Genomic DNA, 98,596 nt, shown 5'->3' on the forward strand with positions numbered 1-98,596 from the left:
AAACAGAACAAGCATACACCGGGCTTACAGAATACCAATACACCATACTCATCATGAAAGACATGGGACTTAACAACAAACAGATTGCAGATGCACTCGGTACGAACGACAATGCCATACGCACAATGATATCAAGGATAAAGAAGAGACCGGCAAGTGACAAAAACGCATGAGAATATGAAACAGAGTTTTATACTCTCTATATTTAAAACAACAATCTATCAGCTGTATAATACAATTCAGATGTTAAAACGCCCCCTAAAATTGTAACGTTTATATTTTACTACATTTTTACACATCAAGAAATTTTCATATATTTGCACATCAGAAACAAATGATAATCATTATGAACAGAATACTATTTTTACTCATATCTGTACTCACATTTATCACCTACGGATGTGGCGACAGCGCATGTTACAAGAAACTGATAGAGGTTGATTCACTGACTGAAAATGACATGACCGATTCAGCAAGCAAAGTAATAAAGACTATAGAAAACACATACAACATAAAAGACGGGAAAGAAAGAGCATATTATAGTCTGCTGAAATACCAACTACAATTCAGACAAAACTACATAAATAAAAACATTCATGTTGAGGACAGTCTTATAAATTACAGCATCTTATACTATTCGAATAATGAAGATACACGAAATTTAGCTCTCAGTTATTATCTTAAAGGAAGGACGAGTAAAAATAAAGAAGCCATACGATATCTAAAAAAATCTGAATTTATTGCTAATAAAACAAACAATAATTCTCTAAAGATGAGAATCTGTGGCGCTATATCAACAATAAATGTTGATAATGAAGACTATAAAACAGCTCTTACTTATGGATTGAAATCCATAGAATATGGTAAAAAAGTAAATGATAATGAAACATTAATACAATTTATGCTAAATTTATCGTCTATATATAATAATGTTGGAAAATATGACAGCGCTGTTTTTTTTGCAAACAAATGCATTGATTATTTAGACAAAGTTCCACCTACACAAAAAGCATCCATATATATAAATGTTGCCGCTGCCATAATAAGATCTGATACTATTAAGGCTAAAGAATATGCTCTAAAGTCATTGGAAATAAGAAAATCTAACAACGCCTATCAGATATTGGCAAAATTAGCAAGAGACAGAAAAGACTACGCCCAATCAGAAACATATCTGGAAGAAGCTCTGAAATACAGCCCGAGCGTCGACTGGGAAGCATTCATACTATATGAACTGGCACAGACCAAGGAACACATGGGCAAATACAAGGAAGCAAACATAATATCAAAGAAAGTAATAGAACTCCGAGACAGCGTAGAACATATACATGCCCGAGACAGCATAAAGGAAATACAATTGGCCGCAGAGCTCGACAACAAGAAGCAAAGTGAAATGAAAGCCAAAGACGACTACACAGCTATAATTGTGGTTGTACTGACAACCATCATTGCCATCACTATTGCAGCATACGCCATAAAAAGACGCAAACACAAAAAGTCAATGGACGTCATTGAAAACATGGAAAAGAACATGGAGAACATGGAGAAAGACATCAAGACAATGGAAAAACACGTGGACAATGCAGAAAAGCAGATGGACAAGTACAGGCACAACATAAAGAAACTCGAAGAAAAAAACAAAGAAAAGGAAAAGGAAATAAATGCAGCCGGAAAAGAGACAAGGAAACAACTGGCAAAACTGAAGAAAGAAACGGAAAAGGCAAAACAGAAAGAGACGGAGCTATACCAAAAAGGATTCGACATATATAATAAGGTGAAAAACGGAACAAAAATGCAAGGATGGGACAATGAAAAGATGAAGAGTATTGTCACATTCTACACCACCATCAATACAGACTTCAAGAAACAAACAGAACAAGCATACACCGGGCTTACAGAATACCAATACACCATACTCATCATGAAAGACATGGGACTTAACAACAAACAGATTGCAGATGCGCTCGGTACGAACGACAATGCCATACGCACAATGATATCAAGGATAAAGAAGAGACCAAAAGAACAGTCGCAACAAAATAAAGAATAAACGTCAATCTCTCAAATCATAGTTTTGTCAATATCATATTTTACCTATTCTATTTACACAATCGCATTATATAATTCTTTTATGACCGCAAGAACTAAGTTAGTCAACAAAATTAAACTACATTATCGTCCGGATATAGGATAAACACGCTCTGGATGGATGCGCCCCAACGGGGCAACGAGCACATAGCCCGGGGCAGAGCGTAGCGGCACCCCGGGAACAACACGATTGTACACACTCGCCCTGAAAGGGCAAAAGCATTAATTATCAGGTATTTACAGTTTATATATTGTATGTTTTTATGCTTTTGCCCTTGCAGGGCGCGGGGATTGTCGATGTATGATTCCCGGGGTGCCGCTTCGCTCTGCCCCGGGCTATGTGCTCGCTGCCTTTTCAAGGCGCATCCATCCAAGGCACATCCATCCTATATCCGAGTGATTATGTAGTTTAAAGGCATTGTACCAACAGTACAAGGGCATTGTACCAACAAGTACAAGGGCGCTGTACCAACAGTACAAGGGCGCTGTACCAACAGTACAAGGGCATTGTACCAACAGTACAAGGGCGCTGTACCAACAGTACGAGGGCGCTGTACCAACAGTACGAGGGCGCTGTACCAACAGTACGAGGGCGCTGTACCGGCAGGAGTAACGGCTATTGAAAATGGAAAGCTATATTCACACCAATTCCAAAGCGTAATACTGGTAGTCGTGAAGCAATGTTGTGAGAAACGCCGCATCATCCCGCTCGCGCCGGGTAATGGAAAGATAGCCTTGGATCTTGGCCGACAGGCGGGCCGCCTGATCGGCATTGTATCGCTCTGAGCCGTAGAGCGTCTTGCTGATTACATCGGCCTGACGCAGCGACAGACGGGCCGCCTCAGGATATACCGGCCGATAGTTGCGGCGGGCATAGTCAAACTCGTCGAGCGAGATGTGCAGCCGCTTATAGCCCGAAAGTTTGATGACGAGCGTGCCGGCAGCCATGTCGCCGAGCCGGCGGTTGTTGCGCGTGCAGATGATAAACAGCAGTCCGATGCAGCTGAAGTGCAGGTCGACAAGCAACAGCAGCCACCGCAGCAGATAGTCGCCCACACCAGGCGTGGAGCCGTCGGCCTTGACCACCCGCGTCTTCATGGCCATCTTTCCCAAAGTCTGGCCGTGGTTGAACGTCTCAAGCAGGAAAGAATAGAACACGGCCGGCAAAACCACAATCAACCAGGCTACAACCGTGAACGTGTCTCCGAGGCCGGAAATCCACCTTCCGAAGATGAACGACACCGATACCAGATATACCACAATGACTATCATGTCGATGACACGCTCCGCAATGCGGTCGCCTACACCGGCAGAAGTCTGTGAAATGCGGACGAACTGTCCGGTAATAATGTCGGATACTGCCATAATTTTATTGGTTTATTTTGCAAAAATAAGAAATTTTCCTTATATTTGCCATCGAATATATGAAAGAAATTATCTTTATACGCAATAATATAGATAAGTGGCAGCAGGCCGAACTTATCATGGACGACACCTCGATGCACTCGCCCGACGAGCTGGCCGACACATACATACGGGTAACGGCCGATCTGGCCTTTGCCCGGACGCACTATCCGCAGTCGCGGGTGACGGAATATCTGAACAATCTGGCATCGGCCATCCACAACGAGATATACAGCAACAAGAAAGAGAAGTGGTCGAGACTGATAACATTCTGGACCCGCGAAGTGCCCGTAGTGATGTACAGCGAGCGCCGTCTGCTGGCCGTCTCGCTGCTGATAATGCTCGTCAGCATGGTGATAGGCGCAGTGTCGCAGGCCGCCGACCCGGAGTTTGCCCGTGTAATCCTCGGCGACAGATATGTGGACATGACACTCGACAACATCTCCCGCGGCAAACCGATGGACGTATACTCCGGAGGCAACGAGACAGAAATGTTTCTCGGCATCACCTTCAACAACATCGGAGTAGCCCTGCGCACATATGTCATGGGCATCTTTACCAGTATCGGCACCGGATGGATGCTGCTGTACAACGGCATCATGCTGGGGTGTTTCGAGACGCTCTTCTGGCAGCACGGCCTTCTTGGCGAGTCGGTGCTGTCGGTGTTCCTGCACGGCACACTTGAGATTTCGGCCATCGTCGTGGCCGGTGCCGCCGGTCTGGCCATGGGCAACGGATGGCTCTTTCCCGGCACTTACCCGAGGGGCGTGGCTTTCCGGCGCGGTGCGCGGCGCGGCATGAAGATTGTCGTGGGCACGGTGCCGCTGTTTGTCGTGGCGGGATTCATCGAAGGATTCATCACCCGCCACACAGAACTGCCCGATATGCTGCGGGCGGGAGTGATAGCGCTGTCGGCGGCTTTCGTGATATACTACTTCGTGGTGCTGCCACATAAAACCATTCGCTTCAGAAAGACTAAATACCAACAATATGCAAAGACAAAAGATTGAACTCTACGCAGAACGGACGTTCAGCCGCAAGCTGAGCGACACATTTGATTTCCTGTCGGAGAACGGCAAGGTGCTGTTCAAGTTTCTGGCATACCTGCTTCTGCCGGTCAGCGCCGTACAGGCATTAGGAATGAACTTTTATGCAGGAGACGTAATATCCATAATTGACAATATAAATGCCACAGACCATGCAGACTTCATCATGCATGCCATCATCGGGTATGCCATATTAATGCTGTCTATAATGACGGGAGCGGTTCTCTCTTCATCATTGGTATACGGACTCGTACGCCTCTACGGCAAACGGCAGGAGCGGCTGCAAGGCATCACCATGAGCGAAATGCGCCCAGTTCTGCTGACCAACATATGGCGGACGGTCAAAATGGGTATAGTAATAGCAATAATCATGACTATGGTCATTACGTTGTTAGCGGTTGCTGCTGTCGGCCTTGGTGAAGTAGCCGGTCTTGGCAATGGAGCTGCCGTACTAACGGTATTCATCGGAATAATCGCTGTTTTTGCATGCGGTATACCGCTCGCGCTCACACTTCCTATCTACCTCATAGAAGACGATTCCACCCTTTGGGAATCGCTGACGAAAGCCTTCAGGCTGGGATTCAAGACATGGGGCGGAATATTCGGTGTGCTGTTCGTCATCGGATTTATAGTCCAATTCATCCAGGGCGTGTCGACCATGCCATGGTATATCATGTTAATATTCAAAGGTGTGTTGCTAAGCAGCGACGGGGCTGCGACGATGGTAACTTCGCCGGCATATACATTCGGCATGTATCTGTTCGGTGTGGTACAGGCGTTCGGCATGTATGTGGGATATACCATAATATACGTCGCCACCGCCATACTCTACGGCCATGCGGCAGAGAAGACAGACGGCGTGTCGGTGGAGAGAGACGTGGACAACTTCGAGCAGATGGGTGACGACAATGACGACGACATGGCCCTGTTTGACTCTCCCAAACCTTAAAAACACACTTATCCGAATATGATTGACAACGCTGCCGACACACTGCGCCCCGACACGACACTGCTGAAGACATGGCGTGAGGACGGCGACTACGACTACGCACGCGAGATGATGCAGTCGGACTTCAGCCTGAGCGAGTGGATACTGAGACACATCGACCGGCTGTTGTCAGACATATTCGGCAGCCGGCTATACTACGACAACCGCACGCTGATATGGATATCGATAGGCGTGGTGATACTCGCGGCCATATGCGTGTTCATCTACCGCAAACGGCCCGGGCTGTTCGGAAGCTCCGGGCGGGTTGCTACGGAATATAAGGTGGGCGAAGACACTATATACGGCATAGACTTCGCCGCAGAGACCGAGGAAGCCATGCAACGAAAGGACTATCGCGAGGCTGTAAGGCTGACCTACCTGCACTGTCTGAAGCAACTGACCGACAGGGGGCTTACGGACTGGCAGCCGTGGAAAACCCCGACGGAATATGCCGCAGAAGTGGGGACGCATGATTTCCGGGTGTTCTCCAATCACTTTCTGCGCGTGCGCTACGGCAACTTCGCCGCCACGGAAGCGCTCGCCCTGGAAATGCAGCGCATGAAAGACCGTATCGTAAACGCAAGCCGCAACCATGTGCAAAGCTGTGACAACGGCACGGAGAAAGGAGGAACGCGATGAAAGGCAGCAAAGGCTTCGCAATAGGCTTTACGATATTCATCCTGCTGCTATTTGCCGTGCAGCTGAACATGCCGGGAAGATTCAGCTGGGAACCGACGTTCGCCAACAAGGACAGAAATCCTTTCGGATGTTATGTCTTCGACAGTATCATGGCACAATCGTTGCCACAGGGATACTGTGTGACAAAAAAGACATTGTATCAGATATCCACCGGGCGGGAAAAACGTAACGTGCTCATAGTGACCGACAAATTCCAACCCGACGCAAACGACCTGAAAGCCATAAGGCGCATGGCCGCAAGGGGCGCAAAAGTGATGATCGTGGCCGGAGGCAACAGCACGTATACCGCAGACAGCCTGATGCGTGACAGCATAGGGGCTGTGTTCAAAGGGTTCCCGTACTTCAGCATCAACGGTCTGAAGCAGAAAATAAAAAGCGACATGGAACACGCTCTCGACACCATATACTGGCAGCAGAACGACAGGGTATACGGCAAGGGCGCATACACGACATACTCGATGATGACAGAGAGCCATGTAGGCAATCTCACCGCATTGAGTTTTGACACGCTTGCCACGAGCCGCACACATCTGAATCCGTTGGCCATAAGACGGAGCTTGGGCAAAGGTGAGGTCATACTGGTGGCCACACCGCTGCTCTTCACCAACTACGGCGTGCTTGACGACAACACCACCGGATATGTATTCCGGCTGATGTCGCAGATAGCCGACCGCCGTGTGATACGTACCACGGCATATATGAAAACAGCCGAGGAGCTGGAAGCCGAGCAGTCGCCGCTAAGGGTATTCCTGAAAAAGCCGCCGCTGCGCACGGCCCTGTATCTGGCGCTGGCCGTCATAGCCCTGATGATAATATTCGGTGCACGGCGCAGGCAGCGTATAATACCGGTGGTGGAACCTCCGCAAAACCGCTCACTCGAGTTTGTACAACTCATCGGTACACTATACCACCAGAAAAAAGACCACTCGGACATCGTACGGAAGAAGTTCGGATTCTTCGCCGACGAACTGCGCCGCCTGCTCCTCGTCGACGTTACGGACAAAACAGCCGACAACCATACTTTCGACATCATAGCACAACGTACGGGCATGTCACGCCACGAAGTGGCGGACATCGTCACCGACATACGCCGTGTGGCCGACGGAGAGATGGAAGCCACTGAATATGGCGTGAGACTGTACATCGACAACATGAACATGATAATAGAAAAGATAAGTTAGGGGGATAGAGGAGTTAAAGACATATGCCTTCAGGAATGGAGATGTACGATACATATCAAAAAGACACATTATATAATATGGAACAGAGAACAGACATGACAGTATTCAGCAGCAAAATACAGCAGCTGCGCGACTGCATAGCACGTGTGATTGTGGGACAGGACAAGGCGGTGGAACTCGTGCTGACGTGCATCCTCGCCGACGGGCACGTGCTGATAGAGGGTGTGCCGGGAGTGGCGAAAACGCTCATGGCACGGTTGATGGCACGACTGACAGATGCCCGTTTCTCACGTGTTCAGTTCACACCCGACCTGATGCCGAGCGACGTGCTGGGCACCACCGTACTCAACATGAAGACATCGGAATTTGATTTTCACGAGGGCCCGGTATTTGCCGACATCGTGCTCGTGGACGAGATAAACCGTGCTCCGGCCAAGACGCAAGCCGCGCTGTTCGAGGTGATGGAAGAAAGACAGGTGACGGTGGACGGCACAACCCGACGCATGGGCGATGTATATACCATTCTGGCCACACAGAACCCCGTGGAACAGGAAGGCACTTACAAGCTGCCCGAGGCGCAGCTCGACCGTTTCATGATGAAGGTGACGATGGACTACCCCACAGAAGAGCAGGAAGTGGAAATACTCGAACGCCACAGCAGCAACGCCGCTTTCGTACGACTTGACGACGTCTCGCCCGTAATAACGCTCGGCGAGCTGTTGCAGCTGCGCTCGATGATGGATGCAGTGGTAGTGGACCGCTCGCTGCTGCAATACATAGCGGGTATAGTAAAACAGACACGTACATCGCGCGCCGTATTTCTCGGAGCGTCACCACGCGCCGCTGTGGCCATGTTGCAGGCATCAAAGGCATATGCACTGCTGCAGGGACGTGACTTCGTGACTCCCGACGACATCAAAACCGTGACACCACCAATATTGCAACACCGGCTGATACTCACGGCCGAAGCCGAAATGGAAGGCTACTCAGCACTGAAAGTGGCACAGAAACTGATAGACAAGGTGGAGGTGCCAAAGTAAAAACGGCGGCCGCCGGCAACAAAAAGAAGAATAGGTTATGTTTCTCACGCAAAGATTTTACATAGCTGCCACGGTGGTGACAGTGGTTATCGCTGCCGGCTATCTGGCTATGCCGCTCTACACATTGGGATTGACGATGCTGGCGGCACTGGTCTGCGGTGTCGTCGCAGAAAGCGTGATGCTGTGGAGCCGCAAGGGGATGGACGCACGGAGACGGTGCGCCGAACGGTTTTCGAACGGTGACGACAACGAGGTGATACTGCGCGTGGAAAGCCGATACCCGTTTGGCGTGAGACTGAACGTGACGGACGAAATACCGGTGATATTCCAGCGACGGGACATCGACTTCCGGCTGACATTGCCGCCACGCGGTGAAAAAGCCATAACATACAGTCTGCGACCGACGAAACGTGGCGTATACGGATTCGGAATGATACGTGTGTTTGCCACTACTGCCATAGGACTGGTACAACGACGATTCACATGCGGACATAACGAGGACATCAAGGTATATCCGTCGTATCTCATGCTTCACCGCTACGAAATGCTTGCCATCAGTAACCGTCTGACCGACCTCGGCCTGAAAAAGATAAGACGTGCGGGAAACAACACTGAATTCGAACAGATAAGAGACTACGTAAGGGGCGACGACTCACGCGGCATCAACTGGAAAGCGACGGCACGACGGCATGAACTGATGGTAAACGTTTATCAGGATGAACGTTCGCAACAGGTCTTCTCGGTGATAGACAAGGGCAGGGTGATGCAACAGGCTTTCATGGGCATGACACTGCTCGACTACGCCATCAATGCATCGCTCGTGATGTCGTACGTAGCTACAATCAAGGAGGACAAAGCCGGAATTGTCACTTTCTGCGAACGGTTTGACTCTTACATACCCGCATCACGTCGCACAGGGCAGATGCAACGGCTGCTCGAAAGCCTGTATGCCCAGGAGACATCGTTCGGCGAAAGCGACTTCTCTGCTTTGGTCAGCGGTATCAACACCAATGTGAACAAACGCTCGCTGCTCATTCTATACACCAACTTCAGCGGCATGACATCAATGAAACGCCAACTGCCATATCTCCATCTGCTTAACAACCGTCACCGACTGCTCGTGGTGTTCTTCGAAGACCGCGAACTGAAAGACTATATCTCCAGCCGGCCCGACACAACCGAAGAATATTACCGCCACGTGATAGCGGAGAAATTTGCCAATGAACAGCGTACTATTGTCTCCGCACTGAAACGCAACGGTATAATGAGTGTGCTCACCACTCCGGAAAACCTGTCTGTGGATGTAATAAACAAGTATCTTGAAGTGAAAGCAAGAGGGATTCTTTAGGAGTTTTTATTCAGAAATCAAGAGGTTTCTTTTTTTTTTTGGGGGGGTAAGGGCAACCTGAATAATTCATGGGCATGCATTATTGAATAGAACAACTGAAGTCCGGGCATGAACAACGGGGACGCCATGAATGATAACGGGAACATTTAACGATAACGGGAAACCTTGAATGATAACGGGGAACCTTGAACGATAACGGGGAACCTTGAACGATAACGGGGAACCTTGAACGATAACGGGGAACCTTGAACGATAACAGGGAACCTTGAACGATAACAGGGACGCCCTGAAAGGGCTACAAGCACATAGCCCGGGGCAGAGCGAAGCGGCACCCCGGGATTTATACATTCCATTCCACTGCGCCCTGAAAGGGCAAAAGCATAATATATATACAATACAAAAAAAATGTAAATATCTGATAATTAACGCTTTTGCCCTTTCAGGGCGAATGGATTCAATTGAAATTTCCCGGGGTGCCGCTTCGCTCTGCCCCGGGCTATGTGCTCATTGCCCTTGCAGGGCGCAAACATCCAAAGCACACATATTCATTGTATACAAATTCATGACATAAACATTCATTGCACACAAATTCATGGTATACAAATCCATGACATAAACATTCATTGCACACAAATTCATGGTATACAAATCCATGACATAAACATTCATTGCACACAAATTCATGGTATACAAATCCATGACACACAAATTCAATGTCAATATAAGTGAATCATTTCAAATGTAAAGCTCTTGGCTATTCTATTCAAAATTGTATGCGTATGGATTATCCAAGTTAAAGGATGTTTATATCCTTTGAACTCCATCAAACCTCTTGATTTCCAAGTCTCAGGCTTCTCCTTTATTGCCTACATTGAAAGGAGCTATTGTGCGCGGACCTTGCTGGCCCTGGTTCTGAATCTTTATCTGTCCGAACTCCTTCTCATAACGCACAATGTTCTCCTGAAGCGCCATAAGCAGGCGTTTGGCATGTTCGGGTGCCAGAATGACACGGCTGCGTACCTGTGCCTTTGGCACTCCTGGCAGCACTCGGGCGAAGTCCAGCACGAAGTCGCTGCTTGAATGAGTTATTATCGCGAAGTTTGCATATTCTCCCTGTGCAGTTTCCTGCGGAAGTTCTATCTGGAACTGTCCCTGTTGCTTGTTTTCGTTTTCGTTCATAATTATAATTGTTTTAAATTAGGATTGTCGCTCTCACAAAGGTAATACTTTTATCGTAAACGACAAACTGTAGCTGGAATAAACCTGTCCATTTAACGTATGTTAAACACTGGCAGGGGACGCAGGAATGCCAAGATACTCAAAAAATCTGTCAGGCCAATAGTTCATAATCAACTCATCGGGAAAATCCGTCTCAGCCACAAGAGGCAGCAACCGGTCATAGTCGGCTATCTGAAAAGAGATATGGGCATCGCTACCCATGATGACGGGAACATGATGCTGCTTGCACAGACGCAATATCTTGAGATTATTGTCGCGGGCCATGAGTTTTCCACGCACGGGAGCAAGCGAATGATTGTTGATTTCGAGCAACGTATGTGACTCGGCAGCCGCATGCACAAGCGGTTCGAAATGAAGCGGGGCTGTGCCGTCAGCCGGATGGCTTATAATGTGAATCTTGGGATGACGTATCGCCGCAATCATACCTGCGGTGTTGTCATCGGCTGTTCCTCCACTCCAGCAGTTGCTGTGTATACCGGCTATGCGCAGATCGAGCATGTCAAGATATGAATCGTCGAGGTCGAGCGTACCCCGAGTGTCAAGGATATTAATCTCGCAACCCATCAACAGACGCACTCCATACATGCTGCGCGGCACCACGTGCATGTTGCGAAAGTAAAGCAAGGGGCATGTGCCTGGTATGCTCGGGCCGTGTTCGGTGATTCCCAGTACCTCGATTCCCTTATCGGCCGCGGCACGCGCCATCTCCTGCAGACTGCTATAGGCGTGTCCTGAGACCACCGTATGTGTATGCACGTCGAGCAGTGGTCTTCTGACAGCGACATGATTTGCTGAATGCTCCATATATGTAATGACTGTATATTTCCTGCTGTAAAGATAACAAAAATAATACAAATGTGGAAAAAGGGATACCGCATACAGCATTTTATTAAAGATTATTTTGCAGATAACGGAAAAAATCATATATTTGCAGCGTCTATTCCCGACAAGGGGATGTGGCACACAACATTGAACATAATAACAAATGACAATCAAAGAATCAAAAACCAACAAGTCAACACGCCGCGCGGCTTCCTGACGTAAAGCCTTTACGGATAATTTGACTTGACTGTGATGACGGCGCAAAGGGCATTGGATATATGATGTCTGCGTGTGCCGGCAGTATGGTTTATTGGCTCTTTGACATTTTTTGCATACCGTCTTTGCCAACGACATGGGAAGGCAAAGAACAATCAAACCAAGATTCTTTCCATCAACCGGAAATATCCGTTGACGGAAAAATCCACCAACTCAAGATTTCCGATATCAGGAAATTGAAAACCAAGAACAGGTATTTCCATTTTTCAAACTTTTAAAAATCATTTGTTATTATGAAGAATCCCATTTTGCGCTTCTGGCTCACAGACGAGTGCAACTACACCGTATCCGAATACTCCAACCACGGACTGACAACAGAGATATGCTTCGGCCAAGAAACAAAAGGAATAAAGAGCATAGAGCTGCGTGCCTTCACCGATGATTATCACTACATGGGACGGGTGAAAAAACTGTTCACCCCCGACAAATACATCAGCCGCAGCCGGATGGACCTGGTGTCGGTAGACGAGTGGGACAACGGAGTATACTACATTTTTGTATATATCAACAACGAGCCAAGCATGTTTGCAAAGGCCGAGCTAAAACTGTTCCACTATCTGCCGTACAAGGTTGAACTGGCATCAATCGACAACAGCGAACTGCTCACCGACGATATAAGGCAACACACCATTGACCGCACGGACGACTATGCCATCCCCCACCCCAAAAACACCGGCTACAGAAAAGACTTCAAAACGGAAGACGACGTGACCGACGACACGGAGATCCACGCGAAAGGCGAAGAAGAGAAAGACGCACTTGAAACAGCAATCGAAAACTTTATAGCCAAAGAATTGGACCAGCACGACGAAACCGATAACACCACATCTCCGGAAGTAAAGGAAACTGAAGAAACGAAAGAAACTAAAGATACGAATGAAGCGCTCCAACCGTCGGCCGAGGAGGAACTGGAAAAGATGGTGGGGCTGGGCCGGCTAAAAAATGAGCTGAGGGACGCGCGGCTGATGGCCATGTTCGAAGAACGGCGCAGAGCTCTGCACCTCGACACCACGAAAGAACGACGTCATCACATGCTCTTCCTTGGCAACCCCGGCACAGGAAAGACCACCGTGGCACGTCTCGTTGGCAGGATGTACCACAAGATGGGACTGCTGTCGAAAGGGCACACCGTAGAGACGGAACGGTCGAAACTGTTGGGCGAATATATCGGCCAGACCGAGAAAAACACCGCCAAAGCCATACGTATGGCACGTGGCGGAGTGCTGTTTGTAGACGAAGCATACACTCTGGTGAACAGTGTGTCAAAAGAAAACAACGACTTCGGCAAGGAGGTGCTCAACGCCCTGCTCACAGTACTTACCGAACCCGAACCCGACATGATAATAATCCTGGCTGGATATGAGAAACAGATGCAGACAATGCTGAACTTCAACCCCGGGCTGAAAGAACGCTTCCCGCTGGTGTTCCACTTCGAGGATTACACGGCAGAGGAGCTAAAGACAATAGCCCGCAACCTGTGCAAGGCCGACAACTACACCCTGACGCCCGAGGCCGACAACGAACTGTGCCGGCTAATAGAGAGAGCCGAGGCACAGCGCGACGAATATTTCAGCAACGGACGATGGGTGAACAACCTCATCCGGCACGGAGTGATAAAGAGCATGGCACGGCGGGTGATGTCGGCTCCCCACCGCGATGACGACTGCAATCTGTTTGCCACCATCGAGGCATGCGACGTATCCGAAGCAGCAAGCGCATTCTTGAAACAGCCGGCTCCGGCCCCCATGCGCATAGGATTCACAGCATAGATATGAAAAAGCAGAGGCATGGCCCATTGCACTGCCACACCTCTGCTTTTATATTCTCTACGCACACAATGTCATTGAGTGGTAGTTCGCATTATTTATGTAATATTGTTCAGTCCTTATTCTCTACAACTGCCTCAGCTGCGAAGTCGATAACGTTCTTGCGGTTGGCCTGAATGCGGTCATACTCTTCTTTGGAGCCGACAATAATCTTCTCAAATTCACGCAGACCGGTACCGGCAGGGATAAGGTGACCGCAAATAACGTTCTCTTTCATACCCTCAAGACGGTCTACCTTTCCGCGGATGGCAGCCTCATTGAGCACTTTGGTGGTCTCCTGGAACGATGCTGCCGACATGAAACTCTTGGTCTGTAGAGCAGCACGTGTTATACCCTGCAGAATCTGAGTAGACGTAGCCGGCACAGCATCACGCACCTGAACGATGCGGAGGTCACGGCGCTTGAGCGACGAGTTCTCGTCGCGCAACTTACGGGCGGTGACTATCTGTCCGGGATGCAGATTCTCACTGTCTCCGGCATCGGTCACCACTTTCTTGCCCCAAATGCGGTCGTTCTCGGCAGAGAAGTCGAGCTTATCCACAACTTCCTGCTCGAGGAATGCCGTATCACCCGGATCATTGATCTGAACCTTGCGCATCATCTGACGCACGATAATCTCAAAATGCTTGTCGTTAATCTTCACACCCTGCAAACGATACACATCCTGAACCTCATTCACGATATATTCCTGTACGGCAGTAGGCCCCTTGATGGCCAAAATATCGGCCGGAGTGATTACACCGTCGGAAAGCGGGGTTCCGGCACGCACGGCATCGTGCTCCTGCACCAGAATCTGCTTGGACAACGACACAAGATACTTGCGCTGCTCGCCGGTCTTGGATGTAACGATTATCTCACGGTTACCACGCTTTACCTTACCCATCGTCACCTCACCGTCAATCTCGGAAACGACAGCAGGGTTGGACGGATTGCGAGCCTCGAAGAGTTCGGTAACACGTGGAAGACCTCCGGTGATGTCACCGGCCTTACCCACGGCACGAGGAATCTTGACAAGCGTCTCACCGGTCTTGACAGTCTGACCGTCTTCTACGACAACGTGACCTCCCACAGGGAAGTTGTATGTACCTATCTTCTCACCTGAGGCATCGAATACATCGCATGTAGGCACCTTCGATTTGTCTTTCGACTCGGTGATAATCTTCTCTGTCAGTCCGGTGGTCTCGTCTGTCTCGGCACGGAATGTAACACCTTCTATCACGTCGTTGAACTTCAGACGACCTTCATACTCAGTCACGATAACGGCGTTGAACGGGTCCCACTGGGCAATCTTGTCACCCTTGGCTACAACATCACCTGTCTTATAATAAAGCGAAGAACCGTAAGGAACGTTCATTGTAGAGAGCACGATATTGGTGTTGGGGTCAACGAAACGGACCTCACCCAAACGGCTTACAACCATCTCACACTTGCGGCCGTCCTCGTCGAACGGTACAGTACGCAACTCCTCAAACTCAAGTTTACTGTCATTCTTTGCCACAATCGAGGCATTGGCGGCTGCATTGGCAGCCACACCACCGGCGTGGAACGTACGTAGGGTAAGCTGGGTACCCGGCTCACCGATGGCCTGAGCAGCAATCACACCTACAGCCTCGCCTTTCTGAACCATACGACGTGTTGCAAGGTTACGGCCGTAACACTTCATGCAGACACCATGTTTGCTCTCGCATGTGAGCACCGAACGAATCTCGACACTCTCGATAGGCGAATTTTCTATACGCTGTGCTATAGGTTCCGTGATTTCCTCACCGGCAGGAAGTATTATTTCACCTGTTGTCGGATCTACGATATCGTGTACAGACACACGACCAAGAATGCGCTCGGAAAGAGTCGATATGACCTCGTCGCCATTCTTCAATGCCGTACAAACAAGTCCGCGCAACGTTCCACAATCTTCCTCGTTGATGATGACGTCATGAGAAACGTCGACAAGACGACGTGTAAGATATCCGGCATCGGCCGTCTTCATGGCTGTGTCGGCAAGACCCTTACGGGCACCGTGGGTCGAGATGAAGTATTCGAGTACCGACATACCTTCCTTGAAGTTGGAAAGAATAGGGTTCTCGATAATCTGCGCGCCTTCGGCACCGGCTTTCTGCGGTTTGGCCATCAGTCCGCGCATACCCGAAAGCTGACGAATCTGGTCCTTAGAACCACGGGCACCGGAGTCGAGCATCATGAATACGGCGTTGAATCCCTGATCGGCCTCGGTCATCTCTTTCATCAGCACATTGCCGAGGTCGTTGTTTACGTGGGTCCATGTGTCGATTACCTGATTGTAACGCTCGGTATCGGTGATGAATCCCATATTGTAGTTTTCCGTAATCTGACGGATTTCCTCATTACCCTTTTCAACAAGTGCGGCCTTCTCTTCAGGAATGATAATGTCATCAAGGTTGAACGAAAGTCCGGCCTGGTATGCCATGCGATAACCGAGGTTCTTGATTCCGTCAAGGAATTCGCATGCTTCGGCAAAACCAACCGTCTTGATAACATCGGCAATGATGTCACGCAGACTTTTCTTTGAGATTACCTTGTTTACGAATCCTACTTCCTCAGGAACTATTCCGTTGACAATCACACGACCCACAGACGTCTCAACCATGCGGTCTACAAGATTGCCGTTCTCGTCAAGGTCTTTTACTACAACTTTCACCTGAGCATGAAGGTCACATTTTCCTTCGTTATGGGCAATGATGGCTTCCTCGGGACCATAGAACGTGAGTCCCTCACCCTTTGCTCCCGGACGAATCTTGGTGATATAGTAGAGTCCGAGCACCATATCTTGAGAAGGCACGGTAATAGGAGCGCCATTCGCAGGATTGAGGATGTTATGACTCTGAAGCATCAGAATCTGTGCCTCGAGCACGGCCTCGTTGCCGAGCGGGAGGTGAACGGCCATCTGGTCACCGTCGAAGTCGGCATTGAAAGCCGTACATGCCAACGGATGCAACTGAATGGCCTTGCCTTCGATAAGTTTAGGCTGAAAAGCCTGAATACCAAGACGGTGAAGTGTCGGGGCACGGTTAAGGAGCACGGGGTGACCCTTCATCACGTTCTCAAGAATGTCCCATATTACCGGTTCGCGACGGTCTACAATCTTCTTGGCACTCTTAACCGTCTTCACGATGCCACGTTCGATGAGCTTACGGATGATGAACGGCTTATAAAGCTCGGCTGCCATCAACTTTGGCAGACCACACTCACCCATCTTCAATTCAGGACCTACGACGATAACCGAACGTGCTGAATAGTCCACACGCTTACCGAGAAGGTTCTGACGGAAACGACCCTGCTTTCCCTTCAGTGAGTCGGAAAGTGATTTTAGCGGACGGTTGCTGTCGCTCTTCACTGCACTGCTCTTTCGTGAGTTGTCGAAAAGGCTGTCTACTGCCTCCTGCAACATACGCTTCTCGTTGCGGAGGATAACCTCGGGAGCCTTAATCTCGAGCAGACGCTTCAAACGGTTGTTACGTATGATGACACGACGATAAAGGTCATTGAGGTCAGTTGTGGCGAAACGACCGCCATCCAGCGGAACAAGCGGACGAAGTTCGGGGGGGATAACGGGGATTATCTTCATTATCATCCATTCCGGACGGTTCACATCCTTGCTCGAACGGAACGCCTCCACCACCTGCAAACGCTTTAATGCCTCATTCTTACGCTGCATTGACGAGTCGCTGTTGGCACGGTCACGCAGTTCATAAGACAATGAGTCGAGATCAATACGTGTCAGCAAATCATAGATAGCCTCGGCACCCATTTTGGCAATGAACTTGTTAGGATCACTGTCGTCAAGATAGTCGTTCTCAGGAGAGATATAGTTGTCAAGTATATCGTTGTATTCGTCCTCTGAAAGCAAGTCATACATATTGGAGCCTAAAGCATCGTTGCCTTCAGCGTCCTTACGTCCGGCCATCAGACCAGGCTGTATAACTACGTAACGTTCATAATAAATGATAGAATCGAGTTTCTTAGTAGGCAGACCGAGCAAATAACCAATCTTGTTGGGCAATGAACGGAAATACCATATATGAGCCACAGGAACAACAAGCTCTATATGTCCCGTACGTTCACGGCGCACCTTTTTCTCGGTCACCTCTACACCGCACCGGTCACAGACGATGCCTTTATAGCGAATACGCTTGTATTTGCCGCAGGCACACTCATAGTCCTTTGTCGGACCGAAGATGCGTTCACAGAAAAGGCCGTCACGCTCGGGCTTATAGGTACGGTAGTTGATGGTCTCCGGCTTGATAACCTCACCAAAAGAACTCTCAAGTACCTCTTCAGGGGAAGACAGACCGATGGTGATCTTGGTAAAATTACTCTTTATCTTTGAATCTTTCTTGAAAGCCATATTTACTTTGATTGTATATTGTTATGTAAAGAGTTTACTTTTATTAATCGAGGGTAACACTCAGACCAAGTCCCTTTAGCTCATGGAGCAACACGTTAAGAGACTCCGGTATACCCGGTGTCGGCATGGGTTCGCCCTTGACAATTGCCTCATAAGCCTTGCTTCGGCCCACAACATCGTCAGACTTGACAGTAAGGATTTCCTGAAGTACATGACTGGCACCGAATGCTTCGAGTGCCCAAACCTCCATCTCTCCGAAACGTTGTCCACCGAACTGAGCCTTACCTCCAAGAGGTTGCTGGGTGATGAGCGAGTACGGTCCAATGGAACGGGCATGCATCTTGTCCTCAACCATATGACCGAGTTTGAGGAAGTATGTGATCCCCACAGTCGCCGGCTGATCAAAACGCTCTCCTGTCTCACCGTCATAAAGATGTGTGGAGCAGAGATGCGGCAATCCGGCCTTATCGGTCCATTCTGCAAGGTCTTCCAGTTTTGCTCCGTCGAAGATAGGGGTAGCGAACTTCACGCCGAGACGTCTTCCGGCCGCACCGAGAATAGCCTCGAATATCTGACCGAGGTTCATACGCGATGGTACACCCAACGGATTAAGTACCAAGTCTACAGGACGCCCATCCTCAAGGAACGGCATATCCTCCTGGCGTACCACCTTTGACACAATACCTTTGTTGCCGTGACGTCCGGCCAGCTTGTCACCCACACCAATCTTGCGCTTCTTGGCAACATAAACCTTGGCCATCTGAAGGATACCGGAAGGCAATTCGTCACCGATTGTGATGGCAAACTTCTTACGCTTCATCTCGGCATCGAGCAACTTGTACTTCTTCATGAAGTTGATTATCAACTTCGAAATCATGTCATTGGCATGCTCGTCGTTTGTCCAGTTGCTTATCTGTATGTCACCATATTCAAGATTCTTGAGATTGGTCATGGTGAACTTACTGCCCTTTGTGATAATCTCTGCACCGGTATAGTCCTTGACTCCCTGCGACACCTTGCCTTCAGTAAGAGTAAGCAGCTTGTCCACGAGAATATCTTTCAAGTCATCAACCTTTGCCTCATATTCCTCGTCAATCTTCGCCAGAACAATCTTATCCTGCTGTTTTGTCTGACGGGTCTTAATGGCACGGGCAAACAATTTTTTGTCGATTACCACACCCGTAAGTGACGGATTGGCCTTAAGCGAAGAATCCTTCACATCGCCGGCCTTGTCACCGAAAATGGCACGGAGCAACTTCTCTTCCGGTGACGGATCGCTCTCACCCTTAGGAGAAATCTTACCTATAAGAATGTCACCCGGCTCAACACGAGCACCGACACGGATAATACCATTGTCGTCAAGATCTTTGGTTGCCTCTTCACTGACATTAGGAATATCGCTTGTAAATTCTTCCACACCGCGTTTTGTCTCACGCACGTCAAGGGAATACTCATCTACATGTACAGACGTCAATACATCGTCACGAACAATACGCTCATTCAGCACAATGGCATCCTCATAGTTGTAACCCTTCCACGGCATGTAAGCTACAAGCAGATTGCGTCCCAAAGCAAGTTCACCGTTCTCGGTGGCATATCCCTCGGTAAGGATATCGCCGGCCTTCACCCTCTGTCCCTTGCTGCACATCGGACGAAGGTCGATGGTCATATTCTGGTTGGTACGGCGGAATTTGGCTATGCGGTATTCCTTCAACGCCGGCTCGAAGCTGACAAATTCCTCATCCTCCGTACGGTCATAAAGGATACGTATCGTTGTGGCATCGACATATTCAATCACACCGTCACCCTCGGCTGTCACCATCGTACGAGAGTTCTCGCACACCTGCTTCTCAATACCCGTTCCTACAATAGGAGCTTCGTTATGCAGCAACGGCACAGCCTGGCGCATCATGTTCGATCCCATCAGCGCACGGTGAGCATCGTCGTGCTCAAGGAATGGAATGAGCGAAGCGGCAATAGATGCTATCTGCTGCGGCGACACGTCCATAAGGTCAACATTTGAAGGCGGAACCACTGGGAAGTCGGCATCCTGACGGCATTTCACCACATCACGTATAAATGTTCCATCGTCGTTCAGCGGGGCATTTCCCTGTCCGATGATATGATCTTCCTCCTCCTCGGCAGTGAGATATACCACATCTTCATTTTTCAGATTGGCAATACCGTCTTCCACCTTACGGTAAGGAGTCTCGATAAATCCGAGTTCATTAATTTTTGCATAAACACACAGAGACGAAATCAAACCGATGTTCGGACCTTCAGGGCTCTCGATCGGGCAGAGACGTCCATAGTGAGTATAGTGCACGTCACGCACCTCAAATCCGGCACGTTCACGTGACAGACCGCCAGGACCTAAGGCTGACAGACGACGCTTGTGAGTAACCTCGGCAAGCGGATTGGTCTGGTCCATAAACTGTGACAACGGATTGGTACCGAAGAACGAGTTTATAACACTTGATATTGTCTTGGCGTTGATAAGATCCGTCGGTGTGAATACCTCGTTGTCACGCACGTTCATGCGCTCACGGATAGTACGGCTCATACGCGCCAGACCGATAGAGAACTGATTGCTCAACTGCTCGCCAACGGTACGCACACGACGGTTTGAAAGATGGTCGATATCATCCACTGTAGCCTTGGAATTAATCAACTGTATAAGGTACTTGATGATTTCGATTATATCTTCTTTAGTGAGTACACGGACATCCATCTCAGTGTCCAGACCCAACTTCCTGTTTATACGATAACGGCCCACGTCACCCAAGTCGTAACGCTTGTCGGAGAAGAACAGGTTCTGTATAACCTCGCGTGCACTTGCATCATCGGCAGGATCCGCATTACGCAACTGGCGATAGATATAAAGCACGGCTTCCTTCTCTGAGTTACTCGGGTCTTTCTGCAACGTGTTGAAAATGATTGAGAAATCCTGGGCTACTGTCTCGTCCTTGTGGACAAGGATGGTATGCGCTCCACTTTCAAGAATCTCGTTGACATTGTCCTCGGTAATTTCCGTCTCGCGCTCCATTATCACCTCATTGCGCTCGATAGAAACAACCTCACCGGTATCCTCGTCCACGAAATCCTCATTCCAACTCTTCAACACGCGTGCCGCCAGTTTACGTCCCAAGGCCTTTTTCATGTTGGCCTTGTTAACTTTCATCTCCTCTGCCAAATCGAAAATCTGAAGAATATCTTTATCTGTCTCAAAACCGATGGCACGGAGCAATGTAGTAACAGGCAACTTCTTCTTACGGTCTATATAGGCATACATCACATTGTTGATGTCCGTGGCAAACTCTATCCATGAACCCTTAAACGGAATAATACGGGCAGAATACAGCAATGAGCCGTTGGCATGCACACTTTGTCCGAAGAACACACCAGGTGAACGGTGCAACTGCGATACGACAACACGCTCAGCACCGTTAATCACAAATGTTCCGTTGGCCGTCATATAAGGAATCGGGCCAAGGAATACATCCTGAATAACAGTACCGAAATCCTCATGATCCGGATCCGTACAATACAGTTTCAGTTTTGCCTTCAACGGTACACTATATGTCAATCCGCGTTCCAGACACTCATCAATAGAATAGCGCGGAGGATCGATATAGTAATCCAGGAACTCAAGAACAAAATTATTACGTGTATCGGTGATAGGGAAGTTCTCTGCGAACACCTTATACAGACCGTCATTCTTGCGTTCCTCAGGCGGAGTATCCAACTGTAGGAAGTCTTTGAAAGACTTTAATTGCACATCGAGAAAATCCGGAAACGGCATCGGATTCTTGACGCTGCCAAAGTTTACTCTGTTATCTACTAATTTTGAAGCCATAAAATGTTAATCTTGATTGGGCATGCAACGCCCCATTAATCGGAGTCTTGTTAAAGACACAAAAAGGTTAAGAATCTCCTACTTAGAGATTCCTAACCAAGGTTATTCTGTTGTGCACTAATATTATTTGAGCTCAACTACAGCGCCTGCAGCCTCGATAGTCTTCTTCAGATTCTCAGCCTCGTCCTTAGACAGACCTTCCTTCAGTGTAGAAGGTGCACCGTCAACGAGATCCTTAGCCTCTTTCAGACCAAGACCACAAGCCTCCTTAACAGCCTTTACAACCTGCAACTTAGCAGAACCGGCCTCCTTCAGAACTACGTCGAAAGAAGTCTTCTCCTCTGCCTCAGCAGCACCACCTGCAGCAGGACCAGCAGCAACAGCAACAGCTGCAGCGGCGGGCTCAATTCCATACTCGTCCTTCAGGACTGTTGCCAACTCGTTTACTTCCTTAACTGTAAGATTTACTAACTCTTCAGCAATAGCTTTAATATCTGCCATTTTTATTATAATTTTTAATGTTTTTTAATTTGGTTATTTATGACTTGTTGAAACTTTTTCGGCTTAAGCCAAGTTCTTTTATTCAGGACGCTCGCCTAAAGTCTTCAGCACACCATGAATAGTGTTTGCTCCTGACTGCAAAGCTGAAACGACATTCTTTGCAGGAGACTGCAGCAAAGCCACAACGTCTGCGATAAGTTCGTTCTTGCTCTTGAGAGATGCCAATTCCTCAAGTTTATCGGCACCTACGAAGAAGCTCTCCTCTGCATATGCAGCCTTCAAAGCAGGAACGCCATCTTTTTTGTAATCCTTGAGCAATTTGGCAGGAGTGTTGGCAGTCTGCGTGAACATCACGGCAGTGCTGCCTTTCAAGCAACCATAAAGCGGTTCAAAATCAACGTCGGCAGCCATCAGAGCCCTGTGAAGAAGGTTGTTCTTCACAACCAACAGTTTAATTTCACTCTTGAAGCACTTGCGACGGAGTTCACTGGTCTTCTCCGCATTCAATCCGGCAAGGTCTACCAAATAAAAATGAGGATATGCCTTCAGTTTCTCTCCGAGTTCTGCGATGATAGTATCTTTTAATTCCTTTTTCATTTTACGTAACTTTTAACGAGTTATTCAACTGATTTAGGATCTACCTTGATACCCTGACTCATCGTGCTTGAAACAAAGATACTCTTGATATATGTACCTTTGGCAGCAGCCGGCTTCAGCTTGATGATAGTCTGGATGAACTCCTTAGCATTATCGTAAATCTTCTCAGAGTCGAAAGACACCTTACCGATTGATGCATGCACGATACCGGCCTTGTCAACCTTAAAGTCAATCTTACCCTGCTTAACCTCCTTGACAGCCTTGGCTACATCCATCGTCACAGTACCGCTCTTAGGGTTAGGCATAAGTCCACGAGGACCCAACACACGGCCTAAAGGACCTATCTTACCCATGCACGACGGCATTGTTATGATAACATCAATATCTGTCCAACCACCTTTAATCTTCTCGATATATTCGTCGAGACCAACATAGTCGGCTCCAGCTTCCTTGGCTGCAGCTTCAGCATCGGGTGTACAAAGGCAGAGCACGCGTGTCACCTTACCTGTTCCGTGGGGCAGTGAAACCACACCACGCACCATTTGGTTTGCCTTACGCGGGTCAACTCCCAAGCGTACATCAATATCAAGTGAAGCATCAAACTTGGTTGTGGTTATTTCCTTCACCAACTCCGAAGCCTCTTTCAAAGAGTATGCTTTCCCTGCTTCAACCTTATCAGCCACCAACTTTTGATTTTTTGTCAGTTTACTCATTGTCTTAATTGAAGTTATTAATTATTTACCAGGGAACTCCCCTTGTACAGTGATACCCATACTTCTTGCCGTACCGGCAACCAGCTTCATTGCAGCCTCTACCGTAAAGCAATTCAGGTCATTCATCTTGTCTTCTGCGATAGCTCTCACCTGCTCCCAAGTCACCGTAGCGACCTTGTTGCGGTTAGGCTGTGCAGAACCGCTCTTAACCTTTGCCGCCTCTTTCAACTGAACAGCTGCGGGAGGAGTCTTGATTATAAAGCTGAATGACTTGTCTGCATAGTAAGTGATAACAACAGGAAGAATCTTTCCTGCCTTATCCTGGGTTCTGGCGTTGAACTCTTTGCAGAATCCCATGATATTGATACCCTTAGAACCCAACGCAGGTCCTACTGGAGGTGAGGGATTCGCAGCGCCACCTTTAATCTGTAATTTGATTAATCCAGCAACTTCTTTAGCCATTTCTTTTATTAATAATTAATTGATTGTTCAGCCTCACGGACCGTAATCCGATCGACCATTTAAGAAAGAACCGTTCGCACCGTAACAATCACGCCCTATTCTTTCTCCACTTGCATAAAACCTAACTCTAACGGAGTCTTACGTCCGAAGATCTTGACCATCACTTTCAGCTTGCGTTTCTCGACATTCACTTCTTCGATTACTCCACTGAAGCCGCTGAAAGGTCCTTCCGTCACCTTCACCGCCTCGTCAACGCTATACGGAACATTTATTTCAACATTCTCTATAGCAGCCTCCTCAGCAGATCCAATCATTCGGTTGACCTCAGCCTGACGTAGAGGCGTGGGGTTATCCAATCCACCCAAGAAACCAAGAACATTGGGCATGAAACGCAATGTATGCGCGACCTCGCCCTGAAGGTTTGCTTCAATCAGCACATAACCGGGGAGAAAAAGTTTCTCCTTAATTACACGCTTACCGTTACGAAGCACCGCATACTTCTCTGTAGGCAGGAGAACCTGACTTACATTTGAAGACAACACATCATCGTGTTTAATTGCTGCCTCAAGATATTCCTTGACTTTTGCTTCCTTTCCACTAACGGCACGAAGAACATACCATTTCATTCCGGTTTCAGACATCTCAAATAAAAAGATTTAAGTTAGAATGAATAAACAACACTCATGAAATTCTTAAAAATCCAATCCATCAAGAACACCAACAATGCAATGACAAGGGAAGCAGATAAAACAACCACTGCATTGTGTGTGAGTTCCGTCGCGGACGGCCAAGTGGTATTATGAGCAAGCTCGTTGTAACAAGCCTTGCAATAATTTGCTATCTTATTAAACATACGTTTTTTCTTTTTTAGCACGGGATGAGAGGCTCGAACTCCCGACACCTGGTTTTGGAGACCAGTGCTCTACCAACTGAGCTAATCCCGTATAATAGGGCCCTACCACAAAGTAGGAAGCCCTATCTTTTTATATTAGTCCTCGTAGATTTCTGTAATCTGACCTGAACCTACCGTACGACCACCCTCACGGATAGCGAAACGCAGACCAACGTTCAGAGCAACAGCATAGATAAGCTCTACTGTAATCTCTACGTTGTCGCCCGGCATAACCATCTCAACGCCCTCGGGCAGAGAAATTTCACCGGTGCAGTCCATTGTACGGAGATAGAACTGGGGACGATACTTGTTTCCGAACGGAGTGTGGCGTCCACCCTCTTCTTTCTTCAGTACATAGATAGAAGCCTTGAACTTCTTGTAAGGTTTGATCTGACCGGGCTTGCAGAGTACCATACCACGCTTGATTTCCTGCTTGTCGATACCACGGAGAAGCAGACCTACATTATCACCGGCCTGACCCTCGTCAAGGAGTTTGCGGAACATCTCAACGCCTGTAACAACAGACTTCTTGTCCTCACCAAGACCGAGCAGTTCAACCTCATCACCTACATGTATAACACCAGTCTCGATACGTCCGGTAGCAACAGTACCACGACCTGTGATTGAGAACACATCCTCAACAGGCATCAAGAAAGGCTTGTCTGTAGCACGGGGGGGCTCCTGAATCCAAGTATCGCAGGCGTTCATCAGTTCCATAACTTTCTCTTCCCACTTGGCAACACCGTTAAGGGCACCGAGAGCAGAACCGCGAATGATAGGAGTCTCGTCCTCAAACTCATACTGAGAAAGAATCTCAGAAACCTCCATCTCAACCAATTCAAGCATCTCCTCATCCTCAACCATATCACACTTGTTCAGGAAAACCACCAAGCGAGGAACGTTCACCTGACGTGCGAGAAGCACGTGCTCACGTGTCTGAGGCATAGGACCGTCAGTAGCGGCAACTACAAGAATGGCACCATCCATCTGAGCAGCACCAGTAACCATGTTCTTCACATAGTCAGCGTGTCCCGGGCAGTCTACGTGAGCATAGTGACGAGTAGCTGTCTCATACTCTACGTGAGCGGTATTGATAGTGATACCACGCTCCTTCTCCTCGGGTGCGTTGTCAATCTGATCAAAAGACTTAACTTCAGAAAGACCAGCCTTAGCCAAAACTGTGGTGATGGCAGCTGTCAGAGTAGTCTTACCATGGTCAACGTGACCGATAGTTCCAATATTAACGTGCGGTTTGGTGCGCACAAATGTCTCTTTAGCCATAGCTTTTTTATTTATTTATTTTAATGAATAATCTTTGATTTTTGTTTTCGAGCTGTAACTGAGAGTTGAACTCAGGACCTCTTCCTTACCAAGGAAGTGCTCTACCACTGAGCTATTACAGCAAACATAGAGCGGAAAACGGGGCTCAAACCCGCGACCCCCAGCTTGGAAGGCTAGTGCTCTATCAACTGAGCTATTTCCGCATACTCCTTAATTCAATTTTGAGGAGTGGGTGGTGATGGATTCGAACCACCGAAGTCGAAAGACAGCAGATTTACAGTCTGCCCCATTTGGCCACTCTGGTAACCACCCTTATGTTTCATTTCTGTTTTGCCCCTATGTAGATTGACCTCCGTCTATCCTTGAGCTCTTTGAGCCTCTTGTCGGATTCGAACCAACGACCCCGAGATTACAAATCACGTGCTCTGGCCAACTGAGCTAAAGAGGCGTTCCTTTGCAACCGCTACCTTTCGATTTACGGTCTGTTGGAAAACGGTTGCAAAGGTAGGTGTTTTTTTTGAATCACCAAAACTTTTCGGGATTTTTTTTAGTAATTCCTTAATTTTTCTTTGAATTTCTGCAGTTGTACCCTCATTGAGTCTACTCCAAGGTCTAGACTTTCTTCAAAAGTGTCGCTCACCTTTTCAACAAAAAGGGTGCTTCCCGGAACCGTTACCGTAATACTGACCTCCTTGTTTTGAGCCGTTGCGGGTTTCACAACTTTCAATTGCACCTCTACTTTCTTTATATCTTCGTATGATTTCTCCAACTTGGCGATTTTCTTTTCAATAAACGCCTGTAATTTCTCGGTAGCGTCAAAATGAATCGACTGAATCTTAATTTCCATAGTCCCTCCTGTTTTTTAAATTAAAGGTTACGCCCTTGGGTGGGCTTGTTTATAAACTCGCTTAAGCTGCTCGAATGTTGCATGGGTATACACCTCTGTTGTCTTCAGACTCTCATGCCCCAACAGCTTCTTTACGCTTTCGAGCCCGGAACCATTATTAAGCATGGCCGTGGCAAACGTATGCCTTAAAACATGCGGCGTGCGCTTTTTCAGTGTTGAAACCCTTGACAGATTCTTCTTCACCACATTCCGCACCTGTGCCTGAGTCATCCGCGTCCCCTTGTCTGTAACAAAGAGCGCACCGGCACCACCGCCGAAGAGACTGTCGCACATACATATATAATGACGCAACTCCGTCTCCAATTCTTCCCCGAAAGGAATCAAACGTTGCTTATTGCCTTTTCCGCTGACCTTGACTTGCTTGTTGACAAAGTCCACCGAAGCCACATCAAGCCCGGTTAGTTCGGAAAGACGCATCCCCGTAGCATAGAAAGTAACCAATATAGTACGCGCACGAACATCATCAAATATATCGTCACGCCACATCCCGTCACCATCCAACAACTCGTCCATCTCACTTTCTTTAAGAAACTGAGGCAGAGGCTTGCTCTTTTTCGGGCCTTTCACGGCATGGGCAGGATCCCGGCTTACCAATCCCCGGCAAAGTGCAAAACGAAAAAAGGAACGCAAAGCACTCAACCGTCTGTTGATTGAAGTAGCAGTGTTTCCTTTGTCCATCATGCTCTCCATCCAGCCACGGATTATATCGGCATCGACCGAATCCCAAGAGAGATGACTATCCAATCTTTTGTAATACGACTCAAAGAATCTGAGATCCTTCTCGTAGCTCTGCACCGTCTGCTCTGATCTGTTACGCTCGTGGTGCAAGTAGTCCAAAAACTGTCCAATCATCATAAAGCCGTTGCACATTGCTTGTTTTCGGCAACGAATTTACGGAAATTTATTCAAACTACCAAATTTTCCAAGGAATATTTTATTCCTCGGTGTTTCTGAGTTTCTGTACGTAAACGGCGTGTTCCATCTTCAGTCTCTTCAGAACTGACGGCTTGTCAAACTGCTGACGTGCACGAAGTTCTTTCACGACACCTGTCTTCTCAAACTTTCTCTTAAACTTCTTGAGGGCCTTCTCGATGTTTTCGCCTTCTTTTACCGGTACAATAATCATTTGTTTTTTTGTTTTAAATTTTTAAATTAAACTTACAATCCGGGCTTAAAGCCACTTTTTGCGGGTGCAAAATTACAATTTATTTGTCTATCTGCCAAATATTTAGACACATTTCTTTATTTTTTCAATTCCACTACAGCATTTTAGATTTACAAAAGACACGTCCATACAAAAAAACCAAATACATATTGAATGACAGGTGACATACTTTATTTTCAACATAAATAGATTTAGGAGCAAAAGACATTGATTACAGACTTATTTAACGTTAGATATAAGAAATGCGTTACAAAATACTTTTTCTGTACTTTCGTTTAGTTACATCCGTGCCATATTGTTGCAAAACCAAAGAAAAAAATCATACCGGCTTATGTGTAGCGCTGTTTATTTATACGTTCTACCTAAAAAGAACGAAAGTGCTAATTATCAGATATTCATTTTTCTATCCTGCATATGTTTCTATGCTTTTGCCAATGATCTAAGTTTATTCTTTTCTTTCTCTTTATCATCATCCGATAAATACTACTATCAATTTCAGAGTGTACAAAACTGACAATACCAACCATCAATTGCATCATATACAATTTTGCTGCTGATTTCGGATTTATATCCCAATGCATTTATAACACATATGTTTAGCAGAGCCTATATCTTTGGCGATTTAATAGATGCTTTTATTCGCTCTGCCATTAGTTTAGCACCTTTATCTTGTGATTCTGACAAATACCATCGTTTTATAAAGTAATATAAGTTATATTGATAAGTAATATAAGTTATATTGATAAGTAATATAAGTTATGTTGATAAGTAATATAAGTTATATTGATAAGTAATATAAGTTATTTTACTTAAGTTAGTCAACAAAATTAAACTACATAATCGTCCGGATATAGGATGGATGCGCCTTGAAAAGGCAGCAAGCACATAGCCCGGGGCAGAGCGCAGCGACACCCTGGGTATCATGTTCTATTATCCTATTCGCCCTGAAAGGGCAAAAGCATTAATTATCAGATAATTACATTTTTCATATCCCATATATTTTATGCTTTTGCCCTTGCAGGGCGCGGGGATTGTCGATGTCGATTCCCAGGGTGCCGCTGCGCTCTGCCCCGGGCTGTATGCTTGTTGCCCCAGCGGGGCGCGTTCTGTCAGGGAACCTTTTGTCCGGAGGATGATATAGTTTAATTTTGTTTACTAACTTAATTAAACATGTCATTCACAGATAAGACATACTCCGCTTTACATTACCAATACGTCTTTACAACAATTTCTTCTCTTTCATCCGTAAGTATATAAAAAATCTTTGCGCTTATGCACCTTTGAATTTAAATTGAGTATTCGCTTTGGAAATAGCATCTTCCCAGTACATATGAACATTCGAAGACATGAGACAATACGGCAAGAGAATGAGACATCCGGAAACCGTTATCATGTATAGATTCTGTAACTTTGCAGAATAAAGTACACATTACACACACAGAGTATATCCGCAATCAACAAATCCGAAATACGACATGAACAGAAAATCATTATTATTACTGTCAATAGGAATATTCACAGTTCTGACAGCCACATCTGCCGACGTGCGCCAAAGACTGACATTCGATCTCGACTGGAAGTTCAAGCTATGCCGGGACTCATCAGATGTGATACAAACCCTCCGTACACTCGGCATCAGCGACAACCCTTTGTCGGCAACACGACACAACGCCGTCACGACAAAGGTCACCGACGACACCGAACCGGAACAGGCACAGGTAACGGCAAGCGAAATCACAACCTGTACAACCTCCGGACATACCAATCTCAGACAAGGCACATTCCGCAACGTTCAAATCCCCCACGATTGGAGTTCCGAACTGCCATTCGAGCCTGAAATGGGCGGTTCTGCCGGCTATCTTGCCGGCGGACAAGGAATATACGTAAAAGACTTCCGTCTGCCGGCCTCCGCATACAGGCAGAAAAAAGTACGGCTTCATTTCGACGGAGTATACCATCGTGCCACAGTATGGGTCAACGGTCAGCGCGCCGGATATCACGTATACGGTTATACAGGTTTCGGATACGACATAACGCCATTTCTACTTTCCGACGGCCCCAACCGAATCGTAGTCCATGTAAACCGCGAGGAACAGTCGAGATGGTACACCGGCTCGGGCATATACCGCCATGTGTGGCTCGACGTGACCGGACCCACACATATAAAGACCGACGGTGTCTTCGTGACCACAGCCGATGACGGCACTGTAAATATCATGACCGAGATAGACACAGCCGACGCCGACCGTGACAAACGCTTCATCATAACAAACACCATCCTTGACACTGACGGCAGAACAGTGAACAAAGTCAGTGAGAAATGGGACACGGAACGGCCATACCTCTACACCCTCGTCACCAGGCTGAAAAACTCAAAAGGCAAGGTGATAGACGAGGTAAGGACACGCTTCGGCTTCCGCGATATACGGTTTGACGCCGACAAAGGCTTTTTCCTCAACGGAAAGAACATGAAACTCAAGGGGATGTGCCTGCATCAGGACTGCGGAAGCCTCGGCACAGCCGTACCCGAAGAATATTGGGAACGCCGTCTGAAAGCACTGAAAGGCATAGGATGCAATGCCATACGCTGCTCACACAACCCTCCGTCGACGGAGTTTCTCGATATCTGCGACTCGCTCGGGCTGCTCGTCATTGACGAGGCGTTCGACAAATGGAAATCGGGCTACTATGCCCCATTCTTCGACGACTGCGCAGCACGCGACATAGCGGACATGGTCATACGCGACAGGAACCACCCGTCAGTCATCGTATGGAGCATAGGCAACGAAGTGAGCGAAGCATGGAAAAGCGACAATGAAGGCATCGACAAGGCACGCATGCTCAACGACATCGTAAAGAGTCTTGACCCCGGCCGCCCGACTCTCGTGGCATGTCAGCAAGGATTTCAGGACAAGTTCGGCGAAGTGACCGATCTTGTAGGCTACAACTATCTTGAACCCCGAATGATAGCCGACCACCGCCGCCGTCCACACCGTAAAATGATGGTGACAGAAGCATTTGTATACTATTCCGGACTGCGCGAGGACCTTGTGCGCGACTTTGTCGAAGAAAACCCGTGGCACTTTGCCGAAGAGAACGATTTCATTGCCGGTTCGTTCGTATGGGCCGGCGTCGACTACCTCGGAGAATCGTCACCGTGGCCGGCAAAAGGATGGTGTTCCTGTCCGTTTGACATGACGCTGAAAGAGCGTCCGCAGGCTGCGTATTACCATACGGCATGGCAGCCGGACAAGGAGTATCTGAAACTGGTGGTCCGCGACAACTGCTTCGACCAGCCCTCAGGCACCGACCACTGGCAGTATCCGCCAATGGCCGACACATGGGACCTGCCTTATACCGACTCGCGGTGTGTACAGATACGATGCTACACCACATGCGACTCCGTACAGTTCTTCTTCCCGATGTGGAGCAACCCGCAACTGCCTCTCAAACCGCGCATCACAAAGGATTATCCCGACAACTGCATCACCCTGCAACTGCCCGCACGCCGGGGCAAGGTGCTCGCAGTGGGCTACAAGAACGGAGTGGCCGTGATGCGCGACTCACTCGTGAATCACGGTGACGTTGCCGGCGCGAGACTCGATTTCGAGGGTTGTGTCCGCCTGAGTTCCATCCCTGCGGACATGACACCGGCAACATCCGGAAAACACCGTGCCACCGCCACCACCCTGCGACTCACACTCACCGACAGTCTCGGACGCATCCAGCAGATGCAGCCGCGACGTTTCAGCGTAAGAACGGAAGGGCCGCTGCGGCTTCTTGGCGTCGAAACAGGCGACATGCGCCGCACAGACTCATGGCGGACCACTGAGTTGAACACATACTTCGGCGAGGGACTGATACGCCTGCAATCGACCACCCAATCGGGCACAGGCCGCGTAATAGTGGATGTGGAAGGCTTCGACCAACCGTTTGTCAAGGAACTGACAATAGAATAGGCCCACGTTTTTCCCACGATGGCAAAGCCCGTACAGTTTCACCTGTGCACATCCGGCCTGACTAAAACGCCAAGTTTCATCACTACCGGCAGGAATATCACTATCGGAACGATGCTGAGCGACAGGCCACCGATAGTACCTACGGCAAGCGAGAACCAGAACGGCTGTTCGTCGGGGCCGTCAATAAGAAACGGTATCATACCCAACACAGTGGACAAAACAGTCAGCATAATCGGAATTATCTTGTGATTGAAAGCCGTTACGAAGTATTTCGGTCCGTGCTTGCGCTGTATGCCATACTGACATACAATGTATATACCTGCATTCACCGTCAGGCCGGCCAGCAGCACCATAGCCGCGAAACCACCGGTGCCGAACGGCACACCTGTGACATAATATGTAACGAAAAGCCCAATGAACGACACCGGGATAAGCAGAGTGACGGCAAGGGAACGGAGCAGGCTTTCGAAAAGTATTGCAAGAATAAAGAATACTATCACAGCTACAAGTCCTATCAGCCAATATTGCGTTCCGTCATCGTCGTAAGCACCATATGTCTTGTCCAGACAACGGAAACCGACGGGAAACATATTGTTGTACCTCTCCGTTATGTCCTTGATATAACGGCTGGTGTATGTGTACGACCCCAGAACATTGAACGCCACGCGCAACACATATTCCTGGTTGTCTCTCGGAATGATGTTCTTGGCCTTGCGTCTGCTTATATCCATGAATCCCGACGGACGCATCTGACGTTCACCGGTATTTACATACGAGTTTCCCATCTGCCATAGGTCGAACGAATTTACCGATGCGGGATGAACGACCACAGCCATCTGTCTGCCTCCTATGTCTATCTTTTCCGTCTCACGGTCAGCCAGCAGACTCTGAAGTGAAGAATGCACCTCATACGGACTTACACTGTCAGCAGCCATCATGCCATGGTCATACTCCATAAAGAACTCGTCTTCCTGTTCTTCGTGCCCCGGTGTCACTATGGCAAGATCGGCCACCCGCCTGTTATTCTGCATTTCGCGAAGCATATCCTCCGCAAAACGGAAAAGTCGCTCATAGTCGTATCCGGCTATTTCTATGCTGTTTGCCCTGTATTGCAGATTCAGCGAGTTGCTGAATCCCCGATCGCTCACCCCCGATGTGGCCCAGTCGGCTCCGCCTATGGTTATCACCTTTCCTATCACGCGACTTTCCAGAAGATAAGGAAACCCTGTTGCCAGAGCCTCGTCCTTAAACTCGACAACGATTGAGGCACCGCTATGACGAATCGAAGTCTCATAACGCTTTATCTCCTTGAACTTCGACAGTAAAGCCTCGACCTCCCTGACCTTGTCGTTAAGTTCCTGCACGCTTCCACCTATCGGCATCTTTGCACGGATATACAGTTTGATTTCCTTCTCCTTCGGACGGAATGTGTTAGTATCGAGACAGTCCACAAACAGTTTCAGAGAACTGGCAAAAATGGCGGCAAACACCAACAGCACCGTACAACGGACCCACCGTCTCTGCACCATAGCTACATAGCACGAATACCACCGCGAAAACCACACGACAAACCGCGTATGCAGATTTCTCGGTACAAACGTTTTCTTCCTTGTCAATCCAAACTGTGAAACAAGAGCAGGGGTGAAGAACAATGCCACGGATACTGCAACAAGAAGATTTATCATCACGACGACAGAAAAATCCCTCAAGTCATGCCTCAGATAGTCAGGCAGCCAGAATACGACAGTCAGCGCCCCGACAGTGGTAAGCATAGCGGCCAGTATTCCTGTGAAAGCCCTGCGGTCACGGTAATAGGCATAGTGGTCGGCCATGACGATGGCAGAGTCGATTATGATGCCGAGCGAAACGGTTATCCCCGCCATGGAAAACGGATGAAGCCGGATGTCGAACAAACGGTAAAACATGACGGCGATGAGTATGTTGGCAAGCAGAGATACGGTAATTACTGTAAGATACCTCCATTTGAACCCTCCGCACATCCACACAAACATCAACAATATGACCAACGTCAGCGACGAGCGCAGCACAAGTGTGCGGAACTCCTTCATCTGCTCCTCGGCACGGTCGTATGACAGTGAAGCATGAATAGTGAATGCCGAAGACTCCATCACTCTCTTCACCTTGTCCGACACACCGACCACATTGACATCCTTGTCGGCATAGACATTGATATATATGGTATTCATTCCGTTGACACGATAATAGCTGCCCGGCTTCCGCTCACGGATATAGCACGATGCAAGGTTGTTGAGATATACAATCTTGCCGTCTATATTCTTCAGCGGCATCTGTTCAAACCTTCTCCGCTCCTCTTTCGACGACAACAGTAGCGGGACGACCACCTTGCCGTTTTCCGTCAGCACTTCACCCAAAACATCTTCTCTCCCTGAGAAATTGCGTATGGCATCGATGATGTCGGAACTGCCGATGCCGTAAAGCGCCAGCTGCTCCGCGTCATACTCCACTTCCATGTAATGAGAGACGGTGCCCGTTATGTCGACATGATGCACACCCTCGATACGCTCTACGGCATACTTTGCCTCTTTCTCCGCTATCTGCCGCATCTGCTCGCCTGACATATCCGCATTCAGCATATATGTAAGTATCAGCTTCACTTCGTTGTCGTCGCCAAGCGCGGTGCTCACCTCACCGCCTGACACCGTCGGATATGACACGCTTTCGGGCAGTTTGCCCCGAATCTGCCGCAGTATAGAGGCTATCTCGAATTTCGTCGCAGACACATCAGCCTTGGGCTTCAACTCTACCGTGATGCGTCCATTGCCGAATCTGCTCACCGACGATACCTTTTCCACTCCACGCACCGAACTCACCATGGCCTCGATGCGCGATGTGACGTTCTGTTCCACAACCTTGGCCGAGGCATTTTTCCATCTGTAGGATATAGTGAGAGTCTTCCCCTGTTCCGGCCGCGGTTTGTTGCTGATGTCCAACTGCGGAACAAGCGCCGCGCCGATAACCATCAGAACACATGAAACAAGCAATATGGAGAACGAGTGTTTCATCTTTTTCTATAGATAATGTAATACATCAGCGGAACAAAGAACAGACTTACCAGCGTGCCCACTGTCATGCCTGTGATTATTGCGAACGACAGAGGATATTGCAATGCCGACCCCATATCGCCGCGACTCAAAAACGGCACTATGGCAAGCACCGTGGTCAGAGATGTCATGATGATGGGTTTCAGACGGCGGTGTCCCGCCACAACGACAGCCCTGAGCAGCGCAATATTGCCGCTGCAGCGACCCTTGCCATGCCGGCGGTACAGTCTGTTTATGGTGTCGACCTTCAATATCGAATCGTTTATTATTATTCCGCACGCCACAACGATGCCTATCATCGACATTATGTTCAGCGACTCACCGAAAACAAACAGCGCCAGCATCACTATCGCCACATCAATGACAATCTCCGCAAGGATAATCATAGGCTGAACGATACTCTCAAACTGCGCCGCAAGAATGAAATACAGCAACAGCACCGCTACGGCAAGCACCATGAACAGCTCGCCTATCATGGAACGTGACGAGAAATAACCGCCCCGGAATGACGCTTTTACGGGAGAGCCGTCAGTCACCGCCGTGACATATTCCATCATCTCCTCGGATTTCCGGTCTGAAGCATTGTCTATGTTTATCACCGAAAACTCGCCGTCGGCACTTGCAACAAGATGTTTATAGTCTTCACTGCGCGATTCCGTCACGAGATATGCCAAGGGTATGTCCGTTCCGTTGCCATTGGTTATGGTATTGCCCAGCAGCATGCCGCTCTCATTGTCCCCACCGCCTATTACCACCGGCACACTCTCGCCGCCAGTATTTATTTCGTATATATTGCCGGTACCGAGCAGTTCTTTCAGACGTGAATACAGCTGCCTGTATGTCACTCCGTAATATGCCATCTGCTCCGCGTCCGTCCTGTAGCGGATATAGGTTTCTGTCGAAACCGGCGGTACGTCCGTCCGTGGGAACCTCCTTTGCAGCGAGTCCGTCACCATTCGGGTCTGCGCAACTTCGGGTCTGCCACCCTCACGCTTCTGCAGACGAATCTGCAAGTCAGGTTCGCCGGTGGAGAATATCATGTCAAAAATGTTTGCAGCAAGCTCCGACTCCACTTTCGCCTCAGGATAATGCCGGGCAATGTATCGTTTCATCTTTTCCACAGTCACATCACAATCCTCCGCCGATGCGCATTTTATGTAGCACACGGCTTCGCTTCCGGTGATGTTCTTCGTGTGCGACAGCATGAAATCCTGGCCGCCAACCATCGAAGTGCTTGCCTTGACAGATTCTTTCACATGGCCCAACACCTCGTTCACACGTCTGTTGTTTTCTTCCGGAACGATGCCGGCATTCCAGTCTATTGTCACAAGCGCGTCATCGTGCGGTGTCTCCGGCATACGCTCCTTCGGAATGAAAGGCAGCAGAATCACTATCATCACTGCACATCCGGAGAATATGCCCGCCATGGTCTTCGGATGGCGCAACGTGTAGCGCATGCCCTTTTCATAAAAAGACATCAGCCACATATTTACCTTGGAGTCCCTCGGCCGGCATTTCCTGCACAGCAGCAGATGATAGACAGGCACCACGAAGGCCGCCACGGCAAGCGAACAGAACAGGGCAATCGTTATGCCCATGGCCTGGTCGTAAAACAAGGCCCCGGCCGTTCCGCTCAGGAATATCAGCGGGATGAACACCGAACAGGTGGTGAGAACGGACGACAGCATCGGCATTACGACCTCCTTCACAGCCGAATTGACAGTGTGCTCATTGCAAGTTCCCTTCTGCAGAATGTTGTCTATCACGATTATTGCGTTGTCCACTATCATTCCCACACCGAGAATAAGCCCCGACAGCGATATTATGTTCAGCGAGATCCCCATGAGATAAAAGCATAGCAACGTGAGTATCAGTGAAAGCGGTATGGATATTGCGACAAGCATCGGAAGTCTGCGGCCTCCGATGAATACGAACAACACAATACTTGCCATGACTATGCCCAACACGAGATTCCACTCCAGATTGTGCATACTGTATGACAACAGTTGCGTCTGATCGCGTGTTACGGCAAAATGCAGTTCGGGATAGTCGCGTGTGAGTTGCGACATCAGTGTGTCCATGCTCTGCTGCAAGTCGTTCATCTGTGCATCGCTCTGTTTAATCACCGCCATTGTTATGGCGTCGTTACCGTCGGACGATACAATGCCTTTGCGCACGGCAGCCGTCTCCTCCACTTTGCATATATCCTTCAGTTGCAGCAACCGCCCGTTGTGCCGCAGATATATATTCTCTATATCACGGACTGAGAGTATCTGCGAATCGAAGTGGATGCTGTAGCGGTATATGCCGTCCTGCACACTCAATGTCTCCAACACTATGTTGTTGTCGCTGATGGCCTTTTCTATATCGGCATTGGTTATTCCCGACAAACTTTCACGCGCCTCGTCGGGCTGTATCGTTATCCGCGTGCCGGTAAGTCCGCTGTAGTCGACCATGGCAACCTCAGGCAACTGCTCCATACGCTTGCTGATAACATTGCTCACCAGCCGTGACGTCTGCTCGGGCTTGCCTCCGGTCACATCGACATTGAAAGCGGGAATGTCGAGCGCACCTATCTTCATCACTTTCGGGCGTTCCATCTCCTTTGGCATGGAACTCATGGCACGGTCTATCTTCTCGTTCACTTCGATAAACAGCAGACCCATGTCGCTGCCGGGGCTGAACGTCAACGTAATTATGCCGGCATCGGTGCGCGATGTCGATTCCACGTCTTTCAGTCCCGCCACCTGCGACAGCTGACGGCGCATGGGACCGACCATGCTCTGCTCTATCTCGCGGGCGGAGCAACCTTGTGCAGACATCTGTACCACAATGCGCGGCACGTCGATATCGGGCATCAGAGACACCGGTATGCGCCCGAGGGCAAGCACACCGAGAGTGACGATGGCTATCAGCGTCATCGTCACGGCTATGGGGCGGTGGAGGATGGTATGAATCATATTTTTAAAGGAGTTAAAGACATATATAACATAAAGACATATTATTTTATCAGGATCGACAACTCCTTAACTTCCTCTGTCTTCTTTTATCTTCACCTCCGTATCGTCCGCGAGATTGAGATTTCCGGAAGTTATTATTATATCACCCTCGTTCACCGTAGTGTTTTTCCGCTCACATCCCGTTATGGCAAAACTCGTGAGATTGCCGTACATTATGTCGACGTATGTCCATACCGCCCGGTGCGTCTTATTGTCATAGACGAAAACGACATGATATCCGTCACGCTCCACCACCGCTTCCTTGGGCACTACAAACATGTCGGGTACGGAGTTCTCGATGGTCACTTTCACGTTCATGCCGTCCATAAGCCGGTCGGAAGTGTTTTTGATACGCGCCTTGACAGAGACGAGCCCCTTGGCATCGACGGTGGGATTGATTTCCGTCACCGTACCGTCAAGCGACAGTTCGCCATCGACAAACGGCGACACCTTGACCTGCGTACCCGTTCTGACGGAAACGAGCTCGGCCTCCAGCACTTTAAACTCCACATCAAAGAACGAATCGTCTATCAGCGTACAGAACTTGTCGCCGCGCTGATACGGCCGGGCTACAAGGTCGGCAATCCTTCCACCGAACGGAGCTTTAAGACTACAGTCGTGCAGAGCCTGCTCGGCGGTGCGGAGCGCGAACCTTGCCGAGTAGTAGCCCGATGTGACCTCTGCTCTGTGGAGCACTTCAGCCGGCACGTTGTCCGTGATTCCGTCATATCCCAAACCTATCAGCTTGTCCTGCAATTCCACCTTGGCCTTCTCAAGGTCTCTTTGGGATTTTTCGAGTGCCGACCTGCGTTCACGGGTATCCGCCACGGCCAATACCGTACCGGCAGACACCCGCTGTCCGTTCTTTACGTTCACGCTCTGCAATATCTCTCCCGTCTTAGGGCACATAAGCTCGGCACGGCGTATGGCTGCCAGACGCCCGTTGCACAACACCTGTTTTTGGAACGTCTGTCTGCACAACACGGTCGTGTCGACCTCGATTACAGTCTCTTCCCTTACAGCCGTCTGCAAGTCTTCACCCTCGTCAGCCTTTTCGCTGTGGCCAATCACATAAATTCCGTAAGCCATCCCACCGATAGCGGCAACGGCCACTGCAACAGTTCCGATTATCTTTATATATTTCTTCATCATATACATAATTGTCATTTTGTTCTTTTACAGTCTCATCACTTCATCAGCTCATCAAAATCCACCGTAATGTCACGTCCGCTCTGCCAGTCGTGCAGTGTCGATTTCTGCAAGGCATAATAATCGCTCCAAAACGTTTTCAATTGACTGAGATACTGCGCCTTGGCCGATTCCATTTCTTGTTGTGCAGTGTTAAGGTCCGTGACCGATATGGCTCCTGTCTCATATCGCCGGCGTGTAATCTCATACCGCTCTTCGGCTATATCCTGCGCTCGCAGGGCATTGCGGCACTGTTGAGGCTGGGCGTTGAACTGTGTCACTTTCTTCCTCAAATCCTGCATGTAGTCCATGTGTGTCTGTTCCACCTTCGTGCGCACCATATCAAGCCGTGCCTGTGCCATTTTCACCCTGCCACGGCTTACACCCCAATCGAATATCGGCAGCGAGAGCGACAGACCTATGATTTCGTTGTCTCTCAGCCGGCTGTATGCCGCATCCATAGTATGCCCCGTCTGCGTGAATCCCAGTTCGCTGCTCAGCGTCATCTGTATGCCGCGCGACGATTTGGCCTGGGCCAGTTCCTTTTCGGCCTGAAGCATCTGCAACTTCTGTTCGAGCGAGTGCGACGAATTGGTGATGGCCTTTTGCAGCACCTCGTCCACACTCACCGTCATATCAGGCACGGTGTAGGGCGGGATTAGCTCGGCGCGCGAGTAGTCGGTCACGCGCAAGTACGAAAACAGTTCGTACATGGCGTCGTCAAGCGTTATCTTGTTTTTAGTCACAGCCATGCGCGCGTTGAGCAGCGACAGCTCCATCTGCAGCACCTCGCTTTTCGTCGTAGTGGTCAGTGCAAGCCGTTTCTGCGCCACATCATACAGCCGTTCGCGGTCACTCACCGTCTGCATGCTCTGTCTATAGTCCGACTGTGCCGACAGCACGTTGAAGAACAGCTGGGTAACCTTTATCGTTATGTCCTGCAGGGCGGTGATATACGTGCGCTCGGCTATCCGGTATTCCACCGGCGCCGTCTTCTTCTCCCATTTCAGAGTGTTGAACGAGCGCAGCGGCTGTGTATAGCTTATACGCAAAGGCTGCGAATTATACGTTTTCTCGTTATAGGTAAACTGATCCAGACGATACAGATACGACTGCAACGACACCTTACCGCCCGTAGCCGCTATCTGCTGGTCGACGGACAACGTCACGGAATTGGTCATCGTGTTGTTGTTCACAAGGTTCACACGGCCCGTCTTAGGGTCGCGGGCCTCCACCACCGAGTGGTTGAAGCCGCCCAGCTTGCCGCCGATGTTGACCGAGGGCATCAGCTGGGCCTTGAACGAGCGGTACTGCCAGTAGCTACTCATGTACGAGTAACGCGATATCTGTGCGTCGAGGCTGTTCTCGCAGGCTATCGTTATCGCGTCAGACAACGTGAGCTGCTGGGCATATCCTGCCGTACACAGCAAGTACAGCATCACAGTCGACGAAACCTTTATTCGGTATCTTTTTCTTTTCATCTGTGGTTATGTCAATTGATTTTTATTATCACTATTCATACAAATTACATACATCTGCATTCTTCATTTGGAAGTATCCTATAACTTTCTTCACATTATCCAACGAATCAAGAATAAAAACGTAATTCGTACAATATTTCGAAAATCCAGAATTAGAAGATATAAATTTTTTGGAGGTATCTACATATAAATCCTTCGTTGAAATTGTAATTTTTTCAGGGAAAGAGGGTTCTCTTTTACATCTTATCATACATATAAGTGATAAGAGTACAAAAGTAATGGCAAGTAATATATGTGATAATCTTTTCATTTTTTCTTGAATGATAGGATACAAAAATTACTGTTGAAACTGTAATCCTTGGACAATGAATCTTTCAATCGTTCCAATAGTCGGCTCGTTTTTTTCGATTTGTACATTTCCGGATTAAGGAACACATCGGGCGAAATAACCGAATAGAATATACAATCACGGTAATCCATAATATTTGGATTCCAATCAGTGTAACGGCTCACTTTTAATGTGTTTCTCTTTGTATCATACAAAAATATATTGTAAACACCAAAAAAATTACCCCATCCGTATACTGTTCCATTTGCATAATATTCACGTGTAATCTCGTCATAGTCAGTTGCGTTTTTAAAAAACCTCTCGCTAATAACATCCTCATAGGTCGAAATTCTATCGTTATATAATGCAACGGATTTATGCTTTGAGATGTCTGATATTGAGAAAAAATGAAAACAGGTGTTGAAGTTATCGTAATAGCAAACGGTGTCACCGTCTTTTTGCAAGGGGTATCTAACGAATGGCGGTTGGAACATCGGTTTTGGCAGCACACCAAGTTTCCTATCCGTCATGTTGAAATCGTCATCAAAGAAGTATAGCAACGACTCCCTTTCATATTCCTCTCTTCTTAAATGGTTTGTGGAAAATATAAATCCATCCTTTATCTTCAAGATGTTTCTGAAAAACGATTTGTTTGACAACCGTACTGTTTTTATGAAATCCCCATTTGTGCTGTAAACAATCACTGTAGGCAACTCACTCAGTATATATATTCTTTGTTTTTGCTCATCCACCGTAAAATCAACAATGTTCTGGTACTCGCCTCGACCATTTCCACAATCTCCTATCTTCCGGCTGAATTTACCGTCTTTATGAAATGCAAAGAGAGAAGGCATAGCTTTCCGATCAAATATATAGAACATACTGTCCGTACATTGCATTTTCTCGACTTTGCCCAACATGCATTTTTCATTGTTTTCCAATTCTATGACGCTAAAACCGGTGAAGACATCCTGTAGTTCCAAATGCTCTTTGTTGTTAGGAATAGTTACCGTTATATCAGCCTGAATCTGTTGATATTCCTTGCATGAAAAGAATATCAAGGTATACGAAAGGCAATACATAGATGATATGTAATTAAAAATTTTTCTCATCAATTCGTAATCAATTTATTATTTAGTTACCACATATGGGGTTGTTGCAATAGATACTAACCACACAATTCATATAGAGAAATGTCTTTTACGTCTGACCGCGACAGAAACATCAAGGTGTACCGTGATACTGGCATTTCTGTTACGGAATTAATTGCGGTCCAATCGGAGTGCAAGGACAGTGCAGTGTAATTGTAATATCATCGACTTGGTACCATGCCGTGGGGACATACCTGTTCCGATTCTTTTATTATCCACCAGGCATTGCCTTTCATCTCATTTGTCGCCTCCGACGTCACTTTCTCTTTAAAATTGGCTATCATATACGCTGTTATCACGCAGTCATCTTGACGACCCTGCTCCTTGTAGAGCAACATAAGCCGGTACAATGGATAAAGCCTGTTGGGCATGACAGCGAACGCCTTTTTATAAGCTTGTTCAGCCAATTCATACTGCCGCATCTCTTTATAATTGTTGCCGGTCAACACATAGAACATCGGATCGGCACTGCACATTGTTCCGCGACGCAGGACATCGTTACTGTCGTGATAACGCCTCGCTGTGTTCAAGGCCTTGCCGAAGTCGAAAAGAAATTCGGCATTGTCGCTCATCACGGGCAGAAGTTCATAATAGTCCTCGATGAACGCCTCGTTGTGAAATCCGCTGATAATGGCATACTCACTGTCGGCCTCGTAGCTTTCCCTTACCATCCCATATATCTGTTTTCCGGTAAAAGCCAACATACCGGCCATCAACAATGTCTTTATCCTACCGATGGCAAACAGCGCCTTTCCTCCTGACGACTCGCTCCATGCCACCGTCATCACAACTATAATCTTATATGGCAGAAGGTCAAACGGATAGGAAAACATCGAAAATATCAGCAGCGATGCCATGCCATAGAACAGCGGCCGGCAGCTGCGGTACAGCGAAATCATGGCCGACACGCAGAGTGCCACGGCTAATACGGCTCCCGCAACACCTTGCTCAACAAGCGTTTTCAGCAGAATGTTGTAGGCGTTATCTGTCACTCCGGCCGACGACAGGTCGACACCACATTCGTGCATACGCGCCATACCCTCGGCAACGGCATGGCAAAATCCGCCCGTGCCCACACCAAGCCACGGGCTGTCGAGCCATGTGGTAAGAGCTGCCTGCCATATTATCATCCGTCCGTCGGCCGAACCTTGCTTTACGAGATAAAACGCTATGCTCGCCACGGCCAGCACTCCCCACACCGCAAAGCGGTAGCGGCGGTAATGGCGGCGGTATATCCACAGGGCTACCACTGCAAGTCCTACGAAGGCGGCGCGACTCCACGTGGCGGGCAGGACAACAGCCATTATCAGAACTGCAACAGCCAGAACGTGCCTCCACTCTGTATTTTTCAACATCGTTGCAATACGCCCGGGCACAACCGACGGCATCGTTCCGAAAACTTTCCGGTTACCTATCTCCCGCATGGCTGCCAACCCGACGGCCAATCCCATCATCAGATATGCCGAATAGGGACCGGGATTAAGAAAATTGCCCGTAAGCATATATTGCGAATGACGACTCGTGCCGTTAACCATCTGCTCCACGCCCGCCACCGCTTCATAACATCCTCCGGCAATGATACATACAACAAGCATCCACGCCGACATGCCCGCCACGCCGAACAGCAGCCTCAACGAGAAGTAAAGCAAAAACACAACAACCGTATGAAGAAATTCCGTCCTGCATGGATATCCGCCGCCATCCGTCCATATCATGCCGGCATAGAACGCGAACCACACCGTCACCAGCGCATCGGTGACAGTGAACGCCGGCCTCCGACGTGTCATCACACCGAGCACAGCCCCTACGGCAAGCAGCACGACTGTGCCGCCGGCAAGCCAAACCTCGGCTTCGGCCCACCGCCGTTCCACCGGCTGAAAGGTAAGGCAGACAAGCAGCAGGATGATGAGGGCGGCAGTGTATCTACGGACTACAAGTATTGTTTGTGGAATGGTGTTCATTTTGTTATGTTCTTGTTGTATGTTGTTTTTATGATTCTGTAACATTTCATTAATCCTTAGTTGCCTTTATTCTCTTTTTGTGGCAGAACAATTCTTGTCACAATCCCCACAATATACTCCTCGGGCACGAAGCCCCAATAGCGCGAGTCGGACGAGTCGAGCGAATAGTCACCGCAGATGTGATAGTAATTATGATGAAACCGGTGGGTAGTTATACGCCGGCCGTCTGCAAAAACGGCCATGCTGTCCCGATTACAGGTTATCTTTGCACCGGTCTCCCACTCCAGTATACGGCGGTAGAGCACGGCTTCACGCGGGGTGAGAGTTATGATGTCTCCCTTGCGGGGCACATACAGCGGGCCCCAGTCCTTGATGTTCCATGCAAACAGGCTGTCGCGACGAGGTGCCACGTCGTACACCCGATAGTGCTTCAGTTCCTTGACTGTCTTGCCGGCGAGTTGCCGTTGCCGGTCCTCATCGCCCAATTTGCCGCAGTAGTTGTTGTTATGCAAATGGCCGTTTACAGCGCTTAACGTGTCGCCCGGCAGTCCCACCACGCGCTTGCAGTAGACGTGGTTTATCACGAAGGATATGCGCCAGTGGTGTACGGGATAGTTGAACACCACAATGTCGTTGTGGCGTATGCCACGCAGCCCGCGCAGCCGTATGGCCCGCAGCTCCTGCCCGTCGCGTGTGAAGTGCAGGTCGGTGTATAGACGCGGGCCAAAGAGCAGCTTGTTCACTATCACCTTGCTGCCGGGCATGATGGCAGGCGACATCGATGACGACGGCACAGTGAAATAGTCGAACACAAACACCCGTCCGAGCAGCCACAGTGCGTAAAGCACAGGCACAGCCGTGATAGCGTAGAGCATGATTCTAAAAACCTTTCCCATTCTCATCGTCTATTTTCCCGTCCGGTCCTTGCCACAATCCGTTCGGTCTTCAGAATAAAATACAGGTTGGCAGCGGCCATCACCGCCAGCACGGCACTCTTCACGAACGACGACACCGGCGTGAAGTGCACCAGCTCGCCAAAACAGCCGCATGTCTCTATGCTTCCCATCATTGTAGGTAAGAAAAGATTGGTGCCTGTGAGATACACAAAGAAAATCAGCATTGCCAAAAAAGCCATTCCCGTCACCAGGGCAAATCGCCGCCACAATGCAGCGACGCCCACAGCAATTTCCACCGCACAGACCGCAATGGCTATCCCGTAAGCATAGTCGTGCACCCATCCGCCCACATATGCGTCACCATACAGCTGCACCTCCTGCTCGAAGGCACGCAGGCCTGCGGCCTTGAGCGAACCGGAAAGGATAAAGCATCCGGCCAGCACATACCTTATTATATTATTGATTGTGTTGATGTTCATTGTTTCACAGGTTCTTTAGTCATTGTTTTGCAATCACCAATATCGGGTTCAATCCCATTCCCATCTGCTCGGCTGCCGCGATGTCAATGCCAAGCCTTTGCAGGTCCTGCTCTCCCATTTCTTCGACATGAAGCAGATCCATACACGTGTTGCCGTCGCTCACCCACGGCCAGAAAGTGGTCTCGGCCATTCCCGGTATGCGTATGTGTCGTTCCGGGCCGTAACTATACACAGAATTGTATACAACGGTATTCGTCTCCCTTGACACTATCACTTCCTGACACGCCCTTTTCTGTATGATGGAAAGGAAGATGTACTTGTCGGTTATCACCATCTTGTCGATATGGTGCTGCGAGTCGCTGTTCATTTCGCGGTATTCCATATCCTCAATGTATCTTCTCGATGGAGTGTTTTTGCCCTGGTCGAGCGTCAGCTCCACCGACAGGCCTTCGGACGACAGGAGAAACAGGCGATTGTCGAAAGGCAGCTTAAAATACGCGCCGCCGATGCCGTTGCGCAACATTCCTGTCTTGTACATCGACACGCCTATCTTCTCTTTATCCGAATATACGGTATACGATTTCAGCTCTTCGCCATCGGCAGATACCGTTTTCAAGTATACTGTCAACCCGTCAGCAGTGTATTTCCGCACCTCGCACACCATGCAGTCCAGGTCGCTGTTCCATCTTGCCGCCTGCAGCATTTCTTTTTTGCTTGTCAGCCGAAACCGGCCCAAATAATTTCCGTTTATGTCATACTTGTAGATAAAACCGTCACGGGTCCCCAACAATACAATCCAGTGCTTCTTATCGTAATTGGCCGAATTGAGGCTTCCGTGTTCGCCATGCCCCTTGCCAAATGTTCCTATGCGGTTACGGAACTTGCCGTCAAGCGCAAAACGGTAAATGTTGTTCCGGTCCCAGATAAACACGTTTTCGTCATCGGCCGCAAAAACATTCGGAGTGCGCAGAAGACAGTCTTCAGTGGTCTCCAGCGGCACAAAGCTTACGGAAGAGAATATGTCTTCAGTGTCAAGCGAGGTGTCGACATCAATGTCGTACAAATCGATTACTTTCTTTTCCGTATCGCACGAAACAAGAAAGAGGCATATTGCCAAAAGATACTTTATTGTTTTCATCACTACTTTTTTGTTTTAGGATATTACATGTTGATGAAATTAAATTGTCGTAATATGTCATATTTAGAGAATTTATATGTTTCCGATATAAATTTGTTAACTTCTCTCTCCCAAAAGGTTCTCCTACAAGAATAATCTCGTTGTTTTTATTCAACAAAAAAGTCTTGTTGCAGGCTAAAATCCCTTTCAATCCGTTTCTTTCTTCAAAAACCTTTGAATCATAATACATGAGTGGGAAATCCAAAGACAGTCTTTTTGTCATTTCAAATATCTTATCGTCATAATCAGAATGTAAGATTATTATATACGCCACATCTTTATTCAATTCCTTTATTTCCTTTTGCCATAATTTAAGCGTCTTGATGCCACATGATGTACAAGATATATTATCCATGTACGTTATTATTTTTATGTCTTGCTTGATTAAATTGCCCAATGATAATTTACTGTTACAAGGAAGTTCCTTGTAGCCATCACAGAATGTAATTTTCCGGTGTGACAACTCTTTTACTTCATTTATTATTCTATCGTTGTTATTACATGAAAACAATAAAACTGTCATTATAGAGATTATGATTTTTCTATAGTTCATATTCATTCTTATTTTAGTGTATATCTATATAATTTGTTTTCACTGCTTACGGCATAGAGACGTTTTTTCTTATCGTAATAAGCTATGTATATTATATTTTGGTCCAACATATAAGCAGCTTGTAATTGCCCGTTCCAGTCATATAAATGGATGAATGAGCATCGGTTTTCATCGTTTTCTCCGATAATATCTTTATAAAGATTTCCGTCTTTCAATATAATGAAGCAGTCATCATTTACGCATGCAGAAGTGTTGAAATACCTCAAATGTTCTTTTATCGTGCTTTCGCTACCCTCTTGCTCAATAAAATCGTATGTGTAGCAATCCGGATTAATAACGCCCAACATTTTTTTTGTTGAAAAGTCGAATATATTTACAATATCTATAAAGTTAGACACACTGATGGCTTTCGATCCATTGGGTTTTATCCAAATATCACTCGAATAAGCTGCATCAACCATGTTTGTCCATTCTGGAGCTATGATATTGGGGTATATATTCCATTCAAACTTTGTCTTACCGTTCATCATATAGTATTGTGGTGCTATATATACAGCATCACGGGCATCCTTATAACTTACTCTTTTATAGACAAACATTGAATTATCACCGATGTGATAGACATTATAAAAATACCTATCTACATTTTCCTTTATTATATTGGTAAGTATACATTCGTTTGCCTCTACGGATTTTTCTATATCAATAGTTTTTGTGCATAGGCCATCAAGCACGTACAGCAGGGGTGAGCCATTTTTATCTCTTCCGCAGTATACGGCTCGGGGAGTTGCAATAAATTCGTTACGTGCATGCCCAACACGTCCAAAACCAGCAACAACAGAATCATTCTTCATATTCAATACTTGAAAAAGAGTGTCTTTGCTTTTTTGAGTTATGATGAGATAATTGTCAATGTTACTTAAATGTCTTATATCTGAGAATATTTCATTTTCTTTGTTGTAATAGATAGTATCGGTAGGCATCTTATATTTAACACTGACAGTAGCATCCGGATTATAAAACTCGGATGCTTGTTTACAACTACCAAATAACGTGATGCCAATAATGATATATAATAGTTTCCTTTTCATATTATTTGCAATATTTTTATCATAGTTTTGCAAGTACAATCTTTCTGTTTGAGAAAGATTGGAACTTGCAAAACTTTGAGTAGTTCGTCTTAGATATTTTTCTTAGAAATAATAGATATGTCTAAATAGAACAAACCATTAATCTCTTATTTTTTTACTTCTATGACACAAAAGCCTGAAGCAGAATAAGGATCTGCTTTATCTAATTCATTGGGACAATCGTATACTTTTGAAGAATTTGTCCCTTTTGGGCAAATGTATTCATTTGATCCTTTATTTTCCTCGGTCATGTAACATTTCTGAGTGCGGAATTCTCTAATATCACTATCATCACTCAATGCCTCAATATTTTCAGTAAGCAAGGCATCCACTTCGTTTCCGTTCATAACATAAGCCTGATAAGACTTCCAACTTCCTGTTCCCACAGCAACCACGCAGACTAATGCGAGTGTTGCTTTTAAAAATTTTGTTTTCATTATATTTACAAAAAATTATTTTGCCTACTCTTTTATAGATTTTCGGCATACTCTACACTATATTTTGTATCGCGATTAAAATAAAGTCATATCTTGTCATTATCTTTAGTCATCGTCCTGCGGAATCCATGCCGCCACGGATAGTTGATAATATGTTTGAAATGCGGGCCGCGGCCGGAGGTGTACAGCAGTGCCATTCCGTCACTGTTGTATGGATTTCGGGTAGCAGTCAGCACAACTTCGTCCTCCTTGACGTGCGGTTTGGCGTTTATCACTTCTTTTGCAAACGCCCTGACATTATGACAACCGAAATTCTCACCTATGAGCAGCACGTTCTTCTCCGCGAGCATGCGGCGCGTAACCCTTGTGTCGGGCACAAGCGGCATCCGGCACGTCACTGTGTCCCTGTCTATGGGAAGTATTGAGTAGAGATAACTCTCATACTCCTTACGCACGTCTGCCACCAGCTGACGGTAGACAGCCGATGTGTCGGCAGCATTATATACATAAATGAAAGGACGCGAATAGAAGTCGGCCACAGTGGTGTCGTTAACGGGAAATCTGTATTTCACGTGTGTGCGGTGTGCCTTTGTCTTGTCTTTGAAAAAGTCACACGCATCCCGTCCCACAATGAGCCTGTGATAACCGTGATAGCCCTGGCCCGAGTTTCTCCGCAAGGTCAACCGGTAGGGAATGTGATATTTATCACAGTCTTCCACAAGGTCGGCATACACGCTGAAAGGGCTGTGCGTGTCGGCCGGATCGCCGTATATAAGCAGCGGTGTGGCGCGCAGATTTCCAAGCATGGTTTCCGGTGCGCATGCCTTATACACATTATCCTCGTCGTTACGCCTATACACCGGAGCATACAATGCGATGGCGGCAAACAGGTCCGGGTTTTGCGTCGCCATGCGCAGCGCCCTGTATCCTCCGCTGCAGTTGGCGTGCAGGTAAATCCTGTCAGGGTCGATATTGTAATGTTCACGGGCATCAGCGATAGCCAGCCGCATTTCGGCCTCGGCAAAAGGCGTCAGGTCTTCATTGAGCATCATTCTTGCTTCGGGCATTATCACGAAACAGTCGTATCTGTCGGCCACGGCCTGCATATCGTTTACCACAAACTGATGGGATATCTGCGGACTGAAAAACAGATGATAGCGTTTCTCGCTGCACGGGCGCATCACTACCACAAGCGGATATTTCCTGCCACGATCCACATTGTTCGGAGTGACAAATATATATCGTTGCGGGCATCCGTCAAGTTCGGAACGGTAGGTCAGATATTTGAAGTTATACTCATTGGCGTCATTTCCATATGTGCCGTCAATATGCGCGAAGACATGTTCAAGCTGATACGCCAGCCAAGGCATTTTGAACGGATACCACCTGTCTTCCCGCATCTTCCCCGTAACCGTACCCAACTTCCATACGCGGTATAGCAACTGATCGATCTCGTCAGCCCGCGGATGCCCCGTGGACAGCGAGTCGCGCATAGCCGTGAATCTGGCCTCCACATCCTCTATGGCGTATGTCATCACGGGCTGACGTACTGTGTCGCCGCCTATCACCATACTGCATATATAGGCCCTGTCAGCCTTCAATCCGGGAACACAGTACTTCACGATGCCTTTCCTGAGCACCGTCTCCGAAGTCTTGTTACCATAAACATCGCTGAAAAACAGCTTTATATCATTGTTTGTAACGGCCTGATGGTCGTCTGTCAGCACAATGCTGTCGTTGCTGATGACAGGATTAACGATGTTTCCCGTATGCTCTTCGGCATACAGCCCGGCCATGCTCGTGCTGTCGTACAGCGTGGCCTCATACCAATATTTCTTTCTTGCGCCCTGTGCCCTTACCAACAAGGTATTGTCGCCGGCCTTAAGATGAACAGGATATATTTTCATCTCCTTTACATTCACAGGCGTCAGCGAATCACCGTTCACATATTCTTTACATCTCATACTGGTATTCACATACAGGAACAGGTCTTTCGCTCTATCCGCCTTTATGGTGCATGAAAGGTAAGTAACCGTTCTTTCGAGTATTCGCGTGGTGTCTGTGACACCTATGCCGAACACCTCTCTCAAGTCCAGCTGGCCGTATCGGGGATGATACGGACCTTTGTGCCACAGCTTTATCGCTGTATCAGGCTTTTCCACCGGCAAAGAAAAACTGTGGCTGGCAGCGAAATCACGCATCACCACAGAATCATTCTGCATCGTGAAGGGCCCTGCTACATTCCAGTCTTCAAGGCATATCTCCGTGATTTCACTGTCGCCTGCGTAATACACCGCCGTAACAGGCGGCTTGTCGCAAGCATGAAACAATAAGAGAAGCATCAGGCCGAATGTAGCACTGATGCACTTATGTTGGTGTTGATTACGCGCTGTCATGATAGATTATTTCTTATTATCGTCAATTGATTTCTAAAAAAGTTTGGTTGTTTCTTCATTTTTGCAAGGTTACCTACTAATAGTAGGTAGAAAAAAGCAACATCAACGGTGTCATCTTTCCACTCTTGAATTATATCGGAAACAGGCTCTGATATATAAAACCCATCGTTCCCACTGCTACAAAATATTCTTTCTGTAAGAATGGTGTTGATATTCAACTGGGACGATGCAAAACTGTTTAAGACATTCCCTTTATTATCAGTATGGACAATCCTTTTCAGTTTGTCAGTTGCCGTGAGATTATAAAACAAGAAGCCATCGTCTACTTTCATGAAGTCAATAGCTGTGAATTTGATTTTTATTCTATCCAAGAAATTCAATTCAGCATCATATTCTAATACACAACGCCCACCGAAATCAAGAATATAAACACATCCTTCAAATTCCGATATTGATTTGGGGTCCAAATATTCCGAACGTCCACGACCAATCTTGTTTATACTATTTTTCAATTCTCCTGTGAGAGAATTGAATACGAACACCGATTTGTCCTTATCTAAAATATAGATACAAGAATCATTCATACAAAAATCCTGTATCTGAGACACATAGCACGTGCTATCCACCGAAAGTAGCAATGTATCAATATCAGATATGAATTGACTGCAATCTATTGTGTTATTCTCATATCCGGCAATATCTATCAAAGGTGCTTCCTCCAATATAGATTCCTTACTTCTGCAATTTGTCAGTAGTAACAAAACCGAACTAATAAGTAGAAAAATATAACCTCGCTTCATTTGCTTTTTAATATGAACTTTAGTTGTCATCTGTATGATCTGATGAACAAGAAGAACAGCTATGTGAATGACATTCTGTATTTGAAGAATTGGGATCCAAATAACAACTTGCACTATACTCACCTGTCGGTTGGGTAACAATCTTTCCTTCGTATTCTATTTTTTCATAACAAGGGGTGTGTATACTTGAATATGTTTGGGGGATTATGACATCACCATCTGCCAATGCCTCGACATTAGCCATAAACAATTCGTCGTCTTCAGCGACAGAATAGGAAGTATATGCGTGATAAACGCTTGCGGCAGCTATCATAATAATAAAACCTCCAATGATAGAAAACTTTCTTTGTCTCATAATTTATTAATGTTTAAAGAGTTAATATTTTACCGAAAAAATTAAACGGCAGGATTCGCCTTATGTTGTATCTTTGATTTTCTTTCTTCCAATATGTTATTGCATTTTTATAAAGCATTTCTTTGCCGATGGCTTCAATTATAATTCATATTACATGTTGATGAAGTTGAATTATCATGATATGCCATATTTTTTAATGTGTATCTACATTGTCCTGCCACGGAATTATCTTACTTCGGACCAACTCCCTTATGCCGTAAATCGTGCTTTGGCGACTATGGGTAATAACCTTGTGATTAACTTCAAAGAACATGCAGCTTTATTTTGTTGACTAACTTAAAATAACTCCTTTGATGGATATTAGTAATCTAATTTATAAGTATATATGACATTCGGCTTATTTGATATTATTGCATATAGAATACCTTCTTCTGAAATACAATAATTATCAATTGGAATATCAAAGGTCAAGCGTTGCTTTAATATCCCATCCCATGTCCAGATTTGCATTTCTCGAGGTCGCTGTTCGTTATCCAACTCATAAAAACCGTCTATACCTATTTCTGAATTATTATACATAACGGCAATATATGAACTATTCCATTTTATTTTATAATAACAGTATTCATGTTCATCTTTAATTCGTTTTTTGTTGGTATTCTTTATTCTTATTTCCTCTAATAATTTCCCTTGAAGGTCATAACAACGTATCAAATCACGACATCTGTGAAAATCCCAAATAACATTCTTTCCCTCTGTCCCTGCCGATATTGAACTATTAAAAAAGAAATTATCGTTGCCCTTCAATGCAGGGGCTGCGTAATCTCCAAAACCGGAATAATGTCCGTCTTTATATAATAAATGTTCATTTCCTTTTCCGTCTGTGAATCCAGACGTAATATAAACATCTCTTCCAACTCTTAGAACATGATTCAACGCGTCCGGAATTTTTATTATATGTTCGTTTACAAATTGGATAGTATCTTTTTTTAATAAAAATTCTTTTATTATATTACGTGAAAGTACAAAAAACGAAGAATCTGTATTAGAAAAATAATCATTACGCAAAGATACCATTTCATATTTCGCATGTCCCTTACTTATACTTGAACAGACGTATTCAAAATTGTCACATGAAAATATAGAGACTAAAGAATCTTTTCGTTGAGGTTCCATTATAATTAACTTATCGTTTAATGTATTTATGCTTTCAGGATATACCAAAATTGAATCTATCAAATGAGATTCCATCCTGCAATTTTTTACTTTGTATTCCGACAGGTCGCAAGTACGTTGTTTGGTTGAGCCACAAGACACAAACAATAACAATGGTATATAATATAAAAAAGATAATTTCATAAAAATACTTTTTAGAATTAACACTGAAATGGAGTTGGTCATATATCACATGGCCAACTCCATTTTTTTATAATACTTTACTTACACTCATCTTTATCTGATGCGGATTTACATTTTACCTCAGATCCACATGGACTACACTTATAAACAGTTAGGTCTCCACCTTCACCAGTCCACGAAGAATAGCATGTAAGCTTTTTACCGGCATCACTTTCACCTGACGCAGATAATGCCTCTACGTTTTCAATAAATAAATTACTTTCAGAGCTACTTGGAATTGTTTTATAACAAACAGCTCCTCCACTGATTACCATCGCACAAACAGCAATAAAATAGAATTTTTTCTCATAATTGATTATTGTTTAAATTAATACTTTATTATGGACATTACTGTCCTTTTATAAATATCTTCAAGGTTTTTACTGTTTAAAGGATTACCAACGAACAAAATACTGTCATGCTTATTCAAAAGAAATTGATGAAACTTACTATTCTTTGGAAATTCTCTGTTGGCCGCTCTAAAATAATATGCGGTATCAATATACACATGACTTTTTAGTCCAGATGACTCAATGGAAAGGTAAATATCCATAAGTGATTCAGCGTTTTTAGGAACTACTATAAAAACGTATCTAAGTTTTCCATCATACAGTTTTGCTTCATCTATAAAATCATTCCACATATACATTCTGTCCAATGCACAAGGAGAACATTCTGAAGAATCGACATATACAACAAATCGCAAATCCGGTTCAACACTATCTACAATAACTGTATCAACAGCCTGTATCCTACATTGCATCTTGTTTAAACAAAGATTTATAGGATGAGACCGCATTTTCTCCAATGTCTCTTTTACAGAATCTTCTCCGCTGTCACATCCCGACAGCATTGCTATGGCATTTATTATAAGACAACTTGCCAAAACAAAAATAATATATTTTTTATACATCGCTTTCTTTTCAACTTTTTATTGTTTATAAAGATTAATTAAAACCGACACTTCTGTTCCGGCGGTCGGTTTCACCATATATCCATTGTATAAATACATGATGCCGAATATTTCGGGAAAAAGATGTGTGCCGGAAAAATAAAAAACTATACGGCACACATCACGATAATCATGGTATCAGTCCTACTACTAAACTATTATTTTACAGAGAAAAACTGCAATACAACTCACTGGCCAAGCCATCGGCTGCAACAACGCTTATAGAATGGTCATGCGGGCTGTTTCATTTGGTTATCTATATTACTATATCCCCATAAAAATAATAACCACCGCGATACAGACGTATCTCGTATTCACCGGCAAAGCCGTTCGGAATCTCCACCGTCTCGGCACTTTCGAGCACCTCGGATGAATATACAGTATAACTGTCTCCGTTTTCGTATTTTGCCACTAATTGAATCTCGTCGAAAGAATATCCGTCCAGATATACCGTATGTCCGTCCATGTATATGGATGGTATCTGCATTGGAGATCTTCCGATGCCTGTGCCCTTTTCTATCGGATTTTCATAAAATACACGCAAATCTATATAGATGCGATTCTGACCTTTATCGACAAGGTCTACATTCACTGCCACATTGTCCTTATTGTCCGCTGTCACATTTCCGGCAAATGCCGACATTATTAAAAGGCATGTAGTTAATAATTGTTTTCTGTTCATGTTTAATGATCGTTTTAAATTTTGTACAAAAGTAACAAAAAAGAATAAATTTCCCAAATAATCTTTATACACATAATACACACCTCCGGAAAACAACTTTTACAACCTGTTTACACTCAATGCGTTACGTACAATAATACACAAAATACACAGCAGCGTTATTTTAGCATTTTAAGTCTCGAATCGAGTTCTTTTGTTCCCGATTTCTTAAAAAGTTTCATGTTTATACAACTTCTTATGTTGGTTATACGCTGCAGCGATATGTTTAAGAGGACGGCTATTTCCGACGGAATGAAATTAAGCCGTATCATCGCACACACTTTGATTTCTCTTTCTTTAAGTTTGTATTTCGGTAAGGTTATAATATTATAAAAATCCGGAAGAATGTTTTTTGTGAGCGCAATGACGGCAGACAGTTCCTGTTCCGTAGCTGCATCTCCCTTTGCTGCAAGTAAATGTAGTTTTACTGCGACCTCGCTGTTTCTTAGCGTCCGCTCGTTTTCTGTAACATCATTATCAATACAACAGTCATGATAGGCGGAGATGGATTTTTTCAATTCCTTTATTTCGTTTTCCTTTACGGCCTTGTATTTTTCGAAATCCGATTCCATCATCTGGAGATCACTTGCAGCCTTGTCGCAATCGGCCCAGATGCCATTGTACTTCCTGTTCATTTCTGTATATGCCATACGCTGTCTTCGCATTCTTGCATTGTACATCCTATACGGTACTACTATAGCAATGACGGCGAAACATATCACACATATAATCAGGAAGCGGTAATTGTCGGCCTCTGCCGCCTTGTCCTTCGCTGTCTGTTGGGCTTTGTTGTAGTTGTACAGTGCCTTTGCCTTGTTGATTGCTTCCGCCGACCTTACTATTGCCGACGAGTCGTTCATCCGGCAGAACAGTCTCGCGTATTTTACTACAGAATCTGCCCGGAGCTGGTTCTCATAGTATGCCATAAGCTCGCGGTATGCCACTTCGGCACACTGTATGTTGTCCTTGAACTTTATCAGTTTTTTCAGATACATGTATGCGGAGTCTGCCTGTCCTACGGCGTTGTAATATCTTGCCTTTGTCCCATAGTACGATTCCTTTCCAGCCTCTATGTTCCCGTCTGTATCAAAAAATCCGGAATAACGCTCATAATAGTCCATGCGCGTCTTAGCCTTGTCATATTTCTTCCGGTGAAGATATACATCTATCACAGCCGGAAGATGGCCTGCCGCAAAATCCTTGCGGCCGAGCCCCTCGTACATCCTTACCACGTTGTCGGTTATGCTGATGACAGAGTCCATTTTGTACATATTGAAATAGGCGTATGCTTTCAGGGCATAAGCGTTAAATGCCATTATCGTATCTTTGGCTTTCATGGCGGTTGCATAAGTGTTCTCCCACTCTTCAAGTTCATATTCCGGAGAGCCCATTTTGTTGAACAGTGTTCCCATCTGTCCGTGTATCCTGCAGAGTGTATGCCAGTCGCAATCACCGGCTGTGGTGTCGGCCAGAGATACTGCCTCGTGGTATTGATCAAGCGCCATGGGCGCGTCATTAAGGTCGCGGTATACACATCCCAACAGATAGTGTGCCGTCATCCGCTGGCTGCGGTTTCCGTGGCGGTCGTACCACTCGGCCACGGCTGCCATTGTGGAATCTGTGGTGAACGGTACGAACATCTTGTTTTGTGCCTTTGCCTTCAGCAGCTCCAAGCGCATGCGCAGTGCCTTGGGCAGGCTGTCGGGCGATGCACATACAGACGACAGCATCGTAAAAGCCGAATCGGGACGGCTTTCCATCAATAGCTCTGCGGCATCAAGCAACTGTTCGGATTTATGCCTGTCAACACATGCAGAAATAACTAAAATTATGAAAACAACAAACGGTAATATATATATTTTTTTCTTCATATCTGTTTTCTGAATCAAAATAAAAAATTTATTTTGCAAAGATAATATAAAAAATAACAAAATACATACACCGGCAGGATATTTCGTGGGAAAAGTGTGAAAAATTAAAAATACAGGCAATTACATCGCTTCTGTATATTACAGTCATTTACATGTCTGCACCACAGGTTTTATATTGGGCATAAACTGTTCAGGCAAGCGGAAACAAATAAGGGAAACCGATTAGACGATTTCCCTTTTGTTGTATGCTGTTTGTTGTTCTCTGAAAGGTCTGAGCTTGCCATATATATTGGGCCTTTTTTTCATTATGTCATGGAACATTTCATATATTCTTTTGTTTTTTAGCGGATTACCTACCAATACCACTCTGTTGCTTTCATCCAAAATGAAAGTTTGACTTTATATAAGTTGGTCAACAAAATTATAATTCTGCTTTTGATATGAAGGCATGAATTTGTTTTTGTATTGATTGTTGTCATTACTGATTATCAATTATTAGGACATATTCATTGTAATTTTAACTTCTCTATAAACTCCAGATATTTGTTCTCCATATCCATATTTTTTGTAGGATTTCCAATAAATACAATCCTATTACCTTTATCAAGAACAAAACAATGGTATCTATTCTTTTTAAGAATAAAAGGATTTACTTTGGAAAATTTATATTCAGTATCTATATATATAGGATATAGCAGCCGACTGTCTAAATAATTAGATTTGAATTTATCTTCGCTTCCTTTAAGTGGAGAGAATATAAAATAATAATCCATATTTATACCAAAAGCCTCTGTTTTGGAAATAATGCTATTCCATATTGTCAGTCTTTTTAACTCACAACTTGAACATTGTAATGAATCATGATATATTATGAATTTATAATTCTCATTTTTATTTTCCGAATAAGTTCGAATATTTCTCTTTGGTTTGAATACAGTCATGTTTTCTATAGGAATACTTACTTTTACAGATTTGAGAAATTCATACTCTTCATCCATTTTTCTTTGTCGGAAGGCATAAACCATGTGTATCAATACAAGCATGATACACATGATAATACAGATAAATGTTATTTTAGAGTGCATTTTACAATTATAGGATTATTGTTTTCTGACAGTAGTTCAAATTTCCGAATGTCCTTGTCATCAATACCTTCGCCTTTGTATTGCCTGTTACTTTCCAGCTGTTTCTTGATATTTTTAAGATTGGCTGTAAAAGTTGCAAACAATGACGGCTCTACCTCAAAATAGCATATTCCATTATCGACAGTCAAAGGCAGAACTGTAGGCATATTCATTATTCCACCGGCTTCGTCTATAACCTTGATTCCACAAAGATCGTTTCTCAAATTATATCCTGCATGTACCTTACCGCCATATTCTTCTTTATCTTTGATGCACAGATAAAGAAAATCCCGACATATCGTAGTGACAAAACATCGTTTGGCCTCAAAAAATCTTGTGCAATAAGTGGTGTTCTTGTTTCTATGCAACATTTTACGAAACTTATCTTCATTATATCCAAACCAATCTTCAGGAATCCCGTTCTTTCCGAACGACAGATGATAGCGCGGAACGAGTGAGTCGTTTCGAAGTTCAAATATGTTTGATGAATATTCCGTGTGACAAAGAAGTTTTCCGTCACATTTTGAAAATATACGATTGGAAGACCTTTGGAATTCTGTAATGGTATTGTATTCATCAAACTCTTTCTTTATCTTTCCATTTCTATCCATTATGAAATATTTGAATGAATACGGACGGTCTTTTATTTCATATGATTTACAAACCGCAATGCTGTTACTGTCAAGAACCTCCAAAGTTCCATGCCATTGTTCCGACTCTTTTTTATTCACCAAATTTCCCTTTATGTCATAATATAGCAGGGCTTTTCTGACATTATCCCAGACTATCACCTGTTTATTATACGGATCATAGGCAATATCTATAGGACGCACATATTCATTCTTTTGATGTCCCCGTTCTCCTATCTTATTCATATAGTGTCCGTCACGGTTATAACGGACAATAATTCCATTTCTCCTGTCGAACACAATCATATCACCATCGGGCGTTACAGCCAGTTTTTCAATCATACCTACAGTTGAGTTAAAAGTATCTTCCAATGGAATATATTCTACCTCAGAGAATATATCGGAGCAGGCGATAACGGAAGAATCTTTTATGTCGGAGATATTTATTACCGTACAGCCTTCTAAAATCTCATCCTCTGAATGATAGAAAGTAACCTGTTTATTGCTACATGAGGCCATGACATAAAACAATAAACAAAACGAAGAAATATATAGAAACTTCATAATTGATTTACTTTATAATGAATTAGTCAGTTTGTTACAAAATGTCAACAATTATTTTCTTTCACAATCAGTAGAATCACAATGTGGTTCTGTTCCATCCTCTTCATCATATGTGCAAGAAATATAATGCCCTGGATACGTGGTTGTTTTTGTTGTACTTCCCGATTGGGCACCAATTGTCACATCTGCGATACCTTTAACACCAATAGTCAATTCTCCACTTACACCACCTGAATTTTCCGTTTCTGTTATTTCGCAGTCTAAATCTTCTTTAATCCATGTGTTTTGGTTATAATACTTTATAGGATTAGTAATGTGTGACAACCAACCGCTAATATCAATGTCACTCAATGCTTCTACATCTCCCAAAAGTAACGATTTGGCATCGTTAATACCGTTGTTGTGTGTGGAGTAGGCTTTCCAACTTACTGCTCCCATTGCAACAACGCAGACTATTGCGAGTGTTGCCTTTATAATTTTTGTCTTCATTTTACATTTGATTTTAAAAATGAATAAATTACCGACAATATCAAGCGGCCGGATTCGCTTTTGTCCTGCTGTATATGACAGCAGGTGATTTCCCTAACGGCTTTCTCGGAATTTTGGCCACAACGCAGTGATAGAGTGCAGCGTGTGCATAGCCAATCCGAGGAGGGTAAAAGGGTGTGCCGGAAAACGCGAAAACTCCGGCACACACCACAAACGTCTCATGGTATTTGGCTTTTGAAAAGCGATTGCTTTTTATTATCGGCAACGATTTCTTGAAAAAGTTTGTTTATTTTTTCATTCTTTACAGGATCTCCAACTAGCAATATTTTCTTATCCCCATTCAATAAGAATGTATGAAATCTCTGGTCGTTTGGTATCTGCGGATTATTATGATGGAAAGAATTTGAAGAATCCAAATAAATGGAAGTTGCAAATTTCAAAGACCTTACTGTAAACATAAAGGTATTCTCATCTTCTTTTTTAGGCGAAAAAATAAAGCAGAAATCGACATTATCAGACATTTTCTTCGATTCATAAATAAATTCATTCCAATAGTGTAATTCACTCAGTTTACAAGAAGAACAAACAAAAGAATCGGCATAGACAACCCAAAGATATTCTTTTGTTTCATCCATATTACTTTGTGTAGTGGAATCTTTAGTATTGCAATATACCAGTTCCATTTTATCTTTTGACAGATTTACCGGCCTGGACGTCATCTTCAAGATTGTCTCTTTATATCTCTCATTATGATTACAGGCACTCATGCCAATGATGAACAGAACAGTGGAAAATACCCATTTAATATGGCGTTTGCCTATATCGTTATATTTCATAATAAACCAAAGTATAAGTAGGTTTAAAAAAACAAAATTTTATTTCTTCATCTGATAAAAAACCAGCACAGTATTACCATCTTGCATATATTCAACCATGTTTTCTGGTATGCCGCCGGTAGTTTTCATGAACTTCAGCATCGTTAGGTTGATATAACCAATGATGTAGATGTCACTTACATGCAAAGGTACCATAATGTCCTGCACATCACGACTGTTCTTTTCGCAGTCGTTTATGCCACCGTCCTTTTTCATCAAGTCATAATATATCACACCTCTCTTCCCTCGGTTGTACACCTGTCCTATCATCTTGTTGTTGACAAACAGCGGACACTCCTCGGTATAGACATACTTGCTTTCGTCACCGCTTTCTGTCAACTTCACATAGCTGTGCTGTCGTTCCCGAGGGATGTTCCTGCCGTCGAAGTCGAGACGGTATGTTCCTGCGTTTTCACCATCAAGGGTAAATTTATAAACAATATCATTCAGTGGACGGTTATAGTATATTGTATCATTGCACTTCTGAAAAAGATTGCCTGTCAGAAGGTCGGCTTTGTTGTCTTTATCATACTTGAGAAGTACATCCTGTATCTTGAATACAGAATCTGTCAGACAAAGCTCTTCGCCGCCATTGTCACGCCCGAGGCTGAAAAGAAACCGGTTGCCTTTCAGCGTCACAAAGCCATCGCCGTTGAAGTCTGTCTTGATTGCCTTCGCAAATTTTCCGTCGTGCCCATAAAGCAACATCTTCTTCTGCATCCTGTCGTACAAGTACACATAGCTGTCGTCTACATCAAAATCAAACAGACGTATATATTCTGATTTGGACTTTCCGCGGCGGCTGTATTTTCTTATGTAATTGCCCTGCATGTCAAATGCAACAACCGTATTCTGGCCGAATTTGTCAAACACGTAGATGGTATCATTGTGTATCAGCAGTTTGCTTATAGCATTGACCGAAACATGGTCAGCCTCGTTGAGTTTTAAAAAATCTGTAAACTCAACAAAATCAGAGCTGACACTGTCATTCCGTTCTATATTGAAATTCAGTGTCTCGGCTTCCTGTTGGATTTTATTGTCTGTGCAGGCAACAAAAGATAAAGATAGTAATATAACAAATATTTTTTTCATATCAGACTGTTTAAATTTTATAAGAGCATTACCACCCGCAACAACAGATTTATCTATATGTCATGATGATGTAATATATCGTGAAAAATATGAAATAATCCTTTACGGGTGATAATACTCCGCATTTTTACTTATTGGCAATCATCAACACGGTGTTTCTGTACATGGATGACTGTTTGTACAAAGGCACCACTTGCCTTGCCCGCCACCATTGCATTTGAAAGGAGTTCCAGGTCCGGTATTAGATGCAGATACATCACCATCAGCCAATGCCTCGACATTAGCCATTAACAGATCGCCGTCTTCAGCGGCGGAATTGTGGAGATATGTGTGGTATGCGCCTGCGGCAGCTACCACAATCATAAAACCTACAACAAATGAAAATGTTTTTCTTTTCATATTTGAAAAATTAAAAAAATGAATAAATTACCGACAATATCAAGCGGCCGGATTCGCTTTTGTCCTATTTGTTTCTGCTGTATATGACTGCAGGTGATTTCCCTAACGGCTTTCTCGGAATTTTGGCCACAACGCAGTGATAGAGTGCAGCGTGTGCATAGCCCCAATCCGAGGAGGGTAAAAGGGTGTGCCGGAAAACGCGAAAACTCTGGCACACACCACAAACGTCTCATGGTATCAGGCTTTTGAAAAGCGATTGTTTTACAGTGGCGATGCCTCGCCTCTGCTCATTCTGCTTGACGAAACCGCATTATAAATACGATGCGTTCTGTTTTTTTATATTGTTATATCTCCATAAAAATAGTACCCGCCACGGCAGAGACGTATCTCGTATTCATCTGTGATGTAATTCGGGATTTCTATTGTCTCAGCATCTTCGGCCACCTCGGATGAATATACGGTATAATAATCTCCGTTTTCGTCTATTGACACTAATTGAATTTCGTCGAAAGAATAGCCGTCCGGATATACTGTATGTCCGTCCATATATATGGATGGTATCTGAACAGGAGATCTGCCGATGCCTTTATCTATATTCGTCGGATTGTAATAACCTACATGCAAATCTATACGTATGCGGTTTTGGCTCACACTGGAAAAGTTTGCATTCATTTCGGCAGCGCTGTTGGCTGTCACATTTCCGGCAAATGCCGACATTATTAAAAGGCATTGTAGTTAATAATTGTTTTTCTATTCATGTTTAAAGATCGTTTTAAATTTTGTACAAAAGTAACAAAAGAGAATAAATTTCCCAAATAATCTTTATACACATAATACACACCTCCGGAAAACAACTTTTACAACCTGTTTACACTCAATACGTTATGTACAATAATACACATAATACACAACAGCGTTATTTTAGCATTGTAAGTCTCGAATCGAATTATTTTGTTCCCGATTTCTTAAAAAGTTTCATGTTTATACAACTTCTTATGCTGGTTATACGCTGTAGCGATATGTTTAAGAGGACGGCTATTTCCGAAGCAATGAAATTAAGCCGTATCATCACACACACTTTGATTTCTCTTTCTGTGAGTCTGTATTTCGGTAAGGTTATAATATTATAAGTTAGTCAACAAATTAAACTACATATCGTACGGACAGAACGCGCCCCGACTGGTAGGGTGTCCAAAACTTGTCGCTCATTTCTGAAATCATAGTCAAATAAATATATTAAGTTAGTCAACAGAATATGACATTGTTGCAATTGAGTAATTTCGTATTTTAACGACTCCGCTCATATAACGTTCATTTTTGAGATAAAATATAAAAAGTCAATTATTTTAATATCATACAGTTATTGCTAAATTTAATGCTATTTTGATACTAAAAATGAACCACAAATTATGGCCACCCTACCCGACGGGGCAACAAACACATTGCCCGAGGCAGAATGAATACGGATGGAAGATAGCCCGCCTTTTATTCCAACAACCACTTCCATGCAGGAATGACTTCGATTTGTTTGCCGTTATCTAACGAGACTGTACCTTCTTCATCATAAGTGACAATTACCATACGACGCAGTGACAGAAAACCATCCAATTGTTTCAACGCCTTGGTTTCACGCTCAAATGTGTCCAGCATTCCATCACCATAAATGGAAAAAGAGGCTTGGACGGCATAGCCTTCGTCGGCAACCAAGAAGTCCACTTCAACATTCTTGTTGTAGAAACACAGGGCGTCACCATACAACTTGCGCAGATGGATGGCGCAGAGATTCTCCAGCAGGGCAGTCTCTCCGCTAAAGAGGAAGATGCTCAGTAGACCATTGTCAACAAAATAATGTTTTTTCACAGTTTCTTTCTCAACGAACTTGGATGCATAGTTTTCCAATGAGAACAGCATACAAGCCTCCTGTGCATAGCGCACATAGTCGCTTACAGACGAAACAGCAATACTGGTGCCAGTGGAGCGGATGAGGTTGGCAATACGATTATATGATATGGGCTGCATGACATTCTCCGCCAACCGTTTCAAGGTCAACCGCAGTGCCAACTCGTTCTTTACCTTATTACGCTGGATGATGTCACCCAAAAGTATCTTTTCATAAAGGCCGTTCAGCCAGTTACGTTTGTTGCGGAACAGCAGCAGTTCCGGGAAGCCTCCCCACTTTATGTAATCCGTAAAGGCCTGTTGGACTTTGGCACGTTGCTTGCCGTACTGCCACTCTTTTTCTAACAGGACACCTTTTGACTCCAAATATTCAGCAAAGGTATAGGGGCATATGAGAGCATCAAGGAATCGACCACCGAGAACAGTCTGTATGTCTCGGCTCAACATCTTAGCGTTGCTGCCCGTGATATAAACATTGTATTTCTTGTTGGCCAGACGGCGGGCAAAATGTTCCCATCCTTCCACGTTCTGTATCTCGTCGAAGAACAGGACAGGAGTACGGCTGTAAACCGACTGATAGGATTGAAGAATAAGGTCGAATTCGTTTGCGGTCATTCCCATCAGACGCTCATCGTCGAAATTGATATACACCATGTCCTCCAACTGCCAGCCAGCAGTTATCATTTGCCTGGCACGCTTGTACAACATATACGACTTACCGGCCTGTCGAACACCAACCAGCACATAGCGGCCGTTCTCCTCAAAGTCGAATGGACGGTCATAGAGTTCCACGTCTCTTATCTCCTCTTGTCCCTCATGAATCAGGATACGGAAAGTCTCTTTCGTTATTGCCATAATAGTACCTTATTTATTGACATCGCAAAATCGTTGGCAAATGTAATATATTTGTTTGATACAAACAAACAAAACTGCATGTTTTTGTTTGACACAGACAAACAAAACTAAAATATTGTAATTTGACCACGAGTGAAAAAGACAAAGTGAAGAAGATAGTAAACATATCGCCATTCTGTCGAATAACAAATCTGATAGGTGTACTTCTCTTTGATTCCTTCTAAGTTAGTCAACAAAATTAAACTACATTATCGTACGGACAGAACGCACTCTGAGTAACGCTTAAAGAATAAGTTGGTACAATTTGTTCGTTTGTTTACGGTCGTCCGCCGCATGTCTTCCGGTCTTAATATATTCTAAAAATATAGAAATCCTATGTCTTCTTTCGATAATTTTTGTTATTTTTGAAAGGAATTATGCATATATCGATAATGAACGAACATATATCTCTTTGGGCTAAGCAAACAGGTGTTTTGCCAGTGAATCTGCTTCACTGTCAGAATGCAGGTGTACTTAAATACGCTATGTTGGATGGTGACATCAACAATTTCTGTCTTGACTATTCCAATAGTCAGGACATGGATGCCGATAGTTACAGGCAACAGGCATGGTCGTCAAATATGCGTAATTACATACGTGTAGCAGGGGATGATGTTATGTTGTATAGTGTGGGAAAAAGCTCTCCTGAACGTATTTCCAAAAGCCTTGTGCTAAATAACATGGAGAAATTCTATCAGTACATTTCTCCGAAGCAGGACGTACCAACTGTTGAAGGCATCGTACCCTTTATCATGAGAGAATTTCGTGGCATCAGGAATTGGTTGCGTGAAGAGAATAGCGCAGAGCACTCTATGACAGCATTGTTGTACCTGTTAGCTTCAATGAGAGTGAAAGGCAACTTGGATACAAATAAACTTGCAATAATGGGATTGCCTGATAATACTTTGGATATTGTCAATGGACTTCCGTCTATGGAAGAACTGCTTCGGAACCTAAAAGAAGGTATGAATGGTTTCTTTCCAGATGTCTCCTTACTTCTACGTCATGCGGCAGGTCAACTTTTTGAAGAAGCAAATTATATTGCAAAATTCAATCCGCAGTTGAACCTGTTTACAAATTATGACATCAAGTATGCCTATGACCCTCAGAAGTTGGGGGCATTCTATACCCCAACTTATTTGGCACGCTCCATAGTTGAGAAAGTTATAAAAGAAAGTCATATTGAAGACAAGGAGGAAATATCCATCTTGGATCCAGCTTGTGGTTCTGGAGAGTTCTTGGTTGAAGCCTTGCGCCAATTGAAGACTCTCGGATTTGCGGGCAAGGTAAAAGTTTACGGATGGGACGTGTCTTCCGTGGCTATCAATATTGCTAATTTTGTACTCCAATTTGAAAAGGAAGAGTGGAATTATTGTTTGGAATTGCATATTGAGGAACATGATTCTGTAGTATGCAATTGGCCTAACGTGGACATCATCCTCATGAACCCTCCATATAGTTCTTGGGAGCAATTGAATGAAGAACAACGTGAGTCTGTCAAGAAATTGATGCCAAAGGGAAAGCCAAATCTGTCAGGTGTGTTCTATTTGAAAGCAGTAAATGCTTTGAAAGAAAATGGTATCATCGGATGCGTTATGCCGACCTCTTTCTTGATAAATGACTCGACTAAAGAACTCAGAAAGATTTCCAAAGAAAAAGCTATGCCGTTCTATATCGGTCGTTTGGGAAGTTTCGTTTTCCAAAGAGCATTTGTTGATGTATCTGTCGTGATGGCAAAGGTTAGAGCTGATATTGATGGAAACATAACCATGTTGTGGACAGACAATAAGGGAAAGCTTGTGCCTGATGCCTTGCGAAAGTTGCGCATGATAGATTACGGTGCAACATTTCCATTGAACATGGAGAATGTAAGCATCTATCAGCAAGAAGCCAAAAATGTATTGAACAAAGAAGTCTGGATGCCTCTGTCTTATAAAGAGATGAAGGTAAAAAACACATTGGACGGGTTGATCGCTTGTGGCGTGATGGAATGTGTCAAGGATGTATTTAGCGTAAAACAGGGCTGTCGCACTGGAAACAACAGTCTGTTCAAGATAAAGAAACAAGAGTTCTTGGCAATGGAAGAGGCAGAAAGGGTTTATTTTAGACCGTCCGTTGACAGTGACAGTTTGCAAAACAACATTCTTCAAGATGAGTCATACGTGTTCTTCCCATATAACGAGAATGGGTTGAATATTCTCAGCGAAGAAGAACTCAAAGATAAAGTTCCTACGTATTATCAGAAAATAATAGGTTCAAAAGAATCCTTGGCCTCTCGTGCTGGTGGTGTTAGACAATGGTGGGCGTTGACACGTCCACGTGATTGGCAATTTACACCGGAGATAAGATTAGTGTCTGCAGAATTTGGTAACTCATCCAATTTCTCGATTGATGAGTCCGGTCGATTCGTTGTAGAAAGAGGTTTGGCATGGGTGCCCAAAGACAAGCAAATGCCAATAGATAATCTCTATGCCTATCTTGCGATATTATCATCAGGGTATTTTAACACTCTGCTTGCAATATATTCCAGACAATTGGCTGGCGGAAATTGGTTTAACTTGGAAAAGAAATTTGTCGATCAGATTCCGTTGCCAAGATTTTCAGACAATGAGGACTTTACGCTACAGCTTCTGGCAGGATATGGCAAGAAGATAGCATCAGGAGTTAGATTCGACTACTACAAATGTGAACACTTAGTAAGGGGGCTCTATGGCTGCTAAACAAAACACACCACCCTTTGTTAGAGGCGTCCTCCAAAAACTAAAGGTGAAAATCGGGCAATATTGCAACTTGAATGCGAAGGAGACATACGGTAATGATTCTGTCTCCTATACATTCATGGACTACAATGCTGCTTCCGCTACATTCCAAATGGTAGGCACTCATGATAAATATGTTCCGATAATAGCCATACGAGAAGGATTTAATTTGTATGCTTCTATTGGATACACTATCAATGGAAAGCAGAAAAAGCCAGTTGTTTCGAGCGTTTCCTTTCAAGTGTTTGATATGGAAAGGCTGTTGTTTAGGGCGGAATGGACAGAAGAGCCTAAAGAAGACATGCCACATCCCCAACCTCATTGGCATTTTCATCCTTACTCACAAAGTGGAGCAAAGGAAGAAAAGCAGTCTAAGAGATTTGAGGATACATTGCAAAGCGGTTTCCTGAATACTTTGGATGAAGAAGAGAAAAAAGAAAGGATTGACATTACCGATATGCATCTGACAATGGACTACAATATAGCTTCTGATTCTTATGAAAAAGTATGGGATGAAACAAGAATACAGGAATGGGCTTATAAAACCATTGATACACTTTTTGAGGAACTTGACTTTGTTATAAGCAAAGGACATAAAGCATAAAAATCCCAATATCTGTAAGTTGATTGGCCTACGGATTGGGATTATAAAAACATCAGCGGCAGGCTTTGTCGGATCCACCGCTAAGATTGATCTGACTGGAAAATTACTTTGAAATTTGAATTAAATCTTCACCAAGAACAACTGATATTTTTGCAAGTGTCCTTAAAGTAAAATTGTGCTGACCAGAGAGCCAGCCCCATTTATCATTTGTTCAATATAAGCCAGAATAACATTTAGGTCTCTTGCTAAATCTGCCTCATTTTTTGAACTTTTCTATAAACTTCTCAAATTCAGAATAGGCCTCATTCTCAAATACAAGAGAAAAGAGGCCATTCTTTTCTGTTTGTTGAACTTTACGAAATTTTGGTGGTACAAAGTTACGTATTACATCTGTTTGCTTTAGAGCAAGGGCAAAAGCATAAAAAACATACAATACACAAACTGTAAATACTTGATAATTAATGCTTTTACCCTTGCAGGGCGAGTGTGTACAATCGTGTTGTTCCCGGGGTGCCGCTTCGCTCTGCCCCGGGCTATGTGCTTGCTGCCTTTTCAAGGCGCATCCGTCCTTATGTCTACACATGACGTACTCATTCTTATGCCACATCAGACGTATTTATTCTTATACCATATTTGACGTATTTATTCTTATACCATATTTGACGTATTCATAATATGCGGGGTCTTCTTTTCTAATTTTGGGACATATTGACATGTATGGGTATTTGCATCCCGATACACATTATATTCTGTATTATTGTCATGTTAATTCTGAAAATTTAACTTTTCTTTTTTCATGAAATAGAAAGGCCGGGAGACCCTTTCTGCTTTCTTTCACACGTTTTTTCATACGCTCAACTCACCGTAAGGGCCTCCCGACACTCCCGTAACGGCCGTTTTGCATTGCAACTACGGCCTCGTTGCAATGCAATAAAGGCCTCGTTGCAAGGTGATAAGGGTCTCTCTGCTTTCTTGACAAAGGCTTATGGCTGTAACGTGTTGACAGTCAGCGCTTCCCATTTGAAGCAAAAATCATGATTTTCGGGAGCTTGGTCAATATTTGCGATTCTGATACTGATTAACACATGTTAAAGTAAAGATTTATACATATTCCTGTATATTTGCACTTTTCAACAAGAATACCACAATAACCGGTCGTTTATATATATGTTTGCTTTTGTCATGACATATTGTTGATTGTCATAATCATATAAATGCCACAACAACGTAAAGGAAGACGGAAGCAACAATATCACCGGTTGATTGTCATAATCATATAAATGCCACAACAACAGTAGGTATGTAGAGTGCTCCAATCAGATTCCGGGAGTAAGATTTGCCATAAACTTCTCCCTGTCCACAATGAAGCGCAGGTGGGTGGCCTCACCGATGATGGTATGCCCCTGCCGTGCCACAATCTTGAAATACAGTTTCTTGCCGTCTTTTCCGCTAAGTTCGGCCGTGGCTTCCACCGCTGTGCCGATGGCTGACGGGCGCAGATGGGACGCCTCGATATGTCCGCCCACGGTGGTGGTGCCTTCCGGCAGATGTGGTGCTACGGCAAGCATGGCGGCATTTTCCATCAGAGCGATCAATGCCGGTGTGGCCAGTACGGGCATGTCGCCCGACCCGAGGGCGATGGCGGTGTTGTCGTCGGTCACGGTAGTGTGGCTTGTATGTATCAATCCTTTTTCAATCATAGTCTTTTGTTATGTTTTAATTACTTTATCCGGTGCACTTCTTGCAGATTTGTTGCGTTGTCGCTGCAAAGTTACGCCTTTTTTGTCGATATGGCTATGTCGTGTCTGATAAAAGTCGTATCATTACTTGTCGATAATACTATTTCTTCATTCTGATGATGGTGTATATCATGATTTTTGTCTAAATTTGCATACAAATAAATGTAAGCATGAAAAGAAAATTCACCGTCGAGGCACCGGACGGTGCCACTCGGGTGTTGCTCCACACGTGTTGCGCTCCTTGTTCGTCGGCCATTATCGAGTGTATGATGCAACACGGCATCACGCCCGTGATATATTATTGCAATCCGAACATATGGCCTGAAGAGGAATATCGCATACGCAAGGACGAATGCACGCGCTATGCCACGGCGTTGGGGCTGGAGATAGTTGACGACGACTACAACCATGATGCATGGCTTGGCTGTGTTGCCGGACTTGAGCACGAGCCGGAGCGTGGCGGCCGTTGCGTGCGCTGTTTCGAGATGCGGCTGGAGCGCACCGCCCGTTATGCCGTGGAACATGGTTTCACTGTCATTACCACAACGCTGATGTCAAGCCGGTGGAAAAGTCTTGACCAGATCAACGAGGCCGGACGTCGTGCCGTCGCACGCCATCCTGGCGTGGCGTGGTGGGAGCAGAACTGGCGCAAGGGCGGGCTGAGCGAGCGGCGGGCGGCTATCATACGCGAATACGGATTTTATAATCAACAGTATTGCGGTTGTGAGTTCAGTGTAAGAATTAAGGATTAAAAAAACAAGAAAAATATGGCTTTGATAAAATCAATAAAAGGTCTCACACCCAAGTGGGGGCGTGAGTGCTATTTCAGCGAGAATGCCACGATTGTTGGCGAAGTGACTATGGGCGACGAATGCTCTGTGTGGTTCAATGCCGTGGTTCGTGGCGACGTGGCACCGATAACGATGGGCAACGCCGTCAATGTGCAGGACGGTGCTTGCATACATGTTACCAACACCACCGGTCCCACCGTCATAGGCAACAACGTTTCGATAGGCCACAATGCCACCGTACATGCCTGCACCATCCGCGACGGTGCTCTTGTTGGCATGGGGGCTACATTGCTCGACCATTGCGAGGTTGGCGAGGGGGCTGTGGTGGCTGCCGGCGCTCTCGTCCTTCAGGGCACGAAGATAGGCGCGCACGAGATATGGGGCGGTGTTCCGGCCAAGTTTATCAAGAAGACATCACCCGGACAGGCCGAGAGCTTCGGTGCCCATTATGTGGAGTATTCGAAGTGGTATCTGGAGGAAGACGGAAACGCGGAAAACGGTAATTCCTGACCGGCTTTTTGTGCGTAACAGTTTGGCGTATTTATTTTAGTGTTATTTATTGACGGGTAAGTATTTTAATTTTGAATAAGTTAGTCAACAGAATAAAATTACATAATCGTCCGAACATTGGATGAACGCGCCTTGGAAGAACTCACTCTGGATGAACGTGCCCAGGAAGAACGCGCCCCGCAGGGGCAACAAGCACATAGCCCGGGGCAGAGCGTAGCGGCACCCCGGGATTTATATCCAATTGCATATATTCGCCCTGAAAGGGCAAAAACATTGGTAATCAGATAATTGCGATTTCTATATCCATATGTTTTTATGCTTTTGCCCTTGCAGGGCGCGGGGATTCCAACACATGGATTCCCGGGGTGCCGCTTCGCTCTGCCCCGGGCTGTGTGCTTGTTGCCCCTGCGGGGCGCATCCATCCTATATCCAGACAATAATGTAGTTTAAATCCGTTGAACAACTTATATTAATTATAATGACTAATCTATATTAACTCTGGTGACTAACCTATATTAATTATGATGACTAACTTATAAAAAAAATCCGGCATACGCACATTGTTCGTATGCCGGACTCATATCATTATACATTCTCCCGTGCATTGCGGGACACCCGCTTAAAGGTTCGGGTTGATCTTGCTCCACTCGGAGATGGCGGGCACGATGTTGAGCGTAACGAGCTCGTCGCGCATCTTGCACAGATGCTCATAGCTTGCATCGAGCTTGGCATTCTCCTCGGCAGTACCCTGAGGCACACGATATGTGCAGCCGTCGGCACCGAGAGTGGTGTCCATAGCCATCATGATATGGTTGTATTTCTCCGTCTGGACATATGTGCCCACAGGGAAACGGAAAGGCTCGCCACCCATTGCCGAACGAATCATCTCGACAGACAGATATGACGGACTCTGGAACGAAGAGCGGCCACGCAACTTGATGATGGCGGCACCACCCTGTGTCACATCCTTCTTCATCTGCTCCCACTCCTCAGCGGTAAACTCATCCGTGCCGAGTATATCTGTGAGTTTGCGGCCGGCCACCTCAACGTGTGAACCGAACACTGCCATCTGCTCGCCGTGACCGCCGTATGTGGCGCAACCGGTGATTTCGCTCTGCATCACACCGAATTTCTTTGCCAATGCGCTCTGAAGACGTGTGGTATCGAGAGCGGCAAGCGTTGTCACCTGACCGGGTTTCAGACCGGAATAAAGCAGAGTAACAAGACCGGTAAGGTCGGCAGGGTTGAATATTATCACCACGTGTTTGACATCGGGGCAATATGACTTGATGTTCTTGCCCAGTTCCTCGGCAATCTTGCAGTTGCCGGCCAGCAGATCCTCACGTGTCATGCCCTCTTTACGTGGTGCACCACCTGAAGATATGATGTACTTGGCGTTTGTAAACGCTTCCTTGACGTCTGTAGTGGCTGTGATCTTCACATTGCCGAAACCGCTCTGACGCATCTCCTCGGCAACACCCTCTGGTGAGAACACGTCGTAAAGACAGATTTCACTTGTCAGACCCATCATCAAAGCCGACTGAACCATGTTTGAACCAATCATTCCGGCAGCGCCGACGATTGTAAGTTTCTCGTTAGTTAAAAATGCCATAATCGATTATTATATTAATTAATTCATTCTAAAATGTCATCCGATAGTCTTAAATACACGGCAAAGTTAGCAAAAAAATGTGTATCGGCAATTGCAGACACACACTAAAAATGTTATTAATTTATAAACAACACTTTTTACACATTGTTTATATTGCCTCGTAGGCTAATTGCAATGTACGGATGGCATAATATCGGCAATTGTTTTGCCGTTATGATTTAAATTAATATATTTGTACCGTCATTTCACAACAAAGGCCGCAATACGGATATATCGCTACATCAAGAATATCACAAAGCCGTATCCGCAAAGCAGACTTATATAAAAAACACAACAAACCTATGAGCGACAACACGAAAGAACAAGTAAGAGAAAGACTTGCCGCACTGCGCGAAGAGATGAAGCGCGAAAGCCTGGGAGCCTTCATATTTCCAAGCACCGACCCTCACAACGGAGAGTATGTGCCTGAGCATTGGAAGGGACGCGAGTGGATAAGCGGATTCGACGGATCGGCAGGAACGGCAGTGGTAACCATGAACGAGGCCGCGCTATGGACCGATTCGCGCTATTTCATCGCTGCCGGAGAACAGCTGGACGGCACTGAGTATGTACTGATGCGCGAACGCATCGATGGTACACCCACGATAGCCGAATGGACAGGACGTAAACTGGCAGCCGCAGGCGGCCCTACAGAAGTAGGAATAGACGGTATGGTGACACCGGCCGACGTTGTGGAAGCACTTAAGGCCGATCTGCGCGCACAAGGCGGACTGACGCTGCGCACCAATTTCGACCCTCTCGGACGAATATGGCACGGCCGGCCGGCCATCCCCACAACCCCAATCGAGCTGCATCCTACGGAATATGCCGGAGAATCGTGCGCCTCGAAGCTCGACCGGGTCAGGACGGCACTGCGCGCCGTCAACGCTGGCGGCATGCTCGTGTCGGCTCTCGACGACATTGCATGGACGCTCAACCTACGTGGTTCCGACGTGCACTGCAATCCGGTTTTCGTCAGCTATCTGCTCATCACACAAAACAGGACAACACTGTTTGCCGACCGGCGCAAGGTGGGGCCCGAGATCGAGCAATATCTGAAAGACAACAATATAATGCTGAGAGAATACGGTGATATCCGTGAGGCTCTGCAACGATATGACGAATACAGCATAATGATGGACGGAAGCGAGACTTCGCATACATTGTACAACAGTGTCAGATGCAAGGAGAAAATCAACCGTCCGTCGCCAATAACATCGATGAAATCGATTAAAAACAGCACTGAAGCCGAAGGTTTCCGTAATGCGATGGTGCGTGACGGGGTTGCGATGGTACGCTTTTTGCGATGGCTCAGCCCGGCTGTGGCAAAAGGCAGCGAGACAGAAATGAGCATCGACCGCAAACTTACGGCATTGAGGGCAGAGCAGGATTTGTTCCGCGGAATATCGTTCGATACCATCGCAGCCTATCAGGAGCACGGAGCAATCGTACACTACGAAGCTACACCGGACAGCAACATGCCTCTGCGCCCCGAAGGCCTGCTCCTGATAGACAGCGGGGCGCAGTATCTCGACGGCACAACGGACATAACACGCACAATTGCCCTCGGGCCGGTGACAGAGGAACAGCGACGCGTGTACACCTTGGTATTGAAAGGACACATACAATTACAGATGCTGAAATTCCCGCGCGGGGCAAGCGGGACACAACTCGATGCCATAGCCCGACGCGATATGTGGGCGGCGGGACTCAACTACATGCACGGCACGGGACACGGCGTAGGCTCATACCTTAACGTGCACGAGGGGCCGCACCAGATACGCATGGAATACCGGCCGGCACCTATACAGCCGGGAATGACCGTCACCTGCGAGCCAGGCATATACCTCGAAGGACGCTTCGGAGTGCGCACGGAGAATACGCTGCTAACCGTGCCATACATGACGACGGAATTCGGTGAATTTCTGCAATTCGAGACTCTGACTCTCTGTCCCATCGACACAACGCCCGTCATGACGGAGATGCTTACCGACGAGGAACGCCGGTGGCTCAACGACTATCACGCCACTGTGCGCGAACGGCTCACTCCGTATCTGGACAGCGATGACGCCGAGTGGCTGCGCAAGGCTACAATCGAAATAGGCTAATCACGGACCGTTCTTATCCATTCCATCACATTGCTTGGTGCCATACCGGCATCAAGCAATGTCTTCATATAGTCCATTGCCGGAGCGACATGGGCAAAATAACGACGGTAACCGGCACAGAGACAGTTAAGTCCGGGATTGCCGTAACGGTCGTGAATGAATCTGTTTTTGGGGCATTCGCCATGACAGGCGAACAGCCACCGGCATTCACGGCACTGTTGCGGTAACATGGAACGTTTGGCATTGCCGAAAGCAGTCTGCCGCTCACTGTACATCATCTCGGTAATCGTGGAAGTGCGTATGTTGCCGAGCCGATATCCCGGAAATACAAAATGATCGCAACTGTACAGGTCACCGTTAAATTCCATAGCGGCAGAATGTCCGCAAACAGGAGCAAGCGAACAGATGCCCGGCGGCACTCCCGCCCAGTTGGCCAAAGTAGCGTCGAAGATCTGCACGAACGTTTCGCCGACATCGTTACGTACCCATTCATCGAAAATTCCGCAAAGGAAAAGCCCCCATTGTTCCGATGAAACGGACGTTTTTGTAAGCCGCCCGCCTTCTGTCATTCCCGGCATAAGACGCAGGGCATAGCTACCGGCATCGGCAATACGCTCCACTACGGGTGTGAACTGGATATACCGACATCCTATATCGCGGAAAAAACGGTAGAACTCTATGGGATAATCGGCATTAATACTGTTGACCACGGCCATTGCGTTCCATTCCACTCCATACCTGTCGAGCAGTTCGATGCCGCGCATCACATCATGAAACGAGCCGCAACGCATAGCATCGTGAAAGCGCTGCGGACCGTCGATGGACACGCCTATAAGAAATCCATTGTCACGGAAAAAACGACACCATTCATCGGTAATCAGGGTGCCGTTGGTCTGAAGACAGTTGTCTATATGCCGGCCCGCGGCATAGCGCTGTTGCAGAGCGAGCGCACGCCGATAGAACGACAACGGACGAAGAAGGGGTTCGCCGCCATGCCAGGTGAACAGCACTTCACCGGCTGTCTGCGCCTCGATATATTGGCGGGTAAACAGTTCAAGAAGTTCGTCTGACATGCAAAAAACGGCGGTTTCATCGTACAACCGCCGCTTTTCAAGATAGTAGCAATAGCGACATGAAAGATTGCAGTCGGAACCGGCAGGCTTCAGCATCACATAAAAAGGACGAGCAAAAGGGCGGCATGTACTCATATTCAATACTATTTGTCATTTACTTTATATTCGGTTTCTTGTTTCCAATTCTCGTCTTTCCTAAAATTCCACATACGGTTCGAGACGGCTTATGGCATCGGGAGTAAAATCACGGTGTAAATGCAAATCCTGTAAACTGTGCAGCGGACCATACAAACGGCGGTAGTCTTCGATGGCCTTGGCCTGATGAAAGGTGATATATGGGTGACGGCACATCTGCAGCACCTTAAGTTTGTTGAGGTTCATACGTCGTGTCTCGGGATTGCTTATTACGAAATATTGCTTTGTCTCTTGTGGAAAATCGTCGATTTCATCGAGCTGTTCCACACTCACATAACCGCCAAGACGCTCACCGTATGCCACTATCATGCTGGCAAAGACAGGCCCGATGCCGGGCACACGGCGGAGCATGGCTGTATCAGCCGTGTTGAGCACTATCCGCTCGTCGGGTGTTATCTTTGCCGGATACCAAATCGTATCGCGCACGGAATGTCCGGCTTCGGGCAAAGATGACGCCGGGAGGAAATCGGGAGATATACGTATGTACGGTTCAAGCCGGCGATACTGACCTACTGTCAGACCGTAGAGACGGGCAAAATCGGCTGGCCGCCTGTAAACGCCTCCACGGGCACGGTACTTGTAGATATTGCGCACCTGCCACGGTTGCAGGCCAAGTCGAAACAACGATGTACTGTCGACTGTATTGGGATCGAACGGAAATAGCTCGGATGCATGTTCCTTTACATGATAATACGGCTGTGTTTTACGATGGAATGTACGTTTTTGGAACATTAAGGTATCTTCCGTATCATTTAATGTGTCTGCAATATCAGTCCGTGAAAGTTCTGTCGAACCGTCTGTTCCCGAATAATATACAACGGAAAGCCCGGCCAAAGCCATAATGAGCAGTGCCATTATGGCCTTACGGTCAGACTTATGGTACAGTGTTTTGCGCATTGGGATTATATCAGTCCGAACTGGTGCAGGAATATGAGCGTGATGAATATCGGACAGACATATTTAACTGCAAAAAGATAGACATGGAAAAGACGGCTGCGGAGTGTGCCACGGTTGGTGAACTCGTCACGCACAACCTTGTGGGGAGCGAACCATCCGACATAGACACATGTAAGGAAAGCACCGACAGGCATCAGCATCTGGGCCGTCAGGGCATCAAAGAAATCCATCAGCGACCGACCGGCAAGGTGAAGAACAGGCATGGCACCCACCGACAATGAGCTGAGCACACATATCAGGCCGGTACAGACCGTGACTATCCATGCGGCATGACGGCGGGGCAAGTGTATCTCCTCATGGAAGAACGCCGTACCTATCTCGTGCATGGAAATGGTTGATGTAAGTGCGGCCAACGAAAGAAGCACGTAAAACAGCACGGAGACGACATATCCCACCACCGGCAATGATGCGAATGCTTCGCGAAACACATTGGGCAACGTGATGAATATGAGCGAGGGGCCGCTGTCGGGACTTATTCCTACGGAAAAGGCAGCAGGAAATATCATCAGACCGGCAAGAACGGCTATCACCGTATCTATCACGGCTATCTGACAGGCCGAACGCATCAGATTGGTCTGGCGGCCGAAATATGATGCGTAAGTGCAGAGACATGCCGTACCGAGACTGAGAGAGAAGAACGCCTGACCGAGAGCTTCGAGAAATACCTGCGAATCTACCTTGCCGAAATCGGGCTTCAACAGAAACTCCACGCCTTTACCGGCACCGGGCAACATGCACGAGGCCGCTACAAGGACTATGAGCAGAATAAAAAGTGTGGGCATAAGCATTTTCGAAGCACGCTCTATGCCACCACGTATTCCGTGCACTATCACCCAATGTGTAACAAGAATGAAAGCCAGACCCCACAAAACGGGTTTAACCGGATCGGAGGAGAAAGTGAAGAAATAGTCCTGCACATATTTCATGTCACCACCGAGGCTGCCCGTCAACGACGCTGTAAGATATTGAAGGCACCAGCCTGCCACAACAGCATAGAAGCCGAGGATGATCATAGATGTTGCAATGCCCATATATCCAATGGCGCTCCATCCTTTTCTGCCAGACAGATTGCCATAGGCACGGGCGGCATTGGAGGCGGAATGACGCCCGACGATAAATTCACTGACCATGCCTGGGATACCAAGCAAAAGGATGCAACCTATATAGATAAGTATAAAGGCTGCGCCACCGTTCTGTCCGGCCATAAACGGAAAACGCCATACATTGCCGAGACCGACGGCCGAACCCGCCGTGGCAAGTATAATACCGAGTCTGCTGCCGAAACTGCCTCTTTCTGATCTTGTCATTTATATCTGTTTATTCGTTTATTGATATTCTACTTACAAATATGTAGTACGGCGGCCTATTCATGTTCCGTATTTACCAAGGTTGTCATATTATGCCAAACTGATGGAGAAATACAAGCACTATACACACCGGACAGACATATTTCACACAGAACAAATAGAAATGGAAAAAACGGCCGTGCAACGTTCCGTTGTTGGTATACTCATCGCGCACCACTCTGTGCGGGATATACCAGCCGACAAACAGACAGGTCAGAAAACCGCCTATAGGCAGAAAGATCTGTCCGGTAACGAAATCGAACACATCGAACAGCGGTTTGCCGAAAAGCTGCAGACCGTCGAAACGACCGAGCGAGAGCGAACACAAAGCGCCTATGACCGAACATGTTGACGTAACGATAACTGCTGAGCTACGGCGAGTGATACGACACTCTTCATGAAGGAACGCCGTACTAACCTCGTGCAGCGATATGAGAGAGGTCAACGCTGCCAACGACAACAATACATAGAACAGTAACGATATGACAAACCCTACAGCCGGCATTCCGGAAAATGCCTGCTGAAAGACATTGGGCAGGGTGATGAAAATAAGCGATGGACCGCTGTCAGGACTGATACCTACGGAAAACGCGGCCGGAAATATCATCAGGCCGGCAAGTATGGCCACAAGACAGTCTATAACGCCTATCTGAACAGCCGAAGCTGCCAGATTGGTATGCCTGCTGAAATAAGAAGCGTATGTGCAGACACAGCCCATACCGATGCTAAGAGAATAGAACGACTGTCCGAGAGCACCGAGAAACATGTCACTGTCGACCTTGCCAAGGTCGGGCCTGAACAGAAAAGAAATGCCCTTGCCGGCTCCCGGCAGCATACACGCAGCCACCACAATGACAAGCAGAAGGATGAACAATGTCGGCATCATCAGCTTCGAGGCCTTTTCGATGCCGCCACGCACACCACGGACAATGACAAGATGGGTTATTATAAGAAACAGCACTGTCCATACAATGGGTTTTACCGGGTTTTGAGAGAACGAAACGAAATACTCCCTGATATATTCCGGATTGCCGTCGAGATGGCCCACAAGGGATGCGTATATATATTGCAGACACCACCCCGACACGACAGCATAATAGCCGGTGATGAGAAATCCCGTGAGCACACCGAGATATCCGACAGCCGTCCACGGCCTGCCACCGCTGAGTTTGCCATAGGCACGGGCGGTATTTGACCGGGCATTGCGACCAATGATAAACTCGCTGACCATGCAGGGGATACCCAACAGGAGCACGCAACCGATATAAATGAATATGAACGCCGCACCGCCATTCTCACCGGTCATGTATGGGAAACGCCATACATTGCCGAGACCGACGGCCGAACCCGCCGTGGCAAGAATAACGCCTATCTTGCTACCGAACTTAGCTCTCTCTAATTGTGCCATTATAAAACTTTTACTGTAATTCTGTTGCAAAAATATAAAATAATTCTTACTTTTGTACCAAAATAGTAACTTAATATGCAATATTCATATCAATTAGTAAGAAAATATCCCGTATCGATAGTGTTATTCCTCGTCATTTGGTATCTCTCGTTCTTTAATCCGCCCAAAACCGAACTTGACGAAGTGGCGTTTATTGACAAATGGGTACATGTGATAATGTACGGCGGAACATGTTCCGTGCTATGGATAGAATATATAATGAAGCACAAAAGACTCAACATACCGAAACTTATGCTGATGGCATGGCTCGCACCAATCATCATGAGCGGTATTATCGAACTCTTGCAGGAATACTGCACTGACGGGCGCCGAAGCGGCGACTGGATGGACCTGGCCGCCAATGCCACCGGTGTGACACTGGCTATGGCTGTCGGAATTATAATATCAAGAATAAAAAATATCGGCAGATGATTATCATTTCCGAGACGTCCCGCTCTTTGGAGAATAATATGTGCCGAGACTTCCACCCCACTCCTTGAACGGCTCAGCCCGTAGACGGGAATTATAGAAGCGACGGTCGCCGGTAACCTCTTTACCGATGAAATCGGGCTTTTCAAACGTTTCATCTTCCGATTTCAGCTCTACCTCAGCCATCACAAGACCGGCATTGTCACCATAGAACTCATCCACTTCAAATGTATGCGGGCCACTACGGACGAGCCATCGCGTCTTGTCAATCACACCCGGCTCACACAGACGGAACAACTGTTCGGCCTCGTCGGGCGTTATCTCTTTTTCAAATTCATACCGGCTCATACCGGCAGCATCGGAAGGCCCCTTGATTGTAAGAAAGCCGCAATGACCACGCAGACGCACTCTTACCGTACGCCCGCTGTCACTGCAAATATATCCTTGCCTGATGCGGCTGCTGTCATAAGCAAGTTGCTTATAGCTGTCGTCAATCACCAGAAACTTCCGTTCTATCTCCAGGCCGTCCATTCCCTGCGTCAAGCCATTATATACATCGAATAAGCCATAAAGCACAATGCAAGAACCACAAGAACGGCAAAAATAATCTTCACTACGTTCTTTCCATGTTCTGCCTGTCGTGCCTCATAAGCGGCACGACGCGGATTTTCCTTTTTGTTATTCTTCTTCATAGGTCGAAATTGTTTATTAAGTTATTCAAGATTTCTTTCAGATTATAATGATGAAATAGCGTATATACCCAAATCCAAGGCTTCAGTCTTCGTCATTCACGGGAAATTCCATCAGATAAGCCTTGATGAAACCGTCAATCTTACCGTCCATCACACCGTCCACATCCGTTGTCTGCCAGTTGGTACGGTGGTCTTTCACACGACGGTCGTCAAAAACGTAGCTGCGTATCTGGCTGCCCCACTCTATCTTCTTCTTGCCGGCTTCTATCTTGGCTTGCGCCTCGAGACGCTTTTTCATGGCACGATCGTAGAGCTGGGATTTCAGAAGACGCATGGCATTATTGCGGTTTTCAAGCTGCTTGCGGCTCTCGGTGTTCTCGATGAGAATTTCTTCCTCCTCGCCGGTATCAGGGTCCACATACTGATAGCGCAGACGTACACCCGTCTCAACCTTGTTGACGTTCTGTCCGCCGGCGCCCCCCGAGCGGAACAAGTCCCAACTTACGCGCGCCGGATCGACATACACCTCAATAGTATCGTCAACAAGCGGCGACACGAACACACTGGCAAAACTCGTCATCCGCTTACCCTGTGCATTGAACGGAGATACGCGCACCAGACGGTGCACGCCGTTCTCACTCTTCAGATAGCCGTAAGCATATTCACCGCCCTCTATCTGCATGGTCACACTCTTGATGCCGGCCTCGTCGCCATCCTGCAGGTTGCTTATGGTCACCTTGTGTCCGTTGGCCTCGGCCCAGCGCTGATACATACGCATGAGCATCTGGGCCCAATCCTGACTTTCGGTCCCCCCGGCGCCACTGTTTATCTTCATCACACAGTCCATCGGATCTTCCTTCTGACGCAGCATGTTCTTCAGTTCAAGACTTTCGATGGCCTCGAGGGCACGGCGATAGTCGGTGTCGACCTCTTCTTCCGTCACCATCTCGTCCTTATAGAAGTCGAAAGCAAGTTGCAGCTCGTCGGCCGCAAGACGCACTTCGTTGTAGCCGTCGATCCATCGCTTTATACCCTTTACCTTCTTCATCTGCTCCTCGGCCCGCTTGGGGTCCTCCCAAAAGTCGGGCGCCTGAGTACGAAGGTCTTCTTCTTCAAACTCTATTTTCTTTCTGTCAATGTCAAGATAGCGGCGCAGTGCCTCGGCGCGCTCCATGACGTCTTTAAGTTGGTCTGCTGTTATCATAAATTATCCCTCATACATCCTGTCAATCTCCGCCTTATAGTTCTCGTTGAGCACCCGCCTCTTAATCTTAAGTGTGTTGGTAAGCTCGCCACGCTCCATGCTGAAATGATGCGGCAGCAGTGTGAAGCGCTTTATCTGCTCATAATGGGCCAGTTGCTGCTGCAACGTGTCTATGCGGTCCATCATCATTCGGTATATCTCGTCGTTGGCACACAGGTCCTCGCGTCCTTCAAAGGCTATACCGTGCTCGCGGGCATACTCCTCAAGCAGACGATACTCCGGTATGATCAGCGCCGACACAAAGTTACGCTGGTCGGCTATTATGGCAATCTGATCTATAAACCTGTCCACAAGCAGCTTCGACTCTATCATCTGCGGAGCTATGTATTTGCCGTTCGAAGTCTTGAAAAGGTCCTTGATGCGCTCGGTGAGAAACAGCTCGCCGTTCTTCATATATCCCGCGTCGCCTGTACGGAAATATCCGTCGTCGGTGAAAGCCGCCTTGGTCTGCTCCTCACGGTTGTAGTAGCCTCGCGTGATAGTCGGACCTTTGAGCAACACCTCACCATCGTCGCTTATCTTCACACTGATGCTGTCTATCGGATATCCTACCGAACCGAGAGTATACGGTTTGCCCAAATGATTGCAGCTGACTGTGGCCAGGCTCTCCGTCAGTCCGTATCCTGCCAGCATATTGAGCCCTATGCTGTGGACGAACTCCTCTACATGTGCCGATATCGCAGCTCCGGCAGTAGGGAATATGTTGGGATTGGTCAGTCCCAGTTCCTTCCGCACCAGACTGAACAGCGTATTGTTTATCATCTCGTATTCAAGATGCAACGCCATCGGCGGACGTTTGCCACGGCTCAGATATTCGATATTGTGCTTGCGGCCCACGGCCAGCGCATTCTTGAACACCTTGCGCTTCACAGCATTCGCCGACTCGATCTTCTCCATCACACCGGCATACACCTTCTCCCAAAAACGCGGCACGGCGCACATGCTCGTGGGATGGGTCTCGCGCATCGACTTCTGCACCTCCTGCGGATATGTATTTACAATAAGCGTAGCACCCTCAGACAAGCTCAGCAACGTCCACCCTTTTTCGAAAATATGGGCGTATGGCAGGAAATTGAGCACACGGTCGCGATCTGTCAGCGGCACGCAATGGTCATTGGCCTCCAAAGCGGCATTATACTGGCCGTGGCTCAGCATCACTCCCTTGCTGTCGCCCGTGGTGCCGCTCGTATAGAGAATATTGGCAAGGTCGTCGCCGTTGGCCTCCTTGTACAGATTCTCCACCTCCGGCTGCCGTGGCAGGCCTTCGCCGAATTTGAGAAAATCATCGAAATAAATGGCGTGGGGGTCGTGATTGCTTATACGGACCGCGCGGTCGAAAATCACGATACGTTCCAATGTATGGCACAATGTACACACACGGTGTGCCTTGTCGTACTGTTCCTGTTCGCCGACAAATAGTATACGTACTTGCGCATCGTTGATCATAAATTGTATCTGCTGTTCGCTGCTCGTCGCGTAAAATGGTATGGTGACAGCCCTGACTCCCCATGCACCGAAGTCAGTAAACAGATACTGTACGCAATTCTGCGAAAAGACGCCTATTTTCTCCTGCGTACGCACTCCGAGATTGAGCAACGCATTCGACACTGTCTTCACAGTATGCGAGAACTCATTCCATGAATACGATTTCCATTCCGAGCCTCCAAAGTCCTTATAGACCATGACTTCACGGTCGCCATACTTTTTTGCCTGCTCATGTATCATTACCGACAGGTGGCTGTTTGTCTGCATAATAAATATATTTTGTTTTATGCAAAGGTATGGGAAATATGGGAAAACACAAAATTATTACGATGATATTTTTATCAGTTCAGAGTGATGAGTTTAGAGTAAAGAGGTATGATCACACTATGTATCATACAGCTATGAGATTATACGATGCAGAGGCTAATCATACCTCTTTACTCTAAACTCATCACTCTGAACTGAATATCATTTGCTCTCCTTGGGATAACTCACCCTCGTATGGTATATCATTTTCAATTTGTCTATCATTACCGTCTTGGCATATGCGATGTCGCGGAACGTGATGGGACATTCGCGGAAATGGCCGTCGGCCAACTGCCCGTCGACAAGACGGTTGACAAGGTCGCGTATCGACTTCTCCGTATAGTCGGGCAGCGAACGCGATGCCGCCTCTACGGTGTCGGCCATCATCAATATGGCTTGCTCCCGGGTGAACGGATTAGGCCCCGGATAGGTGAACAACAGGTCGTCAACGGGAGTGTCGGGGTTTTCGTTCTTGTATTTCACGTAGAAATATTTCGTCTTACCCAAACCGTGGTGAGTGCTGATGAAATCCTTTATCACCGTCGGCAGATTGTTCTTTTCCGCCATTTTCAGACCTTCGGTCACATGACTTATTATCACCTGTGCGCTGTCTATATACGACAGGGCGGCATGAGGATTCACACCCGACTGATTTTCAGTAAAGTATATCGGTGAAACCATCTTTCCGATGTCATGATACAACGCGCCTGTACGCACCAGCTGGCTGCTCGCCCCTATCTTGTTGGCGATGGCCGCAGCCAGATTGCCCACCTGTATGGAATGTTGGAACGTACCTGGCGCCTCCTCGCTCATACGCCTCAGCAGTGTGTTATTGGTGTTGGACAGCTCGATAAGCGTGATGTCCGATATGAATCCGAATGTCTTCTCCGCCACATAAAGCAGCGGATAGGCAAAGAGCAGAAGCATACCGTTGATTATCATATAATTATATGTACTCATATCAAACTCGGCAAGCGTCGATATATGTATCAGGTCAAAAGCGGCGTTCATGGCCATGCTCACCAACGTCACCACCACAGCCGTCTTGAAAAGTTGCGAGCGATATTGCAGTTCGCGCAGCGAGTATATGGCGGTGAGGCCGGCCACCGACTGCACCACGATAAACTCAAAAGGACTCTGCAACATGCAGGCACAGATGAGAATCATCGTGAAATGGGTGATGAAGGCCGTCCGCGAATCCATGAACACGCGCGTGATGATGGCGACGATGGCATACGGAAGGATATACACATGACCTATGGTGTTACGTATCAGCAATGACGTGAGCAGAGCGAAGATGATGATGAGCGAATAGAGCATGGCTATACTGCGCGGTTTCTCGAAATAGTCGCGGCGGAACAGGCTCAGATAGATGGTGAAACAGATGATGAACAGCGCCACGTATATCGTCTCGCCAATCAGCGTCAGCCCTATCTGCGTGGTGCTGTGGCTGCGGCGCTCCGTCTCGGCGCGGAACGACTCGAGCACCCGCGCCGCGTTTTCGTCCACGATGTCTCCCCGTCCTATTATCTTCTGCCCGCGCTGCACCACTCCGCTGGCCAGCGGTATGCTGTTCACGATGTCGTTCAGACTGGCGTCGCTACGCTCCTTGTCGTAAACAAGGTTGGGGATGATATAGTCGTTCAGGTTGCACTTCTGAAGCACCTGCCGGTGCTGCTCAAGCAGTTCGTCCACAAAAAGCTGCTCGTATGCCTCCTTGGCCGAGCACAGTTCGGTCACCTTCACGCTCACGGCATTCTTGCCGTTGACCACCCTCACCATCTGCGACGTGTCGGCTTTCAGCCGGTCATAGTCGTCCGAGTTCATTATGCCTCTTCTGTAAGCACGCCTCAGCCGGTTGGCGATAATGCTGATATAATCGTCGGAAAGCCCGGGTATTCCATCAGAAAAGTCGGACACGAACCGACGCACCTGCCGTCCCTCCTCCTCGGTGTTGTAGCTATAATAAGGCTCGTACTGCCTCATCAGGCTGTCGCGCTCTTTCTTTATCGTCTTGTCCGACTTGTATATCGGAAAGTCGAACGGAGCCGTCAGATCGCTATAACGCCACGGCTTGCCCTCGTCTATGCGCAGATAGCTGCGACGCTCGCTCGGTATGGCCCATATTATCACTGCCACCGTACCGATGATGATGGCGGCCCTCGTGAACAGATTACTCCACGTTATGTCTCCCTTCAAACTAAAAAATCCCATGTCTGTCGAATTGATATACAAGTTTGTGCGGGCGAAATTAAACAAAAAAAACGAGAAAACGGCTCTTCACGGCAGTTATTATGTTGGTCAACAGAATTAAACTACATTATCGTTCGGATATAAGATGAACGTGCTTTGGATAGATGCGCCCCAACGGGGCAACAAGCACATAGCCCGGGGCAGAGCGTAGCGGCACCCCGGGAATCGACATCGACAATCCCGCGCCCTGGATGGATGCGCCCCGCCGGGGCAACGAGCACACAGCCCGGGGCAGAGCGTAGCGGCACCCCGGGACTCAAACATCGACACACCCCGCGCCCTGCAAGGGCAAAAGCATAAAAATATATGGGATGTAAAAAAATGTAATTATCTGATAATTAATGCTTTTGCCCTTTTAGGACGAATAGGACAATTGAACATGACACCCGGGGTGCCGCTACGCTCTGCCCCGGGCTGTGTGCTCGTTGCCCCGGCGGGGCGCATCCATCCAGAGCGCGTTCATCCTATATCCGGGCGATAATGTAGTTTAATTTTGTTGACTGACTTAATATATTTATTTGACTATGATTTCAGACTACTTCACCACGACCTTCCTTCCACCAACCACATATACACCGGCCGGCAGATTGTCGATGTCGTCCGAAACGCGCCGGCCGTCAACCGAATATACCGGACCGGCAGCGGCGCCAGCACCGTTGTCCGTGTCATATATACCCGTCGGCGTGGTTCCGGCAATGCGTATGCGGCTCTTGGCACCGGCTGTCTGGGCCGATACTGGCAGTTCAAGATAACAACGGAAAGGAAGCAACTTGCAGTTGTTGCCTATCTTGACAAACTCTCCTGTCGCGGCATCATAGCCATAGCGCCATACTCGTCCGGTAGAACTGATAGTGGTATTGTCATAGTTGCCGTGCATGGCAATGTCGCCCGCACGTACAATGTTAAGAGTATCAGTAGGATTAAGCCGAACGTTTTCAAAATTCTCAAAAACAATTTTCTCATCAGAATAGGAATGACGAATCAAGTAAGGGGTATTGGCCTCAAACTTTGTCACCTCGGCATACGTTATGGTTCCATTTGCTGCATCATAGTTGTCGAGACGTGCCACTTCAACACCCGATGCCCTAATTTCGGCAAACTGCTCGTCAGACAACGCCACAGGCAGTATCACCGTACTCCACTGACCGGCCGGAAAATAACGATGGAAAAGGAACTCACTGACATCGGCACGACAGCCTCCCATTGCATAAGCATCGTAGGGAAAACCGAACGATGACACACCGTAAATCCAATCTTCGCTACAGAGTACCATAAAATCGCATTTCCAAAAAAGTCCGCCGGTCCCGTCGCTTTCAAGATAGAGCTTGTTTTCATAATTTTTCGAGAAGTCATCCCGAGACACCGTATATATCAGCGCATTGGGATTCTTGGGCTCAAGCATGAAATCCCCGACCGAATACCCGCCGATATTAAGCATGTTGACGGAAACGACGCTGTCGTTGGTCTTCAAGTCATTGTTTATAAACCCGAGGTCGGTATATATGCCGTCAGAAGTGTCGTAGCCGCCGAGAGCGAACAGTGCCACATTGCTGCCCATGGAGTCATAGCAGGTAAGCAGAGGGTCGTTGACAATGCCGTCGGGATATACCGATTTCACCTTGTCGTCCTCTATATAAGCAAGCACCTGATTGGTAAGGTTGACCATGGCGGGGCTTTCACCGTCCACGGTACCGCCAAGTCTGTTCATGGCAAGGAACAACACGGCACCGCTATCACCGCTGAACACGGTGTTGTCAGACGAATATACCACCACGCGCAGCGTGCCGTTGGGACGCATGGCCATCGTTATGCTATGCGTCGGGAGAGTCCCGCCGCCAAGTCCGCCGGGCTTCAGCGCCCTGCCGGTGAAATCATACAGGAAACCGTTGGTCTGATCGTTGACAAACTCAAATGTCCCGGGCTTGGCCACGTCACACTGGAAAGCGTTGACCGGCACACCGTCGTTCTCTATACCTATGTCGATACCCCAATATCCGTATGTCTCGTTGTAATATATCTCAGATACCGTCATTGTCGCTCCGGCCGTGGCACGGCATACGCCCAGCACGGCAAGCAGACAGAATATGAATATCTTCTTTTTCATAATCGTAATCTTTTAGTTCGGGTTTCTTTATTGGTTTGCTATGCGCCTCGCCAGTTCAACGATGTCGGCAACGGTAATACGGCCGTCGCCGGTAAGGTCGGCTTTGCTTATCTGGATATGTGTACTGTCTCCGTCGGATATATACTTGGACAGTGCCACAATGTCGGTAATGTTCAGACGACCGTCTTCATTTACATCTCCAAGAATATGTCTGTCGACAAACTGTATCCACGATGCGCTTGCACCGGCATTTCCCGCAAATCCGTCGGTGGCTGTAATGCCGGCGGTCTGCACCGTCAGTACATAATATCCGTCGTCCGATGTCACCTTGTCGAGCCCGAGAACAAACTCGGTGTCATTCACCTTGGTTATCACCATCCGGGATATGTCGACAGTCTCGCCCTGGCACCTCAGTTCCACATCGTCAACCGTGAATGTAGTCTCATCGACTGCCTTGCTGAATTTCACGCCTACCGACTTCAACTGCGAAGTAAGAACCTTACCGTCATCGGGGACACCGTCAAACGCTTCCACTACGAGTTCTGTCTCCGGCTTTGGCTCAAACGTAAGGATATAAGTCTCACGGCCTGCCAGCTCTGCAACAGCATGCAGACGACACTCGCTGACGGGGTCCTTGCCGTCACGCAATATATAATCTGTAAGCCAGAAATTATCAACAGGCATTTCAATGCCGTCACTCTGGCGGACAACCGACACCAGCTTTTGTTTGCCGGCTGTCAGATCCGTTGACGAGCCATAGTTCCATCCGTCAGCTGACGGTATTACCGTAACGGCATACTCCGTTTCGCTCCGTCGCGTCATCTCTACACAAGAAGCGGTAACGACATTTTCCTCCTTGCGCCCGTCGGTGAAATATACCATATCGGGCATATCCTCCGAATCGACAATATCGTTGACAAGGAATCCGCGGATTGCAGGCGAGGTCGTGCCGTTTGCAGTAAAGCCATGTACCAGCTCATGGACAGACACATTGTCAAGCAACGACAGGTCTTCATTGCCATAGCTTGTCACATGCGTAGCCTTCACATCATAGTCTGTGAAGTGGCCGAGCAGCGAACTCTGAAGCCACCACTGGGCATAAACGGTAGAATGGGCTGCGATTGTTCCGAAATCGGTAGTCACACTTTCCCCTAAGGCAAGTGTCTTGTCGTCTCCGTTAAGTTGTGAACTCAGCAACTTGAAATCAATCAGCAGTCCTTTTTCGTTGTCCACAATCTTGGGTTGTTCCGTCATCATACGCACGTTGGTGGCGTCACCATTGCCCTTGTTGCTTATGAGCAACGCAAATTCCGCCGGCCGGCACGGTTCCACTACATCAAGGGTCAGCGGGTTGTCACCGTAAACATCACGCTGCATGAAGTATGTAAGGTCAAGATTGGGTGACGGCTTTACGGTCAGTGTCACGGGGTAAAGGTCGCGGGTGACCTCCAGACCGGTGAACGGGTCAATGTATACGAGCGAACCTCCAAACGAATAATCCCTGTCCGTCTCAAGGGCGGCATACTTGGTGGGTATGAACACTATCGTTGCCGTACCCGTTTCGTTGGCAGCGAGCGACCATCCGCCCGTCAGGTCCAAATCGCCGCTGAAACCTTTCAGGCTCTCCATGTTTATCTGGAACTCATGGGATGTGGCCAACGTACCCTCATCGTCACGGACTTCAATATTCAGACGGACTTTCTCCATGGCCTTTTCCTCGTTACCGTTGAACACGGTGAGCGTACCGCGGAATGCCTGGCGTGTCATGGTCATCGTCTGGGAAAGCTGGAGGGATATGCTGGCGCAGACAGATTTCTGCCCTCCTTCCAATACCTCCTTCATCCCCTCGACGTGCTCTTCCGTATAATCGGACGGCATGGAATATCCCATATCACTGAAATGGCTGCGTGTATCTTTCATTATCCGAATATCATTTGCCAATCTGGACGCGATATCGTCAGGAAGTCCGTCGGTCAAATACCGTTTGCGGCGTTCAAAGAATTGCCTGTACAGTTCCATTGACAAAGCCTCGGGCTTATACTTGACCACATCATCGAACTCCGCGGACTTGTAATCTACGGAATCTATGAGCACACGCATTTCATAGAAAGATACGTCATCCCATTCCTTCTCGCTTCCCCATATCACACCATTGATATTGGCAAATGCCTCAAGCCGGGTGTGAACTACGCCCAGTTCCTTCATCACAGATTTCAGATAGTCCTTACTACCGGACTGTCCGCTGCGTCTTGGCATGAATTCAATCTCCGAGCCGTTCGTGAGATGGTCACAGGCGTGGGCGAAATCGTTCGCACATGAAGAAATATTATTTGCCAGACCTATCAATTTCAACGAGCCCTTAGCGCTTTTCATAGCTTTGGTATATTCCGAATCGGTAAGCTGATTACCATTACCGGCCGATTGAGCAATAGCAATGTCAAGAACCTCCTCAACGGCATTGGTTGCCGATACGTAGGACTCATATACATCTCCAAAAGTCCTTTTAGAATCACAACTTTCGTCAAATCCGGATGCTTGTATCTCTACAAGATCATGGAAACTGTTAATATTAGCCTGTGCACCGGAGACATTTTTTGCAGCCTTTTTAGTGGGATCATAAGGTGCCTGTATCTTATCTAACGGAAGACCGAAGAAATAGCCGAAACATTTCAATCCGGCAATGGCCAGTCCCTGTTGGCACGGTTCACAGCCTGTGTTTACACGCTCTATAAAATTGTCATCATCGTCTCCATGATAATATTCCGGACCATCCTTTTCATCTTTATCATTGGGATCTTTCTTCGGGCGTGATTTTGGGGGAACCGGATCTCTCTCATCAAGGCTTCCAGGTGGATTTGCAGGTCCTGGGCCACCATGATCATAAACATCACCTATGCAAGTCCTCAATTTAACCGGCCGGCCATAACAATGCCATTTCCTGTCAAATCCGCAGTCCCAAAAATACTTTACATCCATCGTGAAATAACAACGGGAGCCTTTCTTCTCTCCTGCTTTTCTCATGGCTTTTTCCACCGAGCCGGTATTCTTCGTCACCTTGACAGGAATCAATACACTCTGTTGCGGTGCGAGTTCAAACAGTTCGTCATTATAATCCAAAGCCTCGAAAGTCAGTGTCTCGACACCTTCCGGCAATATCAGTTCCACGTCCTGTGCCGTTATCAGCCCCTTGTTTGTCAAGACGGCATTGAACATCAACGACTCACCCGGCTGCAATTCATCGGCCTCAATTCTGTCGGGAACGGACAGTTGCACTACAGGTACAGGCACATTCGTCTCATATTCCACCTCTGTCACGATGTCGTACTCATCCTCAACATCAGTCTCTTCGACCTTCCAGTCCACCGTTATGGCTCTGAAGCTGAGGTTTACCACCTCCTTGGTTACAGTCCCCGGATCGACAAGGATATTGTTACGATACGAATCATGCTTGTCTGCCGTGACGCTTACGCTATAGTATCCTTCCGGCAGTTCAACAGAATAAAGTCCGTTGCCGTCGGTAAGTCCCTGCGCTATTACAGCACCGGTCGTGGGATGCTTGACAATGACCTGCGCCCCCGATACATGAGGAGCCTGAGGTGTATAATATGTGTATTCGTCACATACATCGACAACCAGCGTTCCTGTCGACTCGGACACAGGCTCTATGCTGTAGTCCAAAGCCAGTCCTTTGCCGTTTTCACAGTTTATTCCGATTATTCCCGTTACAGGTACATTAAGCTGCATCTCGTCTGTCGGAGTAAATCTCAATACAGCGGTGACCGACTCCCCGTAAGCCAACGAGGCCATCTCCGAAGGTGTCGCCGTGGTCATCCAACCGGGAAGCGCCAGAGTTATCTTGCCGGTTTCTCCCTTGCCGATATTCGTAATGGTGACAGGATAATCTCTCGAAGTGCCTTTGACCATCGTAGTACTGATGCGCGATACGTCAGCCTGCAACTGGCCTTTGGCATTTCTGCAATAATAGAACAGCGTTGTCTCTACAGACGGGCCTTCCGCCGTTTCCACCACAATCTTTATCTCTTCCCAATCATCGCCGGGAGAGGGCGTTTCCGACAATATCGAACATTGCACGTCAATACCTTTTCCGCCGTCTATCCTGTCCGGGCAAACCACATCGACGGTGCAATGTTCCGGTTTTGACAGTACGGTCGCCCTTACCCCCGTAAGCGGCAACGTTCCGGAATTGACAAACGGGACGTTTCTTTCATAACGCTCGCCTGCAACAGCCTCACAGGTGATGACCGAACTTGAAGAACGCCTGAAACCGTAGATATAGGCAGCGGCCATCTCGCTTTTCAGATTCTCACCGGGATAACAGGCTCCTATGGAGAAATGTCCCGTCTGAGACCGATAAGGCTTATATACCGCGGTAAAGTTCCCTTCGGCATCCGTTGTCGCCGTAAGGGTCTGCCGCAGACCTCCGTTGACGATGTATACCTCAACTGCCGACTCTGCCGTCACGTCACCGGCAATACGGCCTGTTATCCGCATTTCCTCGCCCGGTTGGTAAACGGACTTGTCCGTAGATACCGTCGCGCTGAAAGGTGCCACCGTCTTTACCCTTATCCGCTCCGACGTATTGTTGGCATACAGCAGCTCCTTTACCGACTTGTCTTCATTGACAACGGCATAGACTTCGTAAAGCCCTATTGCCGCAGGCATGGATATCGTTTTGGTCAGTTCCGTACGGGCACCGGCAGGAAGCGGTTGTTGAAGATACGACACCGCCACCGGATCCGGGCTGTTGCCGACATACAGTTTCACTTTAACCGCATCCGGCAGTTCCGCCGCACCGACATTTTCCAAAGTCAGGGTTACATCCACGTCTTCTCCCACCCGGATTTCCGGATTTGACACACTTATACCCGTTATCCTGGCATCGGGCAATGTCCGGTCGGTCAGCATCACCCAACAGGTGCCTTTCGAATAGCCGTTGCTCTCTATGGTGAACACGACAGTCTTGCTGTCACCGGAAAGAGCGTTAGGCAACGCCCTCACCACTATATCCGCGGATTTCGCTCCTGCCGGAATGGTGACATTGCGGTCGTACGACAATCCTTCGTCGTTATCGGCGCTCACCGTAACCTCCAATGCCGTGTCCGTACCGGTATTGCGCGTAACCGTAAGAACCACCTCACCACCTTCAAGCAAGGTTGACCTTGACGACATGACGCCCAGGGACGGACCGTCGTCGTCTATTATCTCTATCGCCTTGGTAACAACCCCTACGCTGCTTCCCTGTGCCGAGCAGCTGCACGAAGAGACATAGACCGCTGCCGTAATGTTCACAGCCCTGTCACCGTCAACATTTGCATTGTCGACAACGCCCAAGGTGAACTGCACTTCATCCACACCTTTGTCAAAGACAATGCTCTTACGTGAATAATAAATATCGCCGGCAGAATCGTCACTGAGCAGTACGGTCACTTTCTTGTCCTTGTTAGTAAGGCGTCGCAATGTTGCCAGAACGGCAGCAGGACCGGCCGACTCGCTTACTGTAGCCGGAGACAATTCAAGATCGATTGCAGGCAGGTCGTTATCATCCAAAAGCACGATACACTCTCCGCCGACATATTTGTCGGCAGAGACTTTGAAAGCCACGCTTTCCTGCAACTCCACATTGTCATTGTCAACAGCCTTTACTTCGACCGTCGCCGTTGTTTCTCCCGCCGGTATCGTCAGCGACGACGGGAAACTGAAACGCTTTGGAAAGTCCGTACTTACCGTAACGTCCGTCGGAGACACGGAAACACGCTGCAAACTTATAGTCAGACTGAACGTCTCGCCCTCTGTAATATCCGCTTTTGAGGGAGTCACCGTCAGTTGCGGATACTCATCGTCCTCCACTTCCATCACTCCCGAGACCGCATCATAGCCATCGCCGGAAGCCTGTATACAGAACGTTCCGGCATCGTCCAGCACGTCATTGTCAGCTACACTGACATAGAAATACGCACCAGACTGACCAGTCGGTACCGTTACCGTCGCAGGAATCACAAGACGCTCGTCCCCACCCGTCTTTTCAAGAACGAAAGTCTGGCTCTCCGCCCAGTTGCCGCTTCTTGACAACCGGCAGCGCACCGCAGTGGCATTGTCTTCCTCCAAAGCTCCATCCGGCAATGTCAGATACAGTTTCTTACCCACGCCAAGGGTATATCCGGACGTCTCCGATGTATTGTTATTTTGAAACTCCGGTGCTTCTCCCGAATCGGAATACGGAACGACAGTGACGCTTATCTTCGCATTGCCGTCTATTCCAAGCAATGAAGACAAGGCTATATCGGCTTCACGCGATACGCTGCCGCCTACGGCAAGTCCGTCCGTTTCGTGATAGAATGTCCCGAGCGATACCGTCTTTCCCGTTTCAGACACCAGCGACACTCTCTCGCTCCATCCCCCGGTAGCGGCCATGTTTCCTTTGTTGCTTATCCTCCATGCCACCTGCAGCGTGTCTCCCGGCATCACGTCTTTTGCCGCCGGGCGAATATCGGTCACTATGAAATCGGGACTGCGCGATACTTTCACCGAAAGGGACCCTGCCACCGGCTCCGCCATCGGAATGACGGTGACGGCATCGGCCGCAAACCGCGTATCGCCACCGGCCGTGACCGGATAAGTGCCGGCAGGACAATCGTCCGCCACCGTGAGCGATACGCTGCACAGTTCGCCCGACGTACCTTTGATCGGTGCCGGAGGAGAGGCATAGAACAGTATCGTAAGGGTGCCATCGGCCTTATGCCTGTACTGCAACGTATGGCCGGCAGAGCGGGATTCGCCCATCGTTACGCCGCCGACAGACACACCCTCCGGCAACCGAAGTTCTATCTGGCCGCCGGCAACCGCCGACTCATTGTCCAGAAAAACCGGCAGAGAGACTGTTCCTCCCTGCATGGCTTCCACTTTACCCACCGTCAGACGGTTGGTCTGTGCTCCGAGCCGCTGCGGCATAAGACAGCACATCAGGCTGAAAAGCAGCAGCGGCCGGCACAACATATTATATATCAGTTTCATACTCATCATCATTTCCGGATAAATTTAGTGCGGACAGTCCTGCCGTCCTTGTTTATCTCTGCTACATACGTGCCCTGTACAAGCACCGGTATGGATACAAGCTCATTGTCACCGCCTATGGTGGATGCGGCTACAAAGCGGCCACCGGCATCGTAGACCGACAGCGAGCCGCCGCCGGCGTTCAGCACACGCAGGCCGTCACTCTCGACGACAATTGCCGGACGGCCGTCGGCAAGGCCGCGGACGGCGGTGGGCGATCCTACCGTGAGGCGGCCCGGAGCTATGCTATGGTCTATGGCACGCATGTCGCCGGCCACCATAACCACGTTCTCGGGAACCACAGGATAACTGCCCTCATCCATATTGACGGGCAGCACGGCCCTCACACTGAGCTGACCGCCGACGGGCCGCAAGTCGGAAGAGTATGCCAGCAGAGTATAGGTATTGGCGGCGGTTCCGGCTTTGCGGCCCACAACGAGCCCTTCGGTGGCTGTCTCCAGCTCCACACCCTCGGGCATGGTGACGTCAAACTGCACTCCACACGGACGGCCCGCACCGCGCAATGCGAAATTGAGATACACCTCCGTAGCATTTCCCGCGTCGGCATCCATGGCCGTCAGAGTGACGTCATCGGCAGCGCCTGCGGCCGCCTGTCTGGCTGCACGCCCTGTGGCATCGTCGCCAAGGATGATGCCGGCTATGCCTATAATGTCGGTCACGTCGATACGACCGTCGGAATCGATGTCGGCTGTCAGCCTGTTCCACGTCGGGAAGACGCGCCCGAAGATATGGTCAACCGTACACAGGATGTCCATTATGTCCACACGCTCGTCCTTGTTGACGTCGCCAAGCAACAGCGAGCCCGCACCAGGCTCGCGCAGAGCGAACGTCTGCACGGCCTCGCTCACACAGCCATGCGCGTTGGCATAGCGATAGCTCATTGTATAACTTCCGGAAGCGTTCTCTTTGGGAGCAAACACCGAAGCCTCACTGCCATTGATATAATATATGCCTCCCTCGGGCATACCGCCGGAAAGTATGAAGTTGTCCTCAGTGGTGTACACGGGGAACAGCGGTGCCAGCGAAACCTCCGGAGAGGGGTTCACCGTGACGGTTATGGCCGGTGACGTGACCGTATTCACCGGACTGCACGGGTTGGACGACAGCACCGTCACCTGCACCCGGTCACGGTCGGAAAGCGTGCCGGTCAGCAGCGTGTCGCCGGTGGCGCCACGCACCACCTCGCCGTTCACCGTCCACTCATACTCCGGATAGCCACCGGCATTGAAGGTCTTGGCCGTGAACATAACGGTATCGCCCGAACAGCTTGCGGACACCGAGGCATTGAGCCTCACCGACGGATCAGCGGTATCGAGCACCACCACCGGTTTGGTACACGTGGTCTCGCAGTCGCCCACGGTCTTCACCGACAGCGACACCATATACTCACCGGCCTTGGCATACGTGTATACGAAATCGTCGGCACCGGTGGCATCGGCCTTGCCGTCGCCGTCCATATCCCACGAGTATACGGTTTCTTCCGTGGCGCCACGGGTCGTGTTGGTCACGGTGAATTTCTCACCGCGGCACACCGTGTCGGCGGGCAGGCTGAAATCGGGTTCGGCATTGATACAGAACGTACGTATGAGCGGACTGCCCCACACTCCGCCGGACCGCGCACGTACCACGAGCGTATGGCTGCCATACCCGGCGTACGATTCGATATCGGTGTCTACTACGGCCACGTCGGTACCGGTGAAAGGCAGCGGTGTGGCAAGGCCGAAGCCGGGATCTTCGTCCCAAAAATACTCCACGCGGTCGATTACACCATCTGAGGGAGAAACAGCAACCATATAGCG

The 98,596-nt window shown here is 47.1% G+C and carries 73 protein-coding genes and 5 tRNA genes; 16 read left to right on the forward strand and 62 right to left on the reverse strand.

Going from position 1 to position 98,596, the window contains the following annotated elements:
• Positions 1-173, forward strand: a 173-nt coding sequence (locus HPS55_RS14385; RefSeq protein WP_172324925.1) for a sigma factor-like helix-turn-helix DNA-binding protein, incomplete at its 5' end; no start/stop codon positions are given.
• 287 nt (positions 174-460) lie between these two features.
• Positions 461-2,050: a hypothetical protein gene (locus tag HPS55_RS09385; RefSeq protein WP_172324927.1), complete on the forward strand. Its 1,590-nt coding sequence runs from the start codon at positions 461-463 to the stop codon at positions 2,048-2,050.
• 677 nt (positions 2,051-2,727) lie between these two features.
• Here the strand turns inward: HPS55_RS09385 and HPS55_RS09390 are convergent.
• Positions 2,728-3,453, reverse strand: coding sequence for an RDD family protein (locus tag HPS55_RS09390; protein ID WP_172174154.1), 726 nt, complete (start codon positions 3,451-3,453; stop codon positions 2,728-2,730).
• A gap of 59 nt (positions 3,454-3,512) precedes the next feature.
• Between HPS55_RS09390 and HPS55_RS09395 the strand changes: the two genes are divergently transcribed.
• From HPS55_RS09395 to HPS55_RS09420, 6 genes are read left to right on the forward strand one after another with little or no spacing between them, the layout of a single operon-like run.
• Complete coding sequence (locus HPS55_RS09395; RefSeq protein WP_172174157.1) at positions 3,513-4,502, forward strand: stage II sporulation protein M; 990 nt, start codon at positions 3,513-3,515, stop codon at positions 4,500-4,502.
• Positions 4,483-5,487, forward strand: coding sequence for a DUF962 domain-containing protein (locus HPS55_RS09400; RefSeq protein WP_172174160.1), 1,005 nt, complete (start codon positions 4,483-4,485; stop codon positions 5,485-5,487). Before HPS55_RS09395 ends, HPS55_RS09400 begins: the two co-directional genes overlap by 20 nt.
• Before the next feature lie 18 nt (positions 5,488-5,505).
• On the forward strand, positions 5,506-6,165 hold the full coding sequence (locus HPS55_RS09405) for a DUF4129 domain-containing protein (protein ID WP_172174163.1): 660 nt from the start codon (positions 5,506-5,508) through the stop codon (positions 6,163-6,165).
• Positions 6,162-7,406, forward strand: a complete 1,245-nt coding sequence (locus tag HPS55_RS09410) for a DUF4350 domain-containing protein (protein ID WP_172174166.1) — start codon at positions 6,162-6,164, stop codon at positions 7,404-7,406. Before HPS55_RS09405 ends, HPS55_RS09410 begins: the two co-directional genes overlap by 4 nt.
• Positions 7,407-7,447: 41 nt before the next feature.
• Positions 7,448-8,446 (forward strand): AAA family ATPase, encoded by a 999-nt coding sequence (locus HPS55_RS09415; protein WP_410543863.1) that lies wholly within the window; start codon positions 7,448-7,450, stop codon positions 8,444-8,446.
• A 37-nt stretch (positions 8,447-8,483) separates the two neighbouring features.
• Entirely contained in the window at positions 8,484-9,794 is a 1,311-nt protein-coding gene (locus HPS55_RS09420) for a DUF58 domain-containing protein (protein ID WP_172174169.1), read from the forward strand.
• 846 nt (positions 9,795-10,640) lie between these two features.
• On the opposite strand, the gene HPS55_RS09425 is transcribed toward HPS55_RS09420, so the two are convergent.
• Positions 10,641-10,973, reverse strand: a complete 333-nt coding sequence (locus HPS55_RS09425; protein WP_172174172.1) for a DUF3467 domain-containing protein — start codon at positions 10,971-10,973, stop codon at positions 10,641-10,643.
• A 102-nt stretch (positions 10,974-11,075) separates the two neighbouring features.
• A complete protein-coding gene (locus HPS55_RS09430) occupies positions 11,076-11,837 on the reverse strand; it encodes a phosphatase (protein ID WP_172174175.1) in 762 nt (253 codons plus the stop codon).
• A 527-nt stretch (positions 11,838-12,364) separates the two neighbouring features.
• On the opposite strand from HPS55_RS09430, the gene HPS55_RS09435 reads away from it, so the two are divergent.
• Positions 12,365-13,900 carry an AAA family ATPase gene (locus HPS55_RS09435; RefSeq protein ID WP_172174178.1) on the forward strand — a complete coding sequence of 512 codons (1,536 nt, stop codon included), beginning with the start codon at positions 12,365-12,367 and terminating at the stop codon, positions 13,898-13,900.
• A 109-nt stretch (positions 13,901-14,009) separates the two neighbouring features.
• Here the strand turns inward: HPS55_RS09435 and rpoC are convergent, their stop codons facing one another.
• The 17 genes from rpoC to rpsU all read right to left on the reverse strand — a co-directional run bounded on the left by rpoC (position 14,010) and on the right by rpsU (position 28,673).
• Positions 14,010-18,338: a DNA-directed RNA polymerase subunit beta' gene (gene rpoC, locus HPS55_RS09440; RefSeq protein WP_172174181.1), complete on the reverse strand. Its 4,329-nt coding sequence runs from the start codon at positions 18,336-18,338 to the stop codon at positions 14,010-14,012.
• 43 nt (positions 18,339-18,381) lie between these two features.
• Positions 18,382-22,194: a DNA-directed RNA polymerase subunit beta gene (gene rpoB / locus HPS55_RS09445; protein ID WP_172174184.1), complete on the reverse strand. Its 3,813-nt coding sequence runs from the start codon at positions 22,192-22,194 to the stop codon at positions 18,382-18,384.
• Between the two features lie 123 nt (positions 22,195-22,317).
• Positions 22,318-22,695, reverse strand: a complete 378-nt coding sequence (gene rplL / locus HPS55_RS09450; protein WP_172174187.1) for a 50S ribosomal protein L7/L12 — start codon at positions 22,693-22,695, stop codon at positions 22,318-22,320.
• Positions 22,696-22,773: 78 nt separating this feature from the next.
• Positions 22,774-23,292 carry a 50S ribosomal protein L10 gene (rplJ, locus tag HPS55_RS09455; protein ID WP_172174189.1) on the reverse strand — a complete coding sequence of 173 codons (519 nt, stop codon included), beginning with the start codon at positions 23,290-23,292 and terminating at the stop codon, positions 22,774-22,776.
• Between the two features lie 20 nt (positions 23,293-23,312).
• On the reverse strand, positions 23,313-24,005 hold the full coding sequence (rplA, locus tag HPS55_RS09460; RefSeq protein WP_172174191.1) for a 50S ribosomal protein L1: 693 nt from the start codon (positions 24,003-24,005) through the stop codon (positions 23,313-23,315).
• Between the two features lie 21 nt (positions 24,006-24,026).
• On the reverse strand, positions 24,027-24,467 hold the full coding sequence (gene rplK / locus HPS55_RS09465) for a 50S ribosomal protein L11 (RefSeq protein ID WP_172174193.1): 441 nt from the start codon (positions 24,465-24,467) through the stop codon (positions 24,027-24,029).
• Positions 24,468-24,562: 95 nt separating this feature from the next.
• Positions 24,563-25,108 (reverse strand): transcription termination/antitermination protein NusG, encoded by a 546-nt coding sequence (nusG, locus tag HPS55_RS09470; protein ID WP_172174195.1) that lies wholly within the window; start codon positions 25,106-25,108, stop codon positions 24,563-24,565.
• Positions 25,109-25,128: 20 nt separating this feature from the next.
• The gene (gene secE / locus HPS55_RS09475; protein WP_172174197.1) at positions 25,129-25,320 is read right to left on the reverse strand and encodes a preprotein translocase subunit SecE; all 192 of its coding nucleotides are present in this window, start codon (positions 25,318-25,320) and stop codon (positions 25,129-25,131) included.
• Positions 25,321-25,338: 18 nt separating this feature from the next.
• Positions 25,339-25,411, reverse strand: a tRNA-Trp gene (locus tag HPS55_RS09480).
• A 44-nt stretch (positions 25,412-25,455) separates the two neighbouring features.
• Positions 25,456-26,640, reverse strand: a complete 1,185-nt coding sequence (gene tuf / locus HPS55_RS09485) for an elongation factor Tu (RefSeq protein ID WP_172174199.1) — start codon at positions 26,638-26,640, stop codon at positions 25,456-25,458.
• A 50-nt stretch (positions 26,641-26,690) separates the two neighbouring features.
• Positions 26,691-26,762, reverse strand: a tRNA-Thr gene (locus HPS55_RS09490).
• Positions 26,763-26,770: 8 nt separating this feature from the next.
• Positions 26,771-26,843, reverse strand: a tRNA-Gly gene (locus tag HPS55_RS09495).
• 26 nt (positions 26,844-26,869) lie between these two features.
• A tRNA-Tyr gene (locus tag HPS55_RS09500) sits at positions 26,870-26,952 on the reverse strand.
• A 62-nt stretch (positions 26,953-27,014) separates the two neighbouring features.
• Positions 27,015-27,088: transfer RNA gene (locus HPS55_RS09505), tRNA-Thr, on the reverse strand.
• 99 nt (positions 27,089-27,187) lie between these two features.
• A complete protein-coding gene (gene hpf, locus HPS55_RS09510) occupies positions 27,188-27,487 on the reverse strand; it encodes a ribosome hibernation-promoting factor, HPF/YfiA family (RefSeq protein ID WP_172174201.1) in 300 nt (99 codons plus the stop codon).
• Positions 27,488-27,514: 27 nt separating this feature from the next.
• Complete coding sequence (locus tag HPS55_RS09515) at positions 27,515-28,402, reverse strand: tyrosine recombinase XerC (RefSeq protein ID WP_172174204.1); 888 nt, start codon at positions 28,400-28,402, stop codon at positions 27,515-27,517.
• Positions 28,403-28,481: 79 nt separating this feature from the next.
• Complete coding sequence (gene rpsU, locus HPS55_RS09520; protein ID WP_172174207.1) at positions 28,482-28,673, reverse strand: 30S ribosomal protein S21; 192 nt, start codon at positions 28,671-28,673, stop codon at positions 28,482-28,484.
• Positions 28,674-30,187: 1,514 nt separating this feature from the next.
• Here rpsU and HPS55_RS09525 point away from each other — a divergent pair.
• Complete coding sequence (locus HPS55_RS09525) at positions 30,188-32,671, forward strand: glycoside hydrolase family 2 TIM barrel-domain containing protein (RefSeq protein ID WP_172174209.1); 2,484 nt, start codon at positions 30,188-30,190, stop codon at positions 32,669-32,671.
• Between the two features lie 38 nt (positions 32,672-32,709).
• Here HPS55_RS09525 and HPS55_RS09530 read toward each other — a convergent pair whose 3' ends face one another.
• From HPS55_RS09530 to HPS55_RS09660, 27 genes are all read right to left on the reverse strand, one after another.
• Complete coding sequence (locus HPS55_RS09530; RefSeq protein WP_172174211.1) at positions 32,710-35,715, reverse strand: efflux RND transporter permease subunit; 3,006 nt, start codon at positions 35,713-35,715, stop codon at positions 32,710-32,712.
• On the reverse strand, positions 35,712-38,714 hold the full coding sequence (locus HPS55_RS09535) for an efflux RND transporter permease subunit (RefSeq protein WP_172174213.1): 3,003 nt from the start codon (positions 38,712-38,714) through the stop codon (positions 35,712-35,714). Before HPS55_RS09535 ends, HPS55_RS09530 begins: the two co-directional genes overlap by 4 nt.
• A gap of 66 nt (positions 38,715-38,780) precedes the next feature.
• Positions 38,781-39,905 (reverse strand): efflux RND transporter periplasmic adaptor subunit, encoded by a 1,125-nt coding sequence (locus HPS55_RS09540; protein WP_253945768.1) that lies wholly within the window; start codon positions 39,903-39,905, stop codon positions 38,781-38,783.
• Between the two features lie 35 nt (positions 39,906-39,940).
• The gene (locus tag HPS55_RS09545) at positions 39,941-41,422 is read right to left on the reverse strand and encodes a TolC family protein (RefSeq protein ID WP_172174215.1); all 1,482 of its coding nucleotides are present in this window, start codon (positions 41,420-41,422) and stop codon (positions 39,941-39,943) included.
• Between the two features lie 306 nt (positions 41,423-41,728).
• Entirely contained in the window at positions 41,729-42,862 is a 1,134-nt protein-coding gene (locus HPS55_RS09550) for a 6-bladed beta-propeller (protein WP_172174217.1), read from the reverse strand.
• 200 nt (positions 42,863-43,062) lie between these two features.
• Positions 43,063-44,862 (reverse strand): O-antigen ligase family protein, encoded by a 1,800-nt coding sequence (locus HPS55_RS09555; RefSeq protein ID WP_172174219.1) that lies wholly within the window; start codon positions 44,860-44,862, stop codon positions 43,063-43,065.
• A gap of 56 nt (positions 44,863-44,918) precedes the next feature.
• Positions 44,919-45,758: a signal peptidase I gene (gene lepB, locus HPS55_RS09560; RefSeq protein ID WP_172174221.1), complete on the reverse strand. Its 840-nt coding sequence runs from the start codon at positions 45,756-45,758 to the stop codon at positions 44,919-44,921.
• Between the two features lie 2 nt (positions 45,759-45,760).
• A complete protein-coding gene (locus HPS55_RS09565) occupies positions 45,761-46,237 on the reverse strand; it encodes a MauE/DoxX family redox-associated membrane protein (protein WP_172174224.1) in 477 nt (158 codons plus the stop codon).
• A 19-nt stretch (positions 46,238-46,256) separates the two neighbouring features.
• Positions 46,257-47,375: a 6-bladed beta-propeller gene (locus HPS55_RS09570; protein ID WP_172174227.1), complete on the reverse strand. Its 1,119-nt coding sequence runs from the start codon at positions 47,373-47,375 to the stop codon at positions 46,257-46,259.
• The gene (locus HPS55_RS09575; protein ID WP_172174230.1) at positions 47,287-47,967 is read right to left on the reverse strand and encodes a hypothetical protein; all 681 of its coding nucleotides are present in this window, start codon (positions 47,965-47,967) and stop codon (positions 47,287-47,289) included. The genes HPS55_RS09570 and HPS55_RS09575 overlap by 89 nt, the downstream gene beginning before the upstream one ends.
• Positions 47,968-47,975: 8 nt before the next feature.
• Positions 47,976-49,058, reverse strand: coding sequence for a hypothetical protein (locus tag HPS55_RS09580; RefSeq protein ID WP_172174233.1), 1,083 nt, complete (start codon positions 49,056-49,058; stop codon positions 47,976-47,978).
• Positions 49,059-49,204: 146 nt separating this feature from the next.
• Positions 49,205-49,534 (reverse strand): NVEALA domain-containing protein, encoded by a 330-nt coding sequence (locus HPS55_RS09585; RefSeq protein ID WP_172174236.1) that lies wholly within the window; start codon positions 49,532-49,534, stop codon positions 49,205-49,207.
• An 86-nt stretch (positions 49,535-49,620) separates the two neighbouring features.
• Entirely contained in the window at positions 49,621-51,930 is a 2,310-nt protein-coding gene (locus tag HPS55_RS09590) for a hypothetical protein (RefSeq protein WP_172174239.1), read from the reverse strand.
• The gene (locus tag HPS55_RS09595) at positions 51,927-52,760 is read right to left on the reverse strand and encodes a 6-bladed beta-propeller (protein WP_172324929.1); all 834 of its coding nucleotides are present in this window, start codon (positions 52,758-52,760) and stop codon (positions 51,927-51,929) included. The genes HPS55_RS09590 and HPS55_RS09595 overlap by 4 nt, the downstream gene beginning before the upstream one ends.
• Positions 52,750-53,085 carry an NVEALA domain-containing protein gene (locus tag HPS55_RS09600; protein ID WP_172174245.1) on the reverse strand — a complete coding sequence of 112 codons (336 nt, stop codon included), beginning with the start codon at positions 53,083-53,085 and terminating at the stop codon, positions 52,750-52,752. The genes HPS55_RS09595 and HPS55_RS09600 overlap by 11 nt, the downstream gene beginning before the upstream one ends.
• Before the next feature lie 360 nt (positions 53,086-53,445).
• Positions 53,446-54,444: a BF3164 family lipoprotein gene (locus tag HPS55_RS09605; RefSeq protein ID WP_172174248.1), complete on the reverse strand. Its 999-nt coding sequence runs from the start codon at positions 54,442-54,444 to the stop codon at positions 53,446-53,448.
• A 367-nt stretch (positions 54,445-54,811) separates the two neighbouring features.
• On the reverse strand, positions 54,812-55,396 hold the full coding sequence (locus tag HPS55_RS09610; protein ID WP_172174251.1) for a hypothetical protein: 585 nt from the start codon (positions 55,394-55,396) through the stop codon (positions 54,812-54,814).
• A gap of 295 nt (positions 55,397-55,691) precedes the next feature.
• On the reverse strand, positions 55,692-56,117 hold the full coding sequence (locus tag HPS55_RS09615; protein ID WP_172174254.1) for a hypothetical protein: 426 nt from the start codon (positions 56,115-56,117) through the stop codon (positions 55,692-55,694).
• Positions 56,118-56,275: 158 nt separating this feature from the next.
• Positions 56,276-58,027 carry a hypothetical protein gene (locus HPS55_RS09620; RefSeq protein WP_172174257.1) on the reverse strand — a complete coding sequence of 584 codons (1,752 nt, stop codon included), beginning with the start codon at positions 58,025-58,027 and terminating at the stop codon, positions 56,276-56,278.
• A gap of 506 nt (positions 58,028-58,533) precedes the next feature.
• Positions 58,534-59,025: a hypothetical protein gene (locus HPS55_RS09625; RefSeq protein ID WP_172174260.1), complete on the reverse strand. Its 492-nt coding sequence runs from the start codon at positions 59,023-59,025 to the stop codon at positions 58,534-58,536.
• 71 nt (positions 59,026-59,096) lie between these two features.
• Complete coding sequence (locus HPS55_RS09630) at positions 59,097-60,344, reverse strand: 6-bladed beta-propeller (protein WP_172174263.1); 1,248 nt, start codon at positions 60,342-60,344, stop codon at positions 59,097-59,099.
• A 51-nt stretch (positions 60,345-60,395) separates the two neighbouring features.
• Entirely contained in the window at positions 60,396-60,833 is a 438-nt protein-coding gene (locus HPS55_RS09635; protein ID WP_172174266.1) for a hypothetical protein, read from the reverse strand.
• A gap of 218 nt (positions 60,834-61,051) precedes the next feature.
• Complete coding sequence (locus HPS55_RS09640) at positions 61,052-61,669, reverse strand: hypothetical protein (RefSeq protein ID WP_172174269.1); 618 nt, start codon at positions 61,667-61,669, stop codon at positions 61,052-61,054.
• A gap of 39 nt (positions 61,670-61,708) precedes the next feature.
• Complete coding sequence (locus tag HPS55_RS09645) at positions 61,709-62,800, reverse strand: 6-bladed beta-propeller (RefSeq protein ID WP_172174272.1); 1,092 nt, start codon at positions 62,798-62,800, stop codon at positions 61,709-61,711.
• A gap of 144 nt (positions 62,801-62,944) precedes the next feature.
• Positions 62,945-63,199, reverse strand: coding sequence for an NVEALA domain-containing protein (locus tag HPS55_RS09650; RefSeq protein ID WP_172174275.1), 255 nt, complete (start codon positions 63,197-63,199; stop codon positions 62,945-62,947).
• A 336-nt stretch (positions 63,200-63,535) separates the two neighbouring features.
• Positions 63,536-63,916 (reverse strand): hypothetical protein, encoded by a 381-nt coding sequence (locus HPS55_RS09655; RefSeq protein ID WP_172174278.1) that lies wholly within the window; start codon positions 63,914-63,916, stop codon positions 63,536-63,538.
• A 768-nt stretch (positions 63,917-64,684) separates the two neighbouring features.
• Positions 64,685-65,953 (reverse strand): ATP-binding protein, encoded by a 1,269-nt coding sequence (locus HPS55_RS09660; protein WP_172174281.1) that lies wholly within the window; start codon positions 65,951-65,953, stop codon positions 64,685-64,687.
• 431 nt (positions 65,954-66,384) lie between these two features.
• Here HPS55_RS09660 and HPS55_RS09665 point away from each other — a divergent pair, with 431 nt between their 5' ends.
• Positions 66,385-68,712 carry an N-6 DNA methylase gene (locus HPS55_RS09665; RefSeq protein ID WP_172174284.1) on the forward strand — a complete coding sequence of 776 codons (2,328 nt, stop codon included), beginning with the start codon at positions 66,385-66,387 and terminating at the stop codon, positions 68,710-68,712.
• On the forward strand, positions 68,702-69,355 hold the full coding sequence (locus HPS55_RS09670) for a hypothetical protein (protein ID WP_172324931.1): 654 nt from the start codon (positions 68,702-68,704) through the stop codon (positions 69,353-69,355). The genes HPS55_RS09665 and HPS55_RS09670 overlap by 11 nt, the downstream gene beginning before the upstream one ends.
• Before the next feature lie 256 nt (positions 69,356-69,611).
• Here HPS55_RS09670 and HPS55_RS09675 read toward each other — a convergent pair whose 3' ends face one another.
• Complete coding sequence (locus HPS55_RS09675) at positions 69,612-69,962, reverse strand: hypothetical protein (RefSeq protein WP_172174290.1); 351 nt, start codon at positions 69,960-69,962, stop codon at positions 69,612-69,614.
• Between the two features lie 709 nt (positions 69,963-70,671).
• Positions 70,672-71,055 (reverse strand): thioesterase family protein, encoded by a 384-nt coding sequence (locus HPS55_RS09680; RefSeq protein WP_172174293.1) that lies wholly within the window; start codon positions 71,053-71,055, stop codon positions 70,672-70,674.
• Positions 71,056-71,264: 209 nt separating this feature from the next.
• Here HPS55_RS09680 and HPS55_RS09685 point away from each other — a divergent pair, with 209 nt between their 5' ends.
• The gene (locus HPS55_RS09685) at positions 71,265-71,846 is read left to right on the forward strand and encodes an epoxyqueuosine reductase QueH (RefSeq protein ID WP_172174296.1); all 582 of its coding nucleotides are present in this window, start codon (positions 71,265-71,267) and stop codon (positions 71,844-71,846) included.
• A 15-nt stretch (positions 71,847-71,861) separates the two neighbouring features.
• Entirely contained in the window at positions 71,862-72,395 is a 534-nt protein-coding gene (locus tag HPS55_RS09690; RefSeq protein WP_172174299.1) for a gamma carbonic anhydrase family protein, read from the forward strand.
• A 619-nt stretch (positions 72,396-73,014) separates the two neighbouring features.
• Here HPS55_RS09690 and HPS55_RS09695 read toward each other — a convergent pair.
• Complete coding sequence (locus HPS55_RS09695; RefSeq protein ID WP_172174302.1) at positions 73,015-74,007, reverse strand: malate dehydrogenase; 993 nt, start codon at positions 74,005-74,007, stop codon at positions 73,015-73,017.
• Between the two features lie 341 nt (positions 74,008-74,348).
• Between HPS55_RS09695 and HPS55_RS09700 the strand changes: the two genes are divergently transcribed.
• Positions 74,349-76,154, forward strand: coding sequence for an aminopeptidase P family protein (locus tag HPS55_RS09700; protein ID WP_172174305.1), 1,806 nt, complete (start codon positions 74,349-74,351; stop codon positions 76,152-76,154).
• Here the strand turns inward: HPS55_RS09700 and HPS55_RS09705 are convergent.
• The 4 genes from HPS55_RS09705 to HPS55_RS09720 all read right to left on the reverse strand — a co-directional run bounded on the left by HPS55_RS09705 (position 76,151) and on the right by HPS55_RS09720 (position 81,133).
• On the reverse strand, positions 76,151-77,362 hold the full coding sequence (locus tag HPS55_RS09705) for an anaerobic sulfatase-maturation protein (RefSeq protein ID WP_172174308.1): 1,212 nt from the start codon (positions 77,360-77,362) through the stop codon (positions 76,151-76,153). The two genes, HPS55_RS09700 and HPS55_RS09705, sit on opposite strands and share 4 nt — an antisense overlap.
• A gap of 60 nt (positions 77,363-77,422) precedes the next feature.
• The gene (locus tag HPS55_RS09710; protein WP_172174311.1) at positions 77,423-78,319 is read right to left on the reverse strand and encodes a helix-hairpin-helix domain-containing protein; all 897 of its coding nucleotides are present in this window, start codon (positions 78,317-78,319) and stop codon (positions 77,423-77,425) included.
• A 5-nt stretch (positions 78,320-78,324) separates the two neighbouring features.
• Positions 78,325-79,686, reverse strand: a complete 1,362-nt coding sequence (locus tag HPS55_RS09715) for a sodium-dependent transporter (protein ID WP_172174314.1) — start codon at positions 79,684-79,686, stop codon at positions 78,325-78,327.
• A gap of 85 nt (positions 79,687-79,771) precedes the next feature.
• On the reverse strand, positions 79,772-81,133 hold the full coding sequence (locus HPS55_RS09720) for a sodium-dependent transporter (protein ID WP_172174317.1): 1,362 nt from the start codon (positions 81,131-81,133) through the stop codon (positions 79,772-79,774).
• Positions 81,134-81,208: 75 nt separating this feature from the next.
• On the opposite strand from HPS55_RS09720, the gene HPS55_RS09725 reads away from it, so the two are divergent.
• A complete protein-coding gene (locus HPS55_RS09725; protein ID WP_172174319.1) occupies positions 81,209-81,604 on the forward strand; it encodes a VanZ family protein in 396 nt (131 codons plus the stop codon).
• A gap of 3 nt (positions 81,605-81,607) precedes the next feature.
• On the opposite strand, the gene HPS55_RS09730 is transcribed toward HPS55_RS09725, so the two are convergent.
• From HPS55_RS09730 to HPS55_RS09765, 8 genes are all read right to left on the reverse strand, one after another.
• Positions 81,608-82,132: a CYTH domain-containing protein gene (locus tag HPS55_RS09730; protein WP_172174418.1), complete on the reverse strand. Its 525-nt coding sequence runs from the start codon at positions 82,130-82,132 to the stop codon at positions 81,608-81,610.
• Positions 82,133-82,140: 8 nt separating this feature from the next.
• Positions 82,141-82,293: a hypothetical protein gene (locus tag HPS55_RS09735; protein WP_172174322.1), complete on the reverse strand. Its 153-nt coding sequence runs from the start codon at positions 82,291-82,293 to the stop codon at positions 82,141-82,143.
• Positions 82,294-82,375: 82 nt separating this feature from the next.
• Complete coding sequence (gene prfB, locus HPS55_RS09740; protein ID WP_172174325.1) at positions 82,376-83,497, reverse strand: peptide chain release factor 2; 1,122 nt, start codon at positions 83,495-83,497, stop codon at positions 82,376-82,378.
• Positions 83,498-83,500: 3 nt separating this feature from the next.
• On the reverse strand, positions 83,501-85,309 hold the full coding sequence (locus HPS55_RS09745; protein WP_172174328.1) for an AMP-dependent synthetase/ligase: 1,809 nt from the start codon (positions 85,307-85,309) through the stop codon (positions 83,501-83,503).
• Positions 85,310-85,510: 201 nt separating this feature from the next.
• A complete protein-coding gene (locus tag HPS55_RS09750; RefSeq protein WP_172174331.1) occupies positions 85,511-87,562 on the reverse strand; it encodes an HD family phosphohydrolase in 2,052 nt (683 codons plus the stop codon).
• A 574-nt stretch (positions 87,563-88,136) separates the two neighbouring features.
• Positions 88,137-89,705, reverse strand: a complete 1,569-nt coding sequence (locus HPS55_RS09755; RefSeq protein WP_172174334.1) for a hypothetical protein — start codon at positions 89,703-89,705, stop codon at positions 88,137-88,139.
• Positions 89,706-89,732: 27 nt separating this feature from the next.
• A complete protein-coding gene (locus HPS55_RS09760; RefSeq protein WP_172324933.1) occupies positions 89,733-96,737 on the reverse strand; it encodes a CARDB domain-containing protein in 7,005 nt (2,334 codons plus the stop codon).
• A gap of 8 nt (positions 96,738-96,745) precedes the next feature.
• The coding region (locus tag HPS55_RS09765; RefSeq protein WP_172324935.1) for a PKD domain-containing protein at positions 96,746-98,596 on the reverse strand (1,851 nt) is incomplete at its 5' end.

Origin of the sequence: Xylanibacter rodentium, assembly GCF_013166575.1 — a bacterium.
GTDB classification, from domain to species: Bacteria; Bacteroidota; Bacteroidia; order Bacteroidales; family Bacteroidaceae; genus Prevotella; species Prevotella rodentium.

Bases quoted from the DNA above. Each gene is read 5' to 3' on its own strand.
- HPS55_RS09385 (WP_172324927.1), top strand. From the start codon at position 461: ATGACCGATTCAGCAAGCAAAGTAATAAAGACTATAGAAAACACATAC.
- HPS55_RS09390 (WP_172174154.1), bottom strand. From the start codon at position 3,453: ATGGCAGTATCCGACATTATTACCGGACAGTTCGTCCGCATTTCACAG.
- HPS55_RS09395 (WP_172174157.1), top strand. From the start codon at position 3,513: ATGAAAGAAATTATCTTTATACGCAATAATATAGATAAGTGGCAGCAG.
- HPS55_RS09400 (WP_172174160.1), top strand. From the start codon at position 4,483: ATGCAAAGACAAAAGATTGAACTCTACGCAGAACGGACGTTCAGCCGC.
- HPS55_RS09405 (WP_172174163.1), top strand. From the start codon at position 5,506: ATGATTGACAACGCTGCCGACACACTGCGCCCCGACACGACACTGCTG.
- HPS55_RS09410 (WP_172174166.1), top strand. From the start codon at position 6,162: ATGAAAGGCAGCAAAGGCTTCGCAATAGGCTTTACGATATTCATCCTG.
- HPS55_RS09415 (WP_410543863.1), top strand. From the start codon at position 7,448: ATGTACGATACATATCAAAAAGACACATTATATAATATGGAACAGAGA.
- HPS55_RS09420 (WP_172174169.1), top strand. From the start codon at position 8,484: ATGTTTCTCACGCAAAGATTTTACATAGCTGCCACGGTGGTGACAGTG.
- HPS55_RS09425 (WP_172174172.1), bottom strand. From the start codon at position 10,973: ATGAACGAAAACGAAAACAAGCAACAGGGACAGTTCCAGATAGAACTT.
- HPS55_RS09430 (WP_172174175.1), bottom strand. From the start codon at position 11,837: ATGGAGCATTCAGCAAATCATGTCGCTGTCAGAAGACCACTGCTCGAC.
- HPS55_RS09435 (WP_172174178.1), top strand. From the start codon at position 12,365: ATGAAGAATCCCATTTTGCGCTTCTGGCTCACAGACGAGTGCAACTAC.
- rpoC (WP_172174181.1), bottom strand. From the start codon at position 18,338: ATGGCTTTCAAGAAAGATTCAAAGATAAAGAGTAATTTTACCAAGATC.
- rpoB (WP_172174184.1), bottom strand. From the start codon at position 22,194: ATGGCTTCAAAATTAGTAGATAACAGAGTAAACTTTGGCAGCGTCAAG.
- rplL (WP_172174187.1), bottom strand. From the start codon at position 22,695: ATGGCAGATATTAAAGCTATTGCTGAAGAGTTAGTAAATCTTACAGTT.
- rplJ (WP_172174189.1), bottom strand. From the start codon at position 23,292: ATGAAAAAGGAATTAAAAGATACTATCATCGCAGAACTCGGAGAGAAA.
- rplA (WP_172174191.1), bottom strand. From the start codon at position 24,005: ATGAGTAAACTGACAAAAAATCAAAAGTTGGTGGCTGATAAGGTTGAA.
- rplK (WP_172174193.1), bottom strand. From the start codon at position 24,467: ATGGCTAAAGAAGTTGCTGGATTAATCAAATTACAGATTAAAGGTGGC.
- nusG (WP_172174195.1), bottom strand. From the start codon at position 25,108: ATGTCTGAAACCGGAATGAAATGGTATGTTCTTCGTGCCGTTAGTGGA.
- secE (WP_172174197.1), bottom strand. From the start codon at position 25,320: ATGTTTAATAAGATAGCAAATTATTGCAAGGCTTGTTACAACGAGCTT.
- tuf (WP_172174199.1), bottom strand. From the start codon at position 26,640: ATGGCTAAAGAGACATTTGTGCGCACCAAACCGCACGTTAATATTGGA.
- hpf (WP_172174201.1), bottom strand. From the start codon at position 27,487: ATGGAAATTAAGATTCAGTCGATTCATTTTGACGCTACCGAGAAATTA.
- HPS55_RS09515 (WP_172174204.1), bottom strand. From the start codon at position 28,402: ATGATGATTGGACAGTTTTTGGACTACTTGCACCACGAGCGTAACAGA.
- rpsU (WP_172174207.1), bottom strand. From the start codon at position 28,673: ATGATTATTGTACCGGTAAAAGAAGGCGAAAACATCGAGAAGGCCCTC.
- HPS55_RS09525 (WP_172174209.1), top strand. From the start codon at position 30,188: ATGAACAGAAAATCATTATTATTACTGTCAATAGGAATATTCACAGTT.
- HPS55_RS09530 (WP_172174211.1), bottom strand. From the start codon at position 35,715: ATGAAACACTCGTTCTCCATATTGCTTGTTTCATGTGTTCTGATGGTT.
- HPS55_RS09535 (WP_172174213.1), bottom strand. From the start codon at position 38,714: ATGATTCATACCATCCTCCACCGCCCCATAGCCGTGACGATGACGCTG.
- HPS55_RS09540 (WP_253945768.1), bottom strand. From the start codon at position 39,905: ATGATGAAGAAATATATAAAGATAATCGGAACTGTTGCAGTGGCCGTT.
- HPS55_RS09545 (WP_172174215.1), bottom strand. From the start codon at position 41,422: ATGAAAAGAAAAAGATACCGAATAAAGGTTTCGTCGACTGTGATGCTG.
- HPS55_RS09550 (WP_172174217.1), bottom strand. From the start codon at position 42,862: ATGAGAAAAATTTTTAATTACATATCATCTATGTATTGCCTTTCGTAT.
- HPS55_RS09555 (WP_172174219.1), bottom strand. From the start codon at position 44,862: ATGAACACCATTCCACAAACAATACTTGTAGTCCGTAGATACACTGCC.
- lepB (WP_172174221.1), bottom strand. From the start codon at position 45,758: ATGGGAAAGGTTTTTAGAATCATGCTCTACGCTATCACGGCTGTGCCT.
- HPS55_RS09565 (WP_172174224.1), bottom strand. From the start codon at position 46,237: ATGAACATCAACACAATCAATAATATAATAAGGTATGTGCTGGCCGGA.
- HPS55_RS09570 (WP_172174227.1), bottom strand. From the start codon at position 47,375: ATGAAAACAATAAAGTATCTTTTGGCAATATGCCTCTTTCTTGTTTCG.
- HPS55_RS09575 (WP_172174230.1), bottom strand. From the start codon at position 47,967: ATGAACTATAGAAAAATCATAATCTCTATAATGACAGTTTTATTGTTT.
- HPS55_RS09580 (WP_172174233.1), bottom strand. From the start codon at position 49,058: ATGAAAAGGAAACTATTATATATCATTATTGGCATCACGTTATTTGGT.
- HPS55_RS09585 (WP_172174236.1), bottom strand. From the start codon at position 49,534: ATGAAAACAAAATTTTTAAAAGCAACACTCGCATTAGTCTGCGTGGTT.
- HPS55_RS09590 (WP_172174239.1), bottom strand. From the start codon at position 51,930: ATGACAGCGCGTAATCAACACCAACATAAGTGCATCAGTGCTACATTC.
- HPS55_RS09595 (WP_172324929.1), bottom strand. From the start codon at position 52,760: ATGACAACTAAAGTTCATATTAAAAAGCAAATGAAGCGAGGTTATATT.
- HPS55_RS09600 (WP_172174245.1), bottom strand. From the start codon at position 53,085: ATGAGACAAAGAAAGTTTTCTATCATTGGAGGTTTTATTATTATGATA.
- HPS55_RS09605 (WP_172174248.1), bottom strand. From the start codon at position 54,444: ATGAAATTATCTTTTTTATATTATATACCATTGTTATTGTTTGTGTCT.
- HPS55_RS09610 (WP_172174251.1), bottom strand. From the start codon at position 55,396: ATGTATAAAAAATATATTATTTTTGTTTTGGCAAGTTGTCTTATAATA.
- HPS55_RS09615 (WP_172174254.1), bottom strand. From the start codon at position 56,117: ATGAACAGAAAACAATTATTAACTACATGCCTTTTAATAATGTCGGCA.
- HPS55_RS09620 (WP_172174257.1), bottom strand. From the start codon at position 58,027: ATGAAGAAAAAAATATATATATTACCGTTTGTTGTTTTCATAATTTTA.
- HPS55_RS09625 (WP_172174260.1), bottom strand. From the start codon at position 59,025: ATGGATGAAGAGTATGAATTTCTCAAATCTGTAAAAGTAAGTATTCCT.
- HPS55_RS09630 (WP_172174263.1), bottom strand. From the start codon at position 60,344: ATGAAGTTTCTATATATTTCTTCGTTTTGTTTATTGTTTTATGTCATG.
- HPS55_RS09635 (WP_172174266.1), bottom strand. From the start codon at position 60,833: ATGAAGACAAAAATTATAAAGGCAACACTCGCAATAGTCTGCGTTGTT.
- HPS55_RS09640 (WP_172174269.1), bottom strand. From the start codon at position 61,669: ATGAAATATAACGATATAGGCAAACGCCATATTAAATGGGTATTTTCC.
- HPS55_RS09645 (WP_172174272.1), bottom strand. From the start codon at position 62,800: ATGAAAAAAATATTTGTTATATTACTATCTTTATCTTTTGTTGCCTGC.
- HPS55_RS09650 (WP_172174275.1), bottom strand. From the start codon at position 63,199: ATGAAAAGAAAAACATTTTCATTTGTTGTAGGTTTTATGATTGTGGTA.
- HPS55_RS09655 (WP_172174278.1), bottom strand. From the start codon at position 63,916: ATGTCGGCATTTGCCGGAAATGTGACAGCCAACAGCGCTGCCGAAATG.
- HPS55_RS09660 (WP_172174281.1), bottom strand. From the start codon at position 65,953: ATGGCAATAACGAAAGAGACTTTCCGTATCCTGATTCATGAGGGACAA.
- HPS55_RS09665 (WP_172174284.1), top strand. From the start codon at position 66,385: ATGAACGAACATATATCTCTTTGGGCTAAGCAAACAGGTGTTTTGCCA.
- HPS55_RS09670 (WP_172324931.1), top strand. From the start codon at position 68,702: ATGGCTGCTAAACAAAACACACCACCCTTTGTTAGAGGCGTCCTCCAA.
- HPS55_RS09675 (WP_172174290.1), bottom strand. From the start codon at position 69,962: ATGTGGCATAAGAATGAGTACGTCATGTGTAGACATAAGGACGGATGC.
- HPS55_RS09680 (WP_172174293.1), bottom strand. From the start codon at position 71,055: ATGATTGAAAAAGGATTGATACATACAAGCCACACTACCGTGACCGAC.
- HPS55_RS09685 (WP_172174296.1), top strand. From the start codon at position 71,265: ATGAAAAGAAAATTCACCGTCGAGGCACCGGACGGTGCCACTCGGGTG.
- HPS55_RS09690 (WP_172174299.1), top strand. From the start codon at position 71,862: ATGGCTTTGATAAAATCAATAAAAGGTCTCACACCCAAGTGGGGGCGT.
- HPS55_RS09695 (WP_172174302.1), bottom strand. From the start codon at position 74,007: ATGGCATTTTTAACTAACGAGAAACTTACAATCGTCGGCGCTGCCGGA.
- HPS55_RS09700 (WP_172174305.1), top strand. From the start codon at position 74,349: ATGAGCGACAACACGAAAGAACAAGTAAGAGAAAGACTTGCCGCACTG.
- HPS55_RS09705 (WP_172174308.1), bottom strand. From the start codon at position 77,362: ATGAGTACATGCCGCCCTTTTGCTCGTCCTTTTTATGTGATGCTGAAG.
- HPS55_RS09710 (WP_172174311.1), bottom strand. From the start codon at position 78,319: ATGCGCAAAACACTGTACCATAAGTCTGACCGTAAGGCCATAATGGCA.
- HPS55_RS09715 (WP_172174314.1), bottom strand. From the start codon at position 79,686: ATGACAAGATCAGAAAGAGGCAGTTTCGGCAGCAGACTCGGTATTATA.
- HPS55_RS09720 (WP_172174317.1), bottom strand. From the start codon at position 81,133: ATGGCACAATTAGAGAGAGCTAAGTTCGGTAGCAAGATAGGCGTTATT.
- HPS55_RS09725 (WP_172174319.1), top strand. From the start codon at position 81,209: ATGCAATATTCATATCAATTAGTAAGAAAATATCCCGTATCGATAGTG.
- HPS55_RS09730 (WP_172174418.1), bottom strand. From the start codon at position 82,132: ATGGACGGCCTGGAGATAGAACGGAAGTTTCTGGTGATTGACGACAGC.
- HPS55_RS09735 (WP_172174322.1), bottom strand. From the start codon at position 82,293: ATGAAGAAGAATAACAAAAAGGAAAATCCGCGTCGTGCCGCTTATGAG.
- prfB (WP_172174325.1), bottom strand. From the start codon at position 83,497: ATGATAACAGCAGACCAACTTAAAGACGTCATGGAGCGCGCCGAGGCA.
- HPS55_RS09745 (WP_172174328.1), bottom strand. From the start codon at position 85,309: ATGCAGACAAACAGCCACCTGTCGGTAATGATACATGAGCAGGCAAAA.
- HPS55_RS09750 (WP_172174331.1), bottom strand. From the start codon at position 87,562: ATGGGATTTTTTAGTTTGAAGGGAGACATAACGTGGAGTAATCTGTTC.
- HPS55_RS09755 (WP_172174334.1), bottom strand. From the start codon at position 89,705: ATGAAAAAGAAGATATTCATATTCTGTCTGCTTGCCGTGCTGGGCGTA.
- HPS55_RS09760 (WP_172324933.1), bottom strand. From the start codon at position 96,737: ATGAAACTGATATATAATATGTTGTGCCGGCCGCTGCTGCTTTTCAGC.